93 protein-coding genes, 1 pseudogene and 3 other annotated features are annotated in these 102,167 nt (G+C 38.4%); of the genes and pseudogenes, 77 read left to right on the top strand and 17 right to left on the bottom strand.

Annotated elements, in window-relative coordinates:
* Positions 1 to 183 (top strand): annotated as a pseudogene (locus ACEVFT_RS17550) (hypothetical protein); the annotation flags it as partial.
* A gap of 36 nt (positions 184 to 219) precedes the next feature.
* Here the strand turns inward: ACEVFT_RS17550 and ACEVFT_RS17545 are convergent.
* Positions 220 to 1,665 carry a M20 family metallopeptidase gene (locus ACEVFT_RS17545; RefSeq protein WP_393950861.1) on the bottom strand — a complete coding sequence of 482 codons (1,446 nt, stop codon included), beginning with the start codon at positions 1,663 to 1,665 and terminating at the stop codon, positions 220 to 222.
* Positions 1,666 to 1,678: 13 nt separating this feature from the next.
* Entirely contained in the window at positions 1,679 to 2,920 is a 1,242-nt protein-coding gene (locus ACEVFT_RS17540) for an MFS transporter (RefSeq protein WP_342533085.1), read from the bottom strand.
* A 138-nt stretch (positions 2,921 to 3,058) separates the two neighbouring features.
* Between ACEVFT_RS17540 and ACEVFT_RS17535 the strand changes: the two genes are divergently transcribed.
* Entirely contained in the window at positions 3,059 to 5,080 is a 2,022-nt protein-coding gene (locus ACEVFT_RS17535; RefSeq protein WP_393950860.1) for a helix-turn-helix domain-containing protein, read from the top strand.
* Positions 5,081 to 5,310: 230 nt separating this feature from the next.
* Here ACEVFT_RS17535 and ACEVFT_RS17530 read toward each other — a convergent pair whose 3' ends face one another.
* Positions 5,311 to 6,315: a nucleoid-associated protein gene (locus ACEVFT_RS17530; RefSeq protein ID WP_205444730.1), complete on the bottom strand. Its 1,005-nt coding sequence runs from the start codon at positions 6,313 to 6,315 to the stop codon at positions 5,311 to 5,313.
* A gap of 226 nt (positions 6,316 to 6,541) precedes the next feature.
* Between ACEVFT_RS17530 and ACEVFT_RS17525 the strand changes: the two genes are divergently transcribed.
* The 4 genes from ACEVFT_RS17525 (at position 6,542) to ACEVFT_RS17510 (ending at position 11,068) form a co-directional block, all read left to right on the top strand.
* Entirely contained in the window at positions 6,542 to 8,209 is a 1,668-nt protein-coding gene (locus tag ACEVFT_RS17525) for a spore germination protein (RefSeq protein WP_393950859.1), read from the top strand.
* 21 nt (positions 8,210 to 8,230) lie between these two features.
* Positions 8,231 to 9,328, top strand: a complete 1,098-nt coding sequence (locus tag ACEVFT_RS17520; protein WP_205444727.1) for a spore germination protein — start codon at positions 8,231 to 8,233, stop codon at positions 9,326 to 9,328.
* Positions 9,325 to 10,515, top strand: a complete 1,191-nt coding sequence (locus ACEVFT_RS17515) for a Ger(x)C family spore germination protein (protein WP_342441113.1) — start codon at positions 9,325 to 9,327, stop codon at positions 10,513 to 10,515. The genes ACEVFT_RS17520 and ACEVFT_RS17515 overlap by 4 nt, the downstream gene beginning before the upstream one ends.
* Positions 10,516 to 10,606: 91 nt before the next feature.
* The gene (locus ACEVFT_RS17510; protein WP_393950858.1) at positions 10,607 to 11,068 is read left to right on the top strand and encodes an SAM-dependent methyltransferase; all 462 of its coding nucleotides are present in this window, start codon (positions 10,607 to 10,609) and stop codon (positions 11,066 to 11,068) included.
* Positions 11,069 to 11,135: 67 nt separating this feature from the next.
* Here ACEVFT_RS17510 and ACEVFT_RS17505 read toward each other — a convergent pair whose 3' ends face one another.
* Positions 11,136 to 11,831 (bottom strand): response regulator transcription factor, encoded by a 696-nt coding sequence (locus ACEVFT_RS17505; protein WP_205444722.1) that lies wholly within the window; start codon positions 11,829 to 11,831, stop codon positions 11,136 to 11,138.
* A gap of 126 nt (positions 11,832 to 11,957) precedes the next feature.
* Between ACEVFT_RS17505 and ACEVFT_RS17500 the strand changes: the two genes are divergently transcribed.
* From ACEVFT_RS17500 to ACEVFT_RS17470, 7 genes are all read left to right on the top strand, one after another.
* The gene (locus ACEVFT_RS17500) at positions 11,958 to 13,583 is read left to right on the top strand and encodes a flavin-containing monooxygenase (RefSeq protein ID WP_393950857.1); all 1,626 of its coding nucleotides are present in this window, start codon (positions 11,958 to 11,960) and stop codon (positions 13,581 to 13,583) included.
* 20 nt (positions 13,584 to 13,603) lie between these two features.
* Complete coding sequence (locus ACEVFT_RS17495; protein ID WP_393950862.1) at positions 13,604 to 14,335, top strand: SDR family NAD(P)-dependent oxidoreductase; 732 nt, start codon at positions 13,604 to 13,606, stop codon at positions 14,333 to 14,335.
* Positions 14,336 to 14,367: 32 nt separating this feature from the next.
* Positions 14,368 to 15,321, top strand: a complete 954-nt coding sequence (locus ACEVFT_RS17490) for an alpha/beta hydrolase (protein ID WP_393950856.1) — start codon at positions 14,368 to 14,370, stop codon at positions 15,319 to 15,321.
* 137 nt (positions 15,322 to 15,458) lie between these two features.
* Entirely contained in the window at positions 15,459 to 15,875 is a 417-nt protein-coding gene (locus ACEVFT_RS17485) for a YugN family protein (RefSeq protein ID WP_016991855.1), read from the top strand.
* Between the two features lie 151 nt (positions 15,876 to 16,026).
* Positions 16,027 to 16,188, top strand: a complete 162-nt coding sequence (locus ACEVFT_RS17480) for a hypothetical protein (RefSeq protein WP_205444717.1) — start codon at positions 16,027 to 16,029, stop codon at positions 16,186 to 16,188.
* A 44-nt stretch (positions 16,189 to 16,232) separates the two neighbouring features.
* On the top strand, positions 16,233 to 17,309 hold the full coding sequence (locus ACEVFT_RS17475; protein WP_393950855.1) for a PQQ-dependent sugar dehydrogenase: 1,077 nt from the start codon (positions 16,233 to 16,235) through the stop codon (positions 17,307 to 17,309).
* A 50-nt stretch (positions 17,310 to 17,359) separates the two neighbouring features.
* Complete coding sequence (locus ACEVFT_RS17470) at positions 17,360 to 17,779, top strand: universal stress protein (protein ID WP_205444713.1); 420 nt, start codon at positions 17,360 to 17,362, stop codon at positions 17,777 to 17,779.
* 62 nt (positions 17,780 to 17,841) lie between these two features.
* Here the strand turns inward: ACEVFT_RS17470 and ACEVFT_RS17465 are convergent, their stop codons facing one another.
* The 7 genes from ACEVFT_RS17465 to ACEVFT_RS17435 form a co-directional block, all read right to left on the bottom strand.
* Positions 17,842 to 18,699 carry a DUF6612 family protein gene (locus ACEVFT_RS17465; RefSeq protein ID WP_393950854.1) on the bottom strand — a complete coding sequence of 286 codons (858 nt, stop codon included), beginning with the start codon at positions 18,697 to 18,699 and terminating at the stop codon, positions 17,842 to 17,844.
* A gap of 247 nt (positions 18,700 to 18,946) precedes the next feature.
* Positions 18,947 to 19,231 carry a cytochrome aa3 quinol oxidase subunit IV gene (gene qoxD, locus ACEVFT_RS17460; protein WP_205444710.1) on the bottom strand — a complete coding sequence of 95 codons (285 nt, stop codon included), beginning with the start codon at positions 19,229 to 19,231 and terminating at the stop codon, positions 18,947 to 18,949.
* Entirely contained in the window at positions 19,231 to 19,830 is a 600-nt protein-coding gene (gene qoxC / locus ACEVFT_RS17455) for a cytochrome aa3 quinol oxidase subunit III (RefSeq protein WP_004226587.1), read from the bottom strand. The genes qoxD and qoxC overlap by 1 nt, the downstream gene beginning before the upstream one ends.
* Position 19,831: 1 nt before the next feature.
* A complete protein-coding gene (gene qoxB / locus ACEVFT_RS17450) occupies positions 19,832 to 21,775 on the bottom strand; it encodes a cytochrome aa3 quinol oxidase subunit I (RefSeq protein WP_205444708.1) in 1,944 nt (647 codons plus the stop codon).
* Between the two features lie 60 nt (positions 21,776 to 21,835).
* Positions 21,836 to 22,741 carry a cytochrome aa3 quinol oxidase subunit II gene (gene qoxA, locus ACEVFT_RS17445; RefSeq protein ID WP_342441105.1) on the bottom strand — a complete coding sequence of 302 codons (906 nt, stop codon included), beginning with the start codon at positions 22,739 to 22,741 and terminating at the stop codon, positions 21,836 to 21,838.
* 828 nt (positions 22,742 to 23,569) lie between these two features.
* On the bottom strand, positions 23,570 to 24,412 hold the full coding sequence (locus ACEVFT_RS17440) for a DUF2785 domain-containing protein (protein WP_393950853.1): 843 nt from the start codon (positions 24,410 to 24,412) through the stop codon (positions 23,570 to 23,572).
* An 830-nt stretch (positions 24,413 to 25,242) separates the two neighbouring features.
* A complete protein-coding gene (locus ACEVFT_RS17435; protein WP_205444703.1) occupies positions 25,243 to 25,707 on the bottom strand; it encodes a hypothetical protein in 465 nt (154 codons plus the stop codon).
* Positions 25,708 to 25,920: 213 nt separating this feature from the next.
* On the opposite strand from ACEVFT_RS17435, the gene ACEVFT_RS17430 reads away from it, so the two are divergent.
* The 17 genes from ACEVFT_RS17430 to ACEVFT_RS17350 all read left to right on the top strand — a co-directional run bounded on the left by ACEVFT_RS17430 (position 25,921) and on the right by ACEVFT_RS17350 (position 48,206).
* Positions 25,921 to 26,904: a CDC27 family protein gene (locus ACEVFT_RS17430; protein ID WP_393950852.1), complete on the top strand. Its 984-nt coding sequence runs from the start codon at positions 25,921 to 25,923 to the stop codon at positions 26,902 to 26,904.
* 119 nt (positions 26,905 to 27,023) lie between these two features.
* Positions 27,024 to 28,313 carry a trigger factor gene (tig, locus tag ACEVFT_RS17425; RefSeq protein ID WP_205444700.1) on the top strand — a complete coding sequence of 430 codons (1,290 nt, stop codon included), beginning with the start codon at positions 27,024 to 27,026 and terminating at the stop codon, positions 28,311 to 28,313.
* Positions 28,314 to 28,997: 684 nt separating this feature from the next.
* Entirely contained in the window at positions 28,998 to 30,269 is a 1,272-nt protein-coding gene (gene clpX / locus ACEVFT_RS17420; protein WP_205444698.1) for an ATP-dependent protease ATP-binding subunit ClpX, read from the top strand.
* A 230-nt stretch (positions 30,270 to 30,499) separates the two neighbouring features.
* On the top strand, positions 30,500 to 32,824 hold the full coding sequence (gene lon, locus ACEVFT_RS17415) for an endopeptidase La (RefSeq protein ID WP_342443761.1): 2,325 nt from the start codon (positions 30,500 to 30,502) through the stop codon (positions 32,822 to 32,824).
* A 4-nt stretch (positions 32,825 to 32,828) separates the two neighbouring features.
* Positions 32,829 to 33,410, top strand: coding sequence for a ribosome biogenesis GTP-binding protein YihA/YsxC (gene yihA, locus ACEVFT_RS17410; RefSeq protein ID WP_393950851.1), 582 nt, complete (start codon positions 32,829 to 32,831; stop codon positions 33,408 to 33,410).
* A gap of 137 nt (positions 33,411 to 33,547) precedes the next feature.
* A complete protein-coding gene (locus ACEVFT_RS17405) occupies positions 33,548 to 33,721 on the top strand; it encodes a YjfB family protein (protein ID WP_081011007.1) in 174 nt (57 codons plus the stop codon).
* 143 nt (positions 33,722 to 33,864) lie between these two features.
* Positions 33,865 to 35,526 carry a hypothetical protein gene (locus tag ACEVFT_RS17400; RefSeq protein ID WP_205444695.1) on the top strand — a complete coding sequence of 554 codons (1,662 nt, stop codon included), beginning with the start codon at positions 33,865 to 33,867 and terminating at the stop codon, positions 35,524 to 35,526.
* A 201-nt stretch (positions 35,527 to 35,727) separates the two neighbouring features.
* Complete coding sequence (locus tag ACEVFT_RS17395) at positions 35,728 to 37,176, top strand: S-layer homology domain-containing protein (RefSeq protein ID WP_393950850.1); 1,449 nt, start codon at positions 35,728 to 35,730, stop codon at positions 37,174 to 37,176.
* A gap of 18 nt (positions 37,177 to 37,194) precedes the next feature.
* Entirely contained in the window at positions 37,195 to 40,122 is a 2,928-nt protein-coding gene (locus ACEVFT_RS17390) for a vWA domain-containing protein (RefSeq protein ID WP_393950849.1), read from the top strand.
* A gap of 199 nt (positions 40,123 to 40,321) precedes the next feature.
* The gene (gene hemA / locus ACEVFT_RS17385; RefSeq protein WP_205444690.1) at positions 40,322 to 41,686 is read left to right on the top strand and encodes a glutamyl-tRNA reductase; all 1,365 of its coding nucleotides are present in this window, start codon (positions 40,322 to 40,324) and stop codon (positions 41,684 to 41,686) included.
* A 183-nt stretch (positions 41,687 to 41,869) separates the two neighbouring features.
* Positions 41,870 to 42,697 carry a cytochrome C assembly family protein gene (locus ACEVFT_RS17380; RefSeq protein ID WP_205444689.1) on the top strand — a complete coding sequence of 276 codons (828 nt, stop codon included), beginning with the start codon at positions 41,870 to 41,872 and terminating at the stop codon, positions 42,695 to 42,697.
* A gap of 18 nt (positions 42,698 to 42,715) precedes the next feature.
* Positions 42,716 to 43,648: a hydroxymethylbilane synthase gene (gene hemC, locus ACEVFT_RS17375; protein WP_205444687.1), complete on the top strand. Its 933-nt coding sequence runs from the start codon at positions 42,716 to 42,718 to the stop codon at positions 43,646 to 43,648.
* The gene (locus ACEVFT_RS17370) at positions 43,638 to 44,399 is read left to right on the top strand and encodes a uroporphyrinogen-III synthase (RefSeq protein ID WP_393950848.1); all 762 of its coding nucleotides are present in this window, start codon (positions 43,638 to 43,640) and stop codon (positions 44,397 to 44,399) included. The genes hemC and ACEVFT_RS17370 overlap by 11 nt, the downstream gene beginning before the upstream one ends.
* On the top strand, positions 44,396 to 45,376 hold the full coding sequence (gene hemB, locus ACEVFT_RS17365; RefSeq protein WP_393950847.1) for a porphobilinogen synthase: 981 nt from the start codon (positions 44,396 to 44,398) through the stop codon (positions 45,374 to 45,376). Before ACEVFT_RS17370 ends, hemB begins: the two co-directional genes overlap by 4 nt.
* A complete protein-coding gene (gene hemL, locus ACEVFT_RS17360; RefSeq protein WP_393950846.1) occupies positions 45,377 to 46,669 on the top strand; it encodes a glutamate-1-semialdehyde 2,1-aminomutase in 1,293 nt (430 codons plus the stop codon).
* Between the two features lie 245 nt (positions 46,670 to 46,914).
* Positions 46,915 to 47,361, top strand: a complete 447-nt coding sequence (locus tag ACEVFT_RS17355; protein WP_205444681.1) for an SRPBCC family protein — start codon at positions 46,915 to 46,917, stop codon at positions 47,359 to 47,361.
* 170 nt (positions 47,362 to 47,531) lie between these two features.
* On the top strand, positions 47,532 to 48,206 hold the full coding sequence (locus ACEVFT_RS17350; RefSeq protein WP_393950845.1) for a valyl-tRNA synthetase: 675 nt from the start codon (positions 47,532 to 47,534) through the stop codon (positions 48,204 to 48,206).
* Here ACEVFT_RS17350 and ACEVFT_RS17345 read toward each other — a convergent pair.
* Positions 48,183 to 48,377 carry a hypothetical protein gene (locus tag ACEVFT_RS17345; RefSeq protein ID WP_036124009.1) on the bottom strand — a complete coding sequence of 65 codons (195 nt, stop codon included), beginning with the start codon at positions 48,375 to 48,377 and terminating at the stop codon, positions 48,183 to 48,185. The genes ACEVFT_RS17350 and ACEVFT_RS17345 overlap by 24 nt on opposite strands.
* Positions 48,378 to 48,479: 102 nt before the next feature.
* Positions 48,480 to 48,738 (top strand) — a binding site (T-box leader).
* A gap of 81 nt (positions 48,739 to 48,819) precedes the next feature.
* Between ACEVFT_RS17345 and ACEVFT_RS17340 the strand changes: the two genes are divergently transcribed.
* The 22 genes from ACEVFT_RS17340 to ACEVFT_RS17235 all read left to right on the top strand — a co-directional run bounded on the left by ACEVFT_RS17340 (position 48,820) and on the right by ACEVFT_RS17235 (position 67,872).
* Positions 48,820 to 51,465 (top strand): valine--tRNA ligase, encoded by a 2,646-nt coding sequence (locus ACEVFT_RS17340; protein WP_342441097.1) that lies wholly within the window; start codon positions 48,820 to 48,822, stop codon positions 51,463 to 51,465.
* Positions 51,466 to 51,732: 267 nt separating this feature from the next.
* Positions 51,733 to 52,131 (top strand): hypothetical protein, encoded by a 399-nt coding sequence (locus tag ACEVFT_RS17335; RefSeq protein ID WP_205444677.1) that lies wholly within the window; start codon positions 51,733 to 51,735, stop codon positions 52,129 to 52,131.
* A 134-nt stretch (positions 52,132 to 52,265) separates the two neighbouring features.
* The gene (locus tag ACEVFT_RS17330) at positions 52,266 to 53,546 is read left to right on the top strand and encodes a bifunctional folylpolyglutamate synthase/dihydrofolate synthase (protein WP_393950844.1); all 1,281 of its coding nucleotides are present in this window, start codon (positions 52,266 to 52,268) and stop codon (positions 53,544 to 53,546) included.
* The gene (locus tag ACEVFT_RS17325) at positions 53,543 to 54,793 is read left to right on the top strand and encodes a bifunctional folylpolyglutamate synthase/dihydrofolate synthase (RefSeq protein WP_205444675.1); all 1,251 of its coding nucleotides are present in this window, start codon (positions 53,543 to 53,545) and stop codon (positions 54,791 to 54,793) included. Before ACEVFT_RS17330 ends, ACEVFT_RS17325 begins: the two co-directional genes overlap by 4 nt.
* Before the next feature lie 184 nt (positions 54,794 to 54,977).
* On the top strand, positions 54,978 to 55,622 hold the full coding sequence (locus tag ACEVFT_RS17320; RefSeq protein WP_393950843.1) for a hypothetical protein: 645 nt from the start codon (positions 54,978 to 54,980) through the stop codon (positions 55,620 to 55,622).
* A 98-nt stretch (positions 55,623 to 55,720) separates the two neighbouring features.
* Positions 55,721 to 56,314, top strand: a complete 594-nt coding sequence (locus ACEVFT_RS17315; RefSeq protein ID WP_205444672.1) for a Maf family protein — start codon at positions 55,721 to 55,723, stop codon at positions 56,312 to 56,314.
* Between the two features lie 33 nt (positions 56,315 to 56,347).
* A complete protein-coding gene (gene radC / locus ACEVFT_RS17310; protein WP_205447022.1) occupies positions 56,348 to 57,019 on the top strand; it encodes a RadC family protein in 672 nt (223 codons plus the stop codon).
* A 580-nt stretch (positions 57,020 to 57,599) separates the two neighbouring features.
* Complete coding sequence (locus tag ACEVFT_RS17305; protein WP_205444671.1) at positions 57,600 to 58,619, top strand: rod shape-determining protein; 1,020 nt, start codon at positions 57,600 to 57,602, stop codon at positions 58,617 to 58,619.
* Between the two features lie 13 nt (positions 58,620 to 58,632).
* Positions 58,633 to 59,547: a rod shape-determining protein MreC gene (gene mreC, locus ACEVFT_RS17300; RefSeq protein WP_205444669.1), complete on the top strand. Its 915-nt coding sequence runs from the start codon at positions 58,633 to 58,635 to the stop codon at positions 59,545 to 59,547.
* Positions 59,547 to 60,071 carry a rod shape-determining protein MreD gene (mreD, locus tag ACEVFT_RS17295; protein WP_004226656.1) on the top strand — a complete coding sequence of 175 codons (525 nt, stop codon included), beginning with the start codon at positions 59,547 to 59,549 and terminating at the stop codon, positions 60,069 to 60,071. Before mreC ends, mreD begins: the two co-directional genes overlap by 1 nt.
* Positions 60,072 to 60,098: 27 nt before the next feature.
* Positions 60,099 to 60,767, top strand: coding sequence for a septum site-determining protein MinC (minC, locus tag ACEVFT_RS17290; protein WP_205444667.1), 669 nt, complete (start codon positions 60,099 to 60,101; stop codon positions 60,765 to 60,767).
* 1 nt (position 60,768) lies between these two features.
* Positions 60,769 to 61,566 carry a septum site-determining protein MinD gene (gene minD / locus ACEVFT_RS17285; RefSeq protein WP_393950842.1) on the top strand — a complete coding sequence of 266 codons (798 nt, stop codon included), beginning with the start codon at positions 60,769 to 60,771 and terminating at the stop codon, positions 61,564 to 61,566.
* Between the two features lie 93 nt (positions 61,567 to 61,659).
* A complete protein-coding gene (locus ACEVFT_RS17280; RefSeq protein WP_205444665.1) occupies positions 61,660 to 62,214 on the top strand; it encodes a peptidoglycan DD-metalloendopeptidase family protein in 555 nt (184 codons plus the stop codon).
* A complete protein-coding gene (locus ACEVFT_RS17275) occupies positions 62,204 to 62,815 on the top strand; it encodes a zinc metalloprotease (RefSeq protein WP_393950841.1) in 612 nt (203 codons plus the stop codon). Before ACEVFT_RS17280 ends, ACEVFT_RS17275 begins: the two co-directional genes overlap by 11 nt.
* Positions 62,816 to 62,860: 45 nt before the next feature.
* Positions 62,861 to 62,938, top strand: a sequence feature (ribosomal protein L21 leader region).
* Between the two features lie 14 nt (positions 62,939 to 62,952).
* Positions 62,953 to 63,261, top strand: coding sequence for a 50S ribosomal protein L21 (rplU, locus tag ACEVFT_RS17270; RefSeq protein ID WP_205444661.1), 309 nt, complete (start codon positions 62,953 to 62,955; stop codon positions 63,259 to 63,261).
* A 16-nt stretch (positions 63,262 to 63,277) separates the two neighbouring features.
* Positions 63,278 to 63,634, top strand: a complete 357-nt coding sequence (locus ACEVFT_RS17265) for a ribosomal-processing cysteine protease Prp (protein WP_205444660.1) — start codon at positions 63,278 to 63,280, stop codon at positions 63,632 to 63,634.
* Positions 63,631 to 63,930 carry a 50S ribosomal protein L27 gene (gene rpmA, locus ACEVFT_RS17260; RefSeq protein ID WP_205444658.1) on the top strand — a complete coding sequence of 100 codons (300 nt, stop codon included), beginning with the start codon at positions 63,631 to 63,633 and terminating at the stop codon, positions 63,928 to 63,930. The genes ACEVFT_RS17265 and rpmA overlap by 4 nt, the downstream gene beginning before the upstream one ends.
* A gap of 179 nt (positions 63,931 to 64,109) precedes the next feature.
* Entirely contained in the window at positions 64,110 to 64,637 is a 528-nt protein-coding gene (locus ACEVFT_RS17255; RefSeq protein WP_205444656.1) for a Spo0B domain-containing protein, read from the top strand.
* A gap of 5 nt (positions 64,638 to 64,642) precedes the next feature.
* Positions 64,643 to 65,932 (top strand): GTPase ObgE, encoded by a 1,290-nt coding sequence (gene obgE / locus ACEVFT_RS17250; protein WP_393950840.1) that lies wholly within the window; start codon positions 64,643 to 64,645, stop codon positions 65,930 to 65,932.
* Positions 65,933 to 65,956: 24 nt separating this feature from the next.
* Positions 65,957 to 66,412, top strand: coding sequence for an ACT domain-containing protein (locus tag ACEVFT_RS17245; protein WP_004226679.1), 456 nt, complete (start codon positions 65,957 to 65,959; stop codon positions 66,410 to 66,412).
* Positions 66,413 to 66,579: 167 nt separating this feature from the next.
* The gene (pheA, locus tag ACEVFT_RS17240; protein WP_205444653.1) at positions 66,580 to 67,458 is read left to right on the top strand and encodes a prephenate dehydratase; all 879 of its coding nucleotides are present in this window, start codon (positions 66,580 to 66,582) and stop codon (positions 67,456 to 67,458) included.
* Positions 67,459 to 67,479: 21 nt separating this feature from the next.
* The gene (locus tag ACEVFT_RS17235) at positions 67,480 to 67,872 is read left to right on the top strand and encodes a thiol-disulfide oxidoreductase DCC family protein (RefSeq protein WP_205444651.1); all 393 of its coding nucleotides are present in this window, start codon (positions 67,480 to 67,482) and stop codon (positions 67,870 to 67,872) included.
* A 161-nt stretch (positions 67,873 to 68,033) separates the two neighbouring features.
* Here ACEVFT_RS17235 and ACEVFT_RS17230 read toward each other — a convergent pair whose 3' ends face one another.
* On the bottom strand, positions 68,034 to 68,567 hold the full coding sequence (locus ACEVFT_RS17230) for a transcription repressor NadR (RefSeq protein ID WP_205444650.1): 534 nt from the start codon (positions 68,565 to 68,567) through the stop codon (positions 68,034 to 68,036).
* A gap of 141 nt (positions 68,568 to 68,708) precedes the next feature.
* Between ACEVFT_RS17230 and ACEVFT_RS17225 the strand changes: the two genes are divergently transcribed.
* The 7 genes from ACEVFT_RS17225 to yajC all read left to right on the top strand — a co-directional run bounded on the left by ACEVFT_RS17225 (position 68,709) and on the right by yajC (position 75,162).
* Positions 68,709 to 69,752, top strand: a complete 1,044-nt coding sequence (locus ACEVFT_RS17225) for a LysM peptidoglycan-binding domain-containing protein (protein ID WP_393950839.1) — start codon at positions 68,709 to 68,711, stop codon at positions 69,750 to 69,752.
* Complete coding sequence (locus tag ACEVFT_RS17220; protein ID WP_342534797.1) at positions 69,742 to 70,620, top strand: phosphotransferase; 879 nt, start codon at positions 69,742 to 69,744, stop codon at positions 70,618 to 70,620. Before ACEVFT_RS17225 ends, ACEVFT_RS17220 begins: the two co-directional genes overlap by 11 nt.
* A 112-nt stretch (positions 70,621 to 70,732) precedes the next feature.
* Entirely contained in the window at positions 70,733 to 71,353 is a 621-nt protein-coding gene (gene ruvA, locus ACEVFT_RS17215) for a Holliday junction branch migration protein RuvA (RefSeq protein ID WP_205444646.1), read from the top strand.
* A gap of 18 nt (positions 71,354 to 71,371) precedes the next feature.
* Positions 71,372 to 72,376, top strand: a complete 1,005-nt coding sequence (gene ruvB, locus ACEVFT_RS17210; protein WP_205444644.1) for a Holliday junction branch migration DNA helicase RuvB — start codon at positions 71,372 to 71,374, stop codon at positions 72,374 to 72,376.
* A gap of 17 nt (positions 72,377 to 72,393) precedes the next feature.
* Positions 72,394 to 73,434: a tRNA preQ1(34) S-adenosylmethionine ribosyltransferase-isomerase QueA gene (gene queA, locus ACEVFT_RS17205; RefSeq protein WP_342441089.1), complete on the top strand. Its 1,041-nt coding sequence runs from the start codon at positions 72,394 to 72,396 to the stop codon at positions 73,432 to 73,434.
* A gap of 57 nt (positions 73,435 to 73,491) precedes the next feature.
* Positions 73,492 to 74,637, top strand: coding sequence for a tRNA guanosine(34) transglycosylase Tgt (gene tgt, locus ACEVFT_RS17200; protein ID WP_036075815.1), 1,146 nt, complete (start codon positions 73,492 to 73,494; stop codon positions 74,635 to 74,637).
* A gap of 258 nt (positions 74,638 to 74,895) precedes the next feature.
* Entirely contained in the window at positions 74,896 to 75,162 is a 267-nt protein-coding gene (gene yajC / locus ACEVFT_RS17195) for a preprotein translocase subunit YajC (RefSeq protein ID WP_205444640.1), read from the top strand.
* Positions 75,163 to 75,245: 83 nt separating this feature from the next.
* Here the strand turns inward: yajC and ACEVFT_RS17190 are convergent, their stop codons facing one another.
* Entirely contained in the window at positions 75,246 to 76,097 is an 852-nt protein-coding gene (locus ACEVFT_RS17190) for a polysaccharide deacetylase family protein (protein WP_393950838.1), read from the bottom strand.
* A gap of 140 nt (positions 76,098 to 76,237) precedes the next feature.
* On the opposite strand from ACEVFT_RS17190, the gene ACEVFT_RS17185 reads away from it, so the two are divergent.
* Complete coding sequence (locus ACEVFT_RS17185) at positions 76,238 to 76,873, top strand: DUF421 domain-containing protein (protein ID WP_205444636.1); 636 nt, start codon at positions 76,238 to 76,240, stop codon at positions 76,871 to 76,873.
* Here ACEVFT_RS17185 and ACEVFT_RS17180 read toward each other — a convergent pair.
* Positions 76,870 to 78,387, bottom strand: a complete 1,518-nt coding sequence (locus ACEVFT_RS17180; protein WP_205444635.1) for a putative polysaccharide biosynthesis protein — start codon at positions 78,385 to 78,387, stop codon at positions 76,870 to 76,872. The two genes, ACEVFT_RS17185 and ACEVFT_RS17180, sit on opposite strands and share 4 nt — an antisense overlap.
* Before the next feature lie 93 nt (positions 78,388 to 78,480).
* Between ACEVFT_RS17180 and ACEVFT_RS17175 the strand changes: the two genes are divergently transcribed.
* The gene (locus tag ACEVFT_RS17175) at positions 78,481 to 78,789 is read left to right on the top strand and encodes a post-transcriptional regulator (RefSeq protein ID WP_205444633.1); all 309 of its coding nucleotides are present in this window, start codon (positions 78,481 to 78,483) and stop codon (positions 78,787 to 78,789) included.
* Positions 78,790 to 79,135: 346 nt separating this feature from the next.
* Positions 79,136 to 81,403, top strand: coding sequence for a protein translocase subunit SecDF (gene secDF / locus ACEVFT_RS17170; protein WP_393950837.1), 2,268 nt, complete (start codon positions 79,136 to 79,138; stop codon positions 81,401 to 81,403).
* 106 nt (positions 81,404 to 81,509) lie between these two features.
* On the opposite strand, the gene ACEVFT_RS17165 is transcribed toward secDF, so the two are convergent.
* Complete coding sequence (locus ACEVFT_RS17165) at positions 81,510 to 83,198, bottom strand: methyl-accepting chemotaxis protein (protein ID WP_393950836.1); 1,689 nt, start codon at positions 83,196 to 83,198, stop codon at positions 81,510 to 81,512.
* A 320-nt stretch (positions 83,199 to 83,518) separates the two neighbouring features.
* Positions 83,519 to 83,759 (top strand) — a binding site (T-box leader).
* A 100-nt stretch (positions 83,760 to 83,859) separates the two neighbouring features.
* Here ACEVFT_RS17165 and ACEVFT_RS17160 point away from each other — a divergent pair.
* The 8 genes from ACEVFT_RS17160 (at position 83,860) to ACEVFT_RS17125 (ending at position 92,653) form a co-directional block, all read left to right on the top strand.
* Positions 83,860 to 85,188, top strand: a complete 1,329-nt coding sequence (locus tag ACEVFT_RS17160; RefSeq protein WP_393950835.1) for a chorismate-binding protein — start codon at positions 83,860 to 83,862, stop codon at positions 85,186 to 85,188.
* Positions 85,188 to 86,216, top strand: coding sequence for an anthranilate phosphoribosyltransferase (gene trpD, locus ACEVFT_RS17155; RefSeq protein ID WP_393950834.1), 1,029 nt, complete (start codon positions 85,188 to 85,190; stop codon positions 86,214 to 86,216). The genes ACEVFT_RS17160 and trpD overlap by 1 nt, the downstream gene beginning before the upstream one ends.
* Positions 86,216 to 87,007 carry an indole-3-glycerol phosphate synthase TrpC gene (gene trpC / locus ACEVFT_RS17150; RefSeq protein WP_393950833.1) on the top strand — a complete coding sequence of 264 codons (792 nt, stop codon included), beginning with the start codon at positions 86,216 to 86,218 and terminating at the stop codon, positions 87,005 to 87,007. Before trpD ends, trpC begins: the two co-directional genes overlap by 1 nt.
* Complete coding sequence (locus ACEVFT_RS17145) at positions 87,004 to 87,618, top strand: phosphoribosylanthranilate isomerase (protein ID WP_393950832.1); 615 nt, start codon at positions 87,004 to 87,006, stop codon at positions 87,616 to 87,618. The genes trpC and ACEVFT_RS17145 overlap by 4 nt, the downstream gene beginning before the upstream one ends.
* Positions 87,618 to 88,829 (top strand): tryptophan synthase subunit beta, encoded by a 1,212-nt coding sequence (gene trpB, locus ACEVFT_RS17140; RefSeq protein ID WP_342534796.1) that lies wholly within the window; start codon positions 87,618 to 87,620, stop codon positions 88,827 to 88,829. The genes ACEVFT_RS17145 and trpB overlap by 1 nt, the downstream gene beginning before the upstream one ends.
* On the top strand, positions 88,826 to 89,617 hold the full coding sequence (gene trpA / locus ACEVFT_RS17135; RefSeq protein WP_393950831.1) for a tryptophan synthase subunit alpha: 792 nt from the start codon (positions 88,826 to 88,828) through the stop codon (positions 89,615 to 89,617). The genes trpB and trpA overlap by 4 nt, the downstream gene beginning before the upstream one ends.
* Positions 89,618 to 89,786: 169 nt before the next feature.
* A complete protein-coding gene (gene recJ, locus ACEVFT_RS17130) occupies positions 89,787 to 92,105 on the top strand; it encodes a single-stranded-DNA-specific exonuclease RecJ (RefSeq protein ID WP_393950830.1) in 2,319 nt (772 codons plus the stop codon).
* Positions 92,106 to 92,140: 35 nt separating this feature from the next.
* Positions 92,141 to 92,653, top strand: coding sequence for an adenine phosphoribosyltransferase (locus ACEVFT_RS17125; protein ID WP_205444616.1), 513 nt, complete (start codon positions 92,141 to 92,143; stop codon positions 92,651 to 92,653).
* Positions 92,654 to 92,691: 38 nt separating this feature from the next.
* Here ACEVFT_RS17125 and ACEVFT_RS17120 read toward each other — a convergent pair whose 3' ends face one another.
* Positions 92,692 to 93,150 (bottom strand): MarR family winged helix-turn-helix transcriptional regulator, encoded by a 459-nt coding sequence (locus ACEVFT_RS17120; protein WP_205444614.1) that lies wholly within the window; start codon positions 93,148 to 93,150, stop codon positions 92,692 to 92,694.
* Between the two features lie 185 nt (positions 93,151 to 93,335).
* Here ACEVFT_RS17120 and ACEVFT_RS17115 point away from each other — a divergent pair, with 185 nt between their 5' ends.
* From ACEVFT_RS17115 to ACEVFT_RS17085, 7 genes are all read left to right on the top strand, one after another.
* Positions 93,336 to 94,586, top strand: coding sequence for an MFS transporter (locus ACEVFT_RS17115; RefSeq protein WP_393950829.1), 1,251 nt, complete (start codon positions 93,336 to 93,338; stop codon positions 94,584 to 94,586).
* A 114-nt stretch (positions 94,587 to 94,700) separates the two neighbouring features.
* Positions 94,701 to 95,792: a carbohydrate kinase gene (locus tag ACEVFT_RS17110; RefSeq protein WP_205444610.1), complete on the top strand. Its 1,092-nt coding sequence runs from the start codon at positions 94,701 to 94,703 to the stop codon at positions 95,790 to 95,792.
* 4 nt (positions 95,793 to 95,796) lie between these two features.
* Positions 95,797 to 96,711, top strand: coding sequence for a pseudouridine-5'-phosphate glycosidase (locus tag ACEVFT_RS17105; RefSeq protein ID WP_205444609.1), 915 nt, complete (start codon positions 95,797 to 95,799; stop codon positions 96,709 to 96,711).
* Positions 96,712 to 96,916: 205 nt separating this feature from the next.
* Complete coding sequence (locus ACEVFT_RS17100; protein ID WP_342441078.1) at positions 96,917 to 99,112, top strand: RelA/SpoT family protein; 2,196 nt, start codon at positions 96,917 to 96,919, stop codon at positions 99,110 to 99,112.
* A gap of 33 nt (positions 99,113 to 99,145) precedes the next feature.
* Positions 99,146 to 99,586: a D-aminoacyl-tRNA deacylase gene (dtd, locus tag ACEVFT_RS17095; RefSeq protein WP_205444605.1), complete on the top strand. Its 441-nt coding sequence runs from the start codon at positions 99,146 to 99,148 to the stop codon at positions 99,584 to 99,586.
* Between the two features lie 72 nt (positions 99,587 to 99,658).
* On the top strand, positions 99,659 to 99,874 hold the full coding sequence (locus tag ACEVFT_RS17090; RefSeq protein ID WP_342441076.1) for a DUF2642 domain-containing protein: 216 nt from the start codon (positions 99,659 to 99,661) through the stop codon (positions 99,872 to 99,874).
* Positions 99,875 to 100,571: 697 nt separating this feature from the next.
* Positions 100,572 to 101,978, top strand: coding sequence for a YfcC family protein (locus ACEVFT_RS17085; RefSeq protein ID WP_205444602.1), 1,407 nt, complete (start codon positions 100,572 to 100,574; stop codon positions 101,976 to 101,978).
* Positions 101,979 to 102,167 lie beyond the last annotated feature (189 nt).

Raw genomic sequence — 102,167 nt, 5'->3', positions numbered from 1 at the left:
GGAGCCAGCTTCACTCCTAGGGGATTTAGCGTCACAGAGGAGACCCTGGAGAGAACGGAAGTGAGGGAAGCGGCTCATCAGACGCCCCCTGGAAAGGACGCTGGCGGAACGGAAATCAACCCCTCACCTTGCCAAGTTGCTTTTTCTGCCGTTGACATTATCTTTTTTCAACAACATGAATAAGACTTTCTATCAAACAATAGAAAGTCTTATTGGCAGTTATGCCATGATAACAGCTGTTGCTTGAATTGCTTTTGGGGGCACTAAGTCTTTAGGAATTAGGGCTTCGTACGTTTCACCATCTAGACGCTCCACTAACTCGGCCTTTGCGTCTTCGATTAATGACGGATTTTCCAGAGCTGAAATCGCTGTACAAGCAATCGCCTTGCCAGCAAGCAGTGTTGCCTCATGAGCATAGGCTGATTTTCCTTGTGCGACAGCCTGCCATGTATGAAACGGTGTTCCGAATGCCCATGTGGCTGTCGTGCATTGGGCAGTTGGGACATTCCAGCTGACATCCGCCACATCGGTTGAGCCACCCATGAAAAATGGTTCTTCTGGAAGAGGGGCAAGAAAATCAACAATAGGCTTGTCAATGAGAATTTGCGCCGCTTCTTTACCAACCTGTAAAGCTGCTACATTCTTTTCTTCGTCGGAGAGTGTATGATAGATTTCCTTAGCAAAATGAATATCATCTTCTGTGATTTTAGCGCTACCTAAGTCCTCCATATGCTGATGCATAACCTTCTCCAATGTTTTGTTAGGAATTAAATTATGGCAAGATCCCACAATTTGCTCTTCTACCGTTGTTTCGGTCATTAAAGCAGCACCCTTTGCACAATTGAGGACACGTTGATATAAGTCTTTTACTTGATTTGGTTTTGGTGCGCGAATCAAGTAAGTCACTTCAGCCTCAGCTTGTACAACATTTGGCGCAAGTCCACCTGTATTGGTTACGGCATAGTGGATTCTTGCTTCATCTACGATATGTTCTCGTAAATAATTTACTCCAACATTCATTAACTCTACTGCGTCTAATGCACTTCTTCCTAAATGAGGGGAGGCAGCAGCGTGTGAACTGCGTCCTTTAAATTTAAATGTAGCGTTAATAACCGCATTGGCTCTAGCATGCATAATGGCATTTACTGTGCCAGGATGCCAAGAAAAGGCTACATCTACATCTTTAAAATACCCATCTCTAGCCAAAAAGGATTTGCCGTAGCCACTTTCTTCGGCAGGGCAGCCAAAATATTTTACAGTTCCGGCTAAGTTATGGTCCTCCAAGTACTGTTTTGTAGCAATGGCTCCTGCAAGTGCCCCGACACCTAATAGGTTATGACCACAGCCATGACCATTGCCATTTTGGATGATTGGCTCATAGTTCGCGCTCCCTGCCTGTTGACTTAACCCTGCAAGTGCATCATATTCACCAAGTATAGCGATCACTGGCTTTCCATTTCCAAAGGTTGCAATGAAGCCTGTTTCAAGATTTGCAACGCCTCTTTCGACTTGAAACCCTTCATTCTCTAACGTTTTACATAATAAATCGGCAGAGCGAACCTCATCAAATCTTGTTTCCGCATAGTCCCAAATGCGATCGCTTACATTTTTATATAGCCCACTTTTTTGATCAATATAGTGTGCAATTTTGTCTGTTAAACTCATAAACTATCACTCCTTAGTCGATAATTTCATTTATAGAAGGGGAATTCAACACAACCGTATTTTTATTCGGGCGGATCATAAATAATGACACAGCACACACAATTGTAAAGCCAATCAGCATCGTGAATGCAGCACTATAAGAACCACCAAAAGCTTCCACTAAAAAACCAATCAGCATTGGTGTAAGTACCCCTGCGAATTGAGCGCCTGTATTAATAAAGCCGTTTGCTGTTCCTACTACTGCCTCTGGTAAAATTTTCAGTGGAACAGATGTTATTAAAATAATATTAAAGGACAGCATGACCGTCACGACACTTTGACATATCGTAAATATGAGCATGCTTGGTGCATTCGCCATGAATAATAGCCCTATACCTGCAATAATGGCAAAAATGCCAGCGACCAGCTTATCTCGTCCTTGAGGCATTTTATCTAGCACATAACCGCTACAAAGCATAGCGAAGATCCCAATAAATGGAGGAATAGCTGAATAGATACCAACAGCTGTCAATTCTAACCCTTTTACTTTAGATAAATACGTTGGCATCCAAGATGTTAAGCCCCAGTTCACTGCATAAATACTGAAATAGGCAATAAACAGCTTCCAAATCATTGGTGTCTTTAAGACGTCTCTTAATGGAGCTTTTGAAGTTTGTGCCTTTACTTGCTCTGTCGCAGGTGTATTTTTTTCCTTCACTAAGAAGAAGAAACTAAGTGCAACAACAATACCTAGTGCGCCTACAATGTAGAAAATATCTCGCCAACCAAGTGCTAGCATTAGGTATGTTCCTACAATCGGTGCCACAACGCCCATAATTGAGCCAGATGTTAACATAATAGACATGGCTTTACTACGTTCATCAACCGGGAACCAATTGGCAATGCCCTTAGAGGCAGCTGGGAAATAGCTACCTTCACCTACACCGAATAGGAATCGAATTACAATGATTGATAGAAACGACCAGGCAGCACCCGTTAAGACAGTGAAGATGGACCAAACTAAGATCGTTGATATGAGCACCTTTCGATAGCCAAATCGATCAGCTAACCAGCCACCTGGAATTTGCATTAAGGCATAACCAGCAAAAAAGCTACTTAAAACAATGCCCGTTAATGATTCAGTCAATTGTAATTCCTTTGAAATATCGAGAATGGCGAAGTTAATAATGAAACGATCAAAGTTCCCTAATGACCACCCTAGAAACAACATAGCGATTACAAGATATCTAGCATTTTTAGCAGTTGTTGTTGTCATTGTTTTTTCCTCCTAGCTATAGTGGATTTGTTTATATTGCAAAGTATAAAAAATTTAGACTTTTCTAACAATGTGTGTTTTCATATAATAAATCTAATAAATGTAGATGTTTATCCATATAAAGTGAGGTATTTCAGCATGACGATAGTAGATAGACTACAACAACTCCTCTTTGATTTTTGCAAGTTTACACAATTTCAAGTATGGAAAAATATTAATGAGGATCGTTTTTCTCTGGTGCTTTCTCAAGGGGTAGAAAATCATCTGCCACCTTCTTATGACAAAAAAGTGGCAGATTTTCATGATTATTTCTTCGAATTCCATGAAAGGGGACGTTTGGTCATTCGGATTAATAGAGTGCTATTAGCAACGGAGCAACAAATTATCGAAACTGTACTTCATGCATATTACTTAGAATTAATGCTGGAGAAAGAACAATTTATTCGGGAGAAAATGATGGAAAGTATACGGGAAATTTCCGTTTTAAACGATATTCATATTCTACTGACCACGATTTTAGAGAATGCGCTATCTGTTATACCGGCTGCAGATTTTGGGGTACTGTGGATGTATGAGGAAAGCGAAGCAGCACTTGTACCAAAAGCATGGGCAGGGGGACCTGGTGAGGACATTAAAAATATGCGCATGAAGGTCGGAGAAGGGATTATTGGAAAGACCTTTAAAGAAAACCAGTCCATGATTTTGACTTCGTATACAGACGTGCTAAAAGCTTCTTCATCTGTAACAGAAGAGAATCTACGTCATTTATTAAATGCCTATACGTTTGAGCATTTACAATCGGTTATTGCTGTTCCGATTGTGGTTGAGGAGCAAACACTATGTGTGGTCATTATTTATCAAAATGGGGAACAAGCATTGCTAACAACAGAAGATAAACAGCTTTTAGAAAGTTTTTCTGATCAGGTATCTATTGCATTGACGAATTCAAAACTGTTTCAGCATTTGAAGCTTCAAAATGAATTACTACTGCAACGAGATCAAATTCACCATACTTTTATGAAGCTTTCTTTGCAAAATGCTGGTATGCAAGTCATTGTCAATGAAATAAGACATATGCTGAATTTGCGACTCGTCATTAGAGATTTAATGGATGACTCCATTTATGCAAGTCCACGCCATTGGATAGACAATGATGATGTAGACATATTACGATCTTCTGTTCATTTAACAGAATCTCCAGCATTTTATACAATTGAAATCGAGAATGAATGGGTGGATTACTATATTCAACCGATTGTTGGTGTAGGTCAAATCCTTGGCTTTCTACTTATCGAAGTAAGTGAACAGGAGCTAGAATCGATTCATAAATTAATTATCGAGCAAGCTAGCTCCGTTATTGCTCTAGAAATGATACGGAAACAAACAATTGTGGATGCGTTTTATAAAAAATCACATGATCTATTTCATGATTTTTTAATGTGTAAGGATCCTGGACAGCTTATGAAAAAGGGTGAAGAGCTTGGACTTGAGTCAAATACCTATTATGCTGTCGTTTTAATTCAATTATCATCGAGTATGGATAGTCAAGTGATGGATAGGCAAGTTCATCTATTAATTGGGGAAATTAAAAAACATTTTCAAGAGCATGCACCAATAGTATTTGGCTTTGGTCATAAAATAACGATTCTTTGTCAATTTAAACGAATGGGTAATGAATTGCTGCAACTTGTAAAGCAATTGCAAGCGAACTGGGAAAAAGTAAAAAGCAATACGTTGAAAATTGGAATCGGTTCATTGTATCTGGGCATGGACCATATAGCGAAAAGTTATCATGAAGCGGATAAAGCACTGTCGTTTTTGATCACTCGTCAACGCTGGGGCATCATGCATTATCAGGAGATTGGGGTGAATCGACTCTTTATTCATCAAACACAGGAGGAACTATTGAGTTTTGTGAATGAAGTGTTCCAACCATTGTGCAATGAAAAAACAAAACATCAGCTGCTGGAAGAAACTTTGCTGGTATATATTAAGCAAAACGGCTCTGTAGGGGAGACAGCTAAACAACTACACATTCATGTCAATACGTTGTATCAGCGTTTGAGAAAAATCGAAGAAAAGCTAACCATCTCTTTTCAAAATGCTGAAGATGTCCTAAAGCTTCAGCTTGCCTGTTATTTAAGGGGGATGGTGCCTTAACAGGAAGAGAATAAAGGAATAGATGAATTTTAGTGTTTTAAGCAAAAGATGATTGTGCAAAGAGAAGTTGTTTTCCGTTCCGACCAAGTGCTTCCCTGTGAAGCTTAATGAGTTTCTCACAAGAAGCTTTACTCTATATGAAAGCGAGGCGTCAATGGCAAGCATATAGCCTGGAACGGAAATCATTTACTTATTGTTAAATTCGTTGATAAAAATAGGAAGTACCTTTTCTACTGTTCATCCTGAAAATAGATTTTATAGAATTTGCGATTCGTTGCCTCATCATAGCCTACTTCAATTAATTCATCTATTTGGTCGATATGCTGAATATTTACTTGGATTTCAATATTGGAATCGAGTTTAATTTTACGTTTGTATTTCTTTTCAGCCTTTTCTAAAGCACTATCAGAAATGACCGTCTCATAGGGTTTGACCGAGTTAATGATGACATCTTTTTGGGTAGTGTCCGCTTGCTCAAAAACGGTTTCGATATAATGATTTACCTGAAATTCCTCTTCATTTCTAAAGTAATCCAGTGTTTTATTCAAAAGCCCAAGCTTTTCTGTGCTTGTATAATTTTCTTCCTTTAAAATAATTTTTTTGCATTCTGTTAGTGCTAAATTGGTTTTATAATAATGCGCATCTGCTGCTTGTATTTTTAAAAATCGTTCTTGCCAATAAACGATATCTTCTTTCCGTTTTGTTTTGATATACACGGCAGGAAATTGATCTGGTCCCATATCAATAATAATAGCCATATTATTAATTTTCTTGACGTTAATGCCATCCACGCCATTAACAATCATTTGATTGTGTTCATTTTTTACATCTAAAAACATCTCTTTTTCATCAATTTTGACAATGGCGATAACCTTTTTAGCCTCATTCAATAGTAAACAATTTTCAAATAGGCCAATAAACAGTTCTCCGCTTTTGATGTTTGGGTGCTGTGACACACTATGTAAGTGCTTGGCTATATTTTGTGATTGTTCGAGGAAGTTACTTTCCTGTTCGAAAATGGCTTTGGAATACGTAAAAACTTCATTGAGTGCAATATTGCTTTCATGGAAAAATTCATATTGCTGTTCCATATCGATTTTATTAAAAGCAAGCTGCGTAAAGGCTGCTTCTAACATAACTTCAGGTTGTGTAAAAACTTCTTCTCCTAAAATAAGCGTCTCGCTCAAAAAATGCAGACTATATTGTGCTAATTTACTTTCACTGACTTCTAGCATAAATTTCACCTTCTAATTTTTCATAGTAGCTAGTATACCATAACCTAAAGATTGCTTTTATAAGTACCAGTACTCAATTTGAGGCTGGATTTTTTTATGTCCAGCAAATATTAGTGTCTTGTTATGAAAGAATGTTGAGGATTAGAAGTTTAAAATACGGTTGCTTAGATAATGATAAAAACATGTAGATATACTCTGTACAAGTGTACTAAAGAGGGTGATCAATATGTGGGAAAAGGTAATTTCCTACATGCCGCATTGGCAAGTTTTTTTACAAGGCTTTTTAGCATTTTTTATTCCATATTTAATTTATAAATTGTTTCATGTTTTTTTATTTGTTAATAAGAGCAATGGCAAAATTGATATGAAAGAAAATAGTGAACAAAGTGAGACAATACAAATACCTGTTCAAAAAAAGTTAGAGCAATTTACAGGTGATTACAGTGAAGATTTTTTACAAATGAAGAAAGAGCTTGGTCATAATTGGGATATCCATTTTAGAGAATTTCAAATTGGGAATACGAATAATCGTGCAGCCATCGTTTTTCTTAAAGGTTTATGCGATAAAGAGTTGATTGACAAACATATTTTGAAATCATTAATGAATGGACTTTCAGAAAGATCCACTTTGATAAGAGGTTATGAGCTACAGCAATTGATTGTAAATGAAATCCTACCAGTGAGTGATCTGCTAGAGGAAACGAAAGTTATGAAAGCTGTTGGGAAAGTATTAACGGGATCCACTGTATTAATTGTGGATGGGATCCAGAATGTATTTATTATTGGTACTGCACATGGAAAGACTCGAAATCTTGAAGAGCCCGTTTCTGAGGCATTGGTACGTGGACCAAGAGTGGGCTTCACGGAAAAATTAAGTGTGAACACCTCTTTATTAAGACAACATGGTGAAAATCGAAATTTATCCATAATTGAGATGGAAGTGGGCGAGCGTACAAAAAAAGAGTTGGTTATAGCCTATATAGATGAGATTGTGGAGCCTAATCTCGTCAAAGAGGTGAGAAAACGAATTGAAACAATCCATTTGGATGATGTAGCTGAATCAGGATATATTGAGCAATTAATTGAGGATAATTATCTTAGTCCGTTTACGCAAGTACAGAGTACCGAGCGTCCTGATCGTGTTGTTGCCGCTTTACTGGAGGGACGAGTGGCAATTTTATTAGATGGAACGCCGTTTGCGCTAATTGTGCCAGTCACGTTTAATATGTTACTGCAATCACCAGAAGATTATTATGAACGTTGGTTGTCAAGCTCACTTATTCGCTTGCTTCGCTACTTTGCTGCCGGTATCTCCTTATTTGGACCATCTCTGTACATTGCTTTTGTATCATTTCATCAGGGATTAATTCCCACTAAACTAGCCTTGTCTATGATGGCGACAAGGCAGGGGGTACCGTTCCCAGCATTAATTGAAGCCCTCATTATGGAGGTTGCCATTGAAATATTAAGAGAAGCGGGACTTCGCTTGCCGAAGCCAATCGGTCCGACAATGGGGATTGTGGGAGGGCTTGTCATTGGAGAAGCAGCAGTACAGGCAGGAATTGTTAGTCCGATTATGGTCATTGTTGTTGCACTAACAGCGATTTCTTCTTTTGCTATCCCTCAATACAATGCTGGAATCACGCTACGAATGCTGCGTTTTGTCGCCATGTTTTCTGCAGCTTTATTTGGACTATATGGCATCATCCTGTTTTTCTTATTCCTTTGCAGTCATTTAGTGAAACTAAAGAGCTTTGGTGTATCGTATCTAAGTCCTACTGTTCCGTATCGAGCAGGTGATTGGAAAGACTTTATGGTTCGTATGCCGTTCAGGATGATGAAACATCGTCCTAGATTGTTAAAGCCAAAAGATTCTGTCCGCAAAGGGGAATAAGAGGAAAGGAGAAAAACAGTCATGAACAGCAGTTTGAAAGATAAAATAACGACCTCACAAGCAGTTGTTATTATTATTAACTATATTCTTGCCACTGGAATTCTTACCTTACCTCGTGCCTCTGTAGAAAAAGTAAAGACCCCGGATGTTTGGATTAGTGTATTTTTAGGTGGAATCGTTGCGATGATTGCAGGGGTAATCATTGTCAAGCTAAGCCAACAATACCCTGATAAAACATTTTATCAATATAATCAAGACATCCTAGGGAAGTGGTTAGGCTGGTTCTTAAGTACGTGTGTAATAGTCTACTTTTTTACCATTTCTGCATTTGAGGTTCGCATAATGGCTGAAGTAACCTCCCTCTTCTTATTAGAGGGTACCCCTACATGGGCCATTATTCTTCCTTTTTTATGGGTTGGGCTTTACTTAATAAGTGGTGGTATCAATACAATCGCTCGTCTATTTGAAATCATTTTTCCTATTACCTTTGTTATTTTTTTACTTGTGGCCTTTTTAAGCTTAGGGATTTTTGAAATCGATAATCTTAGACCAGTATTAGGCTTGGGCGTTGTACCGATGTTAAAGGGGATCAAAACAGCGACACTAGCCTTTTTAGGACCTGAAATTATGTTGCTCCTCGTGGCATTTATGTACCCATCAGATAGATCAAAAGCTGTAAAGGTTGTGCTGGTGGGCATCACCATTCCTCTGCTTTTTTATGTCATCACGGTTGTGATGGTCATCGGTGCTCTCTCCATTGAAGGGGTTATGACAAGGACATGGCCAACGATTGAATTGATGCGAAGTTTTGAAATTCCAGGATTAATTTTTGAACGCTTTGAGTCGTTTCTTCTTGTAATTTGGATTATGCAAATATTTGCTACCTTTACGATTACTTATTATGCAGCTGCTTTAGGATTAGCCCAACTTTTTAAAAAAAGTATGCATCCTTTCTTATACGGATTGTTGCCAATTATCTACATTATTGCGATGACGCCAAAAAATATTAATGATCTTTTTACATTTGGCGATAAGATTGGTCATGCTGCATTGATTTTATTTGGTGCCGTACCTATCATTTTACTCCTTATATCGAAATGGAAAGGAAAGAAAGCATGAAGCGAAAACATCGATATAGCCAATACCTTCTAGTAATGACTGTACCCTTCTTTCTTACTGGATGCTGGAGTAGTAAAGAGATTGAGGATTTAGGTCTCATTGTAGGTACATCATTGGATTTAGAAACGGGTGATGTATCTTCTGAGGAGCAACAAGATGCTAGATATGCAAATAGGGAGCTGTTAACGATTACCAATCAATTTGTTACGTCAGAGACAACGGTTTCTGGAACAAGAGAGGGAGCATTGCCAGAAAAAGCGTATAAAAATGTTTCTGAGACAGGTGATGCGGTTTTACCAACTTTACGAAATATGCTTTTAAAGGTTGATAAACATTCCTTTGCTGAACATTCCAAAGTGATTATCATTGGAGAAGAATTAGCCAGCACCGTCAACCTGCAACAAACACTAGATTTTTTTCTAAGAGAATTAGAAATACGACCTAGTGGCCTTCTCCTTATTGCTCAAAATCAGGCAAGTCAGGCACTTGAAACGAATGAACCAACGAAAATTCCAGCCTTTCAATTAGTAGAAATGATGGAGGGGCATGAAAGGACGACTAAGATTTTACCACCGATGACCGTTGCAAAGCTAGAAGGAAAGCTATATTCAGATTCCAGCTTTTTATTGCAAAATGTGATAGCGGAAAATGGAGAAGTAAAATTTGCAGGCGCTGCTATCATTGAAGGGAAAACCAAAAAATTACGAGGGTTTTTAAATGAGAGTGACATAGAAGGAATTGCTTGGATGTCAGGGGATGCGAAAGGTGGCCTAGTCAAAGGGTTTGATGAGGAGTCAGGTGCACCCATTGTATATGAAATTATTTCAACTAAAAGTAAAATTATTCCGCATGTGAAAGGAGATCAAATCTCCTTTACGATAAAAATTCAATCAGAGGGAAGAATTGCTGAACATTGGGTTCTATCAGATAAAGCATTTGACAATCAATTTTTGAAAAAAGCAGAGAAAGTATTTGAAAAAGAGATTGAGCGATTGGTGATGAAAGTTTTAGAAAAAACGCAACATGAATTTCAAACAGATGTTTCAGGGTTTGGCAATAAACTCAGAATCAACTATCCGAGAGTATGGCAAAAAATAAAAAAAGAATGGGATCAAACATTTAGTGAGGTTCCGATTACATGTGAAGTGAATGTATCCATCAAGGATTATGGCACATCAGGTGATTAACATCGTTAATCATCTTTTTTTCTGTCTATTTAGTATATACTGGCATTAAAGACCGTATAGTAGACATTCGAAAAGATGGGGGATAAAAGGTATGCAATATACCGTTCAATCAATCGCTACAGTTCGTAACAATCGGCAAATGATAAAAGATGATCATTGGGGAGAGATTATTTCAACCATTGAACTTGCTGCTCATATCCAGGAGGCATCCTTAAAAGGAATAGAAGATTTTTCGCATCTAGAAATTATTTTTTATTTTGATAAAGTTACAGACGATCAAATCCAATATGAGGCTAGACATCCTAGAAATAATCAAGATTATCCCGAAGTGGGCATTTTCGCGCAAAGGGGTAAGAATAGACCCAATAAATTAGGAAGTACAATCGTTGCGTTGTTAGAGGTCAAACCTAGAGCATTAATCGTTCAAGGGCTAGACGCCATAGATGGCACACCTATACTAGATATAAAGCCTGTGATGAAAGAATTTTTACCTAAAAAGGATGTTAAACAGCCAGCGTGGTCAATAGATTTAATGAAGGCCTACTGGGGGTAATAAAGTTGTTAAAGCGATGACAATTGTGGATTTCTAACAAAGGGGAGTAGCATGCTCCCCTAATTTTTTATAGAATAATTCCCTCTTGATAAAGAATGCTAATGGCATGGGAACGATTTTTGGCACGCAATTTTTTGATAGCCGATTTTACATATTGTGTAATGGTTAATTCACTTAAATTCATAACATCTGCTATCTCCTTTGTACTATCTCCCTGCGCTACCTGTCTCATTACCTCGAGCTCACGTTTGCTAAGAAAACCCTCTTTTTTACTATTTCTAGCTTGCATGATAAGCTGTCCAATCATATGTCCAAAGGTCGTCATATCATCTAATAGCTTTTCATTTACATCAATTTCCTCTTCCAATTGAGTACTACAAATATAACCAAAAACATATTGCCCTATAAAAATAGGAACAATTAAAAAAGAATTATTTTGCGAGGGAATAGAATATTTAATACTGATATTTTTTAAATAGTCCATTCCTGTACAAAATTTGGCCTTCTTATCTTCAATAGCAGCATAAATAATAGGGAAGCTGCGAATCTCCTCACGAATTTCACCGATATGACTACCACCCGATTCATTCAAGAAAATGATTCCTTCAGCGACAAAGCCTATTGGAGAATACCTTAATAAATAGGCATCCTTGATAGGAAAAGAATCTAAATATACCTGCAAAATGTGTATCAACAACTCTTCATGGTTGACATAGCTTTGTACCGTGTCGAAACGTTTTTGAATGGTATAAAGATTGGACATGACCTATCCCCTTTTTTAAGTATATACTACGCTTAAAATAAGGAATTTTCAATATTTTCTGTAAGTTGTAGTATTTAAGTTAAGTAAATCCATATTTTCCTATTTTGGTGTGAGGGGGAGCGGCAGATGAGTAGTCAAACAATTAAAGAGGTGGATGCAGTTGTTCTAGGTGCTGGGTTTGCAGGTCTGTATATGCTACATCAGTTGAGGAGTAAAGGCTTTTCGACCATTGTATACGAGGCTGGAGATGGTGTAGGTGGTGTTTGGTATTGGAATCGTTATCCTGGTGCTAGATGTGATATTGAAAGCATCTATTATAACTACACGTTTTCAAAGGAATTATATGAAGAATGGACTTGGACATCTAGATTTCCGGAACAAGCGGAAATATTACGCTATTTAAATTACGTAGCCGATCGCTTTCAATGGCGAGCAGATATTCAATTTAACACAAGAGTCACTGCGGCTCATTTTGATGAAGAACGACATAAATGGATAATTCATTTAAACGATGGACAGTGCATTTTAACAAAATATTTTATTACAGGAATAGGCTGTCTATCTGCTGCAAATGTTCCGAACATCCAAGGATTACAACAGTTTAACGGAAAATGGTATCACACGGGGCATTGGCCACATGAAAAGATTGATTTTACGGGGAAGCGTGTAGGAATTATCGGGACAGGCTCCAGTGGTATTCAAGCAATACCTGTTATTGCAAAAGAAGCAGAGCAGCTCACGGTGTTTCAACGCACACCGCAATATACGATTCCCGCTCGAAACCATGCATATGATGAGGACTTTATCAAAGAAACCAAGCAAAATTTCGAAGCGATAAAGCATTCCATGAGAAATTCTGTTTCAGGTACACCTTTTGCACAAAATCAGCAATCTGCAATGGAAGAACGGGATGATAGGAGACAGGCGGTTTTTGAGAAAGCATGGGCACAAGGTGGCTTTGCCTTCTCAGCTACTTATCATGACTTGTTAACGAATGAACAATCCAATGAAAAAGCGGCAGAATTTATTCGCTCCAAAATACGACAGATTGTGAAAGACCCTGTGGTAGCAGAGAAATTATGTCCAAAGTATATGTATGGCACGAAAAGACAGGTTTTAGATAGCGATTATTTTGAAACCTATAATAGGGAGAATGTTTTACTGGTTGATGTCAAAGAATCACCCATTCAAAAAATAACAGGAGAAGGTATTCAAACGGCGGATAACCATTTTGATTTAGATATCATCATTTTTGCGACAGGCTATGATGGCATGACAGGACCTTTATTTAAGATTGATATCCAAGGAAGGAATGGCGTGTCGTTAAAGGAGAAATGGGAGGATGGGGCAGCGGTTCAAACCTATCTTGGACTCACAACAGCAGGTTTTCCTAATTTATTTATGATTACGGGACCAGAAAGCCCTTCTGTCCTCGTGAATATGCCAATAGCTATTGAGCAGCATGTCGAATGGATTACCGAGTGCATACAATACTTGCGTGAGCATGACATTGACCTTGTGGAACCAACTAGAGAAGCAGAGGAAGCTTGGAGCAAACATTGCCGAGAGGTTGCTAATGCAACACTCTACGTCAAAGGTGATTCTTGGTATACGGGAGCTAATATTGAGGGCAAACCTCGAAGTTTTTTAATTTATCTAGGAGGATTTGATTATTACACAAAACATTGTAATGAGGTGGCTCAAAACAATTATGAAGGCTTTAAGTTAATGAAATTAAAATCTATATCATAGTTTGTGAGAGAGGAGCATATATCAATATGGAGCAACAAGTAGTCATTATTACAGGTGCGGGAAGTGGTATAGGAAGAGAGACTGCAAAATTGCTTGCAACCAAGGGCAAAGCATTAGTTTTAGTGGATTTTGACGAAAAAAGTGGACAAGACACACTACATGCTGTGAAGGAACATCAACAACAAGCAATTTTTGTCCAAGCTGATGTTTCACAAAGCCAAGATGTCAAAAAATATGTGGACGCTGCAAAAGAAACATTTGGCAGGATTGATGCTTTTATTAATAATGCAGGCGTTTTAAGCTCGCCAGCACTACTGGGAGATTTAGAAGAGGAGACGTTTGATAGAGTGATCTCGGTCAATCTTAAAGGGGCATTTTTAGGCTTAAAATATGTGTTAAAAGAAATGGAGCAACAGCAATCAGGTGTCATTGTGAATACATCCTCAGCAGCTGGTATACAGGGACAACCTTATCTAGGTGGCTATGCGGCAAGTAAGCATGGTGTAATTGGGTTAACTAAAACGGCAGCCATTGAATATGGACCTAAAGGTATTCGAGTGAATGCAATTTGTCCTGGTGGCGTGATGACAAACATGACGAAGGGATTGGCATCGAGTCCAGAAGAAAATGGACCATTACGAAGATTAGCAGACCCTACTGAAATCGCAAATGTAATCGCTCTCTTAATTTCGCAAGAAGCTTCTTATGTGAATGGCGCTGTCGTTCCAATTGATGGCGGTTTAACATCGTAAAAAACATTTTAAATAAGAGAGGAAGAATTTTAATGGAACATCGTATTAATTCAGAACTAAAAGAAACGTTAGCAATTTTTCCCCCATTAGATTTGGATAATGTACAAGCTACAAGAGAAGGAATGGCAGCCGTTGCTGTACCAGCTCCAATAGAAGAGCATATCACAGTAGAAAATAAAGTGATTCAAGGGCCTGATGACAACGATTCTCTTCGTATTCGTATCTATAAGTCAAAAGAGCAAAATGAAATTTACCCAGGTCTGCTATGGATTCATGGTGGGGGCTATGTCTTAGGAGCTCCCGAGGGAGATGATGTGCTTTGTCAGCGTTTTGTCAATGAAGCGAAATGTGTTGTTGTATCTGTAGACTATCGACTTGCACCTGAGCATCCTTATCCAGCCCCACTTGAAGATTGTTATGCAGCGTTAAAATGGGTAGCGGATCATGCAGACGAATTAGGGATTGATCCTTCCCGTATAGGAATTGCTGGAGCTAGTGCTGGTGGGGGGCTCACAGCTGCACTTGCATTACTTGCTCGTGATCGGAATTATCCGAAGCTTAGTTTCCAAATGCCGCTCTATCCAATGATTGATGATCGCAATAATACACCATCATCATTAGAAATCACAGGCCACATGATCTGGAACCACTCACTCAATCAAAAGGGGTGGGAAATGTATTTGAATGGAGAAAACGGTAGCGATAATGTGCCACCATATGCCGCAGCAGCTAGAGCGGATGATTTATCAGGTTTACCATTTACGTATACATGTGTTGGTCAACTTGATCCGTTTCGTGATGAGACTTTACAATATGTAACCAAGCTATGCCAGGCTGGAGTAGATGTTGAATTCCATTTATACCCGGGCTGCTATCATGGCTTTGAGAGTATTGTGCCCACAGCCACAGTCAGTCAAAGAGCTGTCACTGAGTATGTAGAAGCCGCTAAATATGTGTTGCATCGAAATATTTCAGTGCCTTTATAAAAAACTTACGAAAATCCCGAAACCATAAATTCCTCAGGTTTCGGGATTTTTTTTGTTAAGCAAAATGATCTTATAGCTAGTTTGTAATATCCTCTTTTAGGTTAAACTTTTATCGAGTGAAAGGAGGAGAATATAAATTGTTACAATTTGATTCAAAAATTGTTGGAAAAGAGATAGGGTTTGGCTATTTACGAGATAAAATTGCCAATCGAGGTTTCACGATCGGCGGGAATTGGGAGTATTATAAAGGTAGCTTCGACTCGGTATTATGGAAAGAGGCAGGAGAAACGATTTATTTACGCGTCCCTTTTATCGTTACATCAGGGGAGCTTGATAATGAAGATGCTCAAATTCGTTTTCAAAAGCCATTTGTCATTAAGCATGTTGAAAATATTGGTCTAGATTATGATGAGGGCTCCTTACTAGATGCAACTGGTGCTAGCCAATTTCAAACCCCGCTTGATAAAGACGGATACATTCATGATAAAAGTAGATGGATTCAAGCAGGTGAACAAGCTGTGGAAGAAAAAGTACTACCATTTTTCATTCACTAGTTAGATAAATTTAAATAGCTGCTGGAAGAAATCATAAGTCTTTTATCCTTGTTATTTTGGGAACTTGTAATCAAAAATACAAATAGAATTGTCGTAAGAATTTTCCAACATTATAATGGTGTTAGCATGTACTACTATATGAGGTGAGTTTATGGACAAAATAGCTATAGATGATTTTCAGCATTCCTATCAGAAATTGCACCAGGAACGACTCATCCATCGTAAAGAGGCCTATCTAGAGATGCTAGAGAAAACAAGAACATTTGGTGAAATAATCCTGTTTGAAAGTATAAAAAGTAAGAGAGGCGTCTAGGTGGCGTCTCTTTCTATTTTTCATAAATGAGAGGATGATTAATCATGGGACGTTACATGCCTTTATTACTGCTAACGATGATTTTTTGTGTTGCTTGCACATCAACGATGGATAAGAACAATAAAAGGTTAGAAAGTGAGGAAAATCACCCTATAGATTCAATGAATTCCTCTATTGAAATAATAGCAGATCAATTGCAGACACCTTGGTCGATTCAAAAAAGTGGTGATGTCTTTTATCTAGCAGAAAGGCCAGGAAGTATTGTAAAGATTGCAGAAGAAACCGTTGATAGGCAACAGATTATCCTGAAAAAGGAGCTTTCATCCGCGCCAGAAGCTGGTTTATTAGGGTTTGTACTAGCCCCTAATTTTCCTACCAGTCAGATTGCCTATGCGTATTATACGTATGTTGAGGAAGAGGAACAATTTAATCGAATTGTTACGTTAACGTTAATCGATAATAAATGGCTAGAACAGGATCTTATTATTGATAGAATAAAGAGTGGTACATATCATCATGGTGGACGTTTGAAAATAGGTCCTGATGAGAAGCTGTATGCAACGGTAGGAGATGCGACACAACCTTCTTTAGCACAGGATGTGGATGCTTTAGAAGGGAAAATTTTGCGCATCAATTTGGATGGCTCCGTACCGAATGATAATCCTTTTCCGCAATCCTATGTATACAGCTATGGACATCGAAATCCACAAGGCTTAACATGGTCTACTGATGGTACAATGTATGCCAGTGAGCATGGCAATGCAGCAAATGATGAAATTAATATCATTGAGAAGGGGAAGAATTATGGTTGGCCTCTTATTGAAGGAACGGAGAAAGAACAAGGTATGATAACACCTCTCTTTACATCCGGTGCTTCTACCACATGGGCACCATCAGGCATTGCCATTGTAAATGATCAATTATATGTCGCCGCACTAAGAGGTACGGCAGTCCTAGCATTTGATATAAATAAGAACAAACACAATGAACTACTATCAGAATTTGGTAGAATTCGTGATGTCTTTGTGGATGAAAAATTTCTTTATTTTATTAGCAATAATACAGATGGCCGTGGAAACCCGCAACCGCAGGACGATAAACTATATCGAACGCCATTGTGATATAATATTTGAGAAAACATGGAATGGTATGATGAATGGGGAGGACGAACATGGCTAATTATCTTAAAATCGCAGTAGCAATTGATTTCTCAGAACAATCATTAAAAGCATTGGACAGAGCGAGTCAATTAGCAAGAGAATACAATGCTATTTTGCAATTAGTGAATGTAATTGATACGAAATCGTTTGGAGCAGTTTCAGCATATGACTTAAAATATGCGGAGGAATTGAAGAAGGAAAACATTCTTAAAATGGAAAAGCTAGAAAAAGAGGCATTACAGACAGGGGTCAAAGCGGTAGAATCAACGGTAGAAACAGGTTCACCAAAAGGTATTTTAACACAATTACCTCAGGTTGATTTAATTGTTTGTGGTGCAACAGGATTAAATCGTATGGAGAAAATGATGTTAGGCTCTGTTGCAGAGAAAGTCGTACGACATGCGCTATGTGATGTGTTAATTGTTCGTTAGTTTTTTTAATAGTTTAGAATAAAAGAACCTGCTTGTGCTAACTAGCACAAGCAGGTTTTTAATTATTCGATTGTTTGAGCGTTATCAATAATGCTTTGGGGAATATCGATTGTTTTTAGATGATTAAATTCAGTATACGTAACGACTGATTTTGTATTCATTAACAATTCGTCACCTTCTACGGCCATTTTTAAATCAAAATTCATATCCATTTTGTTCGTATCGAAAGTCTCTTTATCGATGTGCAGCACATAATTGATTTTTTCAATTGCTAGTTGATCCAGAGGGTTTTCTTCTAGACCCATATCTTGCATAGACTTATTAATTTCAGAATCGATAAGCTCTTTGAATTTATCGCCTTTTGCATCTAATGTAAGGACATATTCATCATCCGTTTGTTCAAATGTAAAGTCATTAATGAATTTTTTCAGTTGTTCTAGCTGTTCCTTCGCGTCAGCAGAAGCCGCCGTTTGATCTAAAATAGCATCAAAGTTCTCATCAGGAAGCTTTAACCAGCTATCTGTCGTCATATCTTTCATAAATAGGCCAGCATCTTTTTTCATATACATTTCTATTGGCATGTCCATTGTTTCTTCGCCTTCACTCATCATATCTGGCATCGACATAGACCCTGATAAATGCATAGCAAGTGGGTCAACGATGATATCCATCTTCATTTTAGAGTCGATCGAAAACTCCATTGCCTCTTCACCAGATCCAACCTTTGTCACCTGTGTCATATCCATTTTTGCACTTGCACTTTTAATATCAGCCTGACGATCCACTGCTTTGTCATACACTTGTTCTAAAGTGAGTTTGCTTTTATTCGTTGTGTCTTTCGTAGGCGTAGCACTTGAATTACAAGCGGCAAGTGTCAACGCTAGTGTTCCGACTGCTAATACTTTAAAAATTTTCTTCATTACTTTCATCTCCTATTCTTGGTAAAAAACACTATCTACTACTATACGCACTAGAAAAGGAAAAGTTTCATAAATTGTTAGAAAAGAACTAATTTTTTATTAAAAAAACAACATTTTCCCTACTTCTTTTAGTGGTAAACGTGAAAATTATCAAATGAATAGGGATAAAACAAAAAAGCTGTCACGAACTTATCGTACAAAGACAATAAGTTGGGACAGCTTTTTGTTTACACCGAGGCGTAATGGATCAATTATAACCCCAGATCATAGCAAATAATGTACCGATGATTGTCACAACACCTACGAATACTGAGTATAAAATCGTTGTATATAACGTTTTCTTATCTTCAGATTCACCGATGTGCATGAATAATACTAATTGTACAGTTGCTTGTGCAAGGGCAGTTACTAGTAAAATTCCAAATGCCATATTAAGAGACATATCGAATTTAACAACTGCTAAAGCTATAATTGTTAGTAATAGTGAAAAGCCGAAGCCCATCACATGTTGTTTTGGGAATAATTCCTTCATCAGCTAATCAGTCCTTTCAAGTAGACGAAGCTGAAGATGAAAATCCAAACAACGTCTAGGAAATGCCAGTACAATGAGAAGATAAACGCTTTGTTCGCTGTTTGTGGATTTAAACCACGTTTAGCTACTTGGATTAAAATAGCTACGCCCCAGAAGAAACCAAATGTTACGTGGGCACCGTGCGTTCCAAGTAGAGTCATTAATGACGATAAGAATGCGCTTGTTTGAATCGTCGCACCTTCGTGTACATAAGTGACAAATTCATCAATCTCAATAGCTAAGAAGCCAAGACCTAGTAAAAGAGTGATGATAAAGAAAGTCATCATCGCTTTTTTACGTCCGATACGCATTGCATGAACACCAAGGCCAATTGTGAAACTACTTGTTAATAATAAGAATGTTTCCCATAGAACTGGAGTTAATTCGAAAATTTCAGCACCATTTGGTCCACTACCTGTACGTGTATGAAGCGTGAAATACACTGTAAATAATGTGGCAAATAACACGATTTCGGCGCCAAGGAAAATCCAAAAACCAAAGATTTTTAGACGGTTTTCCTCTGTACTATATTCTAATGGAAGTGAAGAATCGATTTTCATATTATTTATCACCTCTCAAGCTTTTCTCAGTTGCCATTACTTCCTCAACTGAAATGTAACGACCATGATCTTTTTCGAATGAACGATGGATCATGAAGCCAAATACACCAAGCATACTGATGATGGCTGGAATCCATAGATTGAATACAGCGAAGAATGCTGCAAGGAAGAAGAATCCACTCATCCAGAATGGTGTGCCTGTATTATTTGGCATGTGAATTTTTTCGATTGGACCTGCTGTAATATCGCGACCTTCTTTTTTGGCGAACCAAAACTCATCTAAGCGAGTAACAGTAGGCACTACGGCAAAGTTATATTCTGGTACTGGAGAATGAGTAGCCCACTCAAGTGTACGACCATCCCAAACATCTGCCTTTTCATTGCGAGGCATATGTTTCCAGCTGTAGTAAATGTTATAGACAATTAATGCAAAGCCGACTGCAAGTCCTAGCGCACCGACGAACGATAACATATTCAATGGACCATAACCAGTAGACTCAGAATAAGTGTACATACGACGAGCATAACCATCTAAACCTAAAATGAATAGTGGGAAGAATGTTACGTTGAAGCTGATGGCAATGAACCAGAAACCAGCTTTCCCTAATTTTTCATTTAGACGGAAACCGAACATTTTTGGCCACCAGTAGTGGTAACCTGCAAGCACACCAAATACTGTACCTGGAATTAATACATAGTGGAAGTGGGCAACTAAGAACATCGTATTATGATATTGGTAGTCGGCACTTGCCATCGCGAGCATAACCCCTGTAACCCCACCAATAGTGAAGATAGGAATAAAGCCAAGTGCATAAAGCATCGGTGTTGTAAATTGAATTTTCCCGTGCCTCATTGTGAGTAGCCAGTTAAATATTTTAACACCAGTAGGAACTGCGATTGCCATTGTTGTAATAGAGAAAACACTGTTAACCATTACACCATGACCCATTGTATAGAAGTGGTGGGCCCAAACTACGAATGATAGTAGGGAAATGACCACCATACTCATCACCATTGATTTGTAACCGTATAAGTTTTTACGTGCAAATGTTGCAATGATTTCTGAGAAAATACCGAAAGCAGGTAGGATAACGATATAAACTTCAGGATGTCCCCAAACCCAGAATAGGTTGGCCCAAAGCATATCCATACCACCGTCTTGCATCGCAAAGAATTTTGTGCCGAATTGACGGTCAAACATCATAAGTGCAAGCGCTACAGTTAATACAGGGAACGCGAATACGATAATAATGTTTGTAATTAAAATAGACCAAGAAAACATTGGCATTTTCATTAATGTCATACCAGGGGCACGCATTTTAATGATCGTCGTGATAAAGTTAACACCTGTCATTAAAGTACCAATACCTGATAATTGAAGTGCTAAAGAATAATAGTTATTCCCTACAGTCGGACTAAATTCCGTACTTGCAAGAGGGAAGTAGGCTGTCCAACCAGCGTCTGGTGAACCACCGATAATGAATGATAAGTTTAATAAACCAGCACCTGCTGCAAATAGCCAGAAGCTGACAGCATTTAAACGTGGGAAAGCAACGTCACGTGCACCGATTTGAAGTGGAATGACAATGTTCATTAACCCGATGACAAATGGCATCGCCATAAATAGAATCATTAATAAACCATGTGTTGTGAAAATCTCATTATAGTGTTGTGCATCAAGAAGTCCGTTATCTGGAACGGCTGTTTGTGCACGCATTAATAGTGCATCGATACCACCGCGGAATAGCATTAATAAGGCTACTGCGATATACATAATCCCGATTTTTTTATGGTCAACAGTTGATAGCCAGTTTTTGTAGAAATAGCCCCATTTTTTGAAATAAGTAAGGCCAGCTACGATAACCACTGCACCAACTACGATACTAATAGCTGCCGCTAAAATCATCGGTTCTTGCATTGGATGGAATAATTCTTCCATACTCATTGGATGCGCTCCTTTCAAAATTAAAAATTAAGTCTCGATTCGTTCAAAGTTAAATTCAAATTAATGACCAGAATGTTCATTATTCATGTCTTCCTCAGACATATCCCCATGATCCATATCATCCATATTCATGTTTTTACCATGTTCCATTGGAGCTGGACTGAAGTCTAAGTGTGTAGATGAGAAGCTTTGGCGACCAACATGTTCTGCCTCTAGAAGCTCATCAAATTTTTCTTCTGTTAATGGTGCTTCTTTTGCTTTTACATCAGCAACCCATTTATCGAAGTCTTCTTGCGTCATAGACTGTGCTTCAAATTCCATTTCAGCAAAGCCACGTCCATTAAAGTTAGAGTTACGTCCCATAAATGAACCAACTTCATCTGCCGCAAGGTGAATTGTTGTTAACATATCACTCATGGCATACTTTTGACCTGCTAATTGAGGAATCCAGAAACTTGTAATTGGACCAAATGAGTAAAGTTTGAACTCGATTGGACGATCCACCGGAATGTTTACATAGTTGACTGTTTCAACACCTTCTTCAGGATAACTAAAGTGCCATTTCCAGTTTGATGATGATGCATAAATAACTAAAGGTTCCTTATCGTCATAACCTGCTGGTTGAGCTTCTACTGTAGATGTTGTTCTTACAGTCACAACAGCTAAGAATGCTACGATAATAATTGGAATTACTGTCCATGTAATTTCAAGAAGATGGCTTCCTTCTTCATGAGGAGGCTCATAATCAGCAGATGCTTTTGATGCACGATACTTTGTAAGCATAAAGGCTAAAAGCACATACACGACTAGTAATATAAAGGCCATTGTAATAATGGATAAGATAATTGTGTTTGATAATGTTTCAGCATTAGGTCCTTTTGGATTGAACACTGTTAATGGTTCACAACCAGCAAGAAGAGCAAGCGCACTCAATGCTACTAACATTAAACTTAATTTTTTCTTCATGTTTGACTCCTTTCTATAGAACGGCTATTCATAAAATTCATGTGTTTTTTTGTCAGTGTCACATTTACAAATAGTAGATACTGAGGTCACCTCTTTTATCTTGGCGTATCAATCAACAACATAAGAAATTACAATGGCATGGTTCAATATGAAACATAAAATCTAGTGTTGACTGATCTGATGCAAGCGTTAGCAAAATCAATGACTTGCGCAATCGTTTTAAATACGTACTTGGTTAACTACGATTGTCACAATCTCTCGTTGTTTGCACATTGGATTATACGCCCTGTTTTTAAGAAAAAACATAATTTTGTTATGAAAATGATAGTATAGCGGTGTTGAATTTGAACATTTTTTGAACGAAAATCGTTATTTTAGTATTGGTATTTATAGGTTTTAATCATTAAACACTGTGGAAACGTTGAAAATACTGCATTCCTGATGTTTACCTAAGTAAATAATTTATATTGTGAAAAATGGCATTTCACATTTTAGACGCTGTTTTGTAATAAAATCATTGCCATATCAGACGTAATGGGATTTTTTATTTGCCTTTTATTAAAAAAAGGAGTACACGTAATGACGTTTTATGGAAACAATAGGTTGAATTTTCAATGAAAGGAATGAGTGAAGCGGGAATAAATGGTGCGGATTATTAATTATGTTAATATAGTAATCAATTTTCTTCAGAATCCAAATTTTTACTTTGTTTGTTTTATCTGAAAAGTAAAAAGCAAACTAAGAGCTGTCTTAGTTTGCTAGTATTTTAGAAAAAAATTATGTTATGAAGAATTAAGTGGAGTTAATCAGCATTTTTAAGATTGCTTGTCAATCACCAAGCTTCAGCCATTTGGCTACTTGACCATAAATCATATTTTGTAGTTGAGGAGCTTTATTATTCATTTTTAAAGAAAAATATAATGTTTTCATAAAGTTTAACGTACAAGTGCGTCCACTAAAGAAGAGCTCATTATAACCTTGTGTCATTAAATGCATTTCAAATTTATCAAAAGCCTGCTCAACAAATTCGATCAGTGCTTCCTCTGAGTAATGTTGAAGTAATAGCGCATCCACGATATTGACTAAGCGTTCCTCTTCGTCATTAACAAAGACGGTTTCTTTCCAAGTGACAAGTTTTAATGCATGTAAGATGGATGGTGCATACTGTAAATCGAATTTTGGATGTTTTATTGTCGTTGCAGCTAAATCTGCACCATGTGCAATACTGTGTGCCCATCCTTTATCCTGAACAAATCCTCTCGTATCTTGCTCTAATAACAAATAGCGGCCAATTTTTTTAAAGAATAGTTGCAAGTCATCATCACTTAAAACGAGTAATTCAGCATCCTTTGCAAGAAGCCCTGCAACAAGTAATGCAGAAAACGAACGAGTAAAGACACTATCTGTTGCTTTTTCTCCAATATGTAAATATAAAAAATCATCACCCGTAACTGTTTCAAACAAATATTGAAGTTGTTGAGGGTTCAATAAATTATCACTTAGTAAATCAACAAAGGTACGATAAATGAGGTGGTCTCGTAATTCAGCATCAACTGAGCCAATATGCGCTAACATCTCCTGTAATAGCCAATCACTATGCTGCAACATAAATGCTTGGCGATCAGACAGTGTCATTGTAGAAAAAGATTGTAATGTTTCTTTAATATCCATGTTTAAGAAAGCCTCCATCATCATTTTTGTACTATTATTATAGCGCCATTTCATTTCGAAAGGATAAATTTGAAACCTTCATTAAATAAGAACTGTTAGAATGCTCTCTTTAAAACATAACTTTTACAATATTATTTCCAGAACCTATAGAAAGTTGTTATGATAGAAACGCAATAAAATGGTAAAACTTAAATGTGAACAATAAAAAAGACATACCTATTTAAGTATGTCTTTGTTTAGTGTTGAAAAACAAAACAGTCAATTGAAAGGTAGAAATGGATTTCCGTTGCAGGCTACTTGCTTTCCTGTGGGCGAGCGCCGAGCCGCTTCCTCCGCTCCTGCTCCGTGCAGGGGCTCGCCTGTCTCGCTATCCCACGGGAGTCAAGTAGCCTTCCACTCCAACCTACAAAAGTGTTACCTTTTTAGCAAAAGTTTTCAAATAAAGGGAAGGTCTTCACTACTCATTTTATGGAGGGGTGTTGTCATTCATCTCTTCTCTACATTGAAAATAAAAGCCTATCCTTTTTCTAAATTATACAAATCATGGCTATTTTGATCGCTACCGCTAGTATGAAAAATAAGGAAAAAACACTTTTACAGAATGGTTGATTGGAGTGGAGCCAGCGTCACTCCTAGGGGATTGAGCGTCACAGAGGAGACCCTGGAGCGAACGTAAGTGAGTGAAGCGGCTCATCGGACGCCCCCTGGAAAGGACGCTGGCGGAACGGAAATCAACCCCACACCTTGCTAAAAAGTCTTTTTCTCCTAGTGACATGATCTTTTTTCAACAACAAGAAAAGACATACCTATTAAAGTATGTCTTTGTCTAGCTAAATAATGACTGCTGATTTGATGCCAATTGGCCATTCAGTAAGCGTGTGTTGATTTGTCTTTAACTCGACAAGAATATTGGCGTTTTTGATTGCATCAATGAGCCATTCACAATAATGACGATTTGGTTCAGGATGTTGTAAAATTTGCTGCATATCTTTTTTATCAACATGTAACAGCTTGTAGTTGCATTCAATGTTTACTTTTTGAGGAATAATGGAAAGAGACTCGTTTTGATGACCAAGTGCAATAGAACCAGGAATACACCCTTGAATTCTTAAAATATAGGTGCTGGCTTCTTGTGTGTAGACGTCGATTTTGGTGCGTGTTAAAAGTTCAAATTCTATCGGCATATCTTGAAGAGGGCCGTTCGTTGTAGAAATTGAAATGACTTTAATCGATAATGCCTCGAATGCAGATGAGATACAATGATCAAATTCTGTAATTGTATCAAGTAATTGCATGGATTCCACTCCTTGTTAAGAACTTGATTTTCTTGATGCAGACAATAATAGGGAACGTCTGCGAATTGTGATAAATTTTAGACTATTCTAATTATAATACAATTTATTACAAAATATGAATGCAAAAGCAATGATTTTTTGTTAAAAACAAGAAACTTGTGGATTTTTTTAGTAAATAATAGAAATGAAAATTAGAATAATGAGGTGAGAAAAATGACAAAAAGAAAGCGTCATGTCATTAAACATGACAATATTGTTGTTTTTCCAGGCGCTGTCCAAACTTTAATACGTGAAGGGCATATGTTTGCTGAAAATTTTCAGTATGATAAAGCGGTGGCAAGTTTTGAAAAGGCATTTGCATACGAAGCTGGAGATGAGTTTGCTCTTAGTGCCTATGCTTTTGCTTTGTATGAATTAAAGGACTATAGCAAGGCAAAAAATGTTTGTGAGCAATTGTTTTCGGTGGGTACAACACTTTATGTAGAAGTCATGGAATTGTACATTACCGTATGCATGCAGTTAAAAGAATATCATCAAGTAGAGTCATTAATTACAACCCTACTTGAAGAAAATGTTTTGCCTCAGGATCAAATTGAAAAATTTGAGCGATTAAAAAATTTGAATAGTGAAGTGTCTAAGAATCTAGAAAAAAAAGAAAATGCACAACGTTTAATAGAGGAACAGGAGTATGATCTTGAGAAATTTTGTGCACTTACTCCAAATGAGCAATCCATTCGCTTACATCGTCTTATGGATACAAATGTAAGACAATTAAAAGAGGCATTAAAAGCAATCATTGAATGTTCAACGGTTCATCCTTTTGTCCAGAGCTTAGCATTAATATTATTAGTGGAACAAGAAGTAGCTATTGATGTTACAATAGCCAAATTCAACCAAATAAAAACCGTTAATCCGACTGAGTTAGTATTGCCTAACCAGTTACCGCAGTATGGAGAAATAAAAAATATATTGGAAATGAAGCTAGAACAAGACCCATCTACGTTGGAAATGGTACAATATTTAATGGCAAAGCATGCCATTGTAACGTATCCTTTTGAATGGCAACCGTTCGAAGCAGATGATGTTGCTTATAGTTATATTGATTTTGTCTTAGCCATGCTAGGAAATGTACAAGAAATGGACTATGAAATCATCGACTTTTTACAAATGTTAGAAAAGCTAACAGAACTACATTAGGTATGAAATAAGTTGAAACTATACACATCTATGTTATACTAAAATGGTTGTCAAAATCGTAGTTACGAATGAATTGTCTAACATCTAAACTTGATTATTTATTTTGGAGGTATTTATACATGTCAGCAAAATGGGAAAAACAAGAAGGTAATATCGGTACTCTTACAATCGAAGTACCTGCTGCAGAAATCGATGCAGCAATGGACCAAGCGTTCAAAAAAGTTGTAAAACAAATTAACGTACCAGGTTTCCGTAAAGGTAAAATGCCTCGTAAAATGTTTGAACAACGTTTTGGTATCGAATCTCTATACCAAGATGCATTAGAAATCATCGTTCCTGAATCTTATGCAAAAGCAATTGATGAAGCTGGAATTATGCCAGTTGATTACCCAGAAATCGCTGGTACAGAAAACTTTGTACACGGCCAAGATTTCACATTCACTGCACAAGTAACAGTGAAACCAGAACCAAAGCTAGGTGACTACAAAGGTTTAGAAGTATCTAAACTGCCAGTAGAAGTAACGGATGAAGAAGTAGATGCTCAAATTCAAGATCAATTAGCTCGCAAAGCAGAACTTGAAATCAAAGAAGACGAAGCAATCGTAGAAGGTGATACAGCTGTGATCGACTTCGAAGGTTTCGTAGGTGAAGAAGCTTTTGAAGGTGGAAAAGGCGAAGACTATCCACTAGAAATCGGTTCAGGTTCATTCATTCCAGGTTTTGAAGAGCAACTTGTTGGTGTTAAAACTGGCGAATCTAAAGATGTTGTTGTGACATTCCCAGAAGAATACCATGCAGCTGAATTAGCTGGTAAAGAAGCTACTTTCAAAGTAACAGTGAAAGAAGTTAAAACAAAAGTTCTTCCTGAGTTAAATGATGAATTCGCAAAAGAATTAGATCCAGAAGTTGAAGGCGTTGAAGCTTTACGCGCTAAAATTAAAGAACAAACTGCAGCTCAAAAGGCAACAGAATCAGATGCTGCTCTTCGTGATGAACTAGTAGAGAAAGCTGCTGAAAATGCTGAGTTTGAAGTGCCAGCAGGTATGATTAACTCTGAAACTGATCGTATGTTACAAGAATTTGGTCAACGTTTACAAATGCAAGGTATGAACTTAGACCTTTACTACCAATTCTCTGGTCAATCAGAAGAAGACCTACGTGGTCAAATGAAAGAAGAAGCAGAAAGCCGTGTACGTGTTTCATTAACACTTGAAGCGATTGCTGAAGCTGAAAAAATTGAAGCATCTGAAGCTGATATTGAAGCAGAATTAGAAAAAATGGCTGCTCAATTCAACATGACAAATGATCAAATCACAAGTGCTTTAGGTGGTACAGCAGTACTTGAAAACGACATCAAAATCCAAAAAACAGTTGAATTTTTAGTAGAAAACGCTAAAATTACTGAATAAGATTTTGTGTAATTAGATAGCCCAAAAAAACAAGGTACGGCATGAATCCGTGCCTTGTTTTATCACATAAACTCTTAAAAATCAGTCCCCTTAACGTTTATTTCACTTTATACTTCACTTATACATAGTATTGTTTTAGTTTTTATCTTCATTCAGCAGATGTTTTTGTATCCAAAGCATAACGTCAGGTACAAATGACGCCCATCTCACATAGATGGTGAACTGTATGCCTTTTTAACCTTTTTAGTGTGTGTTTAAACCACGACTGAATGAAGATAGAGCCTGCTGGCAGGTGTCAAGGATTTGGATTGATGTCCAGACGCTATTTGAGTCAAGGCGAAATTGATACGATGCTAAACTTAACTTCATTCAGAGAGGTCATAATAAATAAAACTTATTTTTTGAGTGATATATACCCTTGGTTGATGAATGTAGTAGATTTATAAATAGAGATCAGTAGTTTGTAGTGTGTCGGAAGTAAATAAATGTAACTTTATAGCAGTATAAGGTGGCGAAGTAAGCAGGTTTCGATAGCATGCTTCGTAAGGCAAATGAAGTAAAGGACATGACGATACGTTATAATCTATACATGCATAAATGCTGAGGCGTAAATGATGCAGACAATTTATTTGATAAAGGTTCAATAATCTTGTAAGATTGTTGCTTGAATAGGGGTGAAACATATTGTTCAAATTTAATGATGAAAAAGGCAATTTAAAATGCTCATTTTGTGGAAAGCCACAAGAACAAGTGCGTAAATTAGTTGCAGGTCCTGGTGTTTATATTTGTGATGAATGTATCGAGCTTTGTTCAGAGATCGTTGTAGAGGAACTAGGTGTAGAGGAGGAAATTGAATTCCAAGATATTCCGAAACCTAAAGAAATCTTAACGATTCTAGATGAGTATGTAATTGGACAAGAGCGTGCTAAAAAGGCATTGGCAGTCGCAGTTTACAATCACTATAAACGTATCAATACGAATAGTAAAATTGATGATATTGAATTAGCAAAATCGAACATTGTGTTAATCGGCCCAACTGGTAGCGGTAAAACTTTATTAGCTCAAACGTTAGCACGTATTTTAAATGTTCCATTCGCAATTGCGGATGCTACCTCCTTAACTGAAGCAGGTTATGTTGGTGAGGACGTTGAAAATATTTTATTAAAGTTAATCCAATCAGCTGATTACGATATCGAACGCGCTGAAAAAGGGATTATCTATATTGATGAAATTGACAAAGTTGCACGTAAGTCAGAGAATCCATCTATTACACGAGATGTTTCTGGTGAAGGTGTTCAGCAGGCACTCCTAAAGATTCTGGAAGGAACAGTTGCAAGCGTTCCACCGCAAGGAGGACGAAAACATCCTCATCAAGAATTTTTACAAATCGATACAACTAATATTCTTTTCATTGTGGGTGGTGCATTTGATGGCATTGAAACCATCATTAAACGACGTCAGGGTGAAAAAGTAATAGGATTCGGTTCAGATCCGAATATAGTAGATGTAGATGAAGGTTCTATTATGTCCAAGCTGATTCCTGAGGATTTATTGAAATTTGGTTTAATACCAGAGTTCATTGGTCGATTACCTGTACTTGCGAGTCTGGAGCAATTAAACGAAGCTGCACTAGTACAAATTTTAACAGAGCCGAAAAATGCACTAGCCAAGCAATATCAAAAAATGCTTGAATTAGATGGTGTTGAGCTTGAATTTGATGAAGGTGCTCTTGTGGAAATTGCTAAGGAAGCGATTGAACGTAAAACAGGTGCGCGTGGTCTTCGTTCAATTATTGAGTCAACAATGCTTGATGTAATGTACGAATTGCCTTCACGTGAAGACGTAAAAAAATGTATCATTACAGCAAAAACAATTACGGATAAAGAAAAACCGAAATTGCTTCTTGAAGATGGCACTGAACTCGATGAAGGTAGCGACACTAAAACTTCAGCATAATGAATAGACGTGGCTGTCTACCGTTGTGAGATAGAGAGTAATTAGCTGACTTCGATTGTGCAATGTTCGCACATATCGACAGTCAGCTTTTTATTCATTCCTACATAAAGCCAGCTGTAACTTGAAGAAATTTTTGGCTCGCTTCAATAACTAGTGTGAATCAACTTTTTAAACACATACTAGTAGCGCGGGATGTTAACATGAAAATTTTGACGGAGGTGAATGCCCGCATGGTGACAATACAAAAAACAACAAATGTACCATTATTGCCTTTGCGTGGACTTTTAGTATTCCCATCGATGGTGTTACATATTGATGTGGGTAGAAATCGTTCTGTAGCGGCGCTTGAGCAGGCAATGTTAGAGGACCAAATGATTTTATTGGTGACACAAAAAGAAATGCACGATGAACAGCCTGAAGAGCAAGATCTGTATTCAGTTGGTACAATTGCTTATGTCAAACAAATGCTAAAATTACCAAACGGCACGTTACGTATCCTTGTAGAAGGAGTTGCTCGTGCAACGTGGGAAAACTATCGTGCATTAGAGAAGTATACAGTTGTGGATATTGATATGAAAGAGGAGTCAACAGAAAAAGATGTAGAAACGCAAGCATTGATGCGTACATTGTTGACGTATTTTGAAAAATATGCAAAATCCTCCAATAAAATTACGACTGAGACGATCAATACTGTAACGGATATTGAAGAGCCTGGCCGTTTAGCAGATATTATTGCTTCTCATTTGCCATTTAAAATGGCCGACAAGCAAGAAGTATTGGAAATGCTTAGCGTTAAAAAACGACTAGATCATTTAATTATTCGCTTACATGATGAACAGGAAGTATTGGATCTAGAAAAGAAAATTAATTCCAAAGTAAAGCAATCAATGGAACGCACGCAAAAAGAATATTATTTACGTGAGCAAATGAAAGCTATCCAAACGGAGCTGGGCGATCGCGAAGGGAAAACTGGAGAAGTTGCGGAATTACGTAAGCGTATCGACGAAGCGGGTATGCCTGAATCAACAAAAGAAGCGGCACTGAAAGAATTAGATCGCTATGAAAAAATACCTGGAGCTAGTGCAGAGAGCGGTGTTATTCGCAATTATATTGATTGGCTTATCTCATTACCATGGACAACTGCTACAGAGGATCGCATGAATATTGCGCATGCTGAAAATATTTTAAACCGAGATCATGATGGATTAGAAAAAGTCAAAGAACGTGTTTTGGAATATTTAGCAGTACGTCAGCTGAAAAATTCACTGCGAGGACCTATTTTATGCTTAGCAGGACCTCCAGGAGTAGGTAAAACATCATTAGCTCGCTCCATTGCGGAAAGCTTAGATCGTAAGTTTATTCGTATTTCTTTAGGTGGTGTGCGGGATGAATCGGAAATTCGTGGTCATCGACGTACGTATGTTGGTGCAATGCCAGGACGTATTATTCAAGGAATGAAAAAAGCAGGTACCGTTAATCCAGTATTTTTATTAGATGAAATCGATAAAATGTCTAATGATTTTAGAGGTGACCCTGCAGCAGCCATGCTTGAAGTCTTAGATCCTGCACAAAACAATACATTTAGTGATCATTATATTGAGGAACCATATGATTTATCAAATGTGTTATTTATTGCCACTGCCAATGACTTAAGTAGTATCCCTGGACCATTATTAGATCGTATGGAAGTAATTTCTATTGCAGGTTATACTGAAATTGAAAAATCTCAAATTACGAAAAATCATCTGATACCAAAGCAGCTTAAAGAACATGGTTTGAAAAAAACACAAGTAGTAATTAAAGATGAAGCTGTCACTGATATTATTCGTTATTATACACGGGAAGCAGGAGTTCGCGGTTTAGAACGACAAATCGCTACGCTTTGCCGTAAAATCGCCAAAATAATAGTATCTGGTGAGAAAAAACGAGTAACGGTTAACTCAAAATCGTTACAAGATTTACTTGGTAAACATCGTTTCCGTTATGGTCAGGCTGAAAAGGAAAATCAAGTAGGTGTAGCAACTGGACTTGCGTATACAACAGTTGGTGGAGATACATTACAAATCGAAGTATCCTTAACACCAGGTAAAGGGAAGTTACAACTTACTGGTAAGCTTGGTGAAGTAATGAAGGAATCTGCTCAAACAGCATTATCCTATGTTCGTACGAAGATGGAGCACCTCAATGTGGATGCCGAATTTTTTGATACACATGATATTCATATCCATGTGCCAGAGGGTGCTGTACCTAAAGATGGGCCATCAGCTGGTATTACAATGGCAACAGCTATCGTTTCTGCTATTTTACATCGCCCGATTCGCCGCGAAGTAGGTATGACAGGTGAAATTACCTTACGTGGCCGTGTATTACCTATCGGAGGCTTAAAAGAAAAAACACTAAGTGCTCACCGTGCAGGCTTAACGACGATTATTTGTCCAAAGGATAATGAACGTGATATAGAGGATATTCCTGACAGTGTACGCGAGCAACTAACATTTAAACTAGTGACATCGGCTGATGAAGTATTAGCCTATGCACTGGACGGAGGTTTTTAGAAAAATGAAAGTCCATAATGTCGAAATGGTCATTAGTGCGGTACGACCAGACCAATATCCAGAAGATGGACTGCCAGAATTTGCATTAGCTGGTCGTTCGAATGTAGGGAAGTCTTCCTTCATTAATCGAATGATCGGACGTAAAGCTTTAGCACGTATTTCATCTAAGCCTGGTAAAACACAAACCCTTAACTTTTATAAAATTGAAGAGCAGTTATTTTTTGTGGATGTTCCGGGTTATGGCTATGCAAAGGTTTCTAAATCTGAGCGTGAGGCATGGGGAAAAATGATTGAGCGCTATTTTACAGGGCGCCAGGAGTTAAAAGCAGTCGTACAAATTATTGATTTGCGTCATCCTCCAACAGCTGATGATCGCATGATGTATGCTTTTTTAAAGCATTACAATATTCCTTGCATTGTTATTGCGACGAAGGCAGATAAGATTCCAAAAGGTAAATGGGATAAACATAAGAAAATTGTCAAAGAGACATTGGAGATGGAAAAAAGTGATCCACTTATTGTCTTCTCTTCCGAAACGGGTCTTGGCTTTGAGGAAGTTTGGAAAACAATCGAAAATAAAATGTAATAATAAACATCTATTGTGTCTAAAGCGTTAGGACAATAGATGTTTTTGTATTTTCAATAGGGGGATGTGTAGAAAATTAGGGAAAATACTTGATGATGAAACTATTTGTCCGATAAATTAGATAGGAGGTGGACTAAATGGATATCGCAGCTTTATCGATGGCAATGAATCAAGCAACACTAATGCAAAATGTATCTTTAGCTGTTACGAAACAGGCAATGGAGATGCAACAGCAAAATACAGAACAGTTAGTTGAAATGTTAGATGCTCCACATCCAACAGCCGGACATACAATTGATATTCAAGTATGAAGCAGGCAAGGTAGCTTGAAGTTAAAAGCTACCTCAACTTTTTTCATTAGAAATAAATTCAAAAAGGCCTAAAATGTAACTTTTCGAATAAGAAAAACTACCAATAATACGATATACTAATAATTAGTAAGGAGGCAGGTTTTTTGAAAAAATATTCATATATACTTATGATCGTGTTACTGATGATAGTAGGTTTTTCCTTTAACCAAACTGCTAAAGCAGCCCAATTAGTGACTGGGACCTTTGTCGATGTAACATTTTCAGAATATACAAAGCCAGATGGCACGATAGAAAAGCAGCTTAGTAAAATAACATTGGAAAATGATCGTGGACGAACAGTGACATTCAATATTAATAAAAACACGCGATTATATATTAATAATACGTCAACGACTATTGAGGGCTTTAAGATGGGAATGGAAGTTGAGGCTGAAATTTCTCTCAGAAGTGTTGTTGAACTTCGCGGTACCTCTAATACACCAACAGAAACAAATGTACCATCAACTGGAAGTAGCAACGGTAAAACGATGGCTGGTGTCGTAACGAGTATTGATCCAAATGGATTATTTATTATGGTCAAACCAGATGTTGGTGCAGAAACGACTTATTATTTAAACAAAGAAACCAATTATCAAAAAGGTTCTTCTGCAACGGATATTAGTGCATTATATGTTGGGGATCGAGTTAAATTAAGTTTTAAAAATAAAACCTCCTCAGTCCTATCAAAGGTAGCTATCAGTGAAACAGGTACACTAGTAGAAAACTTATATAAAGGTGAGATACAAGCGGTCAATCCGAATGCCAATAAGCTAACCGTGAAAAATCAACATGCCTTTGTTAACTGGCAATTTGGCTCACAAGCAACAAACGATCTTTCAACAATGCCTTTTACATCTAAAGTACCAATATATGTGGGGAATACGAAAGTCGAGAAAGGTCAGCTGAAAAATTATATAGGCAGCGAAGCATACTATGCGACCGTTAAACAATTCGGTAAGGAAGTAATCGAGAAAATCGTCGTATTGAAAAATAACGAACGAACATATTACGAACCCATGCTGTCTGTAGATACAGATTACCAACTACTGAAACTGAAAACAGCAGGTACCATGTACTTCCATAATGGAACTATTTTAATTCGAAATGGACGTTTAATTGAACCTACTGGTCTAATGGCATATGGTACTGCTTTTGTCGTGGCTGATGGTGCTACGCGCGATCATTATGCACAAGTAATACAAGTAACAAGTGATAGCTTCATGTCACCTAATCTAGCTGGCCATGAATTATATTATGGACGCTTATCTCAAGCTGATGGATATGTAATTGAAATTGACGATGCTATGAAGATTGAGTCAAATGTTTTCAAAAAAGCAGATCGTACGGTATTGTCGGTTAGTAATTCCACAAAAGCGATGGTAGATGATGGCAATAAAACCTATAGTGTCATGCCTGATATTGAACTTTACTTATCTGAGGGCGACTATGGATATTTCTATGTGAAGGAAGGCCATGTACAAGCTCTTCATATTTTAGACAATGCTAAACCTGTTGCGCCTCTAATGCTTGCAGGGAAGCTACAGTCTGTGAAATCTACGTATCCTGCTGTGATTAATGTCAAGAGTGTTAGTCAATGGCAGAATGGTCGTTGGTATGAAGCAGGTGAGATGGTTAATATGAATATTGACCAAGCGACACTGATAAAAGCAGGTAAGGTGATTCAAGCTTCTGACTTACAGCCATCTGATCGTTTAGTAGTATTATCAGATCGATTTGTGAAAGCTCATTTTATTTTGGTAGATTAGCATAAATAGTTAACTAAAAAAAATCTGCGAGTCTAATGCGAATAGTATTTGCAAAAGAGCGATGTTTCTTATCTAAAAAAGAGGAAGGTTACTTCGCATAAGCTATATTGTGCATACTTTTGCTAGACGAGCAGATTTTTTAGTAGTATTAGAACAAGCTTCATTCTGCACGCCATGCACAGTGAAAGAGAGGAAAAGTGAATGCAAAAAAAATTATCTAAAATCATGTTCATCGTTCTTGCTATTTTTTTGATTGGAACTACTATTCCGTTCAATGCATCAGCCGCTTCATTAGAAACAACGGGTGCTGTAAAAAACGAGTATACATATGAAGAAGCCGTGTTCCTATCAGGGACACCTGTTATTTTTAAAGGGACAAGTAAAGATATTAAAATTGCACAAAAAGAATCAAAAGGTAAATTAACTGAAACGTATAGTATGAAGTTAACAGCAAGCAATGGTGCTACATTGACAAGAAATATTGCCTACGAATCAGATGTAGTGGATTATGCAGTTCTTGGTCAAAAAACATCTAATGGTGAAGTAAAGAAATACACTGAAAAAATTACAATTGGCGCCATTACGTATTCATTAGTCGATTATCAATTTTCACAAGGAACAGTTACTGATAATCGTGCAGCCTCAGATTATTACTCAGGAAATATTATTTCTAGGAAAACCTATGCTTTTGAAACAGGAAAAGGGAAAAATGCTGTTCAAAACACAGTTACAATTGAAACAGATAGTCGACATGCAGGCTATGAGAACTTCTGGGGTGCGACTGAAACTCAAATCACAGAGTCTGTTTATTCCTATAGTGATGGCAAGACAAGCCATGTGAAAAATCGTTTATCTACAAGTAAATCACGTGTCTTAAATTATGAGGAAAATCTCGGTAGCTTAGGGAGTTTTGAAGGGGGATATGCAGTCGTTAGTGAAAAGGATGTTATTTCTGAATATACATACGACTTATCTTCAGGGCAAAAAGGAACGCTAGATTTAGATACAGAGTACATGCCAACAATTGAGCGTCTCATAATTCCTAAATTCAGAGATTTAACAACCCATTACGCGAAAGAAGCAATTGAAAAACTTTATTCTCTAGGTATTTACTCGGATTCAAGTAATTTCTTCTCTCCTAATACGCCAATGAAACGTATTGATTTTACGACGGCTATTGGGAAAGCAGTGGACTTACGTGTGTTTGAAGAAAAGAAATCAAAAAAGACACCTACTACAAGTGTTTTTAAAGATTTGAAGCGTTCTATCAAAGATTACGGCTATATTGAATCAGCATTAAATAAAGGGATCATTAAAGGTGTATCAGCTGACTACTTTAAGCCAGATAATGCGATTACTCGAGCACAGGCCGCAACAATTTTTGTTCGTGCCTTAGGACTTGAAAATAGAGCACCCGATCCTGGCTACTTAACTAGATTTACAGATGATAAACAGATTCCAAATTATGCGAGAGATGGCATCTATATAGCGAATGAACTTGGTTTAATGATTGGTGATTCTGCTGGTCGCTTTAACCCAAATAAACCGCTAACTCGTGCGGAGGCATCAGTCGTTCTAGAACGCTTCTTGAAATATTTGGAAGATGACTTAAAACAAAACTATCGTGATGACATATTGTTCTTTAACTAAAGAAAGGATGGAACAAAAATGACATATGTAAAAAAGGCATTGCTTGCTATGCTTTGCTTCATGCTCCTACTGATGACAGCGACACCCACTGTCACTCAAGCAGCTACAACCATTAGAGATGTTCCAACAAATAGCAATAATTATAAAGCTATTTCCTGGGCGGTCGATAATGACCTAATGTCCTTAAATAGTGCAAGTAACTTTTTACCGAATGAGCAAGTGACAGATCGTGAGCTTGTCCTGATGTTTGCCAAGCTAGATCGTAACTATGCGTTATCTTATGTAGATAGTGTTGCTTATAATTTCTATAGCGATTTTTATTTACCATTTAACGGCACACATGTGAATACGAATCGAACAAAAGCCGTAACGCGCGGCCAATTTGCCCAAATTTATGCTGCTTTTAAAGGCTTAGATTTAGATGAGCCACAGGCAGTGCAATATTTATATTCAAATGATTTATCTACAAGTTCTACAGGCAAAAAGACATTTGCTAGCTTCAATCCATCTACAAAATTAACACGTGGTGATGTTGCTGAATTCTTATATCGTGCTGTTCAAAATAGCACTTTTGCAGTACAAGGATTAAAACGTAGTCCAGCGGGTCGCGATAATGATAGCATTACGTTACCTCCAGGTTTTATGGGATCTAGTAGTGCTGATTTTGAAGAACCGAAGGATAATTCAAATGATTTTACTGGACCGAACAATGTCAATAATGCACTGCAAAGTATTGTGGTGGAAAAACCTGATTTAATTGCAAATAATGTGGATACAACACTTGTTACGGTGTCTTTAAAGGCTTGTAATGGTGATCCTATCGCAGATGATAAATCCTATTCATTCCGCGTGAAGGCATCCTACGGAAATATTGTTGATACTTCAGGTGAAGCAGTTGATATTGTCCAATCGGATGGTTCAACTGTGTCCGCTATCGTTGTAGCACCAAAATTAACTAAATCGGTACGTGATACCATCACTTTTGAGCTAATTAATAATACAGACCCAGCAATGAAGTGTCTTGTTGGAGAGAAATTAAATGCAGAAGTGCGTTACGCACCACAGCCTGAATTGCGTATTGATTACCAAGTATACGACCCAGGAAATACGGATGATAATGGCAGCGTGATACCTGAATTTCCAAAAAGTGAAGATATCCCAGAGTTCTTTACGCAAAACCTAATTGATGTGTATAGCCCAGTTCCTTTTGACTTTGATGGGGATAGAAAGCTATTTAGTATTGGACAGCAAACAAATGTAACAGATGTTTTAGGAAATGTGCAAAACATCTATTTACGTTACGGTGGATCTGATCCTAAATATCCAGCATTAGGTTATGAAAATGCTATTCTACAATTTGAAAACTATGATATTTCTGTTCACTTATTTGAGGAACTTTTAAAGACGCGTTTCCAAAACTCTGTTACAACTAAAGATAATACAGCTATAACGGAAATCATGTATATGATTGCTGACGATGGTCGTCCTATTTATCGCGTTCAAGGCATTGATGATGATATTGCCTCACAGGTAGAAAACATTAATCCAGTCGGCGCTATTATTCAACTTATGAAAGAGATGCCAGACGAAAAGGATTTAACATTAGAGCATTATGATAGTGTTATGAAGATTTATACGATCTTCACAAACTTAAGTAACTATGACCGTACAGTATTATTAAAATATCAAGGCGGTAAATTACTTGGGCAAGTAGAGGCCTATAAAAAACGAGTAGAGGCATTAAAGGAAAGTGCCGATGCGGCATCAAGACCATCAGGAAAAGATCGTTATACAAAAGTGATGGTGACTTTAGTGCGCCCAGGTGGAGAGCCTATTACGGATTATCAAGGGACAGTCAAAATTAAGTATGATGGAGTGGAAAAAACAGCTTCATTCATTACGAACACTTCAGACCCATTGAATAATACAGGGAATCCAGGTACTGCCGTAGCCTACTTTGATTCAATTATTTATGGAAAATCTAAAGTGGAAGCAATACTTGTCAATCCAATAGACCCACGCTACGCAACATCCTTGAAGGGTTTAAAAGATAAAACAGTAACGAAAGACATTTTTGCTAATCCATACTTCAGTAAAAATTCTTGTTCTTTAGCAACAGAAATTGCCTATGTAGTGGATTATTCCTCTTCCATGAAGGCCGTTGATCCAACAAATTATCGTGGAAAGAAAATGATTGAACTAATCAATCAATTAAAGGCTAAAAATAACATAGTCATTGAAACGAATACAAAAGCAACGGTGCTTGGAGAAGGTACAACAGAAAATGTGCTAAAAAAAGATCTTTATAAAGCATCAAAAGAGAAGGGTGCAACTGATATTTTTGCAGGCATTGATATTGCTTTAACAAAATTCTCGAATGATTCGAAAACATCTAAAGCGATTGTCGTTGTATCTGATGGTAAAACAAGTAAATCAAAAATGACAAAAGTTATAAATGAAGCGAAAAAGCAAGGTGTCAAAGTATACACAGTAAGTATGGGCAAGAAATCACAAGTAAATGATGCCACTTTAATGCAATTATCTTCAGAAACGGGTGGAACGTATTTCCATGCAATTGATAATTTACAATTGCATCAAGTATTCCAGAAGTTAATTGATACAATTTTATGTAAAACGCCAGCTTCAAGCTGTATCAATCCAGAAGATTTATTTGAAGAAACGAGCGTTTCTCTACGAAAAGGCTATATTACAATGAGCGCACGAGTTGATGGTAACTGTCAAAATGTTGCCAAGATGAATGTACGTTTTAATTCGATCAGTGGAGATGTCCAATTTGATTTGCAAAAGCGTAGTGATCATGTTTATATGTTAACGAAAACCGTCCAAACTATGCAGGATTTTAAAGTTAATGATGAGATTGAGTTTATAGCATATGATAAAGATGGAAATATGATTGCATTAAAGACTGTCTCAATAACAAATTAATGAGAGCAAACTGCCTCCGAATGTGGGGCAGTTTTTTTAATTTGAAACAACACGTATAATTTGTTACACTTAGTTTATAATAATTCTAATGTAGATGACGAATTGCAGTTCTTCATGACATGTTCACAAATTAATGATGAACTATTGTCGAACTGTGCTATAATGAGATTTGTGAATTAGAACGTGTGAGGTGTTATTCATGCATGCCATCGTAGTAGGCTTGAATTATAAAACAGCGCCTGTTGAAATACGTGAGAAGTTATCATTCATTGAGAGTGAACTGCCACAAGCAATGGAAGCGCTGCAAAAGCAAAAAAGTATATTAGAGAACGTAATTGTTTCGACATGTAATCGTACAGAAATATATGCTGTTGTGGATCAATTGCATACTGGACGTCATTTTGTGAAACAATTTTTAGCCAACTGGTTTGATTTGCCTGTGGAGACATTTTCTTCGTATTTAACAATTCGTGAAGAAGATGAGGCAATCGAACATTTATTTAAAGTGACAGCTGGAATCGATTCAATGGTTCTAGGTGAAACACAAATTTTAGGGCAAGTAAAAAAAAGCTTTTTAAGTGGACAAGAGATTGGCACAACAGGAACGGTATACAATCAACTATTTAAACAAGCAGTAACATTTGCAAAGCGTGCACATAATGAAACAGCGATCGGTGAAAATGCGGTATCCGTTTCCTATGCTGCCGTAGAATTAGCAAAGAAAATTTTTGGCTCATTACAACGCAAGCATGTAGCTATTTTAGGTGCAGGAAAAATGGGGGAACTTGCGATTGAGAACCTTTATGGTAGTGGCGTAGGGAAAGTTACTGTCATTAACCGTACATTTGAAAAAGCAGAAAGCCTAGCGGCTAAATTCCATGGTGAAGCTAAATCAATGAAGGAATTACAATGTTCATTGTTAGAAGCGGATATTTTAATTACTTCAACAGGTGCAACAGATTATGTTATTGATTACGAGCTGATGCAATTTGTGGAACGTTTACGTAAAGGAAAACCATTATTTATGGTAGATATTGCGGTTCCTCGTGATATTGATCCACGAGTGGGCGACCTACCAAATGTTTTCCTCTATGATATCGATGATTTACAAGGTATTGTCGAGGCGAATTTAGCAGAGCGTGAACGTGCTGCTGCTGATATTACCGATATGATTGGCAAAGAAGTTGTGCAATTTAAAGACTGGGTAGCAACGCTTGGGGTAGTTCCGGTCATTTCAGCATTACGTAAAAAAGCGAGTCGTATTCAAGAAGAGACAATGATGAGTATCGAAAATAAAATGCCAGATTTAACGGAACGTGAACGTAAAATTTTAAGCAAACATACAAAATCTATTATCAATCAATTGTTAAAAGAGCCAATCTTACAAGCTAAGGAAATGGCTAATTCTCCAAAAGCAAATGAACAGTTACGTTTATTCCAACAAATTTTTGGTATAGAGGATGCTGTGGAAGTTGAAGTTCATGAGATGACAAAGCAAGAGCTTGAGCGCAAAGAACGCTCGCAGGTATCTCAGACTTCTACTGAGCCAAAGTACTCTTTCTAAAATATCTATTGCGCTTGCGTAGACAAATGTGGTTGTACATGAGTATTATGCGCAATTGGATTTTCTACTGATATTACACGAGGCGTTTTCGTATCTGTATGGTAAACTTAAGATACGAAAACGTTTTTTTGTTTTCTATGCTAGAATAGCTTAATTAATTTCACGACAAAGAAGGGATGTCTATTGGCTGATTTGACCATGACGAGGTTGTATGAAGTGATGATCGTCTTGTATGCGATCAGTCTAGTTTTTTACTTTACTGATTATTTTTATAAGCAAGTACGAGCAAGGCGTATTGCTTTTTGGCTTGTTTCATTTGTATGGGTGATTCAAAGTGCCATTATCATTTTAACGTTTGTGGAAACGAAGCGTTTTCCGATTTTATCCTTGTCTGAGGGAATTCTTTTTTATTCCTGGTTACTCGTGACGTTATCCATTTTCCTTCATTGCATAGCAAAGGTGGATTTACCTGTGTTTATTATTAATATACTAGGATTTTTATTCGCTAGTATATTTACATTCATGCCGAAGCGTCCTACAGGAGCTGTCGGGGATACATTAATTTCGGAAATGCTTTTTATTCATATATCATTTGCAATATTGTCCTATGCAGCGTTCACTTTAACATTTGTGTTTGCCATTTTGTACCTCGTTTTATATCGTTTGCTGAAAAAGAAAAAGTGGTCACACTTATGGACAAGGTTGCCTTCCTTACAGCAGACGAGTAGCTGGATGAATATTTCATTTTTTATTGGGATACCAATGTTATTTATAAGTTTAATATTAGGGTTTGAATGGGCACTATTAACATTAGAGAGTCTTTCGATTTTCGATGCGAAAATCATAGGGTCTTTCATTATTTTAATTTTGTATTGTTTTATCCTATATGTGAATCGTAAAAGCAAGCTGATAGGTACAACTTATGCGTGGGTACATATTTATGCCTATCTGCTAGTCGTTGTGAATTTCTTCCTAGGAAGTAGTTTGTCGCGATTCCATTTATGGTATTAGAAGAAAGGTTGGAGACTGTTGAGAAAAATTATTGTAGGTTCTAGGAGAAGTAAGCTAGCGCTAACTCAAACAAATTGGTTCATTAATGAATTAAAAGCGGCTGGTGTACCATTTGAATTTGAAGTAAAAGAGATTGTAACAAAAGGTGATCAAATTTTAGATGTACAGCTTTCAAAAGTAGGTGGAAAAGGATTGTTCGTGAAAGAAATTGAACAAGCCCTATACGATAAAGAAATTGATTTTGCTGTTCATTCTATGAAAGATATGCCTGCTGTATTGCCAGATGGGTTAGTGATTGGTTGTATTCCACCACGTGAAGATGCGCGTGATGCATTTATCTCGAAAGGTCATGTTAAATTTGCTGACCTTCCTGCGGGAGCAGTTGTTGGGACAAGTTCTTTACGTCGTAGTGCACAGCTTTTAACAGTACGTCCTGATATCGAAATTAAATGGATTCGTGGAAATGTTGATACACGTTTAGCTAAGCTCGAAACAGAAGAATATGATGCCATTATTTTGGCTGCGGCTGGTTTGAAACGTCTTGGTTGGAGCGATGATGTAGTCACTGAGTTTTTACCTGTAGAACAATGTTTGCCAGCTGTAGCGCAAGGCTCTCTAGGCATTGAATGTCGTGCAGATGATGCGGAGCTATTAGCCGAATTAGGAAAGCTCACTGATTCATTAACATGGCAAGAGGCGCATGCAGAACGTGCATTTTTGGCAGCAATGGATGGTGGTTGTCAAGTACCAATCGCTGGGTATGCCACTTCTAATGGGGAAGAAATTACATTAACAGGCCTTGTTGCTGCTCCAGATGCATCTGTTATGTATAAGGAAACAGTTGTTGGTACAGATGCACAAAAAATTGGAGAAGCGCTAGCTGCTATTTTAACAGAACAGGGTGCTTTTGATTTAATTCAGCGTGTAAAGGCAGAGCAAGATGCCAAGTAATTTACCTTTAAAGGGTAAAACGATACTTTTAACAGGCACATCTAAGACAACAACCATTGTCGATAACATAACAGCTTTAGGTGGACAAGCAATCATAGCCCCATTAATTGAAACGTGCGAACGATTAGACAGTAATGATGCTGAACGATTGAATTGCGCCGATCAATATGATTGGATTATTTTTACTAGTCAAAATGCTGTCGATGCTTTTGCTAGTAAAATGCTTCGGCATCAATTGAATGCTAAGCACTTCCAAGGGAAGATTGCTTCCATTGGGACTAAAACAACGACAGCATTAGAAAAGTTAGGATTTCAAGTGAGCTTTATGCCTTCCGTATTTAGTGCTGATATTTTTGTCAAAGAATTTCCAAGTGTAGCAGGTAATCATCCGAGATGTCTGTTTATTCGAGGAGAAAAGGCGAAAAGTACACTGAAGGATGGGCTGCCCTTTGAATTAAAAGAATGGACAGTTTATGAAACGATGGAACGACATGATCAAACTGCGGCTATTGTCAGTTGCATCCAGCAACATCAAGATGTCACGGTGATTTTTGCAAGTCCTTCAGCTGTTGATGTGTACGCAATGGATGTAGTGCCGCATGTTGGGTGGCAAGCAACGCGCATTGCAGCCATCGGCCATATTACGGAAGCAGCTCTTGAACAATACGGTGCTACTGTGGATATTATGCCAAGTGTATATACAATGCAAGCAGTCATCGAAGAAATTATGAAAGTAGGGGACAAATCATGACAAAACTACAATTTCAAAGACATCGTCGTTTGCGTGCCAATGCAACGATGCGATCAATGGTAAAAGAAACATACTTACATAAAGAGGACCTGATCTATCCTATTTTTGTAATGGAAGGCGAAAATATAAAAAATGAAGTACATTCAATGCCTGGCGTTTTTCAATTTTCATTGGATAAACTGGAAGCAGAGGTTGATGAGGTTGTAGCATTAGGCATTCCTGCAGTTATTTTATTTGGCTTGCCAGCTGAAAAGGATGCGGTTGGAACAGGTGCATTTCATGATCACGGCATTGTTCAAGAAGCGACGCGACTCATTAAAACACGTCATCCTGAGCTACTAGTCATTGCAGATACATGCCTATGTGAATTTACAGATCATGGACATTGTGGCTTAATTGAGGGCGATCAAATTTTGAATGATCCTTCATTAGATGTTTTAGCCCGCACGGCGATATCACAGGCAAAAGCTGGCGCAGATATTATTGCTCCATCTAATATGATGGATGGCTTTGTAGCTGCAATTCGTGCTGGTCTAGATGAAGCTGGTTTTGAACATATTCCGATTATGTCCTATGCAGTCAAATATGCATCTAGCTACTATGGACCATTCCGTGACGCTGCAGATGGCGCTCCACAATTCGGTGATCGTAAATCCTACCAAATGGATCCATCGAACCGTCTAGAGGCATTCCGTGAGGCAGAGTCAGATATCGAAGAAGGTGCAGATTTCTTAATCGTAAAGCCGGCCTTAAGCTATTTAGATATTATTCGAGACATGAAAAATAACTATCCATTACCGCTTGTTGCGTATAATGTTTCAGGTGAATATGCAATGATTAAAGCGGCTGCTATGAATGGATGGATTGAAGAGAAAAAAGTTGTGCTTGAAACATTATTAGGCATGAAACGAGCAGGCTCTGATTTAATTATTACGTATCATGCAAAAGATGTTGCACGTTGGTTGGAGGAGAAATAAATGACACGTTCTTACGAAAAATCAAAACAAGCCTATGCTGAAGCTGTTCAATTAATGCCGGGTGGTGTTAGTAGCCCAGTACGTGCATTCAAATCAGTGAATATGGACCCGATTTTCATGGAATCTGGCCATGGTGCGATCATTAAAGACATCGATGGTAACGAATATATTGATTATGTATTGTCTTGGGGTCCACTCATTCTAGGACATACACATCCAGAGGTAGTGAAAGCAATTGCAGACACAGCAGCCAAGGGTTCTTCCTTTGGTGCTCCAAGCTATACAGAAAATCGTTTAGCTCAATTAGTATTAGATCGTCTACCAGGTATGGAAATGATTCGTTTTGTCTCTTCGGGAACAGAGGCTACTATGTCTGCATTACGTGTAGCACGCGGTGTTACAGGGCGTGATAAGATTTTAAAGTTTGAAGGCTCTTATCATGGTCATGGTGATTCATTATTGATTAAAGCTGGTTCAGGTGTTGCCACACTAGGCTTACCTGATAGCCCTGGTGTACCTGCAGATATCGCACGCAATACGTTGACAGTTGCCTACAATGATTTAGAAGGGGCAAAAGTGATTTTCGACAAGTTTGGTGCAGAGCTAGCAGCAGTCATTGTGGAGCCAGTTGCAGGAAATATGGGTGTTGTACCACCACAGCCAGGTTTCCTTGAAGGATTACGTACGCTTACTGCAGAGCATGGTGCATTATTAATCTTTGACGAAGTGATGACAGGTTTCCGCGTAGATTATGGCTGTGCACAAGGGTATTTTGGGGTAACGCCTGATATGACGACTTTAGGAAAAGTAATTGGTGGCGGTCTTCCTGTAGGTGCTTTTGCTGGGAAAAAGGAAATTATGGAGCAAGTTGCACCAGCTGGACCAATTTATCAAGCAGGTACATTATCAGGGAATCCATTAGCGATGACAGCTGGTTACGAAACGTTATCACGTTTAGATCATGGCACATATGACTACTTTAAAAAATTAGGTGATCAGCTAGAAGCTGGTTTCCGTGAAGTAGCATCCAAATATAATATCCCGCACACTGTTAATCGTGCAGGTTCTATGATTGGCTTCTTCTTTACTAATGAAGATGTCATTGATTTTGCTTCTGCTAAAACGTCTGATTTACAATTGTTCGCTGAATACTTCCGTTTGATGGCAGAAGAAGGTATTTTCTTACCGCCTTCTCAATTCGAAGGATTATTCATCTCAACAGCTCATACGGAAGAGCATATTGCGAAAACGGTGGCTGCATTCGATAAAGTATTTGCACAATTAGCGCAATAAAATTTGATAGAGCATGCTAGAATTATTTCTAGCATGCTCTTTTTTGATGGATAAAGCAGAAAGCATTATAGTGCTAGAGAAATGTATGGACAAAAAGGGGGAATAGCATATATTTACTAGTAAATAAGATCTTCTATACTGGATGAAGGACCTGCTTTTGTCAAAATTACATCTTTCAGCATAGCCAAATTGTGGGCGATTTCGTTTATAATATAGCTATTCATAAAAGAAAGTAGTGAATTGATATGGCAACAGGCACACACACGGTCGAAGTACCCGTAGGGATTGAACATGTATGGGATTTCGTTAGTGATATGGAAAAATGGGCAAAGCTTGTCCCAGGTTATAATGCACACGAAATGATTGATGACAAACACTCCACTTGGACTTTTAAAGGCAATGTTGGCGTATTGAAAAAAACAGTAGAAGTAGAAATTACAATCTTAGAATGGTTGGCACCTTCAAAAGTTACATTCGAATTAAAGGGTCTTTCTGATAATTTCACAGGAAATGGTTATTTCCTTGCAGAAAGCATCGATGCTGAAAATACAAAAATGACAGGATTCTTAGAAGTCGTTGCTGGTGGGCTAGCTGGCCCTGTTTTAAATCCGATTTTTAAACCGATCGTACCAAAGGCAACGAAAATGCTAACAGATCGTGTAGCTAATAAAATTAAATTAGTAAATGTTTAATGAGACGAACATCCATGAAAATGGCATGCTAGAATACTACTTCTAGCATGTCATTTTTCTAGTAGTATCTATTTTTAACTCTGTTCAACTTGAAACACCCTAGCATACTATCCTTCCAAGCGTCATATGATGCAGAGGGAGGGATTATTATCGAACACAAAACTTGGAATATGCGCGAAACATTTTGTTTTCCTGGATACGGCTGCCCAACAGAAATAGCAGCTGTACAAATTAAGCCTCAGTGGCAGGCAATGCAGTTAGAGGATTCACTTCGACTTATGGGCATCTATCATATCACCGCACACGTTCGCTTTGATTTTCAAGATATGCAAGCATTTACAGATAGTGAAGATTTAATTACAATTGATGCCCTTGATATCCAAGGAGATACTGGTTATTTTGAGTATGCCGTACCTTTACATGTTGATTTACCAAAAGAATCGGATGTCAAAGATTTAATGGTCAAGGATATTCGCCCTAGTCTGGCAAATCAGATGTGTCAGCTTGAGTGGACAGTCACAAGTGCTTTCAATGAATATGAACCTGTTGTTGAAAGAAATATGTTAGACAATCCACACTTATCAACCCATGCTTTCGAACAAGAGGAAACAATGGCAGTAATCGAAGAAAGTGTTCAAGTGAAACAACCTGCCGCAGTAGCAGCAGCTTCACGCCAAGAGAACTCTACAACAGTTGACCAGAAAGCTGTATTGAGAGAATCCTCAAGCCATATTGTTGTACGTGAATCCAGTACTTGGCATGAAGTGCCTTCTATGATTTGGGATCTAACAGAAGAATATACACCGCTTAAAGTTCGTGTTTCAAATGATGTCTTTCAAAAGTAAATAGCAGAGAAGTAGCAGGAGTAATAAGAAGACTAAATCACCTGATGTTGGCACAATAATGACACGGATAAACTGAAAAGCACAAATCGGCACGATAATGGTTCTGCAATAAAAACGAACTTGCCGTAGCCAAGGTGGTAAAAGCCAAGGGTTATACTTGCGTCGACGCATTTGAATTGTCACTTCCTTTTCTATTTACTTTCCTCTTACTAAAAGATGACTAAATCACTTGAAAAATGACACGATCCTGCGGTACAATAAGGAAAATCAAATACAGATGCTATGATAGGGAAGAGTAAATTTTGTCTACATTTTCAGAGAGGAAACGGTAGCTGAGAAGTTTCTATTTGTACTGAATTGAAGGTAGCCCTTGAGCAGCTTTAGTGAACTAATAGTAGTTAAAGCCGGTTAAACACCGTTACCGAATTGAGAGCCAGTAGGGAAGGCTGAGAAAATGTGTCATTTAACATTTATCTTAACCACTGCTGGAATTAAAGGTGGTACCGCGAACTAAAACTCCTTCGTCCTTTTAGACGAGAGGAGTTTTTTTTATTGGGTAAAAAATGAACAGCATTTCTTTACCAACAGTTTTCAAACAATAGGAGGAGTCAATATGACAGAAAACATTTCAATGCCAACTAAATATGACCCACAGTCCATTGAAGCTGGTCGCTATGAATGGTGGTTACAAGGGAAGTTTTTCGAGGCACAGCCTGAAAGTGGGAAAAAACCCTATTCAATCGTTATTCCACCACCAAACGTAACAGGTAAATTACACCTTGGTCATGCTTGGGATACAACATTACAAGATATCCTCATTCGTATGAAACGCATGCAAGGTTATGATGCCCTTTGGTTGCCTGGTATGGACCATGCGGGTATTGCAACACAGGCAAAAGTAGAAGCAAAGCTGCGTGAGGATAATATTACACGTTATGATTTAGGACGTGAAAAATTCCTTGAAAAAACATGGGAATGGAAAGAAGAATATGCTGGACATATTCGTGATCAATGGGCAAAGCTTGGTCTTGGATTAGACTATACGCGTGAACGTTTCACACTAGATAAAGGCCTTTCAGATGCGGTAAAAACAGTTTTTGTTCAGTTATATGAAAAAGGTTTAATTTACCGTGGTGAGCGTATCATCAACTGGGACCCAGCGGCGAAAACAGCATTGTCTGATATTGAAGTAATTTATCAGGATGTGCAAGGTGCCTTCTATCATATGAAATATCCATTAGCTGATGGCTCAGGCTATGTAGAAGTTGCTACTACACGTCCCGAAACAATGCTTGGTGACTCTGGGGTAGCTGTTCACCCGAACGATGAGCGTTACCAGCATTTAATTGGTAAAACCGTTATTTTACCGATTGTAGGTCGCGAAATCCCGATTGTTGCTGATGACTATGTTGATATGGAATTTGGTACTGGGGTTGTAAAAATGACACCAGCCCATGATCCGAACGACTTTGAAGTTGGTAATCGTCATAATCTAGAGCGTATTCTAGTAATGAATGAAGACGGCACAATGAATGATCTTGCTGGTAAATATAAAGGAATGGATCGCTTTGAATGCCGCAAGCAAATCGTTGCTGATTTACAAGAAGCAGGCGTGTTAATTCGTATTGAAGAGCATATGCATTCAGTAGGACACTCTGAACGTTCTGGTGCTGTTGTTGAGCCATACCTTTCAGCACAATGGTTCGTTAAAATGCAACCACTTGCTGACGCTTCCCTAGAGCTACAAAAGGATGAAGAAGGGAAAGTAAACTTTGTTCCTGCTCGTTTTGAAAACACATATTCTCGCTGGATGGAGAATATTCGTGATTGGTGTATTTCTCGTCAATTATGGTGGGGCCATCAAATCCCAGCTTGGTACCATAATGAAACAGGCGAAATATACGTAGGTAAAGAAGCGCCAGCTGATGCAGAAAACTGGACGCAAGATGAAGATGTACTAGATACATGGTTCTCTTCAGCACTATGGCCATTTTCTACAATGGGCTGGCCGGATGAAGCAAATGAAGAATTTAAACGTTACTATCCAACCAGTACTTTAGTAACAGGTTATGATATTATTTTCTTCTGGGTATCTCGCATGATTTTCCAAGGCCTTGAGTTTACAGAGCAACGTCCATTTAAAGATGTACTCATTCATGGTTTAGTACGTGACGGTGAAGGACGTAAAATGAGTAAATCACTTGGCAATGGTGTTGATCCAATGGATGTTATTGAACAATACGGTGCAGATTCATTACGCTACTTCTTAGCTACTGGTTCATCACCTGGTCAAGATTTACGCTATACAACTGAAAAAGTAGAAGCAGTATGGAACTTCTCCAATAAGATTTGGAATGCATCACGTTTTGCGCTTATGAATATGGATGGTATGACATATGATGAGATCGACTTAACTGGTGAAAAATCAGTTGCTGACAAATGGATTTTAACACGCTTAAATGAAACAATTGAACGAGTAACTTCTCTTGCAGAGCGTTATGAATTCGGTGAAGTGGGTCGTGAATTGTACAATTTCATTTGGGATGATTTCTGTTCTTGGTATATTGAAATGGCAAAATTACCACTTTACGGAGAGGATGAAGCAGCTAAAAAGACAACTCGTTCTATTTTAGCTTACGTACTAGATCAAACAATGCGTCTATTACATCCATTTATGCCTTTCATTACAGAAGAAATCTGGCAGCACTTACCACACGAGGGTGAATCTATTACAGTGGCAGCATGGCCAACAGTACGCACAGATCTTCATTTTGCAGATGAAGCAGATAATATGAAGCTCCTAATGGATATTATACGTTCAGTACGTAATATTCGTGCGGAAGTAAATACGCCAATGAGCAAAAAAGTACCGTTGTTTATTTCAGCGAAAGATGCGGCAACAGCAGCTGTACTCGAAGAGAATCAAGCATATTTAGAAAAATTCTGTAATCCTGACACTTTAACAATTGGTGAAGGTTTAGAGGCTCCAGGTCAATCGATGACGGCTGTTGTTACAGGAGCACAGGTTTTCCTACCTCTTGTTGGACTGATCAATCTAGAGGAAGAAATTGCTCGCCTTGAAAAAGAATTAGAAAAATGGGCAAAAGAAGTGAAGCTTGTTACAGGTAAGCTATCGAATGAGAAGTTCGTATCGAAAGCACCGGAAGCGTTAGTCAATGCAGAACGTGAAAAATTAGCAGATTACGAAAGCAAGCATGCGGTTGTTTTAAAACGTTTAGATGAATTGAAAAATATGTAAAGATAAAGCAATGGATGGCGAAAAAGTCATCCATTGCTTTTTTTTTATGGATCTAAAGATATGCATTGTTTTAGGAAAAAATATATAGTATTATTTAAAATAAATTAGTCTAATAGATGATAATTGGCACTACACTAGTAGGAAACAAAACCTAATTTCATATTATTTAGCCGTGAAAAACCAAAGCTAAGATTGTGTGAATGGATATTTTTTTAAATAGACAGTCTTTTTAATGAAAGAAAATAAGAGTCAATGGAGGTGTTGAGAATGTCAGGAAATATTGCAACTATTATTACAAAAGTCAACAAAGCATGTGATGAATTAGACTTTGTAAGCGCGAGAGTATTGATCGAAACGAATCTCTTGAAATTATCAGAAGCAAAGTATTATCGTTTATTAAATACAAGTGGTCGCGTCCTTATTAAGCACATATTAGCAAATAGTAATCCTCAACAGGATAGCGCTAAATTATCAAGGACCGATTTATTAACGATCCAAAAAATAAATGAGTATTGCTCAGACTTTGATATATCTATGTTAAAAAGAACGTTAAAAAACGCTTTTGAATTAGTGCAACGTCCAGATGTTCATCCGTTATTAAATAGTGATGCAAAAACTATTTTAAACAATATGGGTGCTTTATTAGGTGCTCACAAGGTACACTAATCTAATATTAGTACGAACACGCAGTCGCTAGCTGCGTGTTTTTTGTATTTTGTCATTTTGCTATGTTATTAAACGTTACTTGTACTAAAATAAAGATATTGCAGTAAGAGGGAGTGTTTATTTTGTTTAACACAATGAACGAATGTACAAAATTTATTTTTACATTAAAAGCAGTTGATCATAAACGTGCGCCACTTGTCCTTATGCGAGAAGTACTAGGACATTTAGATGAACCTCACAACAAACTACGAGTAATCCATGTAGCAGGCTCAAATGGTAAAGGCTCTACGGTGAACGCATTAAGAGAAATGCTACAACATGCAGGCTACACTGTAGGGGCATTTACGTCCCCACATTTAGAGCGAGTCAATGAACGGATGACCATTAACGGCCACCAAATCTCGGATGAGCAATTTCTTTACTACTTCAATAAACTTGCAAAAATTATAGAAGAGCACTACAATGGCGATTTTCCAAGCTTTTTTGAGGTAGTTACACTGATTATGTTTCAATATTTTGCACATGAAGGAGTAGATATAGCGCTTATTGAGACAGGGCTTGGAGGACGTTTGGACGCGACAAATGTCGTAACGCCGATTGTAGCTATTATTACAACGATTTCGCTAGAGCATACAGCCTTTTTAGGTGATACCTTCGCAAAGGTTGCCGCTGAAAAAGCTGGCATCATCAAAGAAGGCATCGCGGTTGTTGTAGGCGTTAACAATGAGGAAGCATTGGCTGTCATTAAAGCCACTGCAGAGGAACGACATGCATCATGCTTTGTTTTGGGGCAGGATTTTACGGTGACAAATAGTTGGCAAAGCATTGACAATCAGCACTTTACATATGAAAAGGACCATGTCTTGATGAGGGATGTGCCCTTAAAAATGGCTGGCTCGCATCAAATGAATAATGCAAGTCTGGCTATCACGGCAATGCTAACGTTACGGGAGAAGGGAGCAATTGCAATCTCTGATGATTCAATTTATCGAGGTCTACAATGTGCGCAATGGGCAGGTCGCTTCGAGCAAAGGCCGAATCGTATTGTGCTAGATGGTGCTCATAATTCCGAGGGCACAGCTGCTCTTATCCAAACACTAAAAAACGTCTACCCAACTAATAAATATCGTTTTATTTATGCTGCATTAGCAGATAAGGATCATGCCAACAGTATAGAACTAATGGATGCTGTTGCCACTTCCATCGCTTTTACAGAAATAAACCTACCGAATGCAATGCCTGCTGAAAGCTTAGCGATGTTGTCGACGCATGCGAATAAAACGCATCATAAAGAATGGCTAAAAAGTCTTCAAACCGTATTACAAGAACGCCATGAAGAGGATATCGTTGTCATTACAGGCTCTTTATACTTTATAGCAGAAGCTCGACAGTGGCTACAGGAGGAAGGACAATGATTCCAAACTTTGATCATTATAAAGAGAAATGGCAGGTCAAAAGTGATGATGTGATTAAACCAGGTCTTGCAGCAATTGAAGAGGCTTTATCATTAGTAGGTAATCCTGAGCAAACTTTGCGTGTCGTCCACTTAGCTGGTACAAACGGGAAAGGCTCTACTTTAACGTTTCTAGAGGCAATTGCGCAAGAACATGGCTTACGCGTGGGCAAATTTATGTCACCATGTATCGTCGATGTTCATGATCAAATTCAAATAGCTGGTCAACCTATAACAGAAGCTGAAATGGATCGAGTGTTTCAACAGATGCGTGAAGCTGGGCTTAGTGGCAAACTAACAGATTTTGAATTACTGACGGTGGCAGCATTCTTACATTTTGTGAATGGCCAAGTGGATATTGCACTGATTGAAGCGGGAATGGGTGGCTTACTGGATAGCACAAATGTGGTCACACCCATTGTCTCTATTATCCCAAGCATAGCTTTAGAACACACAAAGTTTTTAGGGGATACGCTTGAAAGCATTGCACGCCATAAAGCAGGTATTATTAAACAACAACGGCCAGTCATTATGGGTGATTTGCCAGATGAAGCAAAGCGTGTTGTTGATGACGTAGCCACTCAAAAAAATGCCGCTATATTGGCATTAAATCATCATTTTGCTATTGAGCAAGCAACTGATGGAGAAAGCTATACGAATGACGTACAGCAGTTTCAAATAGCAAAACTAACACGTTCTATGAAGGGAGCGCATCAGGCGAATAATATGGCACTCGCCATTACTGCATTTTTGGAAGTGGCATCAGTATTAGGTGTGTCTACGGATAAAACTGCCATTCGTCAAGCTGTGCAAAATGCCTCTATTTTAGGACGCTTTGAAGAAATAATGCCTTTCGTTATTTTGGATGGCGCACATAATCCTGCGAGTGCCGAAAAATTAGTAGAAACGATTCAAAGTGAGTATCCAAATGAGCAGATAACATTTGTTATTGGCATACTAGCAGATAAAGATGTTCAGCAGATTCTTCGACTTTTAGAGCAGGTGAGTGATGATTTTTATTTCGTGGATTTTGATAATTCTCGTGCAATGACAGCTCAACAAATGCTCAAGCTTTCTCATGCAACATCAAAAACAACCTTAGTTGATTATGCATCCTTTATACAGGCGCAATCACATAGACAGCAAAGAACAATTGTATCAGGCTCGTTATATTTATTAACAGAGGTTCGTAATAGATTAAAAGAATGAAAAGACTAGGACTCTTGATAGCGAGTCCTAGTTTTTTTATGGTAGCAAATTTAGATTGTAATGAGTTCCGTATCAAAAAATAATAAATTCGCATTTACACTTCGGAATCTACATATACTTATATCATATTATGTTGGCAACGTTACTAGTGCATAGATAGGTGGAAGGATGAGGTGATAGTTGAATGAAAATTGTAAGTCATGTGATGAAAAAACAAATATTTCGAGCAATGATTATTGGTGGATTTGTTGGTCTATTAGGTGTAGTGATTTTTTTGGGCGTTTTACAAGCCAGTACACAGTTACCTTTAAATAAAAATGGTAGTGAAGTGGCAAATAATCAATCACAAACAGAAACGATTCCAACTGCCGGTGAGACAACCAATACATCTAATGCACCGATGTTTTATGCTAGCCAAGCTGGTGTGTATTCAAACTATGAGAGCGCTAGTTCATTTGTTGCTGAGTATCCTGCCTTAAAAGAGAGCGCGATTGTTCAAGTTGATGACAAGTTTTACGTATGGACAAGCATGGTGACGGAAGAAAGCCAGCTACAATTTTTACAGGACCCTGCTACCTTTAAAAAGGCGTTTAGTGTCAGCGGTGAAAGCTGTAAAGAACCGACTCTTGCAGAAATACCAGCTGCTTTAGCAGATAAAAATGCCTCAAAATTAAATTTTAAGGAAAATGGCAAGGATTCAACGCTCCCTGAAGATTGGCAGTCTATTGGGGCAGCTGCCTCTACTATTTCCAACGATGTTAACATCATTCGTTTGCATGTTTTTGCCCATTATCAATCTAAAAATACGTGTCTTCAGGTGAAATTTTAACTATAGATGTTAGCGGAATCATCATTATCTTGTTTTTTTGAAAATTTTCAAATTGTCCATTCTTTTGTATCATAAGGATAAGGAGGAATGGTCAGATAATGTTGAAAACAAATCATAAGCTTGTCCTTGCTTCTGCTTCCCCTAGGCGCAAGGAATTGCTTAACATGTTAGCACTTCCATTTGAAGTCTTAACAAGTGAAGTGGAAGAAACAAGTGTACAAGCTCATACAATGCAGGATTATGTAAAAGGAGTAGCTTTATTGAAGACGCGTGATGTAGCCAAAAAAGCAACGAATGCGACGATTATTGGTGCAGATACAATCGTAGTTTACAATCAAGAGCTACTACATAAACCAAAAACGCGTGAGGAGGCTATTTCTCACTTATTACGTTTGTCAAATAACAAACATAGTGTGATGACAGCCGTCGCTATAATTGAACCGAATGGAAAGGAAACGACCTTTGTGGAAGAGACCCAAGTTGTTTTCCACCGTTTATCGCAGGAACTAATAGAAGCTTATGTAGATTCAGGAGATCCTTTTGATAAAGCGGGCGGTTATGGCATTCAAACGATCGGTACACTATTAGTTAAACGAATTGAAGGAGATTATAACAATGTTGTAGGTCTACCACTTGCAGCTTTGTTTTCGCAATTGGTAGATCTACAGTTAGTCCAATTTGCGAAGGAGTGAATATTTTTGCTTGAAGACGCTTTACCAACTTTGATGATACGTGATGTCAATAGAGAGGATCGCCCCCGTGAACGATTATTACGACAAGGGGCTGAAAGTTTATCCAATCAAGAGCTACTCGCGATTTTATTGAGGACAGGCACAAAGGAAGAATCTGTGCTTGTTCTCGCAAATAGGGTTTTAAATGTTTTTGAACGACTTCATCATCTGAAGCACGCAACCATTGAAGAAATGATGGCTATTAAAGGAATAGGTGAGGTAAAAGCCATTCAATTAATAGCTGCCATTGAACTTGGTAGAAGACTGGCTCAAAAACATAATGATGAGAAATTTACGATACGTTCTCCACAAGATGCAGCAACTTACTTAATGCCTGATATGACTTCGCTTAACCAGGAGCATTTTGTTGTTCTTTTTTTAAATATTAAAAATCAAATTATTCATAAGCAGACGATTTTTATTGGCAGTTTAAACGCCTCCATCGTTCATCCTAGGGAAATTTATCGAGAAGCTGTCAAAAGATCTGCGGCTTCTATTATATGCGCTCACAATCATCCGAGTGGGGTGCCAACACCGAGCACAGAGGATATTGAAGTAACAAAGCGAATTGTTGAAGCTGGTTATATTATAGGGATTGAGTTAATTGATCATGTTATCATCGGTGATCATCAATATATTAGTTTAAAAGAAAAAGGGTATTTTTAACTCTGCATACAATATGCAGAGTTTTTTATGATGAATCTGTTTTGTTGTATAGAAGATTCATTTTTCTATCATGGCATTATTAAGTATACTGTCATAAAATTTTTGTATTTTTTTGTGGTATATTGGCGAACCTTTTTCCTTACATATCGTTAATGTATTCATAGAAATGCAATTATCTTCACAAAAATTGGTAGCCTGATACACATTGTCTTATGGGAATAAAAATTATATGCTAATCTATACGTACTATTTTTAGTTTAAGAGGGAATTAAAATAGTATCTTTTCTGTGAGATGAAGTATGTGATACTATAAATTCTTGCGTTTTTCCGTTATAATGAACGGTATGAATTTTATCTTTATTCAGGAAAGACTCCCATCGAAAATGGTGGTGAGGTGAATGAGTGTGTATTTTTTTCAAGGTGTATATCACCAGCTGATGAAGATAAAAAATTTTGACAGGTGTTATGGACTTTGAAAGGAGTCAATTGTGTATTTACACAATTCAAATTCCTATACATTGATGTCAAATATATTGGATGTCAACGAAAGTATGGCTTATATAGAAAGGGAGTACACAATTTGTTTGGACTAGGAAGCAAAGATGTCGGGATTGACCTCGGCACAGCGAATACATTAGTGTTTATTAAAGGAAAGGGAATCGTTTTACGTGAACCTTCAGTTGTAGCAAAAAATACAAAAACAGGGGATATCGTTGCCGTTGGTAATGATGCGAAAAATATGATTGGTCGTACACCTGGCTCAATCGTAGCGATTCGTCCTATGAAAGATGGCGTTATTGCTGACTTTGATATTACAACAGCAATGATCGAGTATTATTTAAAAGAAGCATGTAAAAACTCCGGAGGTAACTGGAAGAAACCAAATGTTATGATTTGTGTGCCTTATGGTATTACATCAGTGGAGCAACGTGCGGTTATTGATGCTGCACGACAAGCGGGTGCAAAAGAGGCGTTCACAATCGAAGAGCCATTTGCAGCAGCAATCGGTTCAAATCTTCCTGTATGGGATCCTACTGGGTCAATGGTTGTTGATATCGGTGGGGGTACAACAGAAGTAGCTGTTATTTCTTTAGGTGGTATTGTAACGAGTGAATCGGTACGTGTTGGTGGAGATGCTATGGATCAATCCATCATTTCGTATATTCGTAAAACGTATAATTTAACAATTGGTGAACGTACAGCGGAAGCCGTAAAAATGGAAATTGGTACGGCATTAGCAGAAGGACCAGAAGAACGAATGGATATTAGAGGTCGTGACCTGTTAACAGGTTTACCGAAAACAATCGAAATTTCTTCACAGGAAATTTCTGAATCATTGCGTGAAGCGGTTGCCTCTATTATTGATGGTGTTCGAAAAACATTAGAACAAACACCTCCTGAATTATCTGCTGACGTAATGGAGCGCGGTATCGTGTTAACTGGCGGTGGTGCCCTATTAACAAATTTAGACAAAGTAATTAGCCAAGAAACAAATATGCCAGTATTTATCGCAGAAGATCCTTTAGACTGTGTAGCAATAGGTACAGGTAAGGCCTTAGATCATATCGACTTAATTCGTCAACAACAAGTTAAAGGGTAAGGAGGTTTAGGCAATGCCACACTTTTTTTTCAATAAGAAAGTAATTTTGCTGCTCGTAGGCATGGTTTTTCTTGTGGCATTGATTAGCTTCTCATTACGTGATCGGACGAATGCAACTTTACCAGAGCAAATTATTAAAGATACTGTCGGCGTCGCACAATCGCTTGTTGCGAAGCCGGCGAATTATATTAATGGTATTTTTAATAGTATTGACTCCCTCTTAAACACGTACGAAGAAAATAAACGTTTAAAAGCACGCTTAGAAGATTTTGCAGTTGTACAAGCTGAGGCTACGGATTTAAAATCAGAGAATAACAAGCTTCGAGAGCTTTTGGATAAAACCGAGAGCTTAAAGGCGTTTAATCCAATTCAAGCAACAGTGATTGCTAGAAATCCTGACCAGTGGGAAGAGAAAATCATTTTAGATAAAGGGTCTTCTCATGGCGTCAAAAAAAACATGGCAGTTATGACGGCGAAAGGCTTAGTGGGGAAAATTACACTAGTTACACCTTTCACATCTGAGGTAGAGCTTTTATATACAAATAATCCAAACTATCGTGTTTCGGCGATGGTGCTTGGAGAAAAAGAAGCATACGGTTTAATCGAGGGCTTTGATGAAGAACGTAATGAACTCATTATGAAGCGAATCGATTCTAGCATGAAGGTTAAAGTAGGCGAGCAAGTAGTTTCTTCAGGTCTTGGTGGTATTTTCCCAAAGGGAGTGCCGATTGGAGTAATTACGGAGGTTAGTACAGATGATTTTGGTTTAACAAAAATGGCTTATGTCAAACCATCTGCTGATTCTTCAATTTTAGAGCATGTTGTGATTGCACAGCGAACATCCACAAGTATTGATGGATCAGATGGCAACGCAACGAATGAGGATTTATCGAATCCGCAAGAGGCGAGTGAAGAGGAGGCGGAGTGATGGTTCGATTTCTCATCCCCTCTGTGGCGGTATTACTATTCCTATTAGAACCAGAATTTGCCATGCTTTCCCCGATTGAGATTAAAGGGGAAGTCTATTTTCTGGTACCGCGTTTTTTAATCTTATACCTAATTTTTATATCCATCTATTACAGCCGTCAACGAGCGGTAATGTATGGACTTTTTTTTGGTGTCTTGTATGATGTGTTTTACATTGATATTATTGGATTATATTCAGTACTTTATCCACTTATTTGTTTTTTAGCAGGGTCTATCGTGAAAGTTATACATCAGCACTTAGTTGTAACAACCACAATTTCAGTTGTGCTAGTAGCTATTTTAGAATTTATTCTCTATCAATTCTTTTTCCTAATCGATTTTACAGCAATTCCTTTAGCGGATTTCTTACGTTCACGACTACTACCAACAATCATTGCCAATGCTTTATTTTTAATGATTCTTGGGTGGGCCTTCAAGTATCTAATTAATGCGCGTGTCTTACAGAGAGCACGTGAGGTTTCTTAACAAAGAACAACGTGAGGTGAGGCATTCATGAAAAAACAGTTAGTTAATATGAAGGGAACGAAGGACGGTTTTGTACTACGCCTAGACGACCAATGTGCGTATGGTGAGCTAGTGGAAGAATTAAAGAATAAGGTTTTAGAGGGCGGTATCGATGGTAAAGTTGATGTACAATTATACTTAGGCTATCGATACTGTACTGAAGAACAATTAAAAGAACTTATAAAAATTATAGAAGAAACAGAGCAGCTTATTGTATCGAAGGTGCAAAGTGAAGTACTGACTGTCCACGAAAGCAACCAGAAGATGTTTGAAAGTCAACAAGATACATATATAGGAGTGGTCAGGTCAGGACAAGTTCTGCGTTCATCAGGGGACATTACCATCATAGGAAATGTGAATCCAAACGGTCGTGTTGAGGCTGGAGGTAATGTATATGTCCTAGGTAGACTAAAAGGGATTGCACATGCTGGTGTGCAAGGCAATAAAGAAGCAATCATTGCAGCATCTCGATTTGAAGCCACGCATATCATGATTGCCGATCAAGTGCAGGCAATGTCAGATGAACATGTAAAAGCGTTAAATCAAGTAGAAATGACTTGTGCATTTATTGGCTACGATGGACGCATTACGTACGATCAAATTCATGCCTTAAAAAATATTCGACCATTGTTAAATGTGTCTAAGGGAGGAAGCTAGTGTGGGAGAAGCGATCGTCATAACTTCAGGTAAAGGCGGTGTCGGTAAAACAACGACAGTGGCTAACCTTGGGACTGCATTGGCTCTACAAGGTAAAAAAATATGTTTAGTGGATACAGATATTGGCCTACGTAATTTAGATGTGATTTTAGGCCTGGAAAATCGTATTATTTATGACCTGGTTGATGTGGTGGAAGGACGCTGTAAAATTCATCAAGCATTGATTAAGGATAAGCGCGTAGATGAGAAACTATTTTTATTACCTGCTGCTCAAACAACAGATAAAAATGCTGTTACCCCTGAGCAAATGAAGAGCTTAGTAGAGGAATTGAAAAGAGACTATGATTATGTTTTAATCGATTGCCCTGCTGGAATTGAGCAAGGCTATCGTAATGCTGTTGCTGGTGCAGATCATGCGATTGTTGTCACAACACCTGAAATTTCTGCTGTTCGTGATGCAGATCGTATTATTGGTTTACTGGAGCAGGAAGAGATCACAGCACCTAAACTCATCATTAATCGTATTCGACAACATATGATGAAGAATGGTGACACATTGGATGTCAACGAAATTACAACTCATTTATCGATTGATCTATTGGGCATTATTATAGACAGTGAGGGTGTCATCTCATCTTCTAATAAAGGTGAACCAATTGTGATGGACCCTTCAAATAAAGCGTCATTAGGCTATCGAAATATTGCACGTCGTATCCTTGGTGAGTCTGTGCCATTGATGGCTATTCACGATGAGCAAAGAGGGATGTTTTCAAAACTTAAAGCCCTTTTTTCAAAATAAATTAAAACCTTTTCGTGCAATCGTACGAGAAGGTTTTTTCTTGTGCATGTTTGGACATGCAATCTCATATAGTGAGGAAAAAAGGATGAGGGCTTGTTTAAAAAATGGAAATGGTTCGTCACGATACTTCTTGTGGCGGCGATTATGCTTGTAATTCGTTTAGAGGATCAAGGCGTCGTAGATACACCTGTTCGAAAACTTGTGACAACCTCTGCTGATTTAACGTATTTAAGTGAGCTCGGACAAAGTTGGTTTGAAAAAGAAAAAGAGACCATCATGGTTTCTAGTGATGTAGGGCAAGCAGATCTTTTAACATTTGCGAATGCCCAAGTATTCAAAGAAGGCTATCTATTGCAGTATGATGTAGGCTTACCCATCTATGCGGGGCAGAATGGATTAGTCGTTTTTACTGGCCATACAAAGTACACAGGCAAGACCATGACGATCAGCTATGAGGATGGTACAACGGTATCCTATGGTATGTTAGATAGTTTAGCTCAACTACCCTATACATCTATTCAAGCAAATGATTTAATTGGCATGAAAGAAGCGGGTCAACTTTATGTGTCCATTGAAAAGGGAGATGCTCATTATGATTTAGAGCAAATTGTACAATGGCTTGAAACGACGGAGACCAATGAGAATTAAATTACATCTTCTGTGTATCCCTCTTGTATTTGTCATGATTTTTAGTGGCCAATTAGCATATTACGCTATTATTTTATTTTCATTGCTATGGCATGAGGCTGGTCACTTAGTTGCTGCAGTATTGTGTGGAGTGAAGGTGAAATCCTGCGTTATTACACCATATGGGGGAGAAATTCAATTTGAAAATCCAGCGGTTGTGCAAGCTTCGTCACTCCTATGGATTGCATTAGGAGGACCAATCGCTACCATTATTGGGATTGGCCTCGCTTTTTTTATGCCTGATTTACTCGCTATGAAACTTATAAATGTACAATTCGTGTTATTGGCTATAAATCTTGTACCCATCATACCGTTAGATGGTGGAAGGATTTTGTTAGCCTGGCTATTTTTAAAATACCCAAAAGCCCAAGTGGTTGAGCTATACTATTGGTTATCCTTCATCATTGCTACAACACTATTACTAGTCACTTTCAAGTTCTTGCCACAATCTATTTTTTTAGCCATCATAAATTTATTCATTTGGTTGCAAGTATTGAAAGAATGGCGTTATCGAAAATATCGAGTTGCTTTTGAAAAATATGTTATGAATAGATTGACTTGAAAAAAATCATGTGGTAATATTTTAATGTTATTGTTTGTAGCACCCGTGCTACTACAACCGCTCTGTAAAGGTTTAAGTATCTGATAAGATCACCTTAAAACACAGGCGAGTCTGAGTCTAAGAGGAGGTGCAGTAAAATGTACGCAATTATTGAAACTGGTGGTAAACAAGTCAAAGTAGAAGCTGGTCAAGAAATCTATGTTGAGAAATTAGGCGTAGAAGCTGACGAGGTTGTAACTTTTGATAAAGTTTTATTCGTAGGTGGCGAAAACGTTAAAGTTGGCGCTCCATTCGTAGAAGGCGCTACTGTAACAGCTAAAGTTGTTAAAGAAGGCCGTGCGAAAAAAATCGTTGTTTTCAAAATGAAAGCTAAAAAGAACTACCGTCGTAAACAAGGTCACCGTCAACCTTACACAAAATTAGTTGTTGAAGCAATCAACGCTTAATTGTGAGGTGTAGCGAATGATACAAGTTACGATTCATCACGATGAAAATAGACATGTGTCAGCATTCGAATTTTCAGGACATGCTGGTTACGATGAATCTGGTAAAGATTTAGTATGTGCAGGAGCATCAACTATTGCCATTGGTACAGTAAATGCTATTTACGCATTATTACAAATTCAACCCGAAATCGAACAAGCTGCTGAAGGTGGAGGCTATCTCAAGGTAAATCTACCATCAGATTTAGAACCTGAAGTAGATGCAAAACTACAGTTAATTGTTCAAGTAATGACTGCCCAAGTGTATTCTATGGTGCAAAATTACGGACAATACATCCAAATCAACTACAACCAAGTAGGAGGTGGAACTCGATGAAATTATTATTAGCATTAGATCTTCAACTTTTCGCATCGAAAAAAGGGGTAGGTTCTACTAAAAACGGACGTGACTCTGAGTCTAAACGACTTGGTGCTAAACGTGCTGATGGCCAATTCGTAACTGGTGGTTCAATTCTTTACCGTCAACGCGGTACAAAAATTTACCCAGGTACAAACGTAGGTCGTGGTGGTGACGATACACTATTTGCTAAAGTTGACGGCGTTGTTAAATTCGAACGTTTAGGTCGCGATCGCAAACAAGTATCTGTATACCCAGAAACACAAGAAGCTTAATCTTTTATAAGATAACATAAAGCGGAGGACTGCATTTATTGCAGTCCTTTTTTTGGCTAAATTTCAACAAAGCCAATTTCCGACGCAATGATGCCAAGGTATAATTGATTAAAGAATTAAGGGAAAAATACAGCAAAACTTGTTATACTAGTAAGGATAACTTTATTGGAGTGAATGGGATGAACAATCAATCACTAACCATTAGTGAAGTATTACGTTTTGCAAATCATGATTATGTGAATCAACTGCAACTGATTCGCATGAATTTAGATTTAGGTAGAATCGATGAATCGAAGAAACTTATTCAACATTATTCAGAACAATTACGAGTGTTTTCTATCCTCAATCGACTACAATTACCCCAAACAATTGAGTGGCTACAAACAGCAGGATGGCGTTATCCATCATTAGCGTGGAAGCTAAATGGTGAGATAAAAAAGCCTGTGACCAATGAGATTGATCAGGAAGTTGTAGATTATTTAAACAAAACAGTTATGCATGTTTATGATACATTAGATCCATTTACAGAGCAGATCCTAACGCTTGATGTACGTGTTGACGATCATACATTTGCCGTGACATTCACGCTAAATGGGTTATGGAGTGCTGATGCATTCACCGAAAAAGGTTTGAAACAATTCGACATTCAAACAATTGAGCAGACAACTACACGCTGGCAATATGTCTTGAGTGCAAATAGGGAGTGAATTAAATGTTTGTCGATCACGTAAAGATTTATGTTAAAGGTGGCGACGGCGGAGATGGCATGGTTGCCTTTCGTCGAGAAAAATTTGTACCAAATGGTGGTCCAGCTGGTGGAGATGGTGGACATGGCGGTAATGTCGTATTTGAAGTAGAGGAAGGCTTACGAACGTTAATGGATTTCCGCTATAAACGCCATTTCAAAGCACCGCGTGGCGAGCATGGTATGAGTAAAGGCATGCACGGTAAAAATGCGGAAGATTTAATTGTTAAAGTTCCACCAGGTACAGTGGTTATGAATGAAGAAACAAATGCCGTTATTGCTGACTTAGTCGAGCATGGGCAAAGAGCTGTTATTGCGAAAGCAGGCCGAGGTGGACGTGGTAATTCTCGCTTTGCTACACCTGCCAACCCAGCGCCAGAACTTTCTGAAAAAGGTGAGCCAGGACAAGATTTAAATGTTATATTAGAGTTAAAAGTTTTAGCAGATGTAGGGTTAGTTGGTTTCCCAAGTGTTGGTAAATCAACGCTTTTATCAGTGGTTTCTGCTGCTAAGCCAAAAATTGGTGCATATCATTTTACAACAATTGTACCGAACTTAGGCATGATTGAAACGGATGATCATCGAAGCTTTGCGATGGCAGATTTACCTGGGCTTATTGAGGGAGCACATGAAGGGGTTGGATTAGGCCACCAATTTTTACGACATATTGAACGTACACGCGTTATTGTCCATGTTATTGATATGTCAGGAATGGAAGGCCGCGATCCATATGAAGATTATTTAACAATCAATGAAGAGCTAAAACAATATAATCTTCGTTTAACAGAACGTCCACAAATTATCGTAGCCAATAAAATGGATATGCCAGATGCAGAAGAGAACTTAACAGCATTCCGTCAGAAGGTAGGAGAAGACGTTCAAATCTTCCCAATTTCTGCTGTTTCACGTCAAGGGTTAAAAGAGCTACTGTTTGCCATTGCAGATCTACTAGAAGTAACGCCTGAATTCCCGCTATATGATGAAGAAGAGGAACAATCAGATGCAACGGTTATGTACAAGCATGAGGCAAAAGGTGAAGATTTCGAAATCACTCGTAACGATGACGGTACATTTATTATTAGTGGTTATGCCATTGAGCGTTTATTTAAAATGACAGACTTCAGCCGTGAAGATGGTATTCGTCGTTTTGCTCGTCAATTGCGTGCAATGGGTGTGGATGAGGCTCTGCGTGAGCGTGGAGCACAGGATGGCGATACAGTACGCCTACAAGAGTTTGAATTTGAATTTGTCGATTAAGACATGAGTTTTAGGGGGAAGCGTATGAAGAATGTTGCGAATCAGCGATATTATTTAGTTCGTGAGGATGTTTTAACGGATGCAATGCAAAAAACTTTGGAGGCGAAACACTTACTATCAAGTGGTTCAGTATCTTCCATTTGGGATGCGGTAAAGCAGGTGGATTTATCGCGAAGTGCGTTTTACAAATATCGTGATGCGGTTTTTCCTTTTCATTCAATTGTGCAGGAACGCATTTTAACAGTCTTTTTACAGCTTCAAGACAGAAAAGGAACACTTGCCAAGCTTTTAGAAACTGTGACAATTACACATTGTAATGTATTGACGATTCATCAAACAATCCCTATTCAGGGGCGTGCGAATGTTACATTGTCTTTAGATGTAACAAGCATGACCTGTGATCTTGATGATCTTATCCAGCAATTAAAGCGCTTAGATTTTGTGGAATCAGCGGAAGTGATTAGTTCTGGAGCATTATAATCACAGTGTAGTGTTCAATCCTTTAATTTTTGACAAAATGACAAGCATCGTGTTGAATAAGCCCAATAGGGTAAAAATGCGATAAAGAAGCTCAAGTAAGGAGCTGTCCCAAAAGTGATTGATCATGAGGGACTGCTCCTTATTGTGCCATAAAGGAGGTATTTGCAATGACAAAGCAACAATGGGAAAATCGAATTGCCTACTTAGGACCAGAAGCATCATTTACATACTTAGCAACAAAGGCTATCTTTCCAAATGAGTGGCTTGTACCGTGTGCAACGATTCCAGAATGTATAGAGGCTGTCGCAGAGGGAAAGGTAGATTTAGCTGTCGTACCACTCGAAAATGCGTTAGAGGGTTCTGTGCCATTAACATTAGATTACTTATTCCATGAGGCAACACTTTATGTGACGGGTGAATTATTGCTGAAAATCCAGCAACATTTAATGGTCAATAAAGCGCAAAAAAATCATTGGCAGGCAATCGAAGGCGTTTATTCCCATCCACATGCACTAGCTCAATGTCATAAATATTTATTTTATCGTTTCAGTCATGCGCCATTACATCAAACAACTTCTACAGCAGCTGCAGCGAAATATGTATCAGAAAATCCACAAGAGTGTATAGCGGCAGTCGGCAATGCAGCAGCAGCAGAAAAGTATGGTCTTGAAATAGTCGAGCAGAATATCCATGATTTTCATTTCAATCATACACGTTTCTTTGTACTGTCTAAGCAAAATAAACGATTGCCACAAGAGCTATCAGAGGGGCAAGCAAAAACAACATTTATGATTACCTTACCGACAGATCGTTCAGGGGCTTTACATCAGGTGCTTTCTGTTTTTGCATGGCGTCAGCTGAATTTAAGTAAAATCGAATCTCGGCCACTAAAGACAGGACTAGGTGATTATTTCTTCATGATTGATGTATTAGCAGATGAAAAGGAACCGATGATGCGTGGGGCAATGGAAGAACTAGCTGCTCTAGGCTGTAAGGTAAAGTCACTGGGTACCTACTTTACTTATGTAACATCAGACGAAGCATAGTAGCTGGAAGGAGGAGTGATGATGGGTGGGATTATTTTATTTGATGGTGTCTGTAATTTTTGTGATAGCACTGTTCAATTTATCATCAAACATGATCAAGCTGGCTATTTTCAATTTGCCTCGCTTCAAAGTGAGATTGGTCAAGCACTTCTCGCTCAGTACAATATACCAAAGAATATAGATAGTGTGATTCTCATTGAACAAGGGAAAGTATCTGTGGAATCTACGGCAGCATTAAATATATGCAGGAAATTCGATGGACTTTGGCCTTGCTTCTATGCCTTTATCCTTGTGCCACCATTTTTACGCAATGCATTATATCGCTTATTTGCAAAGCATCGCTATCGTTTATTTGGGCAAAAAAGTGAATGCTTATTGCCTACACCTGCTCAACGGCAAAGATTTCTTTCTTGAAAAGGGGAGGGCGCGATACTCGCGGAATAAAGTGAAATACCCGCGATTAAGAATATGATACTCGCGGAATGAAGTGAAATACCCGCGCTCAACAACATAATACCCGCAATAAGAACAGAAAGCACCGTATGAAAGCATTTTTCAGACGGTGCTTTTGCTATTCATTGATCTGTCACTAAGTAGCCCTTTTTTTGTAAAGCTTGCTCGATTAAGGCTAAAACTTCAACAGAGGGTGCTGTGATGACATGTAGATGGATGCCACCAGTGAGAGCGGATAAATAATTGGCCTGTGTTGCATTCACACGTTCGATAAATTGTTTCACCTCATGGCGGTTCGAAACCATAATCGAAGCTGTAAGTTCACCATAAATCGGATGTTCGACAATGACATTTTTGACGGTTCCGCCACAATCGACAATCGTCATTAATTCATCCTCTGTTTGCTCTGATGTGTGCAGGCAAGGGAATGTGCGTTCAACGGTTTGCTGTAATTGTTCCTGATGCATATAAAGATAGCCTTGGCTTGTTGCAATAATGGGCTCATTTCTTGCCTTTAATAAAGTCATATCATTGACGATTACTTGTCTAGAAACATTGGCGAACTTAGCTAGGTCTGTCCCAGTTATAGGTGCTTTATTTTTTTTTAATTGCGCTAATAGTTGCAGTCGGCGTTCTTCGCCTAACATTTTTTTCATAAGAGATCACCCCTGCTCGTAATAAAGGAATCCGTATTCCTTATGAATTAGTGTACCATGAAGCATTTCTAACTTGCTGAAATTTTTGTATCCAAATGAAACATTGAACATATGATACGTAGAGAGGAAGGGAGGAAAAAATTGCGTATTCATATTGTTCAAAAGGGAGACACATTGTGGAAGATTGCGAAAGAGTACGGCATTTCGTTTGAAGATTTGAAGCGGCTCAATGTCCATCTTGCCAACCCAGATTATATTGTTCCAGGCATGGAAATTATACTGCCTGAAAAAATAAACAAAGAGCCGCATAGAGATTCGCATAAAGAAATGCCGAAAAAGGAAACACAAGTGCATAAGGAGACACCGAAGGAAAGTCCTAAAAAAGAGGTACAGCGACCGATGCCGCCACCACCGCCGGTTGTATCGCCGCCACCAGCTCCTATGCCAATGCCAATGCCAGAACCACAAATGATTCCGATACCAATACCGATGCCAATGCAGATGCCACAACAACCGATGTGGGTACCGCAGCCTGTGGAAATGAATTGGCACCAACAATTGGTGATGCCACAAATGGAGCAAACTGTTACAATACCACCTGTGCAAATACAGCCACCGCCAGCACCTACACCGCAACCACCACCTGTAGCTAAACCGAAGCCAATGCCAATGCCACAACCAGCACCACATCCACCAATGCATATCATGCCACAAATGCCTGCCGTGCCACATTGTTCAAGTTGCCATCAGCCAATCTATCATCAAATGTGGTGGCCGATGCCAATGCAGCCGCAGGTGGAGCATTATACGATGCCACAGCAGCCAATGTCCTGTGACATGCCTGATCATAAAGTGGGTGGGATGGAAGACTTTTTAGAGTCCACGTCACCATTCTTCCATACACAAAATCACCAAATGCAGCCACAAATGGATATGATGCCTGATATGAATATGGGGCAGCCCTGTGGTTGTGGTACACAACCAATGATGATGCCTGATATGAACATGGGTCATTCCTGTGGCTGTAATACACAACCAATGATGATGCCTAATTGGCAAATGGACCCTTGTCATTGTCCGCCACCCCCATGTCCGACACATTGTCCACCACCGTGTCCATCAGCAGCAGGACCATGGATGTCACCGCACTATTTCCCAGGCGGGATGACGCCTTATCGATGGTGAAAAAGCGTATATTGTAGAAGAGGTAAAGCCAAATATTTGGAAATATAAGTATCAATCGAATAATTATTTTGTCAAACGTGCAAAGCAAGTAGAAATTGCGGAGAAGGTAAGAACCATTCATCGCCAGTTAGGACGTATGGATCCTTCTTTGATCTTACCATTAGTTCAGAGCGATGATGAGCAGTTAATTGTTCAAATGTGGCAAGAAGGAAGCCATGGTGCTAACTTTGCGCATAAAAAAGATCGTAAGGAATCTCTTAGATTATTAATAGCTTTACATGACACACATAAAAAAATTGCTTGGCAGCGCGTGCCAGGCTTGCATACCTACTCACAGCTTTTAAAATGGCAAATGCGTCATATGCGTTTTAAAAGTAGAAGAAATGAGCTTCGAACATTTTTAACGAAAGAAGAAATCGATCAAATACTGCATTATAGTGATAAATCATTACAATTGATTGCATTAGAAGATGCACCTGAAAAAGAGATTACGCTATTACACGGGGATGTAGTCCATCATAATTTCTTATGGTGCTCTGATGGACAATTGCGATTAATTGATTTTGATTTAGCGCACCTTGGTGAAGCGGATGATGAGTATATTTTATGGTTACATCGTGTGTTGCCTGCTGTAGATTATGATCTTGGAAAGATTTTTGCAGAGTTACCTGAGCTGAAACGTCTGGATAAAAGAAAGCTTCATCGTTTGAAATATCCGAATGAGTTATTACGAGAATGGCTTTTTGCTATAGATTTACCACTAGAGCAACAGCTAGTATTTTTAGATTATTTAGTGCCATTTACAAAACGAGCCCTCACCTATTGGCCAAAACTGTGGTACGATATTGATAGATTTGTCAAGAAATGACCGTCATTTGGCGGTCATTTTTGTCTGGGAACGGCGTTTTTGACGCTACTTTTTGTCGAGCATTCGTTCGCTATATGCTATAATCGAAGACGATGATTGTGAGGGATTATAGATGTATGATTATTTAAAAGGACAAATTACTCGTATTACACCTGAATTTATTGTGCTAGAACAACAAGGGATTGGCTGGCAACTCAATACGCCCAATCCGTTTGCTTTTCGAACATCTGCCCTTGAACAACAGATATATGTTCATTTGCATGTACGAGAAGATGCACACGTTTTATATGGTTTCCCTAATCTAGATCAGCGTGAGCTATTCCGTAAGCTTATTTTAGTGTCGGGAATAGGGCCAAAGGGAGCACTAGCTATTTTAGCTACGGGCAATCCACAACAGGTTATTAGTGCAATCGAACGGGAGGACGAAACATTTTTAGTGAAGTTCCCTGGAGTCGGAAAAAAAACAGCACGTCAAATGATCCTCGACTTGAAGGGTAAGCTAGGCTCATTATTAGATACATTGGAGTTACCTAGTGCAGAAGATGAGTTACCATTGTTTGGTGTGAATCCTTATAAACATGAACTAGAAGAAGCCTTACTTGCTTTAATGGCACTTGGTTATTCTGAAAAAGAGCTTGAAAAAATTAAACCACAGCTAGAGGATAACGACAAACTGGAAACGACAGATGCCTTTATGAAACAAGCATTGCAACTACTGCTAAAATTAAAATAAGGAAAGGAGGGAAGGTGCATGTCTGAACGTATGATGGCAAGTGAAGCAGGTAGCTATGATGAGCAGTTTGAATTATCTTTACGCCCTCAAAAATTAGCGCAGTATATTGGGCAACATAAAGTAAAGGAAAACTTACAAATATTCATTGAAGCGGCAAAGCTTCGCCAAGAAAGTTTAGATCATGTGTTGTTATATGGACCTCCGGGACTTGGTAAAACAACATTAGCTGCTGTTATTGCGAATGAGATGAATGTCAATGTACGCATGACAAGTGGACCCGCCATTGAGCGTCCTGGAGATTTGGCAGCTATTTTAAGTTCACTAGAGCCTGGGGACGTTTTATTTATAGATGAAATCCATCGACTCCCCCGTGCTATTGAAGAAGTTTTATATCCAGCAATGGAAGACTTCTGTTTAGATATTGTGGTGGGGAAGGGTCCTGAAGCACGTTCTGTACGACTTGAATTACCTCCCTTTACCCTTGTAGGTGCAACAACAAGAGCTGGTGCATTATCAGCTCCTTTAAGGGATCGTTTTGGAGTGTTACTACGCTTAGAATATTACGATGATCAATCACTTGCTGAAATTGTTGTGCGAAGTGCTCATTTGTTTGAGGTCGAAATTGAGCAAATAGCAGCAACGGAAATGGCGAGACGCTCACGTGGAACACCTCGAATTGCCAATCGTTTATTGAAACGAGTGCGAGATTATGCACAAGTGCTTGGAGATGGTATGATAACGGAGGGTCTTGCACAGCAAGCGTTAGAGCTGTTACAAGTAGATCCTAGAGGGCTTGATCATATTGACCATAAACTTGTAACCAACATGATTGAGCGGTTCCAAGGAGGTCCAGTAGGCTTAGATACACTTGCTGCATCGATTGGTGAAGAACGAGTTACAATAGAAGATGTATACGAGCCTTATTTGATGCAAATTGGCCTTATTCAACGTACACCAAGAGGAAGAGTGGCCACACATTTAGCCTACGAACATTTTGGATATGAGTATCCCCAACAAACATAAAGAAGGAAGTTATTTTCATGCGTGTAGAAGATTTTGATTTTGAATTACCAGAGGAGCTTATTGCCCAAACGCCATTAGTCGATCGTACAGCGAGTCGATTAATGGTCGTGACACCAGGCTCAAATAAAGTGGAGCACCACCATTTTGCTCATGTTTTAGAGGAGCTACATGCTGGAGACTGTCTTGTACTAAATGATACAAGAGTTTTACCTGCTCGCTTAATGGGTGTGAAGGAGGAAACCGGAGCACATATAGAAGTATTACTATTAAAGCAATTGGCTGGTACAGATCAGTGGGAAACACTTGTAAAACCAGCAAAGCGTGTAAAAGTAGGAACAGTCATCACATTTGGTGACGGTTTATTAACAGCTACTTGTACAGGTGAGCTTGAACATGGCGGACGTACATTTGAATTTCATTATGATGGCATCTTTTATGAAATATTAGAGCAACTTGGTGAAATGCCGTTACCTCCATATATTCGTGAAAAACTAGAGGACAAAGATCGTTATCAAACCGTTTATGCCAAAGAGCGTGGCTCGGCTGCAGCACCTACAGCAGGACTGCATTTTACAGAGGAGCTATTAGCACAAGTGAAGGCTAAAGGGGTAGAGGTTGTCTTTATTACGCTACATGTAGGTCTGGGCACTTTCCGTCCCGTTAGTGTAGATTCGATTGAGAACCATGAAATGCATGCGGAATTCTATAGTGTTACCGAACAAGCAGCAGATACGATTAATCGAGTAAAGCGTAACGGCGGCAAGGTTATAGCTGTTGGGACAACCTCTACTCGTACATTGGAGACAATTGGTTCGAAATATGAGGGAGAAGTGCGAGCAGAACAAGGTTGGACGTCTATTTTCATTTATCCAGGCTACAACTTTACGGTGGTAGATGGGTTAATCACAAACTTCCATTTACCAAAATCAACACTGGTCATGCTTGTCAGTACGCTAGCCACACGAGAGACCATTTTAAGTGCTTATCAGCAAGCTGTAGAGGAAAAATATCGCTTCTTTAGTTTTGGCGATGCTATGTTTATACGTCCCAAAAAATAATAGTGGATAAAATCGGAGTACTGTTTTTACTTCAGATAAGAGAGGATTATTTATTTTATGACACAACCAGCAATTCGATATGAACTACTTCATACATGTAAACAAACAGGAGCACGCCTTGGCATCGTGCATACACCGCATGGCTCCTTTGAAACACCAGCATTTATGCCTGTTGGCACACAAGCAACGGTTAAGACCATGTCACCAGAGGAATTAAAAGAGATGAATGCCGGCATCATCCTGTCCAATACGTATCATTTATGGCTTCGTCCAGGTAATGATATTGTTAAAGAAGCAGGCGGGCTTCATAAATTTATGAACTGGGATCGTCCAATTTTAACGGATTCAGGTGGTTTCCAAGTATTTTCACTTAGTCAATTCCGAAAAATTGAGGAGGAAGGCGTTCATTTCCGTAATCACCTCAATGGCGATAAACTATTTTTGAGCCCAGAAAAGGCGATGGAAATTCAAAATGATTTAGGCTCTGATATTATGATGGCCTTTGATGAATGTCCACCATATCCTGCAACACATGACTATATGCTGCAATCAGTGGATCGTACAACTCGTTGGGCAAAACGTTGTAAGGAAGCACATCAGCGTCCAGAGGAGCAAGGTTTATTTGGGATTATTCAAGGCGGAGAGTACGAAGATTTACGCCGCCGCTCAGCTGAAGCGTTAGTGGAACTAGATTTCCCTGGCTATGCGATTGGCGGATTATCTGTTGGTGAACCGAAAGATGTGATGAACCGCGTTTTAGAATTTACTACGCCAATGATGCCTGAAAATAAACCACGTTATTTAATGGGTGTTGGCTCACCAGATTCTTTAATTGATGGGGCCATTCGTGGGATTGATATGTTTGACTGTGTATTGCCAACACGTATTGCACGTAATGGAACATTGATGACATCTGAAGGACGTCTAGTGGTGAAAAATGCAAAATATGCACGTGACTTTGGTCCAATTGATCCTAACTGTGATTGCTATACATGTAAAAATTATTCTCGTGCCTATGTTCGTCACCTTATTCGCACGGAAGAAACGTTCGGTATTCGTTTAACATCTTATCATAATCTACACTTCCTATTGAAATTGATGGAGCAAGTACGTGAGGCAATTCGTCAAGACCGCCTTGGTGACTTCCGTGAAGAGTTCTTTGAAAAATACGGCTTTAATGGGCCAGACGCAAAAAACTTTTAAGCTAGACGGATATGATCATTCCATGTGCTAAATCGAATGAAAAAAGGACATTAGGCATCCCCTAATGTCCATAATCAATAGCAATAGTTTTGCAAATCATTCAAAACTTTGTAAAAAGTGAATATTTCTAGCAAAATATTGTCAATCATAGAAAAAATATTAGTAAATGAGAAAATTTTTAGGCTTGTCCATCGCTTTTTAATGGTGGAATAGTCTATACTAAAAAAGTGAGATTTGGAAAGGGGGCAAGATGCTATTATGGATCAATTACTAGGATTAGCACCAATATTATTAATGTTCGTTGCAATGTGGTTTATCTTAATCCGTCCTGCTAAAAAAAGACAGCAGGAAACACAAAATATGCAAACTAGTTTGCAACGTGGAGATAAAGTCATTACAATCGGTGGTTTACACGGTGTTATTGATGCAATTGAAGACTCAGCAGTGACATTAAAAATCGCTGACAATGTACGAGTAAAATTTGACCGTCAAGCAATTGGACGAATTGTCAATGACAATCAGTAACAAAGAAGAAAAGGCTTACAATAGGCAATAGCTATATTGTAAGTCTTTTTTATATAACTGATGGTTAGTGCCGTCTATGCTGCTTATATGTTTTTTGCAGGTGTAGCTTTTAATTTATGAATGAAGGCTTCACCAGTATCATTGCCATTAATAGTGATTCTGCTTAACGTAAATATGGCATCGCCCTTTTTCACATGTTTATTTTGTATAACAAAGGCCATCTTAAACCCAGCTTCTTTGGCTATTTTTATCGTGGGGAGTGAATAAATCCCATAAGGATAGCTTATAGCAATTGGCTCATAACCTAATTTTTCTTTAATTATTTTTCTTGAGCGAATAAAATCATTTCTAACTCTTTCTTCATAGGCATCCTGACTTTCTAGCTGCCCATTCACAAAACTAGGGCCGAATACTGCGCCATTTAGTTTACCGTTTTCTGAAGGTAATTTATAATGTAAATCCCAAGTATGACTCTGGATTGTAATATAATCCTTCATTTCCTTCAATTGATCCCAACTCATCTTTGCTGATTCATTTGGATAGTGATTGTTTTCGCTATTCTCTAGGATTCGGCTTGCAATCACGAAAATTTCCGCATGCATATCATATTTTTTTAATATCGGATAAGCTTTTTCATAATTGCTAAAATAGCCATCATCAAAGGTAATTAATACAGGCTTTTGAGGTAACGGTGTTTGGCCGTTTAAGTAATCATATAATTGCTGGGCAGAAATGGCATGATATCCTTCCATTTTAAGTAATTTCATTTGATTTTCGAAGTTTTCGGGTGAAATAACTGTATTATTGTTTATATTTTCCTCTAAATGATGGTACATAAGAATAGGTATTTCCTGTTCGTGGTATCCATAAATAGAATAAGGCTTAATAAGAAAAAGAATATAAACAAAAACGAAAACAATTATTTTCCTTGTCATGTTCTCACCTTGTTTGCATGTTTATAGTGGTAAGCATCTAGCTCTTTGTTAGTGTGTACGAACAAGTAGGAACTATTCCTTGAATACTGTATAAAAAACAATAAGTAAGGTCACCTTGATAGTATGGGGGGTGTGTTTCTATGGAAGAATATTACCATATTATTTTTAGAACTTGTTTTTTATATGTGTTTATCATCATCGTTTTCCGTTTAATGGGCAAACGAGAAGTAGGTGAATTATCAGTCATCGATTTGGTCGTATTTGTATTAATTGCGGAAGTGGCAGCCTTCGCGCTAGACGATTATAAAAATCCTCTCTTTAATGCGATACTACCTATCATTATTTTGCTCTTTATTCAAATATTAAGTGCCTTTTTGTCATTAAAGTTCAAAAAAATACGTGACTTAGTGGATGGTGACCCTGCTTTATTAGTAAAAAACGGTGTTATTTTAGAGAGTGAGATGAGAAAACACCGCTATAATTTAGATGATTTATGTCAGCAATTACGAGAAAACGGAATCGCATCTGTGACAGATGTAGCCTTTGCGTATTTAGAGCCTTCAGGCAATCTTTCTGTCTATAAAAAAGATGAAAAAGCTTTTGTGTACCCATTGATTATCGACGGTGATATCCAAGAAAGACATTTATTTACCATGCATAAAGATGTGGAATGGCTAATGGGTGAGCTAGCAAAAAATAATATTACTGACAGTGAAACGGTATTTTTTTGTATTTGGGAAGACAATAAGTTGCATATCCAATTAAAGGAATCCTAAACTTTCTTCGCCAATTTTTTGATGTAGCGGAAATCCGTAATACGCAACTGATTGGTAAATAATAGAAAAGTAAATAGTAAAAATAATGTGACACCACTATTTAAAATAAATGGTAGTGACAGTATTGGGATGAGGAAATACTGTACGACGCAAACGGCGATAAAGCAACTATAAGGTACGACAAACATTCTAAAGCCTGCACGCAGGTTTTTTCGTTGTCTCACTGTTGCAATATGCAAGAAGGACGTCAGTAAAACACCAAAGCCAATGGCTACAACAGCACCTTTTTCCTGGATACCTGGTTGAGAGGCAAGTACAAACATTACAAATAGTTTACCTAGCCCACCATAGATGGAGTTCATCATGGCTGCTCTTGCCTCACCAATCGCCTGTAAGATGGAATGTAGAGGGCTTTGAATATAATAAAAATAAAAAATAGGTGCTAAAATTTTAACGTACCCACGATTTTCTTCTAAATGGAAAAGCTTCATGGCTAATTCATCTCCGTGCACAAAGAAATACGTAGCAGCAAAGCAACCTACTAAAGAAGATAATCTTAGGGACACCGAAATTCGTTCCTGTAGTAGCGGGATGTGCTGACGAGCGACGGCATCACTCACAGCTGGAATGAGCACAATCGATAAGGCTGTTGATACAAACGCAGGAAATAACAGTAATGGCACCAAAACACCTGAAATGACACCATATAAAATAGTAGCAGCAGATGCAGTTAAACCAGCAACAGTCAAAGCTTTTAAAAAGATAATCGGCTCTAAAAACCAAGTGAAAGAACCAAAAAGCTTACTACCTGCAGAGGGAAGGGCAATACGCAACATTGGTGATGCTGGATACCCTTCAATTTTAGTTTTTCGTGTCAGTAATTTCTTTTTCGAGACGATATAGTGCAGCCATAAATACAGGAATGCTACAACTTCAGCAAGAAGCGTAATGCCCATTGCCGCAGCAGCTGTAACAGCAGCATTATTGTAATTAGCTACATAAGGTAGCATTAAAGTAATGAAGCTAATACGTACAATTTGTTCAATCATTTGTGCCCATGCAGTCGGTGTAATTTTAGCGACACCTTGTAAATAAGCACGTAATAAGCCAGATCCAACTGATACTGGTACAGCAAAGAGTGCAATCCATAGTGTAAATGTTGTCTGTTCATTATGTAATAGCGTTGTAGAAATATATGGTATTGTTAGTGCAATGAGTGGCATAAAAATGATCATGCCAATGAATGACCAAAGAATGGCTGTACGCATGACACCAAAGATGTTCTCACGTTTATTTTTTGCTAGTAATTCAGCCACTATTTTAGCCACAGCGATAGGTAGTCCTAGTTGAATGAGTGAGATGAAGAAAATAAATGCTGGATAGACGGTCATATAAATGCCGACAGCTTCTTCACCAGCAATCCGCATAAATTGCATTCTATAAAAGAAGCCAAAAAGTTTAGATAAAAAAATCACAAACATTAAAAATAATGTACCTCGTACAAAAGAACTCATGCCATCCGTCCCTTCTCAAGCCGCAAAAATTCATTTACACTATTTGTATGCAAGCATGTCTTACGTTACGACTTTGATTGGAGATGATTCAAAATGAGTATGCAGTATGAGCAACTATTTGAAAAGATTCGTCCGGCAATTGATAGTAAGATAGCAGAGTTCCAGCATTATCAATACAATGCTATTACGGCAGAAGAACTTTGGCGCTACTGTATTGAAAAAAAATGGCGTAAAAAGAAAGTTGAACAGCTACGTTTACATGAAGTCATTTCTACCATTTTTTCGGTATCGCCATCTGATATCGTCTCATTTAATCAAGTAGAGTTTTTACAAAGTAATAATTGGTTTGGAGAAGTCAATACAGAAGAGTTACAATTACTGCTTGGTCCAGTCAGAACGTAATCAATGCTGTGTCAAATTTTACAATAATTCAAAGAATCCTATATGTGTTGAATTGACACCAAGCGCAACCTGTTTCATAATAAGTGTGTTGCGCTTTTTTTATTTTGAATAAGTTCTTACTTACATAAGTCTCCTATGCTTTGATTGACATTTGGAAGACTAGTACCTAATAATACAAAGATAAACTTGCGCGTTATGAACGATTGAAATAAGTAAAGCAACCTTTTTGAAGCACAGGTAACACGATTCTAGATGCAAAGGAGGATTAAACGTTTCAAAAGGTATTGCTAGTTACTTGTTTGGCGTGTAAGGACAGCCCTTACACCAATTCGAGGAGGATTTATTGATGAAACTAAAAAGTCGTATAGTTGCATTCTTATTAATTCTAGTGCTTTTTGCAGCAGGAATTAGTACGACTGTAAACGGCGTCTTAAAGGACATCAAGCTTGGTCTTGACTTACAGGGCGGGTTTGAAGTGCTTTACGAGGTAAAAGAATTAAAAGAAGGACAAAAAATTACACCAGAAATTGTCACTGCGACATCCACTGCACTTGGTGAACGTGTAAATACGATGGGGGTTAGTGAACCGAGTATTCAGGTTGAGGACAAAAATCGTATTCGCGTGCAATTAGCTGGTGTTGAGGATCAGGAATCGGCACGTAAGTTATTGTCCACTTCTGCGAATTTAACATTCCGTGATGTTGATGATAATTTATTATTGGATGGAGACGATTTGAAAGCAAACGGTGCTAAAGGCTCTTTTGACCAACAAAATCGTCCGATTGTATCCTTAACTTTAAAAGATGCGAAAAAATTTGCTGATATAACAAGTAAAATTGCGGCGAAACCTGCAGGCCAAAATTTACTGGTTGTATGGTTAGACTTTGAAGAGGGTGTTGATTCCTATAAAGCGGAATCACAAAAAGCAAAGCCTCGCTATGCATCTGCAGCAACAGTTAGTCAAACATTAAATACAACAGATGTTATGATTAGCGGTAATTTCTCTGTTGAAGAAACTAAAAATTTAGCTGATATTTTAAATGCTGGGGCATTACCTGTAAAGCTGGATGAAATTTATTCAACTTCTGTTGGTGCTCAATTCGGTGACGCAGCATTGAAAAGCACTATTTTTGCTGGGATAGTCGGCGTAGTCATCATATTCATATTTATGCTATTCTACTATCGTTTACCAGGCTTTATTTCCATCATTACACTGGCTGTGTTCACATTCCTAGTATTGGTGGTCTTTGACTGGATTAATGCGGTATTAACGCTTCCAGGTATTGCGGCCATTGTGCTTGGTATTGGGATGGCTGTAGATGCCAATATTTTAGCGGCAGAACGTATTCGTGAAGAGCTTCGAGTAGGCTATTCTGCTAAACAAGCTTTCCAAATTGGTTCTAAACAATCTTTATCAGCTATTATCGATGCACAGTTGACAACTTTATTAGCTGCAGCAGTATTGTTTCAATGGGGAACAAGCTCTGTTAAAGGATTTGCTACAACATTAATTATTAGTATTTTATTGAGCTTCTTAACAGCAGTTTGGGGTTCACGTGTCCTATTAGGGCTACTTGTTAACAGTGGCTATTTCAATAATCCAGCATGGTATGGTATTGCAAAATCAAAACAACATAGTCTGGATGAAAATATTGGTGCATTAGATTTATCAACGAAATTTGATCGATTTGATTTTGTTCACAACCGTAAGAAATTCTATACATTCTCATTAGCCATTTTAGTGGCTGGTTTAGTAGTCATTGGTATTTTCCGCCTAAACCTAGGAATTGATTTCTCAAGCGGTACTCGTGTCCAAATTGAATCTGACCAAACATTAACGAAAGAAGAAGTATCCAAATATCTAGATAGCATTGACTTTTCATCAGAAGACATCATACTCTCTGGTGAGAAAAGTAATACAGCAGTCATTCGCTATAAAGAGGACCTTACACAAGCAGAAATTTTAGAATTTAAAAAAGTAGCTGGCGAAAAATATGGTCATGAACCAGCTGTAAGTACCGTATCGCCTACAGTTGGTAAGGAACTTGTAAAAAATGCGATTAAGGCTTTATCTCTTGCAGCAATAGGGATCATCATTTATGTGGCAATTCGCTTTGAATGGCGCATGGGTATTGGTGCAATTGTTTCATTATTGCATGATGTATTCTTAATCGTGGCTGTCTTTAGCTTCATGCGTTTAGAAGTAGATATTACGTTTATTGCGGCTGTGTTAACAATTGTTGGTTATTCCATCAATGATACGATCGTTACCTTTGACCGTATGCGTGAAAACTTAGATCGTTATGATACAATTAACGATCGTGAAGTATTGGCGAATATCGTGAATAAATCGCTACGCCAAACAATGGGACGTTCGGTTAATACAGTATTAACTGTTATTATCGTTGTAATAGCCCTATTAATTTTTGGTGCACCGTCTATTCAAAACTTCTCTATCGCGTTATTGATTGGTTTAATTACAGGTATGTATTCTTCAATCTGTATCGCAGCTCAAATCTGGTATTCATTAAAAATTCGTGAGATGAAAAAATCAGATGGACAGCTACGCAAAAAAGAGAAAAAACAATGGGGTACAGACGAACCTACTGTATAATATAGTGAGCAGAGAATGGAAAACGAATGGTTTTCTATTCCCTGCTTTTTTGTATGCAAAAAATCTGCTAACTTTTATAAAAAGCAGCAGATTTTTCGTATAGTATTTATAATTTAAATTGCTGAATGAAGCCTTGTAGCTGTTGCGCATTTTCACTTAATTCTTCTGCAACAGCATTTACTTGCTGCATTGTTGCAACTTGCTCGTCAACAGATTCTGCAATCATTTGAGAATTAGTTGCTGATTGATTAGAGACATTGGCAATTTCCGTGACAGAGGCTGCAACCTGCTCAGCACTGGCAGAGATTTCTTCAGATGTAGCAGAAATTTCTTCAATTTGCTCTGTGAATGCTGCAACCGCAGAGGTGATGGAATAGAAAGCATCTCCAGCCTCATGAATTTTGGCTACGCCATCCTGTACAGAAGCTAAACCATTGTCGACAGAAGCAGCAACATTTCGTGTATCTGTTAGGATTTCTTTCGTAATAGCAACGATTTGATTGGCAGATTGATTCGATTCCTCAGCAAGTTTACGTACCTCATCTGCTACTACTGCAAAGCCTTTCCCATGTTCTCCAGCTCTCGCTGCTTCAATGGCAGCATTCAGTGCCAGTAAATTTGTTTGTTCTGAGATAGCTGTAATCACTGTTGTAATTTGTCCGATTTCTTCTGATTGCTTACTTAGTTTTTGCGTTAAGGTTGCAATGTCAGAAGTTGCTCGTGCAATCATATCCATCTGTTCTTTTGCTGTTGTAATGGTTGCTCCGCCTGTGAGGGCAAGCTGAGTTAGATTTTCTGCATTGTGGTGAAGACTTTGGGTCGCCTCCGCAATACGTTGAACTCCTGATGCTGTTTCATCCATTGCCACAGCACTTTGCTGAGAGGCACTAGCAGAAGAAGTGACATGTGTTACGTTTTCTTGAAGTCTTTGAGCAATATCATCAGAGGTTGTGGTTACTTCTTCTGTACTAGCAGAAAGCTCTTCTGAGACAGCTGATAAATGGGATGCGCTATCTTGTATGTTAGTCATTAGGCCAGCTAGATTTTGTTTTAATGTATTGACTGCATTTGCAAGTGTGCCGATTTCATCTTTTGATTGATGGTCAAGCTCAGTGATCGTTAAATCACCTTGTGCTAATGTATCTGCTGCTCCAATGGCTTTCCGTAGTGGCAGGACAATGGAGTTTTTGACAAAATACATAAAATATAAACCGATTATGATACTAGCAATTAGAAGGCTCATAGCAATGACAATAGCACGTGAAACGGTATGATTAATAGATTGATCCACCTTTTGAAGCTGTTCATCGTGATAAGCTAATAAATCGGTTGTTAACTTGAATATGTCCTTATTGTATTGTGTAACATCATGGTTAACAATAGAGAGCGCTAAATCTGTATCGCCACTATTAAACGCTTGCAAAGCTTTCTGTGAATTTGATAGTAACTCTTTTTGCAATTCTGTGATTTGCTGCATAATATTTTTTGTATAATCTGATCGAACAATAGTAGAAAGTTCATTCACTGTTTCAGGTAACAACTTTTCATAGCGCTCTAAATTGGCCTTAGCTGTTTCATCCTGATTATTTAAAATATAGGAGCGTAAAAATAAGCCTTGAGACGCAAGTTGTTGTTGTATTTTATCCGTTAATTGGATTTGCACCATACGATGCTTCAATACTTCTTCTAAATCATTCTGTGTTGTTTTAAATTGAATAAATGATACGATGCTTGAGATAAGAAGTAAACAGGTTAAGGAAATGAATCCTAGATTTAATTTTTTGCGAACGGACATAAACTTCCTACTTTCTTTTATTATATGGAAAAAATTGATGCTCTGAAATTACTATAACTTGATATATTTACATGGTCAATACTCAAGGGATTTTCAATAGTAGGAAATCTTCTTCTCTAATAAATTTTTATAGAAGGATAATATACCTACTTTTGATTGTTCTGATAAAATAGGTATTTAAATTTTTTTCGTCAGAATTGATTGACAATAGTATTGGATTGGCATAGAATTAAGGCTAACTTTTTGTTCGGTCAAGGTAGAAGGTCTCGGGAGCGAGGTCAGCCAAAGAACAGATGAGCTGAGTTTAGATGAGAATAGCTGAGAAATTGTTGAATAAGAGTAGTAGCATAAGTGTGTAATAAAGAGAGTCAGTGGATGGTGTAAACTGATTTACAGCTTATGTGAATGGACTTATGAGAGTCGCTTATAAAAAGCGAACGTGATTCCCCACGTTATAGGGGTGCTTTCAAGGTGTGGTTTAACATACCTATGATGAAAAGCACAAAAGTGAGAGCATATGCTCTAATATGAGGTGGCAACGCGGTCATAATCGTCCTCTGCAATTAGGAATAATCCTTTTTGCAGAGGGCTTTTTTATTTTCATTCAGCATTCGTCTAAACATTAGCTAAAGGAATCTTTGTAAAAAGGAGCAAAATAGCTATGCAAACAACGAGTTCAAGAACAAAAATGAAAACCATCAATGGCGATTCCTTAACACCTATTTTAATTTTCAGGCGTTTACAGGGAAAACATAAATTTTTATTGGAAAGTTCTGCTCAACATGAAGGAGCAGGAAGGTATTCATTTATTGGTGCCAATCCACGAAAAACATATAAAGGAGTGGGCGAAGAAATCCAAGAGGTTTCCTATAAAACAGGGAAAACATATATGCATAAAGGTGAGCTCTTTGTCCTTCTTAAACGACTCATGCCACGTATCTCCAATACGACACAATTTCCATTTTCAGGTGGTGCTGTCGGATATATAGGTTTTGGTGGCACAACGATGTTCGTAGACAAGAAAATAGAATTGCCTGATGCTCATTTTCATGTGTATGAAACAATCATTGTATTCGATCATCAAACAGATGAAGTGACATTGATTCATACAAATATTGATGCAGAAAAACAACAACCTGATTTGGAAGAATTAGCTCAACAAATAGTAAATGGGCAGATCAGTGACGAAGCATCTTATCGTTATCAACCGCTTGATGCTACAACAAATGAGTCATTTGCAACGGTTTTACAGACAATGCAAGCCAATTTACATGATGACATAACAAGAGTAGTTCTGCCGAAGCGTGATGTAGCCAACTTTCAAGGTGATACGTTGGCTTTGTATAGACAGCTGCGCAAAAAAAAGCCTGCAGCTTATCTGTATTATGTAGAATTTGAGGATCATGTTGTGTTAGGTACTTCTCCTGAAAGTCTAATCCGAGTAAAAGGTGAAAGAGTTATTGCGACGCCTACAGAGGGAACATGCCCACGAGGGGAAACAAAAAATGAAGATTTAGAAAATGAACGCCAATTATACAACCATGCGAGCATTAGACAATCGCATGCACTTCTTGTTAGTACTGTTCAGCAAGAATTACAGTCGGTTTGTTTCCCGGATTCTGTTCAGGTCATGGAGGCTATGCGTATCCAGAGGTCAAAAAAGGCACTACATATGACATCTAGGATTGAAGGAAAGCTTTTACCAATGTTGCATGCCCTTGATGTTTTAGCTGCAACTATATCACCAAGTTCAGCTACGGAGTTTGCGCATACAGCTGGTAATTTTGGTGCTCTTGGCTTTATTGGGTTTAATGGTCATTTGGATTTTGCCTTAACAGGGCAATCTATTGTGATTAAACAGGATACCATGCATATGCAATCAACAATAACTATGACGAAGTATACAAATGTGCAAAACGTTTTACAAAAAGTGCAAGCGGAAGAACAGGCATTTTTACAGTTACTGGTGAACAATGGAGGGCGAAACTAATGGAACAATTACAACAGAAAGTACTGCAGGGAACACATCTCATATACGAAGAAATGTTGCAGGTAGCCCAATGGTTGTTTCAGGATGACACACCTAAAGAAGAAATGGCCAGCTTTTTAACAGCTTTATCTGCGAAGGGAGAAACTGCACATGAAGTAGCCGCATTAGCAACCATTATGCGATCTTTTGCTCTCGATGTAACCGTAAAGGAAGATCACTATATGGATAATTGCGGTACAGGGGGAGATGGTCTTCATACCTTTAACATTAGTACAGCTTCTGCTTTCGTGTTAGCTGGAGCGGGTGTCAAAATTGCCAAGCATGGGAACCGTAAAATCTCTTCCTCCTCTGGTAGCTCAGATGTGTTAGAGGCACTAGGTATTCATACAGCAATTACCATCCCACAAACAGTCGATTTGCTAGAGAGAGAGGGAATCGCTTTTATTTACGCACCGAATGTCCATCCGAAATTAAAAAGAATTGGTGAAGTTCGCCGTTCATTAGGTAAACCAACGATCTTTAATCTTGTTGGCCCTTTAACAAATCCAGTCCCATTGTCCACACAATTTACGGGCATTAATCGACCTAATTTTGTTATGGAATATGCCTCAGTCTTACAAATGCTTGGACGTGAGCGGGCCATTGTCGTTTCTGGACCACAAGGCTTAGACGAGGCTTCATTAGCAGGGCAAAATACATTGGTTTTAGTAGATAAAGGGGATCTAATTCCCTTTTCCCTAACTGCCGAAGATATTGGTCTTCAAACGGCACCTTTAGAGTCCATCCGTGGTGGCAATGCAGATGAAAATGCAGTGATTATACAAAAAATATTGGCTGGGGAGCAGAGTCCTTATTTAGATACAGTAGTATTAAATGCTGGTATCGGCTTATTTGGGTATGGTCAAGCAGAAACCATTAAAGAAGGTGTAGCCATGGCAAAGGAAAGTATTTTTAGTGGGCGAGCACGACAAAAATTAGAAGCGGTTGTTACCTATAGCAAGCAAATTAAAGAAGTGGAGGTAGGGTAATGAATATACTCAATAAAATTTTACAGCAAAAGAAGATCGAGGTAGGCGCTTTATTAGAGCAGCCAGATCCTTTAGCAAATTTTACTGAAACGCCACGTCCATCATTAGTTGAGACATTGCGTCAAGCCCATACACTACAAGTCATTGCTGAAATGAAGCGTGCCTCACCTTCCAAGGGATTAATTGCTGGTGGTGCAGACCCAGTTGCTCAAGCACAAGTCTATGCACAAGCAGGAGTAGCAGCTATTTCAGTCTTAACAGACAAGGAGTTTTTTAAAGGCTCCTTTGAAGATTTAGCAGCAGTTGCTCGTGCAGTCGATACGCCTCTTCTTTGTAAGGATTTTATGATTGATCGGGTGCAAATTCGATTTGCGAAGGCAGCAGGTGCATCCATTATTTTATTAATTGTAGCGGCTTTAACAGACGATGCCTTACGTGATTTATATAGCTATGCAACGGGCTTAGGCCTAGAAGTTTTAGTGGAAGTACACGATCGTGTGGAGCTTGAACGTGCACTTGCAGTAGATGCAAAGTTAATTGGCGTGAATAATCGAGATTTACGTACCTTTGAAGTAAGCCTAGAGCGCACAAGAGAAATTGCCGATGTGTTTCCATTTGATGAGGAGCGAGTATTAATTAGTGAGAGCGGTATATGGTCAGAAGAAGATGCGAAGCAAGTAGCCTTGATGGGGGCTAGTGGTGTCCTTGTAGGTGAAGCATTAATGCGGAGTGGGGATGCGGGGCAAGCACTACGCCAATTGCAGGTAAGTAAGGAGGGGGCATCAGTATGACAAAGGTCAAAATTTGTGGATTACAGGAACAAGCACATGTCAAAACAGCGATTCATGCTGGTGCAGATGCTATAGGTTTTGTTTTTGCACCGAGTAAACGTCGTGTATCCATTGAGCAAGCCCAACAGTTAGCGAAGCATGTACCACAAGGCATTTTGAAAATAGGTGTCTTTGTCAATCCAACGCCAGCTGAATTAAAGGAAGCGGTAGAGCGAGTACCTTTAGATTATGTGCAATATCATGGGGAGGAAACGCCAGCATTTATTCAGGAGCAAGGCTATCCTGCCATCAAGGCATTGTCGATACGAGGACAAGAGGATGTTCAAGCGGCTGCTAACTATCAGGTAGATTATTATTTATTCGACGCGCCTGGTACAGAGTTTAAAGGCGGGAGTGGTCACACTTTTGATTGGACACTGCTTGAGCAAGTAGGTATTCCGAAAGAAAAGTTACTATTAGCGGGTGGTCTCAATGTAGACAATATTGAAGCAGCTATTACAGATGTAGGTCCTTTTATGGTGGATGTATCGAGTGGTGTGGAAACAGATGGAATCAAGGATTCTACCAAAATACAAGCATTTTTACAGGCAGTAAAGAGGGGGAGCAGATGATGGGAATATCAATAGCAAATAGTGTACCGACAAAGGAAGGACGTTTTGGGCAATTTGGCGGACGATTTGTGCCAGAAACATTAATGACAGCTTTGCTAGAATTAGAAATTGCCTATGACGAAGCATTAAAAGATCCAGTATTTACAGAGGAGCTGTCCTATTATTTAGAGGAGTATGTTGGACGTGAAACACCGCTCTATTACGCAGAAAATTTAACAAAGGCACTAGATGGAGCAAAGATTTATTTAAAGCGCGAAGATTTAAACCATACAGGTGCACATAAAATTAATAATGCGATTGGGCAAGCACTTCTAGCCAAACGCATGGGCAAAAAGAAAATTGTTGCTGAAACAGGAGCTGGTCAGCATGGTGTAGCAACGGCTACTGCATGTGCATTATTAAATCTTGAATGTGTTGTTTTTATGGGTGCAGAAGATATCAAACGTCAGCAGTTAAATGTCTTTCGTATGGAGCTGCTTGGCACAAAAGTTCAATCGGTGGAAAGTGGTTCTAAAACATTAAAGGATGCTGTGAATGCTGCACTACGCTATTGGGTGACAAATGTTGAGGACACCCATTATATTTTAGGCTCTGCCTTAGGTCCACATCCATTCCCGAAAATTGTCCGAGACTTTCAGCGTGTCATCGGGGTAGAAACAAGAAAGCAAATCATGCAAAAAGAGGGTCGTTTACCAGATGCAGTTGTTGCCTGTATTGGAGGCGGGAGTAATGCAATCGGTATGTTTCATCCATTTGTTGATGATGAATCAGTTGCCTTATACGGTGTGGAGGCGGCAGGAAGTGGTCTTGAAACTGGGAAGCATGCAGCGGCCATCGCAGGTGGACAATTAGGTGTATTGCATGGCGCCTACATGTATTTATTACAGGACGAAAACGGCTTTGTCCAAGAAGCTCATTCTATTTCGGCTGGGTTAGATTATCCAGGGAAAGGGCCAGAGCATTGTTATTTACATGATATTGGTCGAGCACAATTTGACTCCATCACAGATGCTGAAGCACTGGAAGCCTTACAATTATTAAGCCGAACTGAGGGGATACTACCTGCGCTTGAAAGTTCCCATGCCATTGCTTACACAGCAAAACTTGCAAAGACTATGACAAAAGATCAAATTATTGTGGTGTGTTTATCTGGTCGAGGAGATAAAGATGTCCACACAGTTCGAGCAGCACTAGGAGGGGATGTTAAATGACGACTTTACAACAAGCGATCGAACAAGCAAAGGTTGCAGGACATAAAGCTTTTATACCTTATATCATGGCAGGTGATGGAGGGCTAGAGACCATTAAGCCGACTATTTTAAAACTGCAGCAATTAGAGGTAACAGCTATTGAAGTAGGGATTCCTTTTACAGATCCTGTCGCAGATGGTCCAACGATTGAACGAGCAGGAGAACGAGCACTTGCAGCCGGAGTGACATTAAGAAACGTATTGCAAACACTTGCGTCATTTAAAGATGAAATAACAGTGCCTCTCGTAGTCATGACTTATTTCAATCCAGTATTAGCGTATGGCTTAGAGGCCTTTGCGCAAGCCTGTGTAGCTGGGGGAGTGAAGGGATTAATTGTACCAGATGTCCCATTGGAAGAAAGTGAGTTGTTACGTGAGGCATTAAATCCATATGGCATCGATGTTGTCCAACTCGTCTCATTAACAAGCCCACCTGAGCGAATCGCTCGTATTGCTTTAGCAAGTCAGGGCTTTGTTTATGCAGTGACCGTCAATGGCATTACAGGCGCAAGGTCGCGTTTTGCCGATAATTTAGAACAGCATTTTGCAAGCCTACGTCAAGCAAGTCCAATTCCTGTGCTTGCAGGCTTTGGCATATCAACACCCGAGCAAGTGAAAAAGATGGGGGCTTTGGGAGATGGCGTGATTGTCGGTAGTGCCATTGTTACAGCATTGCATGAAGGGGATTTGGCAACAGTGGAAGCATTGGTAGCCGCTTCAAAAGGTATGTTAGAGAAGTCTACTCTTTAGATAGAGTAGGCTTTTTTTGTAATGATGTGGATAGAATGCTGTAATTGGCGGATAGATATGGAAAAGTGACGGATAGATATTAAAAAGTAATGGATAAAACTATCAATCTGACGGATAGTGCGTAACCTATAGAAATTCGGTATAATAGCTTTCGTAAGGAAGTGAGAAGATGATTCTATCGAAAAAAAGATGGCAGGTGGAGCGTCCAGACGCAACACTTGTACAAGCATTACAAAATGACTTACAACTTTCTGCGATTGCAGCAAAAATTTTAGCAGCACGAGGCTGCGAAACAACAGCTGACGCAGAAAGCTTATTAAATATGACTGAGGCAAATATCCATGACCCATTTCTTATGCATGGTATGGCTGAAGCAGTGGCACGAATTGAACAAGCACTAGATAATGGTGAGAAAATTTTAGTGTATGGTGATTATGATGCAGATGGTGTGACAAGCACAACCGTTATGTTACATGTTTTACTAGATCTAGGAGCGGACGTCTCCTTTAAAATTCCGAATCGTTTTATCCATGGTTATGGTCCACATGAAGCCCTATTTCGGGAGGCCTATGAAGAGGGTGTACAGCTAATCATTACAGTGGATAATGGGATATCTGGTATCGAGCCTATTCGAGTAGCGAAGGAGCTTGGCATGGGTGTCATTGTGACAGATCACCATGAGCCAGGTGAGGAGCTACCGCCAGCAGATATTATTCTTCATCCTCGAATACCAGAAGGACAATATCCGTTTGGCGAGCTAGCGGGAGTAGGGGTTGCCTTTAAGCTGGCACATGCTCTATATGGTGAACTACCAAGCCATTTAATTGAATTTGTGGCGATTGGTACTGTAGCAGATTTAGTCCCTTTGGTGGACGAAAATCGTTATCTCGTGAAGCGAGGTATACAGGAAATGCGCCGTTCTCTTAGCCCATGGGTACAAGCGATGTGTGACATAGCCAGTACAGAGCAGACAAAAATTACGGAAGAAACGATTGGCTTTTATTTTGGGCCGCGATTAAATGCCGTTGGTCGACTTGGTGAAGCGGCTCCTGGCGTGGAATTATTAATGGCAGAGGATAATGCTAAAGCAACCGCATTGGCAAAACAGTTAAATGTCTGCAATACCGAGCGCAAAGATATTGTGAAAAGTATTACGGATGAAGCCATTGCACTGATTGAAGCAGATGAAAAAGTCGGCAATTCCTTAGTTCTTGTTGTTGCTGGCGAGGGCTGGAATGCAGGTGTTGTGGGAATTGTAGCCTCACGTCTCGTTGAACTGTATTATCGTCCAACGATTGTGCTGTCACTCGATCCCGAAAAGGGCACAGCAAAAGGCTCTGCTCGAAGCATTGAAGGATTCCATCTATATAACGAGCTAGCTAAAAATCGAGATATTTTACCGCATTTTGGTGGACATCCTATGGCTGCAGGTATGACCTTATCATTAGAGCATGTGGATGAACTACGTACGCGCTTGGATGCGCAGGCTAGAGCCTGCTTAACAGAGGAGCAATTAACACCGATCGTGCATATTGATATTCCGCTCAGTATTGACGAAATTTCAGCAGATGCTATTGAGGAAATTTCAACATTAGGACCATTCGGCACAGATTTCCCGAAGCCTGTTTATGTACTTGAGGATGTAGAAATCGCCTCCATGCGTAAAATTGGAGCGGCCGAGAATCATATTAAAATGGAAATAACAAACGGCTATGACAAATTGGATAGTGTTGGTTTTAATAAAGGGCATTTACATGATGAATTAACGTATGGCATCAAAGTTTCCTTTATAGGCGATTTGCAAATTAACGAATGGCAAGGACGTAAAAAAGCTCAATTTATGATCGAGGATGTCCAAACAACAGAATGGCAACTATTTGATATTCGTGGTATCCGCCAAACAGCTCGATGGTTGAATACGGTACCGAAGGACGAGGCACAGTTTATCGCCTTTCGTCCAGAAACGATGACCTATTATCAATCATTAATTGGTGTACCTATTACATTGGTTGACCCAGCCCTTTCAAATATTGAACAAAGTGTTTACATCGTGCTCTTAGACTTGCCACACCATGTTCAAAAGCTAGAAGACGTTTTACAGAAGACAACACCTTCACGTATTTATGCACATTTTTATATGCCCGATTCGCAATACTTTAGCGGTTTACCTACTCGTGAACAATTTACTTGGTATTATAAATTCTTGAAAAATCGACCAGCCTTTCCACTTGATATGCATATTGCGGATTTAGCGAAGCATACGGGCTGGCCATTAGAAACATTAAAATTTATGACACAGGTGTTTTTTGAGCTTGATTTTGTTAAAATGGAGAGTGGACTGACGACTGTCAACGTGAATGCCCCAAAACAAGCACTAACAGAGGCACCGTCTTACAAACAACGTTCAGAACAGATTGAAATGGAGCAAAAGCTTGTCTATGCTCCTTATATAGAATTAAAACAATGGTTTGATGAACGATTAACATAAACGGACGTATAACGTTTCGTAGGAGGAGCAAGAACATGGATTTAAAGCAATATGTTACAACGGTTGAAAACTGGCCAAAAGAAGGCATTACTTTTAGAGATATTACGACAATTATGGATAATGGATCTGCTTACAAATATGCAACAGATCAAATTGTAGAATATGCAAAAGAAGTGGGAGCTGAAATTGTGGTTGGCCCTGAAGCTCGTGGGTTTATTATCGGTTGCCCAGTTGCCTATGCACTTGAAATTGGCTTTGCACCTGTTCGTAAACCAGGTAAATTACCACGTGAGGTGATTAGTGCGGACTATGGTCTAGAGTATGGAAAAGATACATTAACAATGCATCACGATGCGATTAAGCCTGGTCAAAAGGTGTTAATCTGTGATGATTTACTAGCTACTGGGGGAACAGTTGAAGCAACAGTGCGTTTAGTGGAACAATTAGGTGGTCAGGTAGTCGGCTGCGCATTCCTAATCGAACTTTTAGAATTAAATGGTCGCGAGAAGCTTGGTGATTTAAATATTAAAACACTTATTCAATATTAAGAGCATTGAAAAAGCGCCCTACACTGTGGGCGCTTTTTTTATACTTCGTCATATGCTTGAATAATTTTTTGCATTGTTCGCAAGGTATCGTAGAAATCTGCGTATTTTTCGGTTCCAATATCCTCGATGATTCTATCTTGAATTCCTTGCCAGATAGGTGCGGCTTCATGTAGCTTTTCTAAGCCTTCCTCAGTGAGCGTAATTTTTTTTGTGCGAGCATCATTTGTATCTCGCTTTAATTCAACATAGCCATGTTGCTTTAATAGATTAATATTACGTGTTACAGTGGTTTGATCGAGTTGTAATATTTCACCTAAACGGCTGATTGACACAGCTTGTTGAAGGTCGATATGTGCAAGCATCGAATATTGTGTAACTTTTAAACCAGTAGGCTGTAGCAGCTTATCATATAATTGCGTGACAACCCTTGTTTTCTTTCTAAGGTTTGCACAAACACATATTTGTGTATAATCAATATTTTTAAGTTGATTCTTCATCGACAGTACTCCTTTGAAGGGATTCTACTTATGATTAGTATACACCCAAAAACTAGAAATTACTTCTTGACAGCTTTATGAACGATTACTATCATTATACATGTATATACATATAAATGAAATGAATAGACTTAAACATGTATATACATGTTTTGCGGTCTATCATAAGAAAAGAAGGTGTTAGGGTGAAGCGTGTTCATTATAGTTGGTTTATTTTGATCGTCACATTTTTCTCGATTATTGTCGCAGGGATTACGATGTCATCATCTGGTGTGTTTATCGATCCCCTTGAAAAAGAATTTCACTGGGATCGTTCAACCATTGCTTTAGCTTTCGCTGTAAGTTTGTTTTTATATGGCATATCTGGACCATTTATGGCTGCACTACTTGAAGTCATTGGCTTAAAGAAAATGATGCTCAGCGCCATGGCCACTTTAGTAGTAGGAATGACTTTAACATTTTTGATGAGTCAATCTTGGCAGTTAATCGTTATTTGGGGAGGCATTATTGGTCTTGGAGCGAGTCTATTTTTAACGGTGCTTAGTCCATATGTTGCGAATCATTGGTTTGTAAAACGCAGAGGGTTAGCAGTTGGTATTTTAACGGCAAGTACAGCCACGGGTCAGTTAATTTTACTGCCAGTGCTAGCTATCATCATCGAACACTATTCTTGGCGATGGGCTATCGCATTCATGCTACTCCTTAGTACAATAATGTTCTTCATGATTGCTATTTTTATTAAAAATAAGCCCCAGGATATTGGTTTGACACCTTATGGACAAGAAGAGACTATAGAAGAACATCTAATACAGCAAAAAAAGAATCCAATAAGCATGGCTTTTTATGGTTTATTAGAGGCGATTAAGGTTAAAGCGTTTTGGTTACTAGCAGGCAGCTTTTTTATTTGTGGTCTATCGACAAGCGGATTAATTGGTACTCATTTTGTCTCTTATTGTATTAGCTTTGGTGTTCCTTTAGTTACCGCTGCATCACTTCTTTCCTTTATGGGCGTTTTTAATTTATTAGGCACGACTGCCTCTGGCTGGTTATCTGATCGCTTCGACAATCGTTGGTTGTTGTTTTGGTATTACATGTTAAGAGGCGCTTCTCTTTTATTACTTCCTTATGCACTCGCGCAAGGGTCTTTTGTTTTACTAACGATTTTCACCATCTTTTATGGACTAGATTGGATTGCTACTGTGCCACCAACCATCAGTATGACACGACAAATTTTTGGTATGCATAAAAGTAGTATTATCTACGGCTGGATATTCGCCTCCCATCAAGCAGGAGCGGCGGTTGCTGCGTATGGTGGAGGGTTGATTTATAAATTTTTTAATTCCTATACGTGGGCTTTTTTCCTTGCAGGGATGTTTTGTGCTATGGCCAGTTTATTCGTCATCATTGTTAAAAAGCAAACACCCCAGCAAGCATAAACAAATAAAAGTTGAACCTCGGTATGATGAGGTTCAACTTTTTTAATAAAGAATCTTTTGACATAATACAAACAAAAGTTTATAATATAAACAAATATAATAAAAGGTGATGCTATGAATGAAAGAGAACAGGCGGTGCTTGCTTTAATTCGCCAGAATCCGTTTATGTCTCAGCAAGAAATGGCAGATACAATGAATCTGTCACGTCCCGTGCTTGCTAATTTAGTGTCTAGTTTAACGAAGCAAGGAAAAATTGTAGGTCGTGCTTATATTTTACCCGAGGAAAATGAAATTATTTGCATCGGTGGAGCTAATTTAGACCGCAAATTCCATGTAAAGGGCAATGTTCAATTTGGAACATCTAACCCTGCCAGTTCTTCCTTTAGTGTAGGTGGTGTTGGTCGAAATATTGCTGAAAACTTAGGCAGATTAAACCACCAAGTGACGTTACTAACAACGGCAGGGAAAGATGCTGATTGGCAAGTGATCCAAGAAGCTTCGGAATCCTTTATGAATCTACGTTATGTAGAGCAGCTAGCAGAGGCTTCTACGGGTTCTTATACTGCCATAATGGATGAACAAGGTGAGCTAGCACTAGCTGTAGCGAATATGGAGGTTTATGACCTTCTGTTACCTAGCTTGTTGAAAAAACATGAAACAATGCTAGTGAACGCGGGATGTTTTATTTTGGATTTAAACTGTCCAAAAGAAACAGTGGCGTATATCCAGCAAGTAGCCATTGCTCGTGCTATTCCACTTGTCATTGTGCCGGTATCTTCGCCAAAAATGAATCGACTACCTGAAACATTACAAGGCGTAACTTGGTTTATTTGTAACACAGATGAAGCGGAAACGATTGTTGGACATAAAATTGAAAACGCTACCCATTATGAAAAAGCATTACAACAGCTTCTACAACTAGGTGCTGAACATGTCATCATCACGGCTGGCAGTAAGGGCGTTTATGCAGCATCTACAACGATTGCGCCTCATCAATTTGCTGCCAAAGTGATTGACAAAATTGAAGATGTAACAGGAGCAGGAGATGCCTTTGTCAGCGCTGTCATTCACAGTTGGTTGACTGGACAATCTTTTGAGACATGTATTGATGCTGGATTAACCAATGCAAAAAATACATTGGCATCTCCTTATACAGTAAGACCTGAATTATCAGTAGATTTGTTGAAAAATGAAATGGAGGAATAACAACATGAAAGAATTCATCGTATTATCAGAAGAAGTAAAAGCAGGACAAGCAAAAGGTCTACCAATCGTTGCATTAGAATCAACAATTATTTCACACGGTATGCCATACCCACAAAACGTGCAAACTGCGCGTGAAGTTGAGCAAATTATTCGCGATAATGGTGCAGTCCCTGCAACCATTGCATTAATTGATGGAAAAATTAAAATCGGTCTATCAGATGAAGAACTAGAAATGTTCGGTAATGCTCAAGGTGTTGCGAAAGCTTCACGTCGTGACTTAGGTTTCTTACTAGCAACGAAAAAATTAGGTGCTACAACAGTTGCAGCGACAATGATCTGTGCAGAGCTTGCAGGTATTGAAATCTTTGTAACAGGCGGAATTGGTGGTGTACACCGCGGTGCTGAAACAACAATGGATATCTCTGCTGACTTAGAAGAATTAGCACAAACAAATGTTGCCGTTATCTGTGCGGGCGCAAAATCAATTTTAGATATCGGTCTTACACTAGAATATCTTGAAACAAAAGGTGTGCCAGTGGTTGGTTATGGTACGGATGAATTACCAGCATTCTACACACGTCAAAGTGGTTTCGATGTAAACTTCCAATTGGATACACCTGAGGAAATTGCAGCAATGCTATCTGCGAAATGGCAATTAGGCTTAAAAGGTGGCGCAGTCATTGCAAATCCAATTCCTGAGGCGGAAGCATTAGAGCATACATTTATTACAAACATTATTGAAAAAGCTTTAGTTGAAGCGGAAGAGAATGGCATTCAAGGTAAAAACGTTACACCATTCTTACTTGGCAAAGTGAAAGAATTAACAGAAGGTAAAAGTCTTGATGCCAATATTGCATTAGTGAAAAACAATGCAGTAGTCGGCGCGAAAATTGCTGTAGCTTATAATCAATTACATTAATCCATTTGTCGAAACAAGGACTCTTTGTGACGTGAAGTCGCAGAGGGTCTTTTTTATTAAAAAGAAGAATATTTTTTCCATTTTTCGAACTGTTCACGAGATTAACTAAACTAAATGATACAGTCTCTTTACAATAGGCTACAATATTTTATACAATTAAGTTTATATCTAATCTGAAAAATTTGACGAGCAAGGTGGACATGTTATGGCGAAAGAGCAAATTTTGACTCCTGAGGACGTTTTTGAGTTAGTCAAATCCTACATGAATGATGAAAATGTCGCATTCGTGAAAAAAGCATATGAATTAGCAAGGGATGCCCATATTGAGCAATTCCGTAGCTCTGGTGAACCGTATATTATTCACCCAGTACAAGTAGCAGGTATTTTAGCTGAATTACAAATGGACCCAGAAACTGTAGCGGCAGGTTTTTTACATGATGTTGTCGAAGATACGGATTTTACGCGGGATGATTTGGTACGTGAATTTGGCGAAGAGGTAGCTGTGCTTGTTGATGGTGTTACCAAACTAGGGAAAATTAAATATTTATCAAAAGAGGCGCAGCAGGCTGAAAATCATCGGAAAATGTTTGTGGCTATGGCACAGGATATCCGTGTCATCCTCATTAAGCTAGCAGACCGTCTTCATAATATGCGTACGTTAAAGCATTTACCTGCTGAAAAGCAACGACGTATTTCAAAAGAGACGCTAGAGATTTTTGCACCACTTGCTCATCGTCTTGGAATATCGACTGTAAAATGGGAGCTTGAAGATACAGCACTGCGCTATTTAAACCCACAGCAATATTATCGTATTGTCAGTCTGATGAAGAAAAAACGTGATGAACGTGAAGCTTATTTAGAAAATGTGATGGCTGAGATGAAATCACAACTGAATGAGGTTGAAATTGACGCAGATGTCTATGGTCGACCAAAACATATTTACAGTATCTATCGAAAAATGGTGCTACAAAAGAAACAGTTTAATGAAATTTATGATTTATTAGCCATTCGTGTTCTTGTCGATAGTATTAAAGATTGCTATGCCGTATTAGGGATTGTGCATACACTCTGGAAACCAATGCCAGGGCGCTTTAAAGACTACATTGCTATGCCAAAACAAAACCTGTACCAGTCCCTGCACACGACCGTTATTGGACCTTATGGTGATCCATTGGAGGTACAGATTCGCACGAAGGAAATGCACAAAATTGCAGAGTACGGGATTGCAGCACACTGGGCGTATAAAGAAGGCAAAAACGTCGATCATCAAAAGCAGAATGTCGATCAAAAATTAACATGGTTCCGCGAAATTTTAGAGTTCCAAAATGAATCTTCCAACGCAGAAGAATTTATGGAATCCTTAAAATTTGATTTATTTTCTGATATGGTTTATGTATTTACACCTGAAGGCGATGTTATTGAATTGCCAGCAGGTTCTGTTCCTATTGATTTTGCTTATCGTGTCCATTCAGAAGTCGGAAATCGTACGATTGGGGCGAAAATCAATGGGAAAATGGTGCCGCTTGATACACCATTAAAAACAGGTGATATCATTGAAATTTTAACTTCTAAACAGTCCTTTGGTCCGAGTCGCGATTGGCTAAAAATAGCACAATCCTCTCAGGCGAAAAATAAGATTAAGCAATTCTTTAAGCGACATCTACGTGAAGAAAATATTATCAAAGGTAAAGAAATGATTGAAAAAGAAATCCGTGCGCAGGATTTCGATTTAAAGGAAACAATGTCTTCTGAAAACCTCAAACGTGTATGCGATAAATTTAACTATACAAATGAAGAAGATTTGTATGCGGCAGTTGGCGTGAGTGGCATTACAGCGCAGCAGATAGTAAATCGTTTAGCAGAAAAACGTCGTAAAGAGCGTGAGCAGGAAGAAGCTTTAGAGAAAATCGAACAAAAAATGAAAAATCCAATTCCACAAAAACGGACGGAATCCGGTGTTATTGTAAAGGGCATTGACAATATGCTTATTCGACTTTCTCGTTGCTGTACACCTGTTCCTGGTGATGATATTGTAGGCTTTATTACGAAGGGTAGAGGTGTTTCTGTCCATCGTGAGGACTGTCCAAATATTCAAATAGAGGATGAGCAGGAGCGCTTAATTGAAGTGGAATGGGAGCATGGTGTCATTCCTGAGAAAAAAGAATATCCAGTCGATATCGAAGTATCAGCCTTTGATCGACCTGGTATATTAAATGAGATTATGCAAATTGTTAGTGAGACAAAAACAAATATTTTGGCAGTCAGTGGTCGTGCTGACCGTGATAAAATGGCAACAATTCATTTAACAATTTCTATTTCAAACATCTCACATTTGCATAAGGTTGTTGAGCGAATTAAACAAACACCTGATATTTATTCAGTGCAGCGTGTCATTAACTAATTGATAGGCAATATAGAATTGGGGTTTTAATACATGAAAGTAGTATTACAGCGCAGTAAAGCTGCCTCTGTAACAGTGGACGGAACTGTTACAGGAGCGATTGATCATGGCTATGTTCTTTTAGTGGGGATTACACATGAAGATACACATGAGGATGTTGCCTATTTAGCAAAAAAAGTAGCCAATTTACGTCTTTGGGAAGATGCAGATGGAAAAATGAATCATTCGATCTTAGAGCATGGAGGCGCTATTTTGTCCGTCTCACAATTTACGTTGTATGGGGATGCAAAAAAAGGGAATCGTCCAAGTTTTATAAATGCAGCTAGACCAGAAGCAGCTGAGCCACTGTGGGAGGCCTTTAATCAAGCATTACGCGAGCACGGCTTACATGTGGAAACAGGTATTTTTGGTGCAATGATGGATGTAGCACTAATTAACGATGGTCCAGTCACAATTCTTCTAGAGTCAAAATAATGGAACGTTTCCTATAATTCCTTCATATACTAAAGAGTATGGTTAGTTTTATAGGAAGGGGTGTCTATGAACATGACGCAGACGAGAAGTATAACCAACCCATATTTATACGAAACGCTTAACATGATGATTGGTCAGGCAGTAGTTGTGCAAACAGAAAAAAATATTCAAAAAGGTATTTTATTATCCATACTACCTGACCATATGATCCTTGAGATGAATCGTACGCCTTTCTTCATTCGAATGGAGGAAATTGTATGGGTTACATTGGAAACTACAAAAAAATGAGAAAGTATGAACCTTCCAATCATAATAGATGATAGAAGGTTCTTTTTTTATCTGTTTATGGCAAATGAAAATGTCTGAATGACAAATAGTAGTGATCCTGCAAATGTTTTTTTTGAATAATATAAAAGGTGTTTCTACCTCTCCTCCTCATTCATTACCCTCAGCAAACGTATTATTAGCAGTTCAATCCCTTCATTATGAATGCAATGAAAATAAAAGCATTCTATATACAATCGACTTATATTTGCCCGCTAATTGGGCAGTTAACATGCTTATTTTAAATTGGGAATTATGGTTAAAAGCGACAACAAACCATCCATATTCAAAATGCTTATCAAACACATTGCTGTCTTCACCACAGACTATACCTATCTCTTGATTGAACAATGTGAAACGAACATCATGTGTATGTTAGATGACAACAATTAGAGTGATAATTTTATTTTAGAAAAATAATGAATTTAACATTAATAATCTGTGGGATGTACATTATTATCCGATTACTCGTGTTTGTGGGGAAGGAGGATCTTTATAGCCAAGGTCAGCCAAGAAGCTTAACAATAAAGTATGCTTGCTAAAATAATAGAAAATTAATACTTTACAATAAATTTAAACTCATGTATATTTATTTTCAATTAGCGACAAATAGCGACAATGTTGTGAAAATGTCTAAATAGAGAAAAAGGAGCGTGGTTTAATGGAAAATGAACAGGGGATAAAGAAGAAAAGCTGGTTGAAGGTACCTCATACATATACGATTATTTTTGCCATTATTTTTTTAGCAGGTATTGCAAGCTACATCATACCAGCAGGTGAGTTTGAACGTGTAGAGGATGAGGAAGGGCGAATGCTCGTTGTAGATGGAAGCTATCATCATATTGAGAGTGAGCCAGTTTCCTTTTTCGAAATGTTTACAGCCGTTCCAATGGGTCTTGAAAAAGGGGCTCAAATCATTTTCTATATTTTTTTAGTCAGTGGTGTGTTTGGCATTATTCGTTCTACAGGTGCGATTGAGGCTGGTGTCTATAAAGGAGTAAAAGCTTTAGAGGGAAGAGAAAAATTACTTATTCCTTTATCGATGATTTTATTCTCTGTTGGTGGTTTTACAATGGGGATGGCGGAAGAAACAATTATTTTCGTGCCAATTGGTGTGGCCATTGCACGTGCGATGGGCTTTGATGCTGTAACAGGAACTGCCATGATCACTCTTGGTGCTGCCAGTGGATTTTTTGGAGGAATGCTTAATCCCTTTACAGTAGGTGTTGCGCAATCATTAGCAGATGTACCATTATTCTCAGGAATTGGCTTCCGTGCTGTAGTCTATGTTTTTGTTTTAGCTTTTGCGATTTTCTATGTATCTCGTTATGCTTTTAAGGTGAAAAAGAATCCACAGGCAAGCGTTATTTACGAGATTGAGCAAAAAGCTAAATCCAATGTATCTGCGATTGACATCCCAACATTAACGGGCAAGCATAAATTTGTATTTATTGTCATGGCTTGTGGGATTGGCTTTAATATTTATGGTGTCTTTAATTGGGGCTGGTTCTTGACGCAGCTAACTGCATCCTTTTTAATTATGGGGTTAATTGCAGGACTAATTGGTGGTTTAAAACCTGCCACTATTTTTGATTCCTTTATTGAGGGAGCTAAGGCTGTAACGTTTGGAGCTTTAATTGTAGGTTTTGCTCGTGCTATTACGGTTGTTTTAGAGCAGGGGAAAATTATCGATACGATCGTTTATGCGGCATCTGAAACAATTGGACATTTGCCACATGCTATCAGTGCAATCGGCATGTTACTTATCCAAGCCCTTTTGAATTTATTTATTTCATCTGGTAGTGGACAGGCAGCTGCAACAATGCCAATTATGATTCCAATTACGGATTTATTAGGATTAGAACGACAAGTGGCTGTTTTAGCCTTCCAATATGGAGATTCCTTAACGAACTCTATTATCCCTACTTCGTCGGCGTTAATGGCGTATTTAGCCGTTGCAGGTATCCCATATGAAAAGTGGATTAAGTTTATCTGGAAGATGATTCTTGGATGGGCAGTGATTGCGTGTCTAGCGTTAATTGCTGCGGTAGCATTAGGAATATCTTAAAATATGAAAAAAGATCAGGACACTAGCAGAAAAAGACCTTTTGGCAAGGTGAGGGGTTGATTTCTGCAAAGTGTCCTTACTTTTTTTCATAGTTGCATAGCCCCAATATTTGTATTCTTAGGGGGATAGGATTTTATTTTCAATGTGGAGAAGTGATGCGTGACAATACCCATCTATAAAGAGTAGTGA

It is taken from the genome of Lysinibacillus sp. PWR01 (genome assembly GCF_043359455.1).
GTDB lineage: Bacteria > Bacillota > Bacilli > Bacillales_A > Planococcaceae > Lysinibacillus > Lysinibacillus fusiformis_F.
The sequence above is the reverse complement of the archived record's forward strand: the minus strand, read 5'-3'. Positions and strand labels throughout refer to the sequence as shown.

What these genes read in the sequence shown, in the direction of transcription:
- ACEVFT_RS17350 (WP_393950845.1), top strand. Translation starts at nt 47,532, where the DNA reads ATGCGCGAAACATTTTGTTTTCCTGGATACGGCTGCCCAACAGAAATA.
- ACEVFT_RS17525 (WP_393950859.1), top strand. Translation starts at nt 6,542, where the DNA reads ATGTGGGAAAAGGTAATTTCCTACATGCCGCATTGGCAAGTTTTTTTA.
- ACEVFT_RS17405 (WP_081011007.1), top strand. Translation starts at nt 33,548, where the DNA reads ATGGATATCGCAGCTTTATCGATGGCAATGAATCAAGCAACACTAATG.
- rplU (WP_205444661.1), top strand. Translation starts at nt 62,953, where the DNA reads ATGTACGCAATTATTGAAACTGGTGGTAAACAAGTCAAAGTAGAAGCT.
- ACEVFT_RS17500 (WP_393950857.1), top strand. Translation starts at nt 11,958, where the DNA reads ATGAGTAGTCAAACAATTAAAGAGGTGGATGCAGTTGTTCTAGGTGCT.
- pheA (WP_205444653.1), top strand. Translation starts at nt 66,580, where the DNA reads ATGACAAAGCAACAATGGGAAAATCGAATTGCCTACTTAGGACCAGAA.
- obgE (WP_393950840.1), top strand. Translation starts at nt 64,643, where the DNA reads ATGTTTGTCGATCACGTAAAGATTTATGTTAAAGGTGGCGACGGCGGA.
- ACEVFT_RS17125 (WP_205444616.1), top strand. Translation starts at nt 92,141, where the DNA reads ATGGATTTAAAGCAATATGTTACAACGGTTGAAAACTGGCCAAAAGAA.
- qoxB (WP_205444708.1), bottom strand. Translation starts at nt 21,775, where the DNA reads ATGAGTATGGAAGAATTATTCCATCCAATGCAAGAACCGATGATTTTA.
- ruvA (WP_205444646.1), top strand. Translation starts at nt 70,733, where the DNA reads ATGTATGATTATTTAAAAGGACAAATTACTCGTATTACACCTGAATTT.
- ACEVFT_RS17325 (WP_205444675.1), top strand. Translation starts at nt 53,543, where the DNA reads ATGATTCCAAACTTTGATCATTATAAAGAGAAATGGCAGGTCAAAAGT.
- ACEVFT_RS17430 (WP_393950852.1), top strand. Translation starts at nt 25,921, where the DNA reads ATGACAAAAAGAAAGCGTCATGTCATTAAACATGACAATATTGTTGTT.
- lon (WP_342443761.1), top strand. Translation starts at nt 30,500, where the DNA reads ATGGTGACAATACAAAAAACAACAAATGTACCATTATTGCCTTTGCGT.
- tgt (WP_036075815.1), top strand. Translation starts at nt 73,492, where the DNA reads ATGACACAACCAGCAATTCGATATGAACTACTTCATACATGTAAACAA.
- queA (WP_342441089.1), top strand. Translation starts at nt 72,394, where the DNA reads ATGCGTGTAGAAGATTTTGATTTTGAATTACCAGAGGAGCTTATTGCC.
- ACEVFT_RS17475 (WP_393950855.1), top strand. Translation starts at nt 16,233, where the DNA reads ATGGGACGTTACATGCCTTTATTACTGCTAACGATGATTTTTTGTGTT.
- ACEVFT_RS17465 (WP_393950854.1), bottom strand. Translation starts at nt 18,699, where the DNA reads ATGAAGAAAATTTTTAAAGTATTAGCAGTCGGAACACTAGCGTTGACA.
- ACEVFT_RS17480 (WP_205444717.1), top strand. Translation starts at nt 16,027, where the DNA reads ATGGACAAAATAGCTATAGATGATTTTCAGCATTCCTATCAGAAATTG.
- ACEVFT_RS17145 (WP_393950832.1), top strand. Translation starts at nt 87,004, where the DNA reads ATGACAAAGGTCAAAATTTGTGGATTACAGGAACAAGCACATGTCAAA.
- ACEVFT_RS17105 (WP_205444609.1), top strand. Translation starts at nt 95,797, where the DNA reads ATGAAAGAATTCATCGTATTATCAGAAGAAGTAAAAGCAGGACAAGCA.
- trpC (WP_393950833.1), top strand. Translation starts at nt 86,216, where the DNA reads ATGAATATACTCAATAAAATTTTACAGCAAAAGAAGATCGAGGTAGGC.
- qoxA (WP_342441105.1), bottom strand. Translation starts at nt 22,741, where the DNA reads ATGAAGAAAAAATTAAGTTTAATGTTAGTAGCATTGAGTGCGCTTGCT.
- ACEVFT_RS17230 (WP_205444650.1), bottom strand. Translation starts at nt 68,567, where the DNA reads ATGAAAAAAATGTTAGGCGAAGAACGCCGACTGCAACTATTAGCGCAA.
- trpB (WP_342534796.1), top strand. Translation starts at nt 87,618, where the DNA reads ATGGGAATATCAATAGCAAATAGTGTACCGACAAAGGAAGGACGTTTT.
- ACEVFT_RS17440 (WP_393950853.1), bottom strand. Translation starts at nt 24,412, where the DNA reads ATGGATATTAAAGAAACATTACAATCTTTTTCTACAATGACACTGTCT.
- ACEVFT_RS17120 (WP_205444614.1), bottom strand. Translation starts at nt 93,150, where the DNA reads ATGAAGAATCAACTTAAAAATATTGATTATACACAAATATGTGTTTGT.
- ACEVFT_RS17190 (WP_393950838.1), bottom strand. Translation starts at nt 76,097, where the DNA reads ATGACAAGGAAAATAATTGTTTTCGTTTTTGTTTATATTCTTTTTCTT.
- secDF (WP_393950837.1), top strand. Translation starts at nt 79,136, where the DNA reads ATGAAACTAAAAAGTCGTATAGTTGCATTCTTATTAATTCTAGTGCTT.
- ACEVFT_RS17340 (WP_342441097.1), top strand. Translation starts at nt 48,820, where the DNA reads ATGACAGAAAACATTTCAATGCCAACTAAATATGACCCACAGTCCATT.
- yihA (WP_393950851.1), top strand. Translation starts at nt 32,829, where the DNA reads ATGAAAGTCCATAATGTCGAAATGGTCATTAGTGCGGTACGACCAGAC.
- ACEVFT_RS17100 (WP_342441078.1), top strand. Translation starts at nt 96,917, where the DNA reads ATGGCGAAAGAGCAAATTTTGACTCCTGAGGACGTTTTTGAGTTAGTC.
- dtd (WP_205444605.1), top strand. Translation starts at nt 99,146, where the DNA reads ATGAAAGTAGTATTACAGCGCAGTAAAGCTGCCTCTGTAACAGTGGAC.
- minC (WP_205444667.1), top strand. Translation starts at nt 60,099, where the DNA reads ATGAAAAAACAGTTAGTTAATATGAAGGGAACGAAGGACGGTTTTGTA.
- hemB (WP_393950847.1), top strand. Translation starts at nt 44,396, where the DNA reads ATGACAAAACTACAATTTCAAAGACATCGTCGTTTGCGTGCCAATGCA.
- ACEVFT_RS17505 (WP_205444722.1), bottom strand. Translation starts at nt 11,831, where the DNA reads ATGTCCAATCTTTATACCATTCAAAAACGTTTCGACACGGTACAAAGC.
- ACEVFT_RS17540 (WP_342533085.1), bottom strand. Translation starts at nt 2,920, where the DNA reads ATGACAACAACAACTGCTAAAAATGCTAGATATCTTGTAATCGCTATG.
- ACEVFT_RS17490 (WP_393950856.1), top strand. Translation starts at nt 14,368, where the DNA reads ATGGAACATCGTATTAATTCAGAACTAAAAGAAACGTTAGCAATTTTT.
- ACEVFT_RS17335 (WP_205444677.1), top strand. Translation starts at nt 51,733, where the DNA reads ATGTCAGGAAATATTGCAACTATTATTACAAAAGTCAACAAAGCATGT.
- ACEVFT_RS17345 (WP_036124009.1), bottom strand. Translation starts at nt 48,377, where the DNA reads ATGCGTCGACGCAAGTATAACCCTTGGCTTTTACCACCTTGGCTACGG.
- hemA (WP_205444690.1), top strand. Translation starts at nt 40,322, where the DNA reads ATGCATGCCATCGTAGTAGGCTTGAATTATAAAACAGCGCCTGTTGAA.
- trpA (WP_393950831.1), top strand. Translation starts at nt 88,826, where the DNA reads ATGACGACTTTACAACAAGCGATCGAACAAGCAAAGGTTGCAGGACAT.
- ACEVFT_RS17265 (WP_205444660.1), top strand. Translation starts at nt 63,278, where the DNA reads ATGATACAAGTTACGATTCATCACGATGAAAATAGACATGTGTCAGCA.
- ACEVFT_RS17370 (WP_393950848.1), top strand. Translation starts at nt 43,638, where the DNA reads ATGCCAAGTAATTTACCTTTAAAGGGTAAAACGATACTTTTAACAGGC.
- ACEVFT_RS17545 (WP_393950861.1), bottom strand. Translation starts at nt 1,665, where the DNA reads ATGAGTTTAACAGACAAAATTGCACACTATATTGATCAAAAAAGTGGG.
- ACEVFT_RS17275 (WP_393950841.1), top strand. Translation starts at nt 62,204, where the DNA reads ATGAGAATTAAATTACATCTTCTGTGTATCCCTCTTGTATTTGTCATG.
- ACEVFT_RS17395 (WP_393950850.1), top strand. Translation starts at nt 35,728, where the DNA reads ATGCAAAAAAAATTATCTAAAATCATGTTCATCGTTCTTGCTATTTTT.
- ACEVFT_RS17535 (WP_393950860.1), top strand. Translation starts at nt 3,059, where the DNA reads ATGACGATAGTAGATAGACTACAACAACTCCTCTTTGATTTTTGCAAG.
- ACEVFT_RS17245 (WP_004226679.1), top strand. Translation starts at nt 65,957, where the DNA reads ATGAAGAATGTTGCGAATCAGCGATATTATTTAGTTCGTGAGGATGTT.
- ACEVFT_RS17085 (WP_205444602.1), top strand. Translation starts at nt 100,572, where the DNA reads ATGGAAAATGAACAGGGGATAAAGAAGAAAAGCTGGTTGAAGGTACCT.
- ACEVFT_RS17175 (WP_205444633.1), top strand. Translation starts at nt 78,481, where the DNA reads ATGAGTATGCAGTATGAGCAACTATTTGAAAAGATTCGTCCGGCAATT.
- ACEVFT_RS17110 (WP_205444610.1), top strand. Translation starts at nt 94,701, where the DNA reads ATGAATGAAAGAGAACAGGCGGTGCTTGCTTTAATTCGCCAGAATCCG.
- ACEVFT_RS17435 (WP_205444703.1), bottom strand. Translation starts at nt 25,707, where the DNA reads ATGCAATTACTTGATACAATTACAGAATTTGATCATTGTATCTCATCT.
- ACEVFT_RS17255 (WP_205444656.1), top strand. Translation starts at nt 64,110, where the DNA reads ATGAACAATCAATCACTAACCATTAGTGAAGTATTACGTTTTGCAAAT.
- ACEVFT_RS17330 (WP_393950844.1), top strand. Translation starts at nt 52,266, where the DNA reads ATGAACGAATGTACAAAATTTATTTTTACATTAAAAGCAGTTGATCAT.
- qoxD (WP_205444710.1), bottom strand. Translation starts at nt 19,231, where the DNA reads ATGAAGGAATTATTCCCAAAACAACATGTGATGGGCTTCGGCTTTTCA.
- radC (WP_205447022.1), top strand. Translation starts at nt 56,348, where the DNA reads ATGATACGTGATGTCAATAGAGAGGATCGCCCCCGTGAACGATTATTA.
- hemL (WP_393950846.1), top strand. Translation starts at nt 45,377, where the DNA reads ATGACACGTTCTTACGAAAAATCAAAACAAGCCTATGCTGAAGCTGTT.
- ACEVFT_RS17235 (WP_205444651.1), top strand. Translation starts at nt 67,480, where the DNA reads ATGGGTGGGATTATTTTATTTGATGGTGTCTGTAATTTTTGTGATAGC.
- tig (WP_205444700.1), top strand. Translation starts at nt 27,024, where the DNA reads ATGTCAGCAAAATGGGAAAAACAAGAAGGTAATATCGGTACTCTTACA.
- ACEVFT_RS17160 (WP_393950835.1), top strand. Translation starts at nt 83,860, where the DNA reads ATGCAAACAACGAGTTCAAGAACAAAAATGAAAACCATCAATGGCGAT.
- qoxC (WP_004226587.1), bottom strand. Translation starts at nt 19,830, where the DNA reads ATGAAAATCGATTCTTCACTTCCATTAGAATATAGTACAGAGGAAAAC.
- ACEVFT_RS17355 (WP_205444681.1), top strand. Translation starts at nt 46,915, where the DNA reads ATGGCAACAGGCACACACACGGTCGAAGTACCCGTAGGGATTGAACAT.
- rpmA (WP_205444658.1), top strand. Translation starts at nt 63,631, where the DNA reads ATGAAATTATTATTAGCATTAGATCTTCAACTTTTCGCATCGAAAAAA.
- ACEVFT_RS17470 (WP_205444713.1), top strand. Translation starts at nt 17,360, where the DNA reads ATGGCTAATTATCTTAAAATCGCAGTAGCAATTGATTTCTCAGAACAA.
- mreD (WP_004226656.1), top strand. Translation starts at nt 59,547, where the DNA reads ATGGTTCGATTTCTCATCCCCTCTGTGGCGGTATTACTATTCCTATTA.
- ACEVFT_RS17515 (WP_342441113.1), top strand. Translation starts at nt 9,325, where the DNA reads ATGAAGCGAAAACATCGATATAGCCAATACCTTCTAGTAATGACTGTA.
- yajC (WP_205444640.1), top strand. Translation starts at nt 74,896, where the DNA reads ATGGATCAATTACTAGGATTAGCACCAATATTATTAATGTTCGTTGCA.
- mreC (WP_205444669.1), top strand. Translation starts at nt 58,633, where the DNA reads ATGCCACACTTTTTTTTCAATAAGAAAGTAATTTTGCTGCTCGTAGGC.
- ACEVFT_RS17090 (WP_342441076.1), top strand. Translation starts at nt 99,659, where the DNA reads ATGACGCAGACGAGAAGTATAACCAACCCATATTTATACGAAACGCTT.
- ACEVFT_RS17520 (WP_205444727.1), top strand. Translation starts at nt 8,231, where the DNA reads ATGAACAGCAGTTTGAAAGATAAAATAACGACCTCACAAGCAGTTGTT.
- ACEVFT_RS17390 (WP_393950849.1), top strand. Translation starts at nt 37,195, where the DNA reads ATGACATATGTAAAAAAGGCATTGCTTGCTATGCTTTGCTTCATGCTC.
- ACEVFT_RS17180 (WP_205444635.1), bottom strand. Translation starts at nt 78,387, where the DNA reads ATGAGTTCTTTTGTACGAGGTACATTATTTTTAATGTTTGTGATTTTT.
- ACEVFT_RS17510 (WP_393950858.1), top strand. Translation starts at nt 10,607, where the DNA reads ATGCAATATACCGTTCAATCAATCGCTACAGTTCGTAACAATCGGCAA.
- ACEVFT_RS17165 (WP_393950836.1), bottom strand. Translation starts at nt 83,198, where the DNA reads ATGTCCGTTCGCAAAAAATTAAATCTAGGATTCATTTCCTTAACCTGT.
- ruvB (WP_205444644.1), top strand. Translation starts at nt 71,372, where the DNA reads ATGTCTGAACGTATGATGGCAAGTGAAGCAGGTAGCTATGATGAGCAG.
- ACEVFT_RS17320 (WP_393950843.1), top strand. Translation starts at nt 54,978, where the DNA reads ATGAAAATTGTAAGTCATGTGATGAAAAAACAAATATTTCGAGCAATG.
- ACEVFT_RS17185 (WP_205444636.1), top strand. Translation starts at nt 76,238, where the DNA reads ATGGAAGAATATTACCATATTATTTTTAGAACTTGTTTTTTATATGTG.
- ACEVFT_RS17530 (WP_205444730.1), bottom strand. Translation starts at nt 6,315, where the DNA reads ATGCTAGAAGTCAGTGAAAGTAAATTAGCACAATATAGTCTGCATTTT.
- trpD (WP_393950834.1), top strand. Translation starts at nt 85,188, where the DNA reads ATGGAACAATTACAACAGAAAGTACTGCAGGGAACACATCTCATATAC.
- recJ (WP_393950830.1), top strand. Translation starts at nt 89,787, where the DNA reads ATGATTCTATCGAAAAAAAGATGGCAGGTGGAGCGTCCAGACGCAACA.
- ACEVFT_RS17315 (WP_205444672.1), top strand. Translation starts at nt 55,721, where the DNA reads ATGTTGAAAACAAATCATAAGCTTGTCCTTGCTTCTGCTTCCCCTAGG.